This is a genomic window from Gilvimarinus xylanilyticus (assembly GCF_024195295.1).
GTDB lineage: Bacteria > Pseudomonadota > Gammaproteobacteria > Pseudomonadales > Cellvibrionaceae > Gilvimarinus > Gilvimarinus xylanilyticus.
The window spans coordinates 122,843-238,185 of record NZ_JAMFTH010000003.1 but is presented as its reverse complement, the minus strand read 5'-3'; the positions used below and the strand labels follow the sequence as shown (position 1 = coordinate 238,185).

Genomic DNA, 115,343 nt, shown 5'->3' with positions numbered 1-115,343 from the left:
ATGAAGAAAAACGGCGGTGGCCGGGTGGCGGCCCACGAAATTATGCGTGGTACCCCGGCCATTCGTAACCTGATACGTGAAGACAAGGTCGCGCAGATGTACTCGGCGATTCAAACGGGTGCTTCGGTGGGTATGCAGACCATGGATCAGTGTCTGGAAGACCTGGTGGCTCGCCGGGTGATTACTCGCGAAGTGGCAAAAGAAAAAGCCAAAATGCCGGATAATTTCTGAGAACGCAGAACGCAGAACGCAGAACGCAGAAGCTGCGCTGGGGTAGGCGAATAGCTTGACCGAATAACGAGAATAGCTGGGTGACATTATGGATTTTGATCGATTACTGCAATTGATGGTGGACAAGGGGGCTTCGGACTTATTTATTACCGCCGGGGTGCCGCCGTCGATTAAGCTGCACGGCAAGGTGGTGCCCGCCACCGCTACCGCGCTGGCGCCGGAAAAGGCGCGTGAGCTGGTGTTGTCGGTAATGAACGAAAAGCAGCGGCGCGAGTTTTTGGAAGAAAAAGAGCTCAACTTTGCCATCAGTGCCCGGGGCATCGGCCGCTTCCGTGCCAGTGCTTTTTACCAGCGCAACCTGGCGGGCATGGTGTTGCGGCGTATCGAAACTCAGATTCCCAAAATTGACGATCTGCATCTGCCGGATGTGATTAAAGACCTGGCCATGACCAAGCGCGGCTTGGTGATGTTTGTGGGCGCGACAGGTACCGGTAAATCGACTTCATTGGCCTCAATGATTGGCCACCGCAATCGCAACTCCAAGGGCCACATCATTTCCATTGAGGATCCGATCGAATTTATTCACCAGCACGAGGGCTGTATTATCACCCAGCGCGAGGTGGGGATTGATACCGATTCTTTCGAAGTGGCCCTAAAAAATACCCTGCGTCAGGCGCCAGATGTGATTTTGATCGGTGAGGTGCGCTCGCGCGAAACCATGGAGCACGCCATTGCTTTCGCCGAAACCGGTCACCTATGCCTATGTACCCTGCACGCCAACAACGCCAACCAGGCGCTGGACCGGATTATTCACTTCTTCCCCGCCGACCGTCACCGCCAGTTGTGGATGGATTTGTCGCTTAACCTGCGCGGCATTGTCGCCCAGCAATTGATTCCCACCCCGGACGGCAAGGGGCGCCGCGCCTGTCTGGAAGTGCTGCTGAATACCCCTCTGATGTCAGACCTAATCCGCAAGGGTGAAGTGGGCGATTTAAAAGAGCTGATGAAAAAATCTACCGAACTGGGCATGCAGACTTTTGATCAGGCGCTATACGCCCTGTATGACAGTGGCGAGATCACCTACGAAGACGCCCTAGCCTACGCCGACTCGCCCAACGATTTGCGCTTGATGATTAAACTGGGCTCGGAGACCGATGCTACCTACCTGTCGAATGCGGCCGATAGTCTTTCGATTGAAGAGGAAGACACCGGGCGCGGGGGGAGGATGTTTTAATTGAGTTGGACGTCTGATGTCTGACGACTGAGGCCAAAACTGACTCCTTGCAGAGCAAGCAGTGGAGCGTCGGATGACGGACGTCTAATGTCCGACGCCAATGCTTGTTTTATTGGCTTGGGCTGTCGCTGTGGCAGATACTGATAATCAGACATCAGACATCAGACATCAGACATCAGACATCAGACATCAGACATCAGCGTTCAACCACGTCTCCAATATAATTCTCGCCGCAATGGCATCCACCGGATCGCTTTTGTAGTGGCTTGAGCCGCCGGCGGCGCGGTGTTCCTCTTTTGCCTCAAAGCTGGATAAACGCTCGTCGACCATTTCTACGGCGACGCCGAAGCGGCCGTGGATACGGTTGGCGAATTTGCGCGTGCGGGGGCAAAAGTCGCTTTCGCTGCCATCCATATTCAAAGGCAGGCCCACTAACACCAAGTCGGGTTGCCATTCGTCCAGTAGTTTTTTGATCTCGTCCCAGTTGGGAATACCGTCGCGGGCGCGCAGCTCGGTTAAGGCGCTGGCGCTACCGGTGGCGGTTTGGCCGCTGGCCACACCTATGCTGCGGGTGCCGTAATCAAACGCGAGTAGACGCTTGGGGGGCGACATTAGGCGTGTCCCGCCTGGCTGGATATGAGGTTGAGGTCAATGCCCAGATGGCGCGCGGCGGCGTTCCAGCGCTGTTCGGCGGGGGTGTGAAATAAAATTTGTTGATTTGCCGGCACCGTCAGCCAGGCGTTCTCGGCTATCTCCCGCTCCAGCTGGCCCTTGTCCCAACCCGCGTAGCCCAGTGCCACCAGGGTGTGTTCGGGGCCCTCGCCCCGGGACATGGCCTCGAGAATATCCCGCGACGCGGTCAGGGTAATATCCTCTGAAACCTCAATGCTGGATTGCCACTGGCGGTCGGTCGAGGTTGGGTGCAGCACAAAGCCGCGTTCGCCACTGACCGGCCCCCCGGCCAGGGCGGCCATGTGTGCCGAGATATCGTTGGTATCCAGCTCGAGTTGCTGATAAATATCGCTCAGGGTGAGATCCATTGGTATGTTGACCACAATGCCCATGGCGCCGTCGTCTGAGTGCTCGCAGATATAGGTAACGCTGTGGGCGAAATGCGGATCGCTCATGCTCGGCATGGCAATTAGGAACTGGTTGCGCAGAGCGCCTGGCTCGAAAGAGTGTTGGTGTGTATCCTTGGTCATGCTTTCAGTATTGGGGTAGGGGCCGGGAAACTCAAGCGCGTCGAGCGCGGGCGGTTAATTGGATGAGGTGCTGAGGCCGTCGATCTCAAACATCCAGGTGCGAATAATCTGCAGTTGATCGAAATTCTCACGCACTTCGGGGGGAATGGGGTCGAACGGCGCCGCCATGCGCACAATTTGCATCGCGGCTTCGTCCAGAATGCTCACTCCCGACGACTCCGAAAGCTCCAGCGCGCGAATGGTGCCATTGGGGTTAATGGTGACCGCCATGCGCAGTTGGCCGGTCAGACGCTGAGTCAGCGCTTGTTGCGGGTAATTGGCATTGCCCACCTGCTCAATTTTACGGCTCCACTCCAATAGGTAGGCGGCCTCGGGAACAGATTTGGTGGCCAGCGAGGTCAGTCGGCGCAAGCGGGGGCGCTTGGCATATTCCTGGCGCTGGCGGTCCAGTTTGGCCTGCAGGCTGGCGATTTCCGGGGTGATCATAGGCTGCTCTTCGGGCGAGCCCTCGCGCTCTAGCTCTTGTTGTTGGCTGTGGTTGTCGTTCTCTTGGACGACTTGACGCGTCGCCGCGGCATTGGTAGTGAGTAGTGGTTGTTCAGCCGCCTGGGCTTTCGTGCTGGCCTGTTGCTGGGGGACAGGCGCCACCTGGTTAACGGTGGGGGCGACAAAATCGGCCTGCTGGTCGGTGGTCAGCTCGCGGTTAGCAAGCTCGGTGCCGCTGGCCTGTTGGTTGTGCTGGGCCAAAAAGCGGGCGTCGTCGGGGGCCTGGTCAGTGCTGTGATTCGACAGGGTGATTTCCAGGGTAGGGGCCACCTCATCCGGCTGGGGCAAGCTGAAAGTCAGGCCGAATATAATCAGCGCGTGAGCCACAATGGCGACAAACACGGTAAAGCTTAAGCGGTCGATACTGTTGATGCGGGTGTCGACCCCTACCGCCACTGAGGGATTGCTGCTCATTACTTAGTGGGTCCGGTCCGCCAGGCGATTTTCAATGGCAAGCATAAGCTTGGCGCCAATTTGGGTGTCATAGGCGCGGTCGATTTCGCGCACGCAGGTGGGGCTGGTGACATTGATTTCGGTCAGGTAATCGCCAATCACGTCCAGTCCCACAAACAGCAGACCGCGCGCGACCAGTTCATCCGCCACCTGGCTGACAATCCAGCGGTCGCGCTCGGTAAGCGGCTGCGGTTCGCCGCGCCCGCCTGCGGCCAGGTTGCCGCGGGTTTCGCCGGCCGCCGGAATGCGGGCCAGAGCGTAGGGGATGGCTTCGCCTCCCACGATTAAGATGCGCTTGTCGCCGTTGCTGATTTCGGGAATAAATTTTTGCGCCATAATCAGGTGCCGGCCGTGCTCGGTCAGGGTTTCCAGAATCGAGCTGACATTTGGGTCCTGGGGTTTGCAGCGGAAAATACCGCTGCCGCCCATGCCATCTAGGGGTTTAAAAATAACGTCGCCGTGCTCTTTGTAAAAATTCTTAAGCTGGTCCATGCGCGCGCTCACAATCATGGGCGGGCAGCACTGGGGAAAGTGCGTGGCAAATATTTTCTCGTTGCAGTCGCGCAGGCTTGCGGGGTTATTGACGACCATAGCGCCCTGACGCTGAGCCGCCTCAAGAATATAAGTGCTGTAGATAAAGTCGGTATCAAAAGGCGGGTCTTTGCGCATTAATATCGCATCCAGCTCCCCCAGGGCGATATCGGCGGCGGCGTCAGTTTCAAACCAGTGTTCTGAGTCGTCAAATACCCTTAATGGGCTGGCGTAGGCCCGCGCCCGTTCTTTATTTAAGTAAAGATCAGTGGGTTCCATATAGTAGAGCTCATGGCCGCGCTCGCTGGCAGCCAATAACAGCGCAAGCGTGGTGTCTTTGTAATAGGTGATCTCTGCGATGGGGTCCATCACAACGCCAATTTTTAAGGCCATGGGTCGTTTGTCCAGCTCTAGGGTGTTGGGGCCAGTGATGCTCTCGGGGCGAGTCCCGGCCGTCTGTTTAAGGGGCACTAAGTTAGCCGCTCGCCGACCCGTGCGCAAGCCTATTGCGTCATAATTCAAGGGAATATTAAATAGGTTCGACCGTTGATTTATGAATATATTCAGCGATTTATAGATAATGCCTAAAAACTATGTTAAAAGTTGATCATATAAATAATCCCGGATTATTTGCGGCCGGAGATGTGTGTGCCTAGCCTGAGGGGGAGGACGCACCTCGGAGCATTCAAAAAATACAACGCAAAGGTCAGCCTGTATGGACGTTAGCTTGGAAAGTCTCAAAATCATGGTTATCGACGACAGCAAAACCATTCGTCGAACCGCCGAAACCCTATTAAAAAAAGCCGGTTGCACTGTGATTACGGCCACCGATGGCTTTGATGCGCTGGCAAAAATCGCCGATTCCCGTCCGGATATTATTTTCGTCGACATTATGATGCCGCGTCTCGACGGTTATCAGACCTGCGCGCTGATCAAAAACAACAGTGAATTTAAATCCACCCCAGTGATTATGCTGTCCAGTAAGGACGGTCTGTTCGATAAGGCCAAGGGGCGTATTGTCGGGTCCGATCAATACCTGACCAAGCCTTTCAGCAAAAGCGAGCTGTTGGGTGCCATTGAAGAACATGTGAAGCAGGCGCAGGCCTCCTAAGGCCGGCCCGATCACGTATAACACTAAAAACTGTATATAAGACTTTATTTGTATTGGGGGTCCCATGGCCAGAGTTCTAATTATCGACGATTCGCCCACCGAAACCTACAAACTCACCACCATGCTGGAGAAGAGCGGCCACGCTGTTCTCACCGCGCCTAATGGCGAAGAGGGCGTTGCCCTGGCGAAAAAAGAAATGCCCGATGTGGTGTTAATGGATATCGTCATGCCCGGCTTGAATGGTTTTCAGGCCACCCGTCAGCTAAGCAAAGCGCCCGAGACGGCCAATATCCCTGTGATTATCGTCACCACCAAAGATCAGCAAACCGATCGTGTGTGGGGCATGCGCCAGGGCGCCAAAGCCTATTTGGCCAAGCCCATTACCGCCGATGTGTTGATGGATGCCATTAACGACGTTATGGCCTGATCGCGGCGCTGACCTCAGCGCTCAATAATCTCAAAGGATGTAGCGGAACCGGGTTATGGCCGAGCAATCGAGTGCATTTTTAGCCCTAGCAGAGCTGGCTCAGAGCAGTCGCAACGCCGCCAGAGGCCTGCCGGCGCAAATCGATGCGCGCGAGCAGTGGAGCGGCGTGGGTTTTACCCTTTTAGGCAGTCACTTTGTCGCCTCGATGGACGAGGTGGCGGAAATGCTTGAAGTGCCCAGCTTTACCCATTTGCCCGGCGTGCAAAGCTGGGTTCGAGGCGTTGCCAATGTGCGTGGGCGCCTCCTGCCACTGTTTGATTTGGCGGCCTTTTGCGGTGGCCGATTGGTCGGTGGACGCAAACGTCGTCGGGTTTTAGTGCTGGAAACCGAAAGCCTTTATACCGGGCTGATTGTCGATCAGGTGTTCGGCATGCAGCATTTTCCTGTGGATGAGTACCAGAGCGAAACCGGAGATCTGGTGGAGGCTATCAGGCCCTATGTGCAGGGCAGTTATTTTGCCCAGGGGCAGCAATGGAATGTGTTTAAGTTATCAGAGTTAGCGCGGGATCAACGCTTTACCAATGCGGCAAAGGATTGATAACGGGCTGTATTAAGTGGAAAAAATACGAGAGGGATTTTGGTCGAGAGAGCCTGTCGACCAGATTGACCCTTAACCAACAATTTACAACAAGTAACAAAAGTCGGTCGGGAGTGAGTCAATGAAAACTGAGTCCAGAACTATCGCTGCGACGATCAAGAGCAATCCTGCGATTGTTCTCGCCAGTGTGCTGCTGGTGGTCTTTTTGGTCGCCACGTTAGTCGTGTTTGTGTTGGTGCAGCAAAACGCTGCAAACGACCAACGCTATCTGCAGCAAACCGCTGAATTGCGTGCCCAGGCTTTCCGCTTGACGTCTCTGTCCAGGGACGCCACCTCGGGGGAAGAAGAGTCGTTCGCCGAGCTCTCCTCGGTGGTGGATAACATGTCCGAGACTTGGGAAACGCTGCGCAATGCCGATCCCCGCACCCGCGAGGTATTGCAGGCCGAGTTTGGTGAGTACGGCAGTGTCTGGAACGATATCAAAAAGAGCTCCCAGACTATCCTGGAAAACCAAGAGACGATTATCTTCCTGAACGATGTGGGGGGCGAGTTGAACGATCGCCTGCCGACATTGCAGTCGCAGCACAGCTTGATTGTGGAGATTCTGCTGGAAGCGGGCGCTCCGGCCGAGCAGGTGTCTCAGGCGCAAATGCAGTCCTGGCGCGCCGAGCGTATCGGTCGTAACGTGGATAAAATGCTGCGAGGTGGTGACGAGAGCGACATTACCAGCATTGCCGACCAGTTTAACCGCGACGCCAATATTTACGGTCGGGTTCTAAACGCCATGGAAAGCGGCGACGAGATGATGGGTATTTCCCAGGTGACCGACCCCGATGCCCGTGCCAGCCTGGAAGAAATTGCCTCGTTGTTTGAAACCGTCAGCGGCTCGGTACAAACCATTTTCGAAGGTGCCCCGGCGCTGTTTGAGGCCCGACAAGCAGAGGATGCAATCCTCGACCAGACGCCCTTACTGCTGCAGGCGCTGAGTAACGTATCCGATAAAATTGATGCCCTGGGCGGCGAGCGCCCCCTTAACAATAATGTTCTGATTGCCCTGGCCGCGGCCGCGATTATCTGTCTGGGCATTATCGGTGTGTTGATCTACATGGGTACCCGCCGTCGCCTGGCGGTGACCGCCGATACCAACGAGCGCAACCAAACGGCGATTTTGCGACTGCTGGATGAGCTGGCTGACCTGGCCGATGGTGACCTGACCACCACCGCCACGGTAACCGAGGATTTCACCGGTGCGATTGCCGACTCGATTAACTACACCATTGACCAGCTGCGGATTCTGGTGGCGCGAATCAACGACACGGCGGTGAACGTATCCGCCGCCGCTCAGGAAACCCAGCAAACCGCTCTGCATCTGGCCGAAGCCTCTGAGCACCAGGCGCAGGAAATTGCCGGGGCATCCGCAGCGGTTAACGAAATGGCGGTTACCATTGACCAGGTATCGGCCAACGCCTCCGAATCGGCCGCGGTTGCGGAGCGCGCCGTATCCATTGCCGGCAACGGCGCCAAGGTGGTACAGAACACCATCCACGGGATGGACACCATTCGCGAGCAGATTCAGGACACCTCGAAGCGGATTAAACGTCTGGGTGAATCTTCGCAGGAAATTGGTGACATCGTATCGCTGATTAACGACATTGCCGACCAAACCAACATTCTGGCCCTTAACGCTGCGATTCAGGCCTCTATGGCCGGTGACGCGGGCCGCGGTTTCGCGGTGGTAGCGGATGAGGTGCAGCGCCTTGCGGAACGCTCGGCCGCTGCGACCAAACAGATTGAAGCGCTGGTTAAAACCATTCAGAACGATACCAACGAGGCGGTGATCTCGATGGAGCAAACCACCTCTGAGGTGGTGCGCGGTGCCCGTCTGGCGCAAGACGCCGGTGTGGCCCTGGAAGAAATTGAGGGTGTATCCAGCTCGCTGGCCGAATTGATTCAGAACATCTCCAACGCCGCCCGTCAGCAGGCCTCTTCGGCCGGTCACATCTCCAACACGATGAACGTGATTCAGGAAATTACCACTCAGACCTCGGCAGGTACCAGTGCCACGGCGCAATCGATTGGTAATCTGGCCGCGATGGCCATGGATCTGCGCGAATCGGTTGCCGGCTTTAAGCTGCCCGAGGAAGACGTTGATTCCAGCAATGACCTTGTCGACAGCTACGCTGCCGCGACCGCTGACACCAGCATTGACACGTCGACTGCAGAAGCCGACACCTTGGCTGATGCTGCCGATTTGCAAGACGCCGAAGTGCTGGATTTGAATGACGAGGTGGAGCTCGAGATTGATATCGACGGTGACGACTCAGATAACTCCGATAACCGCCATTCGGGTTAATGACTTTCGGGTCATGTCAGTAGGTTGATTTATGGGCTGGTCTCTGCGGACGATTGCCGATTTAAGTGACAATGAGTTTGCTCAGTGGAGTAAATTGCTAGAGGAGCGGGCGGGTATACAGCTCGTTCCTATGCAAAAGTCACTATTGCAGTCGCAGCTGACGATCCGTATGCGCGAATTGGGACTAGACGACTACAGTACCTATTACGCCCGGGTCACCGATGGGCTGCAGGGGCGCCTTGAGTGGTCGGTGTTGATCGATCGCATAGCAGTTAAAGAGACGAGCTTTTTTCGCCACCGCGAGTCGATGGAATTTGTGCGGCATTACCTCCAGCACAAAATCGATAACCGCCAGCTTAACGCCAGTTTTGATGTGCTAAGTGTGGGCTGCTCCAGTGGTGAAGAGCCCTACTCGCTGGCCATGGTGGTGAACGACTGCTTTGAGCTCGCTCACCTGGAACCCTACTACGGCATTACCGCTTTAGATATCAGTAACTCCGCTCTGACAAAGGGCCGGGAGGGGCGCTACTCAACCCGTTCCACCGAACACATGAGTGGCGAGGAAATCAGTCGTTACACCAGTTTGTGTAACGATGGCCATTACGAAGTGGTGCGCAAACTGCGCGACAGGGTGTGTTTTACCCACGCCAATGTACTGCACATTAAAGACATGCCCGCGGTCAAAATGGACGTGATCTTTTGTCAGAACCTGTTGGTGTATTTTCGTCGCTGGTTGCGCCGCGACATACTGAATTCGTTATCCGATCGTTTAAAGCCCGGCGGAGTCCTGGTGATCGGGCTGGGCGAGGCCGGCGATTGGGAGCATCCGCAAATGCAGCGGGTAAGCAACGACGCTATACAAGCCTACATCCGGCAAGAGCATAAAAAACAATGAGGAAGGCGCTAGATGGCTGATAATCGCAACTTCGCGGCTCTGGATTGGGTCATACATGAAATTGCCGACACCTTGAAAGAAGCCCGGCAGTCTCTGGAGTCCTTTGTCCAGGACCCCAAGGATAAAGCGCGCCTCCGGTTTTGCCTCACCCACATTCATCAGGTGCGGGGCAGTTTGCAGATGGTGGAATTTCACGGCGCGGTAATGCTCGCCGAAGAAATGGAACACCTGACTCAGGCGATGCTGGATGAAAGTCTGAACAATGAAGGCGAAGGCGCGGAAGTTTTAATGCGCGCCATCCTGCAATTTCCGGTCTATCTCGATCAAGTTAAAGTCTCGCGTCAGGACAACCCCTTGGTGGTTCTGCCTCTGCTGAATGATTTACGCACCGTGCGCGGTGAATCACTGCTGTCTGACACCAACCTGTTTATGCCCGATCTGTCGCCTGCGCGACAAGTCAGTGGTCAGCGTTTACCTTTGCTCGACAGCGACGCGCAGTTTAAAGCCACGGTTGCCAAGCTGCGGCAGATGTATCAGGTGGCGGCGGCGGGTTTTATTAAATCCGTTAATCCCGATGAAAACCTTACCTACATACACAAAGTTTTCCAGCGTCTGCACCGCCTGAGCACAGGTACGGTGCGGCAAAATTTATGGACGATCGCCATTGCCCTGGCCGAAGCGCTGGAAATGGATGCCATTGAATCCAGCGTGTCGGTGAAAAATTTGCTCCGTCGTCTGGACCGGGAAATCAAAGTGCTGGTGGTGCATGGCACCAAAGCTCTGTCGGCACCGGCAGAAAATGAGCTGTTAAAAAACCTACTCTACTATGTCGCGCGCTCGGGTAAGCATGCCCCGGGCTTTAAAGACGGCTCGTTTTTGCAGCAGGTGTATTCCCAGTACCAACTGGACAAAGCGCTGCTGGAAAGCAAAGAAAGTGGCGACGGCGATGGCAACTTTACCACTCCCGACCCCGAGGCGATGCGCTCGGTGGTGGCGGCATTAAAGGTCGAGCTGGACGGGGTGAAAAATGCCCTTAACCGTTGCATTTCCGAGGGCGCCGGACAGTCAGAATTAACTGAGGCCTGCAATATTATCAAGCGGGTGGCCGACACCATGGCAGTCTTGGGTATTGGCGATTTGCGTCGCGACGTGCTGGATCAGGGCGCGGCGCTCGAGCTCGCGGCCCACTCCGACACAGGCTTGAGTGAAGATCAGTTGATGGCGGTGGCCAACCGTATCATTGATATCGAAGGCGAGCTGGACGTGGTGGCTGCCAACGCCGGCCGCAGCCCGGAAAAACACGTTAAAGATCAGGCGGGTATTACCCTGGGTGAAGCCAAGTCCTCGGTAATGCGCGAATCGCGCAATGGTCTGGAACACGCCAAAGACGCCATCGTCGAATATATTGCATCCCAGTGGAATCGCGACCATCTAAACAATGTGCCGCAAATGCTGCGCGATATTCGCGGCAGTCTGGATATGTTGCCGCTGCCCCGTCCGGCCAAAATTCTGGGCGCCTGTGCCCGCTATATTGACGAGCAGCTGCTGCAAAAAGAGCTCACCCCCGAGTGGTCTACTTTGGACACCCTGGCCGATGCCATTACCAGTGTGGAATATTATCTGGAGCGCATGGGCGGCGACAGCAGTGAAGAGGAAAACGAGCTGTTGCTGATGGTGGCAGAGGAAAGCGTCGCCGAGCTGGGGTACGCCGTTGCCAGAACCTCGCCTCCGCGCGAGCAGGCGCCCGAAGCCGATACCGAAACCGCAGCCGAATCGGACGATCTGGCCGATCAACTGCAGAGCGCTTATGCCGATGCCCTCGGCGATTCCCCCGAGGGTGACAGTGACGATCTTGAAGTCGAGGAAATCGACTATCCGACCCCCGTGGACGAGTCGCAAGCACAGGTCGGGGCTGATGCACCGCCAATGCTCGATACCGACTCCTCGGCGCCAATCGATTCCAAGATGCCTGTCGATAACTCGGACGAACCCGAGCCGGACGAGCAGGAGAGTTCGGCCGATGTTGAAGCCGCTGAGACCTCGGCGAGCGAGCCAGAGCAGGAAGACGAGAACGATATCGACGATGAAATTTTGGAAATTTTCATCGAGGAAGCGGAAGAAGTCAGCGAGACTATTAATGAGTACTTCCCCCGCTGGGCGCAAAGTTTCGAAGACGGCGAAGCCTTAACTGAGTTCCGCCGCGCCTTCCACACCCTGAAAGGCAGTGGCCGAATGGTGGGTGCGAGCGATATCGGTGAGCTGGCATGGTCGGTTGAAAACATGCTTAACCGCGTTATCGACGGCACCATTGTGCCGGGCGATGCCCACGTTACTTTTATTGAAAACGTTCGGCTCAAAATTCCGGCCATGATCGAGGCCTTTGCCAAGGGGCAGCCCACGCCCGAGCTCGACGTGATAGAGCGGATGCGCGAACAGGGTGAACAGCTTGCGCACGGCGAAGTGCCTTATGATTTGAGGCCTTTATCGCTGTCGGGGGAAGAGGCCGCGCCTCAGCAAGAAGCATCGTCGGAATCAGAGATCTCGCCGGATGCGGAGGAGGTCGGCGCGTCAACAGAGTTACTGGACGTAGACGTCTCACCGGATTCAGAAGACCTACCGGAGGCGAACGAGACGGCCGCGCTAGCCGACGAGGATGATGACGATCCGGACAGTCAGCTGTGGGAAATATTTGGCAGTGAGGCGCTCTCCCACTTGGCGATTGTGGAAGACTACATCGCCCGTATGGAAGCGGCGCGCCCGCTGTTCGAGCCGCCCAGCGACGATATGCAACGCGCCCTTCACACCCTCAAGGGCAGTGCGCATATGGCCGAGGTAACACCTATCGCCGAGCTGGCCACGCCGCTGGAGAAGTTCGTAAAAGAGCTGCGCAGCTATCAGATCAATATCAATGACGATATTTTGCAGCTGTTGCAAGACGGGGTTGTCTACACCAAGGAGGCGCTTGAAGATATCAGCGCCGGACGCGATCTGGTGATTCCACGGCTTGAGCAATACCTGGCGCGGGTGGCCGAGCTGCGTGAAATTCACGTGGCTCCTTTGGCGCAAATGCAAGAAGCCGATGCCAACGGCAAACGCCCGGTCGACCCGGAACTACTGGAAATATTTATGGCCGAGGAGATGAACCTACTCCTCGACGCCGACGAGTTAGTGCATCAGTGGCAGGCGGCCCCCGATAATATTGAGCCCTTAAGACCTGTGGTCGATGAGCTGAAAAACCTCACCCGTGGTGCGGCCCACGCCAACCTCCCGCCTATGGCGAGCTTGGGCGACAAGCTTTATCAAGTTTATCAGCTGTTGCTGGCGCGCGAGCTGGGTTGCAGCGATTCCCTGTGCCAGGATTTAGTGAGCATCCACACCGCTTTGTTGGATATGGTGGATGCCATCGCCGCTGGACAGAATTTGCAGCCCATACCGCCGCACATTGACGCCGCACTGAACTATTGGCTTGACGGTGCCAAGGCCAACACTAGCCTGTTAGCCGAAGCCGAAGCCGAAGCCGAAGCCGAAGCCGAAGCCGAAGCCGAAGCCGAAGCCGAAGCCGAAGCCGAAGCCGAAGCCGAAGCCGAAGCCGAAGCCGAAAGCGTGCCTGAGTCAGCGGAGCAATCCGCCGAGGAATCTTTCGAGGCGCCGGATAGCAACCAAGAGCCGCTCGATACCGAGTTGGATCTTCCCGCCGAAGAACCGACGCCAGCTACTGAATCAGAAGGCGAGGCAGAGCCTCAAGGTGGCGATGCGAAAGAGCCGCCACCCCAAGCATCCGCTCCTGCGGCAGATAGTTTTGCCGCCGATGTTGAAGTCGAAGATGAACTGGATGAAGAGATTCTGGAAATCTTCATGGAAGAGGCGGAAGAGCTCTGTGAAGAGATTGAGCGATCGCTGCACGACTGGGAAGAAGACTGGAGCAACACCGAGTGTGCCGAAGAGCTAAAACGCAGCTTGCACACCTTAAAAGGTGGTGCCCGTTTGGCCGGTTTGACCGAGCTGGGCGATTTAACCCACGAATTTGAAACCCGCTTGATTGAAATGAATCTGGCGGATATGGATCAGCCGACCTTTGAAATGTTGGTTCAGTACCAGGATCGTATTCACCATGGCGTGAGCGTGGTTAAGGCAAAACTCCATGGAGAACCCCTGCCCGAAGCGCCAAGACAGGCGCCCGAGCGTAAAGCGCCCGAGTCCTCCGAGCCCTCGCCCACGGATACGACTTCCGCCGACGTCGAAGACTCGGCTGAGCAGGAGCAAGCTGCCTCTGCCCCCGCGTCCAAACCGGACGCTGCGGCCGAAGGCAAAGTCCTGCCTTTCGCCCCCAAAAGCAAACCCCAGCCCGAGTTTGGCGCCATGCAGCCTCAGTCCGGAGGTGGCGGAGGCGGCCAGGTGGCGACCACGGCCGCCCAGGCTCAGCATTTGGCCGCCAAGCGCAGCGGCCCGCAAGAGGTGGTTAAAGTATCCGCCGAGCTGCTCGAAGAGCTGGTGAACCTTGCCGGGGAAACCTCGATTGCCCGCGCACGTATTGAAGAGCAAGTGGGCGATGTGGGGATTGCCCTGGACGAGATGGACGTCACCATTGAGCGTCTGCAAGAGCAGCTGCGCCGCCTGGATATCGAAACCGAAGCCCAGATTCTGTTCCGCCAGGAGCAAATGGCTCAGCACGACGATTTTGACCCGCTGGAAATGGACCGCTACTCGGCGCTGCAGCAGCTGTCCCGGTCGCTGGTCGAATCGGCCTCTGACTTGCTCGATTTGCGCATGACCCTGGTGGATAAAACTCGCGACACCGAGACCCTGTTGTTGCAACAGTCGCGCATTAATACCGACCTGCAAGAAGGGCTGATGCGCTCGCGCATGGTGCCTTTCTCGCGTCTGGTGCCACGGCTGCGCCGGATTGTGCGCCAGGCGGCATCGGAATTGAGCAAAGACGTTAATTTCCAGCTGGATAATGTTGAAGGCGAGCTGGATCGCTCGGTACTGGAGCGGATGATCGCGCCTTTGGAACATATGCTGCGCAACGCCGTCGACCATGGTATCGAGCCACAGGAAGAGCGCCAGGAAGCGGGTAAAAACGAAGCGGGTACCATTTCCTTAAGCTTGTCCCGCGAAGGCGGCGAAGTGGTGCTGCGTCTGCGCGATGACGGTCGCGGTATCAACCTGGAACGGGTGCGGGCCAAAGCCATCGAGCGGGGCTTAATGAGCGCCGATGCCCAGTTATCCGACCAGGATGTGATGCAGTTTATTCTCCACGCCGGCTTTAGTACCGCCGACAAGGTGACGCAAATATCCGGCCGCGGCGTGGGTATGGACGTGGTTCACTCCGAGATCAAGCAGCTCGGCGGCACCATGTTTATCGCCTCGCGCTGGGGCGAGGGCACCGAATTTACCGTGCGCCTGCCCTTTACCGTATCGGTTAACCGCGCCCTGATGGTAGAAATTGGCGACGATCACTACGCCATTCCCCTAAATACCATTGAAGGTATTGTGCGGGTCAGCCCCTTCGAGCTGGAGCACTACTACCAGGATGAAAGCGCCCGCTTTGAGTACGCCGGCGAAAATTATCTGGTGCGCTACCTGGGCTCGCTGCTCGACAGTGAGGCCATGCCCAAACTCGACGGTCAGGCATTGCCGCTGCCGGTCGTGTTGGTACGCAGCGCGGAAAATACCGTGGCCCTGCAGGTGGACAAACTGATGGGCAGCCGCGAAATTGTGGTGAAAACCCTGGGCGCTCAGTTCAGTACCGTGCGCGGTGTCTCCGGCGCTACCGTGATGGGGGACGGCTCGGTGGTGGTCATCCTCGATTTGCACGCCCTGATTCGCGAGCAATTGGCCTTGGGGCTGGCAGAGACGACTTTGATCGAGCCCTTTAAGCAGGTACCGCAGGATGACGGTGAAGAGGAAGAGAAGACCGTCATGGTGGTGGATGATTCGGTGACCGTGCGAAAGGTAACCGGTCGCTTCCTGGAGCGCGAGGGCTATAACGTGGTGACCGCCAAAGACGGCGCCGAAGCTATCTTGCTGCTGCAGGATCAAATTCCCGATGTGATGCTGCTGGATATCGAAATGCCCCGCATGGACGGCTTTGAGGTGGCGAAAAATATCCGCACCAGTTCGCGGCTTAAACATTTGCCAATCATCATGATTACCTCCCGTACCGGCGAGAAACACCGCGAGCGGGCGCTGGATTTAGGGGTTAACCGCTATATGGGTAAGCCCTATCAGGAAGAGGCGCTGCTTAACAATATTGAACAGCTGATTGCCGAGGCCGAGGAGCAGTGAAATGCCGGCGCCGCTGCGGCTGGGAATAGTCGTCGACAGCGACGCTAAGCTGGTTGCTCTGAGGTCGGCGGCGCAACAGGCGGGTCAATTGGTCACTGATACCCGTTGCGTTAGCACGCCCGAGTCTCTGGATGCGGGCCAGCTATCTATCGATGTAGATGCATGGCTGGTGGATATGGATTGTAGCGACCCTGAGGGGGGCGCAAACCACAGTCTGCAAGTGCTCAGTGCTTTGTCCGTGCCGGTAATTGTCAGTGATAGCACCGAGGTCGAGTCCTCGCCGGCCGAGCGCTCGCGCTGGAGTGAACAGTTGACCAGCCGTCTGCGCCGCTTGGCGGCGGAAATTAATTTACAGGCCGGGCCTGCGGCGCAGAATATCTGGATATTGGCCGCCTCGACCGGGGGCCCAGAGGCGGTGTCCGAATTTTTGCAGCACTTGCCGGGGCGGCTTCCAGTGGCATTTCTTTACGTTCAGCATATTGGCGAGGGGTATTCACCAGCGCTGATCAATATGCTGACTCGCAGTGGCTGTGAGGCCTATCTGGCTGAGCCGTGCGCGGTGTTAAAGCCGGGCAGCACCACGCTGATTGATCCGGGTAGACGTGTCGACGTTCAGTCCAATGGCACCTTAATGGTGTCCGATGAACCCTGGGGTGGCGGTTACAAGCCATCCATCGATCAGCTGGTGGCCAATGTCGCCCGTACCCACGGCGCTCGCTGCGGAGTGATAGTCTTTTCCGGTATGGGCGAGGACGGCGCCGCCAGCACTCGCCTAGTGCATCAGCAAAAAGGGCAGGTGTGGGTGCAGCGCCCCGACAGCTGCGTGGTGGACTCAATGCCCCGTGCGGCGATAGCGACGGGCTGCGTCAGTCGCACCGGTACTCCGGCCGAGCTGGCCGAGGCTTTGACCCGTTTCGTAAACAACCGACATTATTTTCAGGAGCAAGCTAACTATGAGCGCTCAGCAACACATTGAATCTGGCCAGATGGAAGAAGTGGCCAGCTTATTGGTCCCCTTGACTGAGAAAACGCTACTGATGCCCAACGTGACCGTGGCAGAAATCGTTCCCGTGGGGGAGATTAGCCCGCTCGACAATGCCCCCGACTGGCTTTTGGGGGAATTATTGTGGCGCGATTTGTCGGTTCCTCTGTTGTCCTTTGAAGTGCTCAACGGGTATCCTGCCCCAGCATTAACCAGCCGTTCGCGGGTGGCGGTGCTCAACACCACGGGTATTGATGCTGAACTTGGTTTTATTGCGATTGTCACACAGGGGTTGCCGCGTTTGGCGCGGGTAACGCCCAGTGAAATTGTCGAGCGAGACGCCGACAAAGATGAATACGATGAAATGCTGGTCAGCTGGGCCGGAGAAGCTGCCGTGATACCCGCCGTGGGGAAACTTGAGCAAGTGTATTTGGATTATCAAAAAGGTTAGTTAGGGATTTATGAGCGATAAGCAGTGGTTGTTGGCCGGTATGCTGGCTGTGTTAGTGGGCTGTGGCGCGGAGCGCGATGAACCTTTTGATCCGGGCACAACGATCGATGACGAAGACGATGAGGATGTGGTCAGCGTTAGCGTGAGCAAAGTCTTGGATGGCGACAACACCTTGTTGGAAATTGACGGGCAAAAACAGGTGTTAGTGTTTCGCAACGAAGACGACTACTGGTTGTTTTTAGATCGCTACAGCGACACCTTGCCGGTCAACGAGCCCGACTTTACCGACGGCCAGGTAGTGCTTATTGATCTGGGTGAGCGCGAAGACAATAACTGTGAAGATTACCTATCTCTCGAGTCGGTGCGTGCACAAGAGGCGGGCGACAATACCGCCAAGTTAGTCTTGCAGTACGACGAAAATACCGCCTCCACCGATGAGGAAGCCTGCCCCGAAGAGGATGCCGAGACCTTGCGCCCTTATTATTTTTACCATGTCGAGACTCGCCGCGAGCTGATTGTCTCCGAAGCGCTGCAATAGAATCGGCGCTAAAGATCGCCCCACAGGTGTTGCACTAAACTCAGCGCAACAATAGGGGCGGTTTCGGTGCGCAATACTCTGGGCCCCAAGGTTAAGGGGCTAAAGCCCGCCTGGCGCGCCGCTTCTATCTCGGTGTCACTCAGTCCGCCTTCGGGGCCGATCAACAAAGACACGCTCGCGGGAGCAGCGCCAGAGTCTAATCGGCGGCTGTCGCGATGGTGCAGAACGTATTTCTCCGCCCCCCGGGCCTGGGGTAAATAGTCTTGCAGGGTGCAGACCGAATCGAGCTGCGGCAAAATATTGCGCTGGCACTGTTCGCAGGCGCTAATACAGATTTGCTGCCAGTGGGCCTGCTTTTTTTCCAGCCGCTCACCTTTCAGTTTAACCTCGGTGCGTTCGGTAACCAGAGGCACCAGCCGCGTTACCCCAAGCTCGGTGGCTTTTTGCAGCACCCAATCCCAGCGCTCGCCCCGCGACAGCCCAATCGCCAGCTCAATCTCCAACGGAGATTGGCGGTTCTCGGCTAAGTGGTCGCCGATCTCCAGGGTGACGTTTTTCTTATCCGCATCCAGTATGCGGGCACTGAATTCGCCGCCCTCGCCGTTAAACACCGTTAGCGGACGGCCACTACCCATGCGCAGTACCCGGGCCACATAATGCGCCTGGCGATCGGTGAGAGTGAGCGTTTGCCGCGCCTCGAGCGTATGTTCGAGGTAGAGCCTGGGGATTCGCATAGGATAAATTGTGTTGGTCGCTGAATTAGGCGTAAGATCATAGCAAATGAGACACCCACAAGGGTACGGAGATTAACCATGAGATTATTGACAGTACTGCTGGTGTTGGCCGGATTCACGACCACGGCTGGCGCTGACGAATGCCCTGACTATCTGCAGGGCGAGTACCGCAAGCTGCACTCATCTGAAACCACCAGTTTATGTGAGCTTTTGCAGGGCAAATCGGCATTGGTGGTTAACACCGCCAGCCACTGTGGTTTTACCCCGCAATTTGAAGGGCTTGAGGCGCTTTATCAGCGCTACCGCGAGCAAGGGTTGGTGGTTGTGGGCTTTGCCAGCGACGATTTTAAGCAGGCGGCCAAATCCGAAGAGGAAGCGGCTACCATTTGCTATACCAACTATGGGGTAACCTTCCCGATGCTGGCGCCCACTGAGGTGAGTGGCGAACAGGCCAATGCCTATTTCGCCTGGCTGGCCGAGCAGACCGAAGAGCCCGGCTGGAATTTTAATAAATACTTGGTTAACGCTAAGACCGGCAGTGTGACGCACTTTGGTAGCAAAACCGCACCCGACGCCAAAGCCCTGCGCGAGGCAATAGAAGCGGCCTTGTAGGGGCTAGCAGCTTTTGGAACCCCCGTACTTACTCAGCCTGGAAGTTCCGCAGGCCTCGCTGAGCATGCAAGGGGTTTTCAACAGCTGCTAGGTTACTCCTGCTCGACGGTGACGTTAAAGTCACCGTCGAAATCGTAATGGACATGCACCAGTATTGGTTGACAGCAGACGTGGCAGTCCTCAGTGTAGGACTGATCACCCGCTGACTCGTCGATGAGCAGCGTCAAGTGGGCGTCGCAAAAAGGGCAGGCAACGGCTCTCTCGGCGAGATCAGACATAGCGGTTGCGCTTCACCGGCCTTAGAAACGATAGTCCAGGGTTGCGGAGATAGTGGTGAAGTTATACTGCTCCACTTCTACCAGATCGCGATACTCAAAGTTCAGGTTTAAGTGCTCATCCAGAATAAAACCTAAACCCAGCCCCCAGGAGAAATCATCGTCGCTAAAATCGGTGCTGATATCGTTGGTTTCGACGGCAAAGTCGATATCGGCATAGCCCAACAGGGCATAAAACCGACCGGTTTGATTGACTGCTTCGGCGCGATAGTAAACGGCCGAGTAGCTGTCGATATCCATCATTAGTTCATCGTCTGAATCCAGTCCGTCTAGGTCTAGTTCCTCCTTGCCCGTGCCTATCCCGTAACGCACTTCGGCGCCCAGCCAGGGGTTGTACTTGTAGCCTGCGAAGACTTCACCCATCCAGGAGCTGGGAGTGTCGAAGGATGGGCTGTCGTCCACATCCACAGCGGAAACACCACCACCGACAAAAAAGCCGCGGTTGTTATCGGCGTGGGAGTAGCTGCCGAGTAATAGAAGTGGCAGGCTTGCAAGAGTAAAGGCTTTGCGTAGGTTCATAGTGTCCAGTCAATTATTCAGAGAAATGGAAGGCGGCTAAAAAATCCAGGCAATCATCAGCCAGATCACCACAAAAAATGTGAAAAAACCGCCCAGTACATATTGCAGTTCGCCGATCAGACCATCGCCCGAGCTAATGGCAAACACCACTAAAAGAGCGATGGTGACAAAAAAGGCCACTACCGCAGCATCTTTTAAGCCCATTCCGGCGCTGAATAGGCCGTCGGCGGATTCGGCAACCAGTGGAATCATCAGCGCTACCGCAGCCACCACGAGCGCCAGTACCACCACCAAAGCGATAAGCGTGGTGCGTGCCTGGCGCTTGTCTTTGTCGTCGCTGCTCATAGGGCTAGTCGTTGGCTTTGATTATGTCGCGCACGGTGTTGGGGTCGGGTAAGCCCTTAGCGACTATCTCGGGGTTGTCGCCCGCGGTGTAAAGCTCGACTGTGCCGGTGCCAAATATCCGATTCATGAACGATTGCCTTACGCGCACGGTGCGAATGCTTTTAATATTCAGCTCCGAGCGCTCTTTGCTCAATAAACCTTTTTCAAACAGCACGTCAGAGTCGGTAATCATCAATTTAGATGACTTATTATTCAGGTGCCAGATTAACAGAATAATGATGCCTAACCCGAAAGCGGGGATCAGAATGATCGCCAGCAAAAAGCCGAAGGGGTTATCTTTCATTACCGGGTGAGCGGAGTAGAGCTCTTTCATAGTTTGGCCTAACGGGTCAATTTAAGTTCTACAATGCCGAGGAGTATAAGGCTAATACAGCCCGTGCGCAAAAGGCTTAAAATAAAGGCTAGGGCGGCGATAAGACTGGGCTCCAAGTGGCTAAAACCTAAGCCTGCTCGTGGTCATGGACTGGCGTGAGCCTCAAATCCTGGCGGCGTATGCTTGGGGCGCGTGTTAATCCGCCAACTTTGATTGCCGGGTTAATATCATTGAACTGGTATAGTAGACCAATGGATCAATTTTAAGGAATACGCAGATTATATGTTGGAAGCAGTTTGGATTGCCTGTGCTTTTATCTTGGGGCTCGCCGTAAGGGGTATGGGTTTGCCGCCACTGGTGGGGTACCTGGCGGCGGGCTTTGCCATCAGTGCGTTGGGGCAATGGGTGCATTTACCCGAGTATGGCAATGATGTGATTGGCCATATCGCTCACCTGGGCGTTCTACTGTTGCTCTTTACCGTGGGCCTAAAGCTGCGGGTGCGCAATCTGGTGCAGCCCGAGGTTATCGGCGGTGGCATCGTGCATTTTGTGATTGCGGTCATGCTGCTGAGCCCGGGTGTCTATTTGCTGCTGGATTTGACGGTTCAAGAGGCACTGCTGCTGGGGGTAGCCCTGTCGTTTTCCAGCACGGTACTGGCCGCCAAGGTGCTGGATGCCAAGCGCGAGCTGCGCGCCTTTCACGGCCGGGTGGCCATTGGTATTTTGGTGGTTCAGGATCTCTTGGCGCTTCTGGTCATCAGCCTCACCGGCGATAGCGCGCCCTCGCCTTGGGCGCTATTGGTGTTGGGGCTGCCCCTGCTGAGGCCGCTGCTGTTTAAGCTGCTGGATGTCTGTGGCCACGATGAGCTAATGGTGTTGTTGGGGTTGCTACTGGCGCTGGTGGTGGGCGGCTTAGGCTTCGAGCACTTGGGGCTTAGCTCAGAGCTGGGCGCTCTGGCGTTTGGGGTTTTACTGGCCAAGCACAAGCGGGCCACCGAACTGTCTAACTCCCTGTGGAGTATTAAAGAAGTCTTCTTGGTGGGCTTTTTTCTGCAAATCGGTATGAGCGGTCTGCCCGGCAAAGACGCATTCATTCTGGCCGCCGCCGCGACCCTGGTTTTACCTTTGAAGGGGCTGGTTTTCTTTTTCCTGCTGGTGGCTTTCAAGCTGCGGGCCCGCAGCGCCTTTCTGTCCTCCCTCGCATTGACTAACTACAGTGAGTTCGGTTTGATTGTTGCGGCCATTGTCCTGCCCGAATGGCTGGTGCCGCTGGCGTTGACCGTAGCCGTGTCGTTTGTGATTTCCGCGCCTTTAAATCGCATCGCTCACCCGTTTTACGAGCGTTTATCGGCACGCCTGCTGCGCTTTGAGCGCGATATTCACCACCCCGATCAGCAACCTATTTCTCTGGGCGACGCCGAGGTGCTGATCTTCGGTATGGGGCGCACGGGTACGGCCGCTTACGAACAGCTTAAAAGCCGGGTGCCTGGTCTTATTGCACTCGACTCCGACCCCGGCAAGGTGGAGCGCCACCGGCAGGAGGGACGCCACGTACTCTTCGCCGATGCCGAGGACCAGGTGTTTTGGCAGGGATTGGACATGGCGAATATCAAGGCGGTGATATTGAGCATGAGCGATCTGGAGGCGAAAATAATTTCGGTGCGGCAACTTCGCCAGCGTGGCTTTGACGGGTTTATTGCCTCACACACGCTCTACCAGGATGAAGCCGATAAAATCAACAAGGCCGGCGCCGACGAGACCTACCTGACGATGTCCGAGGCTGGGGTGGGGCTTGCCGAGCATTTGCAGGAAAAGTTGCAAAGCACAGAAGTGAAACTTCCCTAGGGAGCTTGCTTGGGTTTCGGAGGGGGCAGTATCTTTACCGCCCGCAAACAATTGATGCAAGCGGGTAGCAAATCCAGGGCGTCCAGGTAGCGCTGCGAGTTTATTGCCTGCTCTATTCCCGAGAGCCAACATGCCAGCTTTACCAACGAGCTATCGATCTGCGCGATATCGCTTCGCTGTCCCTGTGCCTGGTCAATAATATCGGCAATGCTGGCAATCCCCTGGGCATTGGCGGGAAACTGTGCGCCAAAACATTCTATTTTCCATTGCCCCCACTGAGATACCTGCGCCCGGTTCTGGTCGTGCGCGATAAGCGTCCGATAATTGATCGCCGGGTTTACAAAAGTCAGGGGCAGCTCGCGCAACTTTTCCCGAATTGGCTCAAGGTGTTGGCAAATATCGTTTAAATGCGTTGTTTGCTCCTCGTCGGCGGCTAAATAAAGGGGCTGAAATAAATCCCCGAATAGCTTTTGCCATAAAAGTGGATGTGAGCGCAGGTAAGCGTCTTGAATCTCGCCGCCGGGTGGACAGTAGCAAAGTGCGCGTAAGGCGCAGGCGGATAAAGCCTCCGTTTGACCGCGATCATCCAAAGGGCTGCCGCCCGGCGGCGTTGCTAAAACGTGGATATGAAAGCCATCTAGAATACTCGCATGCTCCAGCTTAGGCGCGGGAAGTTGCTCGGCGCAGGGCGAACTCAACAAGCTGGCTTCGTGCAGCGCCAAGGCTTTACGCGTGGTATCAAATATTTTAACCAGGCAGGATCTACCGGTCGCGACCTGAACTACCCCAAATATATACACGTCGGGTGTGGTCGACTGAAGCCAGTGCACCTTTATGTTTTCTTGCTCGGACGTTAGCCACTCACACTGTCGCAGCACTTGCGTTAGCCACCGGTCTCTGGCGGGTGGAGCCAACAACGGGGCGATTTTATCGGACTGGTTTCCCTTACTCTGGAGCAGCAGATGTTCTTGATACAAAAGTGCAGAGACTTTTTCTCGCTGACGGCTGATGTGTGTTAAATCGCCCACGCCGGCGGCAATTTTTGAGGTGGCCTGACGAGCCAGAATAAGCGCAGCGATGGTAAACAACACCGAGGGCGCCGAAAAATACAGATGGTCTACCACCACGACAGCAAAGCAAACCAGAAAGCCAATGTTACCCAGATTATTGAGCGACTGGATAATCAGCTGCGGCTTGTTAATGCGCTGAGCATAATGGAAAATTCGTACGGCAGGCCAAATACTGAGGGCGAAAAAAGCGATCAATGCCAGACACATATTAAGGTACAAAACGCCCAGCAAGCTGATTACACCCAGCGTGAGGAGCAGGGCGGCAACAGCGCGGACCATTCGCTTATAAGTATCGCTGGCAATATCGCCCTGGTTTTCAAACAGCACCACTTTGCCGGTTTTGCCAATCACTTCGGTCGCGGCCGAATCTATCCACCGCCCAGTCAGCTTTTCGCCAGCGAGATAAACCCCGTAAAAAACCAGTGTCAGTCCGCTCAAGAGTAACGTTAGCTGCTCAAGTGTCATCGAGCGCAAGGGCTCGGGCATATAGGAGGGTATGGCGTCCAGGCCCAGCAACATAACCACTTTGATGGGCAATAACATGGCGACCATTAAACACGCTTGACCCAGCAGCGAGGTAAAAATGGCGGCCCAGGAACGCCCGGGTGTTTGCCCCACCAAATGTTTCGCCAAATCGAAAAGCCAGCGGTAAATGTTGTCTTCTTTGCTCAAACTGTTTGCCTACTTGGTTTCGCTAATGCCTTTATGATCTGAAGGAATTATAACGAAGACAATGTATTCTTGGAGCCCAGTGTTTTCGGGGGTTCCAGAAGGTGAAATTTAGGGTCTTTTTTGAATTAAATCGAAGACTTTTTAAGTGCTTGATTTTGTTGAATATTTTTTCTTCCATATCTGCCCAGTATTTTCGGCTCGTCGGGCACAACGGGACGCTTCCTTGCAATTTGGTAGCTGCTCCTCGATGGCTTAAGCTCGTGAGTGACAAGATTCTAAGGTTCAAACTCATGGGGTTACGCCCAACTCCATACTTGGGCCCACTTCGCCACTTCCTATTTCGCTTAGAGACTGCGCTTGCGACAAGCGATATCAAAACTGATATTAATTAGTCATTACTGAGTATCCATAGATTCTTTTAAGATCACGGGAATCTGAAAATATTCTTGGCTTTTCGGGAAAGCTTATATTTATCCAACTATTTCCATACTTCTAGTGTCGCGGTATTCAAGTGAATAATTGCAATTCAACGTTACCCTAGATGCAGAATATAACACTGCTATCGGATAGAGACTAAACAAAAAAGGCTTAAATCTCAATAAGTTGGTACGATGTAAGGGCGACCAAACAAAGTAAAAACTAAGAGATTTAAGCCTTGACATATCTTAATACGGGCTTGTCACATTTACTCACATCTATGCCGAGGCATTAACTTGGAATCTTGGCCAGTCAGCACCATCAAGGTCGAAGTTGCCAAAATATCTCGCTGGCCTCAACTTGTGTTATGTCACAATCGGTACTTTAGCTATGTCGTGCAAGATAGGGGCGGTAAATACGTCTTCTATACCAGTCGTGCAATCAACCCGAACGATTTCAATTAAAAAATTGACGTATAGGTTCATTACTTGCGATTTTTAACCGCTGTGGGCTGTGTTTTTTCGCGACAAAGTCTGATGCGATTATGAAATGTTTTATCTATTAGTCCAAATCTACAATACACCCATTTCACGCAGTGTCGATGCCGTAAGCGGTAGATTGTTCAGATGTTTTAGCAAAAACCCGTGTCCGACGATTAGGTGATCAATCTCGCTCAGCGATGTCTTCGGCTTAAGGTCCAGGGCTCGTAGGGCTTTAGAAAGCCGTGCATCCTCTTTCTGCCAGTTTTTACCAGGTGGAAGAGGCTTTGTTTTGGGGGGCAAAAGCGTTTCCAAAAGTTCTTTATCTTCATTATAGATTGCAAAGTACGAAGCAGCGCAATGACTTTTTATGTCCTTGCGCAACCATCCTGGGTGCTTAGATCTGATTTTGGTGAGTTCTTCCACGGCAGCTTCTATTTTTTTCTGATGGCGAAGGTCCCGACGTAGCTGTGATAGACCAGGCGTGTTACTGATAACCATCTCTACGTATCCGACACCGACTCCCGTCTTTGATGAAATTGTTTTCCGATGCATTCCGATCGTTGCTAGTGCGATAACCTTGCGTCTTATTTCTTCCGGATAGACCATGGAGTTGGTGCCATGGGGAATTCCGTGTATCTCTGCCACATGACGTATATATGATCTACTTCTCCCCACAGTGCTCTCAATTTTTCGCATGCTACATCCGTCCTCCAGAAACTCTAAGACCAGCTGTTCTTGACCATAACGCTCTTTAGATATATCCAGGTGTCGACCTTTTTCTTTGGGGATTTTGGCGAGATAGTGATTAGCCTCTCCATCAAGTAGCCAAAAGGCAAGCAGCAAGTGTTTTGCGGGGTGGCAGCGATAATGTGTTTTTCGGCGCAGAAGAGGTCCGATAAACTTGAATGTCCCTAGTGTCTCAGGCATTCCCAGTGAGTCACTGAAGTCATAGTCTTCGTATGCATTTATGATCTGACAGACTAGCTTTCGGAGACGTACATGGCCTGCTCGCGTTCGTAGGCCCTTCCCTCTTAAAAAATCATGATAAATCCTATGGTAGTCAATCGGCTGCGGTGAACTCTTTGCCAGCTCAAGTGCATTATGAGAAAACAGCGCTAATCTCGTCTCGATCGGGGAGCATAGTTCTGGTTCCATTTCGATAGGAGGCATGGAGATGTATCTGTCATACCCAAAATCACCGCCACTCACACCGATCAGCCGACAAGCGTGCTCATGACACGCTCCGATGCCTGGGATTTGGTGACTTAGTTTGTAGTAGGCATAGCCCAGACGAGCTCGATCTTCCCGCACGCATACTGGACAAACCTTTAGTCCTTCGTAGAAGTGTAGCTTTGAATGGGGGAGGCCTGAAGCAATGACAGCACATCCCCCATGACCTGACAGCATTGCCTTTTTCAATCGCCTGTACTTGTCGAATCCAAACCACTTAAATAGGGGGTACAGCGTGTGCCTGCTCAATAATTCCTCTGCCGATACGTCTAACTGCCTGCCGATTGTCTTCAAGTGTGCAGTCATATATGGATGCAGCCGGACCCTAGCACCTCCCAAAACTTCAGCCAGGGCGCTGGGACGAGAGGGCGATGCACTCAATCGTAACGCTCTGGCCACAAAGCTCGACACGGTCTCGTCAGGCTGAATCCGGTGTCGGTAGGGTATTTTCATAGTCAGTCAACGTCGATGTTCAGTTCGAAGCGAAGCCAGAAAAGTATTACAAGCCAGTAAACTGGGTGTCGGACCGTCTTTGCGCGGTCGTAAAGCGTCGTCCATAGGATATTTGGTCGCTTGTCTCTATCGTCCCGATAAGCTTTGAATAAGTGGCTCAGAACTGCGTACCCAGTTTTGGCTTCGAATTGAGTCGACAGATCGTCGAATAAGCTACGATCTTTAAGACGAATTTTCTTAGGAAGACCAAGGAGTAACCATATTTCTGATCGCCACTCCGAGACAACTTCAAGGGACTCTAAGAGAATGCGATCCACCTTAAGAACGAAGCGACTCCATTTCTGCAGCTCGCTGGAAAGCGGCATGGATGATAGGTCGGCGGGATGCCAAGAGGCCGGTAGGATCAAGCTTGACATATGTCTAAGCGAATCGCAGGAAAGCAGCTCTGTCCCATGTATATAGCAGTGAGCGACTGAGGGAAGCTGATGGTTTCTGTGCCAAAAACTGTATCCCAGTTGTTCCTTGTCATTTTCTGCGCAGCGAGGACAAAGTTGCCACCCTGTATTGAAAGCCAAAGTAGTATGTTCAAGTCGGGCTGGGGCCAGACAGTTAGTAAGCTCTAGCCTTTGATCCATTTCCACACTGAGCTCCCAAAGGGCTACGGCGGTATGAGTGTAGGCTAACCGCCGCTCGTCTATACAGCGAATTTGCGATGCGACAGATTTCAATAGCATTTCATCGGGCCGCTGAGCCTGAATGTGGCGCTTTGGAAGATTCCACTTTTTCAGAACCTGGTCAAATGAGAAGTAGCCCATACCGGAGCGCAGGTTAAGTCTAATCCACGCACTGACCAGATGCTCATGATCAGCAATCGGGAACAGGTAGGAACTCGGCTCAGCCATCTGAAACATTGTGTTCTACCGTTTGTCCAGCCAGTGTCAGGCGTGCTTTTTGTTCTAGCTTCTGTCGAATTCCTCGCAGTTTTCGTTTCTGTTGTGGATCGAGTTCATGAGTTGATTTGATATCGTCCACGGCCTCTACAAGCTTAGTCGCCGCTACGCCGCTGAACTCCTCGGAATTTGCGAAATGTTCCAAGCGCTGAAGCGCCGATGAATTGTCGCCCTTGTCCAGGAGTTGATTTATCGTGAAAAGATCGCGAAATCGTTGAGTATTATTCTTCCTCAGAGCAATCAGGCAGATTCTCAAAAGTTTGAATCGAGTAGCATAGACCTGCTTAAGAAGCGCAAGGGTGATAGTTTCCTTACCTGAGACAATCGCCTCCACTTGGGCCTCTTGCCAGAGCGTAAAGAGCACATAGGGCAAGCCGCAGCTGAGGTGGTAGAGTTCTTGATCGAGTTTCGTGCTATAAGGTATACGCTTTTTGACAACCTGATACTCAATGACTGCATTTACTAGCTTCTCCCAATCGACCGACCGCTGGGGAGGTGCGTCTGCCGAACTGGAACCCCCAGAGCTTTTGTGACTTGCTAATTGGGTGTAGGGCAAAATTTCAATTGTGTGGCCCACCCTTCTTGAATGTCGGAACTTGCCTTGGAAATTGAGGAGGGAGTCGGATGTCCCCAGCTTGAGGAACGGGACAAAGATGGTGTTCGACATCGAATCGAAAAGCTGGAGCATTTCATTGTAAAACCGCTTGCTGGCGACATCGAGGTTTTGGAATTCATCAATGATAATAACACCCACGTGATACCGTATGCATAGTGTACGCAGCATCGACTCCATAACACCGATGGTTGCACCACGTCCTTTTTTTGGCTGAACCTGTTCCAAGTAATTGGTGTCCTCGGTCCCCTGCAGTGTGTCATCAAAAGCCTTGAGCATATTTCTCAACAGCGTCGCTCTTGAGCCGTCATGAGGCATCTCAACATTCAGGTATACAATCTGTATGTCCGCGAACGTTTGACTTTTGTGCAAGATGACTGTCGGAAAAACCGATGAAAGAATAATGTTCTTCATAAGGGTTTTCCCCATTCCGGAGTATCCCGTCAAGAATAGGTGCTCGGTCGTGGTTGCAGAGCTTTGGTCTCGGAGGTTGGAACTGGCAGCCTCTATGTCGACTTCCGGATCGGCCACGTCGTATGACCAGCTTACTACAGAGGGCTCCAAAGGGTTTCGGCGTTCATAGCCTCCGACGATGATGGAGTAGACGGCGTTGTAAAACTCCAGGAAGTATGTCGTTGGGACCACCAGATTACGCATTTGCCGGACTTGATGAACCCGATCCGATTTTGACAAATTGTTGGAATCACTTAGCTTGGGCGTTCGTGTGAGCAGTTCCCTCAGACGTCTCGGAGGAATTTTATCGGGTAGCGCACAAATTAGAGGATTCCCTCGGTGATGCGACAATTCTGGCGTACGATATTGAGCATTCGCTACGCTTACTTTCATGATTTTTTCCTACTGGTTGAATGCGTCGAGTTCTTCGTGCGATTCATGAGTTCCAATTTCGCCAAACTCGTTCCGGGGCACTTCCTCGTATGGCGTCTCAGATGTATCCGAAAGACCTATGCCGAACTGCTCTCGAGCGGCGTTTAGAAACCGATATTGTTGAGTCACTAGCTCCAGTGTGCTCTCGAACATCCGCTGCTCCTTAATCTTGCCAAGCTTAGGGACTGGTGCCTTAATTTGGACTGATCGTGCGGAGTTGACGGTCGTCTCTATGAGGTCATCGAGAAAAACCTTGCTCCTCAGACTTGTTTCTTTGAGGTCCGCATAGTCACTGCGCTCTGACTCACGTTGATGGTGTACCTCTACGAAGCTAAGCCCGGTAAAGCGCTGATCCCGCGCATCGAGTGTGGCTGGTTTTAGACCTTCGGCAGTAGAGACAAAAATGAGATCGACTAATCCTCGAAAAAGCCGACATGGAAACTTAACGGCACTGTTGCCATGTGGTCGCCGGTCTTGGAGACCCTGCTCAAGCGTCCATGCGCAGTTGTATCTGAGCCCCGACCCTAGCAGCAGGAGACCGTCCTTATGCACCGACACCTCGCCGGCCTCAAGAAGCTTGAGATACAACTCAGATTCACTGATCTGAACAAATCCGCTGGGCCGGTACACGCTACCCCATTCCCATATCTGCCTGGGTATGGGTTTGACCCCATCCCTTACCATCTCTCGCGTTAAAGGGTAGTCTTCAATTAAATGGGTATTGTTGTAATGCCTAATGTAAATTGACGCGATGTAATACAGCTCGCTGATTGTCAAGCACGCTTTCTTCCGTGCAACTTGTAATGCAATATCCCTTTGGGACTTCGTTTGATGGGCGGAACTGACTCCTTGCATAAACTTGCTAAAAACGTTGAAAATGGTTTCGGCGAGTGGCTTGTCATCACCCCGTCCGGCCCTAGCAAATTTCACTGTAATGGGGAGGTCCATCAGCGGCCCTTCGCTCAATCTATTGTGAAATTCTGCTCTATCCACAAAAATCGCTTGTGGCACTCCGGCCATAGGCCACTCTTTCGGGTCCATGGGTATTCCGATCTCTTTGAGAAAGTCGGACTTCTCGCGCACAGCGCAAAAAAGTGCTTCTTTCACTGTGGCATAACTGGGGTTCTGAGTCGTAATGTAAACCCCGACGATCGCTCGAGTGAAAATGTCTCGTACGAAGTAAAGAGTTGGTTTTCCAATCTTGGTCGAACGCGTGGGATCAAAAGCACTGACAAGCTCTTCGTCAAAGGGTGTTTCATCTAGCACATAGCACTCCCCGGGTGCTACTAAGTGGGTGTAAGCATCTCCTGGCCTGCCCCGAAGATTGGCATCATACTCGGTGGCGTTACTTTTTTTTCTATCTCGCTTCGGTATAGACCCCCCATAATACTTTTTTAGCCAGTAGTAGTATTGGCCATGGCTCGGCCGCTCTTCAGGAGGTAAGAGTTCAGTACTATAGTTCTCACCGGTACGCTGTTTTTCGATCAAAGTGTTCGATGTGCGTGTTTTAAAATATCGCTTGCGCCATATGATCTCTAGGGATCTCTTTATGCTCATTCCTGATGTTTTCGAGTACAGTCTTCTCGCGGCATCAAACGCCTTATAGTCAGAATCGTTAAGAATCTTACCCCGAGCAATGTCCTTGTTCGGAGCTCCTTGCTTCACAAGGATTGAGCGTTTCTTAGGAACTCGGTTCGCGTCCTTTCCTTGCGGAAGGCCTAACCCTTGGAGGCGGCGGCCGCTTCTCAGGTATGAGTAGAATGTGTCATAAATGTACTGACGGGATCGCCCGGATCGCTTCATTGCCTCTTCAAAAATGCCGTCTCCATAGCTACTACGTAGTGTCGTCGACAAGTCTCGGACTAATGTTTCGATGTCTCGAAATCGCAGATTCATTTTCTTTATGTAGCCTTCTGGCAGCTGCTCCTCTGGAAGAGTGACCCTGGTGTCCAACCCCAAGTCCGAAAGTTCTAGATCGCATCGGTCGATAGCGTTGCATAGCTCATCTAACGGAACACATATTGGGAACTTGGCGGTGCTATGTAGGTTGATCAAAAAAACCTGATTTGCCTTATAATCCAAAAAAACGGCAAGATAAGCCTCCCGAAATTTGTGCCCTCCGATTTCTGGAAAGTCTTCAAGATCCTGAGAAGGTGAGACGACTTTTTGTAGCCGAAACTCTCGACTGAGTGCGGTAGATTTTGAGTCAATCATGAGCTGGGAAAAGTTTTAAATCAGATGCGGCTGCCTCTAGTACTAGTGGCTTCGTCCACTCAAAGGATAGCCTAGTGGTCCAGATGGCGTGGTAAAAAAGATTGGCTGCCCGTGCGTACTCAAATCCCATCATGTCAGCCGATTTTTTTAGAACATTGGCCACCCGCTCGTGGCGATCATCAGAAAGAATTCCTACAAAATTTGATAGCCAATCGTCGAAAAATAACTCTTGCTCTTTGTCTAACGTCGCATGGCGACTAAGGCGCTCTAGGTTTTCGCACTGCTGACTCTTTAAAGTGCTTGAGTCTAAGATCGTGAACTTAATGTCATTTAGTTGGCAGTACGCTTCTTGAATGGCTAACTTTTCCTGGGTTCGAAAATTATCCAAAGCAGAATGTTCCTTTACTGCGATGGCACTCATCTCGCCGTCCTTATGGATGCATACGAAATCGATTGTCTGAATTGCAGGAACCTGCGTGTCCGAATGCAGCGGGTGTTTGACTCCGAGCTCTATCGCAATGGCGACACTTTCTTCAATGGGAATAGCGAACTGCTCATAGCACTCAACGATGTCAGGATTCCAGGAAATCATCTGATACGCGAACATCTCGTTCATAGAGAGAAGGTGAACAATACGGTTTGAGTCAGAGAAATAACGAGTTTTAACTTTTATGCCGCTTGAGGGTATATCCTGCACGAGAAAATAAGGCTCATAACTTTCACGAATAAAACTTTCGACGTGATTTTTGTACCACTTTTGCTGCCGCTCAACTGAAACACCCCTTAACTTTTTAGCCATTATCGTCACCGAAATATCTGATGCATTGTAAAAAATATGTGTGGTCGACGAAACTTAGAATAGCGATTGTTTTTGGAATTGCCAAGTCTAAAATATTGAAAAATATCAATAAAATCAATAATATACATGTTTTTATATAAATGTTGCCTCCAATTATTTCCGGCTCGTTTTTTGAATCCTTAGAAAAATCAGGGATTTAGAAGTTGTAGAAATTTAAAATATTTGTATTTGTTAATAAAAGTTGTATAGAAAGTAGCGTAAAAATTATTTTTATTTTTTTTAAAATTTTTTCTTTACCTAATGAATGATCAATGGGATTTGCCCCTTTCTGCGATCTAATGCGGACGAGTTATCTTGAAAAGATAGGTTAGGGTTGGCGGAATCCAAACCCTAAATCCGTCCATTATGACATCAGTTATTGGTGATGTTTCGGAGAGGCTTGTGTTCGACTGTACGTTGATCTCGGGATATGACGGGAAAATATTCTCTTAGTGAAACGTGATGATAGCGAGCGAAGGAACTCAAGGGGCGCCCCGGGGAATGCTTGCTCGGCTATTGCCCTGTGACTCGAGCACTATCAAGCTAACTCTTAAGCCCTCTTTGGGCTATAAGTGTCCTCGTGCCACAGCATTGATCGCTAGCCAGGCTTTTTTGAAGTCTCTGATATCTCCGCTTAGCAGTAAGTCGATAGGCCGCAATCCGCAAAAAGGCGGATTGTAGTTCTTCATGGTCATAAACTGATCGATGTTTTTGGGGTTTTCGAATAGGCGCTTTAGCGCATCATCGATCGCGATGATGTACTCTCCTTTCTCTTCGTATGCGTTCTCGCTTTCGGGAACGCCCAGTATCAGCCTTTGATCGGAGGGTGATATGCCCCATCGTGTAAGAATATTTTCCGCTGCTCGATTCATCGCTAAATGACCCTACTGTCCATCGATATCTGATAAAAATAATTTGTAGCTTAAATCAATATGATAATACAGGTAAGTGTGTCTGATAATCAGCGCGCTGAGCCAGCAATCATCTAACAGTTTTGTCACAATATTCTGACAAAACGTGTTAAGAGCGAAAAGATTCGATTAAAGCTTTGACAAATCAGCTTATCTTTTTCAATATCGAAAGTGCACATGATGACTAACGAGGTGGGTTCATGGATCTGGGGCTTTTTCGAATAGGCGTGGTTCTCAAACAATACCGTAACGAAAATTGTTTCACGCTTTCGGATCTCGCTGAAAAGACCGGGCTGGAGTGTAGCACTTTATCCGCGATCGAAAATGGGCGCTTTGATGGTGATATTGGTGATCTATTGACTTATCTCAATTTTGCCAATTTTGAGCTTTCATGTGTCAATGGAGAGCAGTGTTTTCCTCAGCTTCATGAGCTTGATCTACTCTTCGGGGATGAAGAAACGTTTTCTGCCCGATTATCTCCAAGAGGTTAGCCGTGAGTCAGGACACTAAGATAGATGACTCGAAAGTGATTCGTGAAAAGCAGCTGAATGAGCTTCTTCAGAATAGCTTCAGAGCAGAGAAGTACCTAAATAAGCCTCCCCTTTTTGCGCCTAAAATTCTTACTTCTCCTTACGCCGATAAGCACTTTATCCACAAAGTTGATACTCAGGCCATCAAGCAGTACTTGGTCTACATAGAATGCGGCCTTGTGGGAACCATAGACGCCACTCCCGAGGGCTTAGTGGTCACCAATCTTTGCCCTCGAGTATGGAGTGAGTATTCCGAAGGCCGCACTTTACTGAGCGATAATCATGTAAAAAACCAGTTTCGCTTCCCTTTTTTTGATTCGCTGGACCTGGAGCGTGACTGCCTGCGTATTGGATTCGAAGTGGACGAGGACGACGTTTTAGCCATTGCGGCCATAACTCTGGAACCCCTTAATGAGAAGCTTCAAGTCCTGGCTGGCGACCAATTGGACATTAAAGCTCTCCACACATCGTCTGCTTCGTCGGAGCAAGAGAAAAACTCCACAGATGATGTTGTAAAGCCAAGACTTTTGGTGCTCGACGTAGATAATACTTTGCTGAGTACGCATGCCTACGATGCGGAAATCGCTCTCGCAAGTGGGTCTAAATTAACGGCCGAAAGTTACCTTGAGCTACTCCCGTCGGGTGGTGTGCACCCGTTCGATGACTTGCCAGCTAAAACCTATCCAAGACCCCACCTTCAGCTATTCGTTGCTGCGGTTCAGGCTATGGGCTATGACCTGGCTATTTGCACAACCGCGACGAGAGAATACATTGATCGAGTGCTGCCTCTGTGCGGCATAGAACTGGCCGAATTCTCTGTCATCAAGACACGCGAGGACCTGACTTTTCGTGGCAGCAGAATCATCAAAGATATACGAATGTACGCTGAGTATGGGTATGATATCGATCAGATTGTGGTCATTGATGATCGAAAAGACGTCTACTATAGCTCCGAAAATTTATTGCAAGTCAAAGAGTTTTTGGCGTACAGCGAAGCTTATAAGGGTGACCAGGAGCTACTCATAATGCTCAAAAAGCTTGAGTATCTTGGAGATCGATCCTTACCCGAGCTTAGAAAGGAAATAGGTTCTTATGAATATCGCGAGAGACAGCTTGAAAAATTACTAAGGCATTGCTTTAAGGCAGATAAGTACGTAGCCGGATACGAGCGCTACCAACCAACGCTAATACGCGAGAGAAGTTTCGATCCTGACTTTTACAATCATGATATAGAAGTAAATAATCCTGTTGACGATATAAAGATATTTTTTGTGTACATTGATTATGGCCTTGTAGGCCTGATTAAGGTTCACGAAAATGGCTACTTAGTCGACAACCTCTGTCCGAACATATGGAAAAATGTCCCAGGCGGTAAGTCTCAAGTCAATCTGGGTGAGCTTGAAGCTAACAATGTCCTTTCAGGACTCGATGAGGTTAAAGCGAATGAAATCTGCAAGGCCTTGGGTTATGAAGAGTATAGTAATGATATCTTAAGAGCGGCAGCGATCTCCCTGCTGCCGCTTTTCGGTAATATGCACGTGCTGGCATATTTCAGCCTTTTTGACGATGAACTCTAGCTCCATAAATGTATTTCGCGATTCGGCTTCGTCACCATCGAAGGATTCTCCTAGGCGAGATTGCATCTGGTTTTGTCTCGATTAAGGCTGCATGCTGAATCGGAAACGTATGGCAGGTAAAGACAAATGATGTCTATGAAACCATTGAATGAGAACAAGATTGTATACATTGATATGGATCATGTGCTCTGCGATTACAATGCAGGGTATAAAGCTCATCAGGAAAAATACCCAGACTTAAAGTACCCACAGAGTCAACCCGGCCTTTACCAGAGCTTGAGTCCAATGCCTAGTGCGATTGAAACCTACGCATGGCTGGACAACCATCCCCATTTTTCGGTTTATATTTTGACCTCACCCTCGATTAAAAATCCACACTGTTACAGTGAAAAACGAATTTGGGTCGAGCAGTACTTGGGCTTTGAAGCCGTAAATCAGCTGATTATCACGCCCCATAAAAACCTTAATAAGGGACATTATTTGATTGATGATAATGTAAAGGGCAAAGGGCAGGATCAATTTGAAGGAGAGCTCATTCACTTTGGATCGGAACGGTTTCCTGATTGGGAATCGGTTCGTAAATATTTTTCCGAGAGATATCCTGTGGTAGATGACTTATAATCTGGCGCCACTCATAATGCCAGTATTTATGGGTGTTCAGAATACGTTAGGCTGCGCAGGGGGGTACAGAGACGGTTTTCGATTTTGGATCCTGCCGTTATACCTCTAGAACCAATCTCGAATCAAAGTCCGGGTTTCTCTCTTCCGGATAACCCCGTGGGTTACAAATCACTTTACAGTTGCCAATGTTGTACGATGAAGTGTTATGCATATGCCCGTGAACCCATAGGTCTGGGTTGTGCTGATGTATGAACTTCTCCAGGTCAGAAGCATAAGCCGACGTTACGATATCACCCCGGTGCAGGTCTGCGACGGAATTTTCTGATGGGGCGTGATGAGTAACTACCACACTCTTAGTAGCTTCACTTGATTGCAATTGTTTGCCAAGCCATTCGAGTGACTCACGGTGTATCAGTGCTGCGTCAATTGATCGCAACTTGCTGTATCTTGGTGAAACTCTTATCTTGCGAAAGTCGTTCATCAGTTGCTGGCATTGGGCCCCCGCTAATCTCGGGTCGCCATAAATTGCAAAGTCGGTCCAGAGCGTACAGCCAAGAAAATTGACCCCATCAATTTCTATACTTTCATTTTCAAGGAGATGAATATTGGTCCCCTTGCATATCTCACGCATGTCATCAATATGCTTGGGATAAGCTTTTCCATAAAACTCGTGATTACCCAGCACATAGATAACAGGTTTATCTTGGATCACTTCTAGCGCCCACTTTATGCCTCTGTCTTTTATGTGAATGTCACCTGCAAGTACCACAACATCACAATCAGTGGGCTCATAGTCAAACGCTTCGAACTCCAAGTGTAGGTCGCTTAACAGTTGAATTTTCATGGCTTTTCTCAAGTGTTTTCTGAATTATCTAGATAACGTTACCTCTGCTAGGAAAGTAATGTGTTAATCAGATGACGGCGTTTACATTAACATTGAATCTTTGGTAGTGCATTCCAGCTAGTCGTATAGCTAGGCGAGCGGTAGCTCTGTCGCATAGCCCATTTCTTCTTTACGCCCTCGGCTGCTGTGTGCACGCTGCCGGTTCCGTATTTTGCGTTAATGCTGTCCATTACACTCATCAGCGCATCGGCCTTGGGTGGCTGCGCCGGAGTAAACATGTCTGATTGAAGGTAGGTTTTATCGACGATGTCCACCAGGCCCACGCCAGACTTTAGAAACTGATACCCCTCTTTAAACAGGTGCTTGGCTCCGCGTTGGGCGGCGGCCACGATTAGCCGCGTGTCATCCGTCGGATGGGGTAGCTGTATAGTACAGCTGCGGGCGTAGTGGTTTTTATCAAAGGGCGAAGTCTGCAAAAAACATGGATGAGCTTCACCAAATGCTTTTGCTTTCGCAGCTTTACCGCCGCCCGGGTAGCGTACAAAGCGGTGGCCTGGAGTACCGGCGGCAAGGTTGTGGCTTTTTCGCCAAATGAACGGGTGCAGTAAATCTGCTTTTTGGCTGGTGGTGCTTCTTCAAGCTCCAGGCAGCTAATACCGTTTAGCTCCTCTATCGTTCGCTCCAGGCAGACTGAGAACCGCTTGCGCAGCCACTTTACGTCGGCCCGTGAAAGCTCCCAGGCGGTGTTAATACCCAAGTACCGTAGTTCCTTGCCCAGTCTTCGCCCCACACCCCAAATGTCTTCAATATCGGCGCGTTTAAGCAGCCACTGTCGCTGCGTTTCGTTGCTCACCACGCACACATGCTCTAGCGCGGGCACCTTCTTGGCAGCGCGGTTGGCCAGCTTTGCCAGGGTTTTGCTGCTGGCCATGCCCACACCTACTGGAATGCGCACATCGCGCCATACGGCGTTCTTCATCGTGTGCCCCAGTCCCTTTAAATCACCGTCAGCGGCCCAGGGGCGTACAAAAACTTCATCAATGCTGTACACCTCTATCTCGGCGGCGTACAGGCGCAAGGTTGTCACGACGCGACTGGATAAATCGCCGTACAAGGGATAATTACTGCTAAAGACAGCTACCCCGTGTTTGCGTAGCAAATGTTCCACCATCCATACGGGCTCCAGGTCGGGTATGCCCAGTGCTTTAGCCCGGGCGACGATAAAACCATCGTTATTGCTTAATACCACCACGGGGCGGCCTCGCAGGTCCGGCCGGAAGACTTGCTCGCAACTGGCGTAAAAGCTGTTGCAATCAACCAGCGCAAACACGGTGGTACCTAATGGACGCAATCACAACCCCCTCAACCACCAGCTCAGTGTCGCCGGTGCAGGGAATGGGGGGGAAGTCATCATTGCCGGACAGCAGACGCCCTCGGCGCTTATCCAATACCTTACAGGTCAGCTCGCCGTTAACCGCCGCAATCACGACATCGCCGTGGTGCGGCTCCAGTGATCGGTCCACCACTAGCAGATCGCCGTCGTAAATACCCAGCTGAAGCATCGAGTCCCCCTGGGCCCGGGCGTAGTAGGTAGCCGCCGGGTGGCGAATCAGGTGCTCGTTCAAATCCAGCGGCTGCTCAATGTAGTCGTCCGCTGGACTCGGGAAGCCCGCTCGTACACGATGGGTAAACAGGTGCAGGGGCAAGCGGCTTAGCGGCTCTCTAACCGGTATAATCTTCATAGTGACCAATACTGTAAATATATACAGTATATCGGCAAAGGCTCAGACAGCGTCAAGGGGTTTTACATGTGCGGGCGAATATTTGTGGATCAGACGCCAGGGGCGGCGGATATGCTCAGGGTGTTGGACTTGGGGCATGACCAACTGCCTACCCATAACAACCTGGCGCCGACCGAGCCGGTACCGGTAATCTTCGCCCACGAAGGTGGCTACGATCTGGCCCCTATGCGCTGGTGGCTCCACCCAGACTGGTCAGTCGAGCCGCCTAACCAAAAGTTCGCCATGTTTAACGATCCGATAGACACCGTGCTGACCAGCCGTGCCTACAAAGGCCCCATTCAATACCGCCTAGGCATCTCCCGATAATAGCTTAAAGTAGAGAGGGGGCTATGGGTGATGAAGAACACGCTGAATGTGGCGCATGGGTTCGCCAACCATCTGGATCAATGCTCTGTACCCCCTGGTTGGAACGAATTATTAAGTTCATCGTCGGTGGCGTTAAAGGTGGTACGGACTTTAACGCTGTTTTCGGGCGAGGAAAGCCGCGCAAAGAGCTTGTCAAAATTGTTTCTTAAGTTCGCGACCATCTGCGCCTCTATGGCGGAAAGCAATTCCGTATAGCTCTCCTTCAGCTTCAAAAGAGTGTTGTAATCGTCAACATCCAGAAGCACTGCAGTATCCTGGTTATGTTCGCTAATAACCTTGGGGCCACACTCAAAAAAAGCCATCTCATGGAGCCCAGTTCGGCTTACTTTTTTGAGATGAGTAATGTCTTGTAAAAAACCAGTCTGGCCGATCAACTGACGTGCTCTTGCGAGACGGCCTGCTGCATCTTGAGATGTGTTTGTCTTGATGTCTGATGCCATAAGAGCCTCCAGATATTCGCTAATTAAGTCGTTTTTGGTAATACGACATATGGCATTTCGACTTTTGGGAGCGAGAGTAAGTTAAGGGTGACGCACTTACCCAAAATTTTCAGTGTCATGGGTATTATAGTAGTGATATGGAGTTTAGTGTTCTGGCGAAGTTCAGAGGGGGTACATGGGATCGTACGACCGTTCTTTTAGTTCTCCGGCCAGATAGGCTTCCACCACTTTTTTGCAGCTTTAGTCACTCATTTTGAGACCATAAAAAATGGTATTAAACGGTTGGTGCCTTGCCAGCCACACCCAAACGTAATTCGCAATCTGTTACTCATCCAACCGTTTACACTAAAGGAGCGGTATATATGAATGTACGAATTAGCAAGCAGCAATGGCAAGGTTTTCTGGCTAAGCAAGTACAAAGCAATATATCCGTCGCGCTTTTTATTATAGCGCCAGTATTGGCTTCTCACCAAAGGAGAGCGTCAAAGTAAGCGCATCTTATATCAGTTTAGATATCACTTGGTAGGAGCTGGCGGGGCTCGCTTCCCTTTGATTTATAAGGAATTTATCGTTTCCGTCTCAGTTAAATGAAGATTCTTGCGTCATTTTTGTATCAGTTCCTAAATCAGTTAACTAAAAGAGTGCTATCACCACGCCCTCAACCGCCAGCTCGCTAACCGGTACAATGTTCATAGTGATCGATGTTGTAAAATTGGTATGAGCCAAAATTCTATTGGTTAGAGTTATATTCATTATAACTGAAGGATTGGAAGTCAGCGTTTATAAATTGACCCGACAAATCATGGCATGCCATACCTACAAAAGCTCCGGTAAAATGCTCTGCTCCAACTTCGTCGGCTAGACCGCTGTAATCAATGTATCCGCCAAGTGAATTCCAGTTGCCAGACTCGGTGGCCCAAAATCCTCTCCATTGATCCCATTCCACTTGTATTTTCAGGCGTATCTGGCCCTTCGGCAAAGATATCCTTTGGCCTAGAGGGTAGTGCATCTTCCCTTCCATTGTGGCCATGACAATCTCAATGACACGTCCCAAAGACTCGTCATGAGTAAGGCATAAATAGATGAACTTCTGTGTGTTATAAAAACTCATCAGACCAGCCATTTGCTGGAAGCTCGTAGGGTTAAAGTCAAAAGTTGTTTCTGCTGTAAAGCAAAAAGCTTGTTGACGTCTTGCGAGAAGACTTTGTTCGTAGAGGCTTGTAGGAGGCTCTTGGCCTTTTAGCCTTAGATATCCTGGACGTGCACTATACGATAGTATTGGTTCCAGGAGAGGAAACCGTGGACTCTGGTAGTGAATCGTCAGCTTATCGGTAGAAAAGTCAAAGTGTTCCTTTTGGAATTCCAATGTCGAATCAAAGCCAAGACTATTATGAGTCTCTAAGAGTGGATTTTTCTGGCCGTGAGATAACCTAGGCCATCCACAATCAGAAAAGCTAACCTTTTGGATAGCGGTCTCGCGACCAAGTACGCTTCGACCTCGATTAGGTAAGGGGCGCGATGCCAGATGAACGAAGTAATGGTCTCCATTGGGTAAGGTAACTAAATCTCCATGTCCTGCTCGTTGAAGTTCGTTTGTGTGATGACCTGCACTGGTTAGAAAATGCATTTGAGGGTCTATTTCGTAAGGTCCTAATAAGTTTTTACTTCGCGCAAAGAGCGATGCGTGGTGGGCAAAGGTTCCGCCCTCTGCTGTGAGAAGATAATAATAGTCGTTGATTCTGTATAAGTGAGACCCCTCAACCAAGCCAAGTTCGGAACCTTCAAAAATATTATGAATCGGGCCGACCAAGCCTTCTTTGTTAGAGTCAAACTCTTGAGCTATTATGCCTGAGAAAAATTTTGCAGCCCGGTGATGGTTAATGCTAGGTTCTGGACGATGGTCCCAGAGAACATTCAAAAGCCATTTTCGACCGTCGTTATCATGAAAAAGAGATGGGTCAAAGCCGCTGCTATTTAAAAATATGGGGTTTGACCAGGGGCCCATGATGTCGCGGCTAGTGATCAAGTAGTTCTTTCTGCTTTGATAATCGGTCTGATAGTCTCGTACATCGGTGTAAACTAAATAAAATACGCCATTTGAATAAGATAAACAGGGTGCCCAAATACCACAAGAGTTGGGGTGGCCTCTCATGTCCAACCAATCGGTTTGGTTTAACGGATGGGTAATCAATGTCCAGTTGGCTAGATCACGGGAATGATGTATTTGTACGCCCGGAAACCACTCAAATGTAGATGTCGCAATGTAATAGTCATTTCCAACACGGCAAATAGATGGGTCTGGATTAAATCCCTTGAGTATTGGGTTGATAATCATTTTAGTCATCCTGCTAATCAGTTCGCGTGTCTTTCGAAATTATTAAATATGAAAATGTGATCTCAGTATTACTAATTATTCATGTCGAGAATAGCATACAGGAAAAGATGTACATATTCGTTGGGGGAGCGAAGAGGAATGATTATTAAAGCTCTCGTTAAGAACGGTAAGCTAGTATATTTCCCCCCAGCTGATGGGGTAAATATAAGGGTTTACGTTCTCGATACTTTCAAATATAAAAATGTTTCAGGGGGCTGGATATTGTTAAGTGCAATATTCTAATCTATGAGAGTTGCTTAGCGCGGTTATTGCTTGAAAAGCTTACTCTAGGGTACCTCATAATCGACTATGATCGCATAGAGTAAGCTTTTATTGACCTAGTTTATGTCAGTCATGACATAAACTAGCCTGTAAATATTCAGAGAGTCGTTCGGTGCTTTCGTCCTGTATGTAGTTTAGGCAGGTATACACTTCTTTGGTAGATCCTGCTATGACAGGGGTCCTTTGATGCAGCCGGCTAGGTGTCACACTTAGAATGGAGTTTGATTCATTAAAAGCGCTTGCGCCGCAGTTATAAAGTATCAATGCTATGGGGTTAGCCTCATAAATTAACCTGAGTTTTCCTGATTGCATACCCTTTCTTTTATCCGAAGGATAAAGAAAAATTCCACCACGAGATACTACTCGATGAATGTCGGCCACCATGGCGCCGCTCCATCGCATATTGTAGTTTTTCTGCCTGGGGCCACATTTTCCATCTAATAGGTGGTCTATATAGTTGCCAAATTCTTTGTTCCAGCTTCTAGCATTGGCCATGTTGATTGAAAACTCAGACGTTTCGTATGGAACGCGCACGCCTTCTTCGGTAAGAACAAAGACCTCTTTTTCTACATCTAGTGTAAAAATATAAGTACCCTTTCCAAATGTGATGACCAGCTGAGTGGCGGGACCGTATATCACATAGCCGGCGCATAGCTGATTGGATCCGGGTTGGAGAAAAGACTCCTCTGGACTAGATGAAGAAAGGGCAGGAAGAATTGAGAATATTGTCCCTACAGAGCCGTTAATATCAATGTTGGTTGAGCCATCGAGTGGATCAAAGGCAACCGAAAACGCCCCACTTTCGTTGACGTTTATTGCATTATTCTGTTCTTCGGAAGCGAAATGCTTGACAGACTGATTATGGCGTAGCTGGTCCCGAAGAATCTGGTTGCACAGAAGGTCTAGAGTTTTTTGTGTCTCGCCAGAGCTGTTAGATTTATCTGAGCTTCCCGTTAATCCCTCTATTGGCGATTTGGATAGAGTATTGGCAATATCGATACAGGCTGACAATATGTCATTGACGACACCTCCTAATCCCGGGTCGATCGACTTCCTTAGGAGGAATTGCGAGAAGGTCTTGTTCCGGTTTGAATCATTCATAGCGGTTAACACACTTCAGATCAGAGAACGAGGTTTTGAGCCGTTCGACCATTGATACCTCTGCCTTTCTTAACCATACACGAGGGTCATAATGTTTCTTATTGGGCTTGTCCTGGCCGTCCGGGTTGCCGATTTGGGACTGAAGGTATTCATATTTATCGGCGTAATAGTCCAATACACCTTTCCAGCTGGCCCATTGTGTATCAGTGTCTATGTTCATTTTCACTACGCCATAACTGATAGCATTGTGAATATCCTCGATGGATGAACCTGAACCGCCATGGAACACAAAGCGCAAGGGGTGGTCGCTGTTTCCTGAAAGGTGAGCCCTTAGATGATCTCGGGAATTTTTAAGAATGTCCGGGCGCAGCTGTACATTACCTGGCTTGTACACGCCATGAACATTCCCAAACGCAGCGGCAATATTAAAGTTCGAACCAATCTTTGATAGCTCTGTGAACGCTTGCGCGACTTCCTCGGGCTGAGTGTATAGTTGGCTGCTATCGATATCGCTATTATCAACCCCATCTTCTTCACCGCCTGTGCAGCCTAGCTCAATTTCAATTCCCATTCCCAGGTCGTTAAGCTTTTTGTAGTATTGTGCAGAAGTCTCGATATTATCCGATAATGGCTCTTCTGAAAGGTCGAGCATGTGTGAGCTAAAAAGCGTCCGGCCGGACTTTGATAAGTGGCTCTCATTGGCGTGCAAAAGACCGTCGATCCACGGTAGTAATTTTTTGGCTGCGTGATCGGTATGAAGAATAACCGGTACGCCATAGGACTTAGCGGCTACGTCTATATAATGAGCGGCCGCGATAGAACCTTGTATAGAGTTTTCTATCGGATCATCACTTAATCCTTTGCCAATGAAAAAGGCCGCTCCGCCATTTGATAGCTGAATTACCACCGGTGAGCGAATCCGCTTGGCGCATTCCAAGACGGCGTTAACAGAATTTGTTCCTACAACATTAACGGCCGGAAGAGCGTAGCCATTCTCAAGGGCATGATCATAGATAATTTCGGCGTCGCTTCCGCTTACCACACCTGGAGATATGTTATTTAATGAGTTTGTCATGCTTTCTCCACTGTTAATTTAGTTCGCATTGCGTGCATATTTGCAGAAAATGTTCTGGATCTAGGCTGGCGCCACCCACAAGCAAGCCGTCTATATCGGGCTTTTCTAGTAGTTCGCACGCATTCTTACGGCTTACGCTGCCGCCATATAAAATCCGGTTTTTTTGCGCAAAGCCCGCACCGTATTTCTCTTTCAGGCACTTTCGAATAAATTGATGTACTTCTTGTGCTAGCTCGGGATCAGCAGATTTTCCACTGCCGATGGCCCAAACAGGTTCGTAGGCAATACATACATCGCCCTCGTAGTCCTGAATTTCCTTTAAGCCTTCGTCGATCTGGCGAAAGATAATATCTTTGGTGATGCCTGCTTCTTTTTCCTCAGCGTTTTCCCCTATACACAAAACAGGCACTAGGCCATGGATTAGTGCATTTTTAACCTTGATATTGCAGCTGATATTGTTTTCGCGAAACATTTGTCTTCGCTCACTGTGGCCTATTAAGCAAAGGCTGCAGCCAACTTTCTTGAGCATTTCCGCAGAGGTTTCACCGGTATAGGCACCCGATTCAAATTTACTGACATTCTGGCTACCAATCTGAACTTCAGAATGGTGAAGCAGGCTAAGCATGTCGCGTATATAGATATAGGGCGGACAAACTGCAATGTCCGTATCAAATTCTTTTCCCACCAGGGTGGCAATAGAAGTACACATTAGGTCAATGCCGCCATTGAGCTTCCAATTGGCGATAATCAATGAACGGCGGCCCCCAGACGGGTTGGTGATTGCATTCATTTAATAAACCTATTCGTTGAATTTTATGAAGGCTGTTAAGAAGCCTATTAATAGCTTGGACAGGATGATAGTTGATCTAAATTGGTATGACAACCCTACCAATAATATGGTTGATGAGACTATATCGCTGGAGTAGACAGAAAATGAGCGCTTTAGATGATCAAAAATCTGGCGCGTCTGTCGCGCTGCAGTGGGTGGAATAAGTAATCTTGAAACCTAATCTCGAAATCGATATATTGGCAAAGTGGCATTACCACAGGCGGACGCCCGAAGGTATTGCTTTAAGCTTATATATCTGGAGTCACCCGTGAATATACCCCTACAACTTGATGAAAACCGTTTGTTTCCCTCAGATTCCCGAGAGCGAACAATCGCCCGTGAACTTTATGACAGCGTAAAAAAGCTGCCAATCATCAGTCCTCACGGTCATACGGATCCATCATGGTTTGCCGACAACGAGTGTTTTCCCAACCCTACCGAATTGTTGATTAAGCCCGACCACTATGTATTTCGTATGCTCTACAGCCAGGGCGTTGAACTTTCGGACTTAGGCTTAAAAAACCGCGTAAACCCCGAGGCGTCACAGGTGGACCCCCGCGATGCCTGGCGCTTGTTTGCCAAACACTATTACCTGTTCCGTGCCACACCCAGCCGCACTTGGCTCGACTATGTATTTAAGAACGTCTTCTCGCTGGATAGCGTGCTATCACCCGAAACGGCAGATCACTACTATGACACCATCGAGAATGCCTTAAAGCAGGATGATTACCGCCCGCGACAGTTGTTTGAGCGCTTTAATATAGAAGTTTTGGCAACTACCGAGTCTCCCTTGGACGATTTGGCGCACCATCGCAAGATTATGGAGTCGGATTGGCAGGGCCGAGTAATTACGGCCTTTAGGCCGGATAATGTGGTGGACCCGGACCACGGCGGGTTTAACGATAATGTCGACACTTTGGGCAAGCTGACATCGGAAGATGTCAGCAGTTTTACAGGGTACCTGAACGCACTGCGGCAAAGGCGCGAGTTTTTCAAACAGCATGGTGCGACCTCTTCAGATCACGGTCACCCCACGCCGGCCACGGCGGATTTATCTGAAGCGGAAGCAGCCAAGCTGTACCAAACTGTCCGCGCTGGGGGCTGCAGTCGCGACGAGGCAGAGCTTTTCCGGGCGCAAATGCTCACCGAAATGGCAAAAATGAGCATCGACGATGGCCTGGTGATGCAAATTCACCCAGGCAGTTATCGCAATCACAACCAAAGCTTGTTCGAGAATTTTGGTCGGGACAAAGGGGCCGATATTCCACTTAGGGCTGAGTTTGTCGAGAATCTCCGGCCGCTTCTCAGTCGTTTGGGCAATAGTAAAGATCTGGAAATCATCCTGTTTACACTGGATGAAACGAATTATTCACGCGAGATTGCACCGTTAGTCGGGCATTATCCAAGCCTAAAAGCCGGGCCTGCCTGGTGGTTTCACGATAGTCCCGAGGGTATGAAGCGGTTTCGTGAGCAGATGACCGAAACCGCTGGCTTTTACAACACGGTTGGCTTTAACGACGACACCCGGGCGTTCTTGTCTATCCCGGCGCGGCACGATGTAGCGCGGCGTTGCGACTGTGCGTATCTGGCCGGTTTGGTCAATACCGGGCGTTTAAGCCTAAACGATGCCCAAGAGGTGGCTGTTGATTTAACCTACAACCTTGCGAAGAAGGCCTACCATTTATGATTTCTCAACCGCGTTTAAATAAGGCGAATCTCTCGCAGGCAAAAGCCGCTCTCGGCCAGCCAGCTTCAATGGGCAATCGCTCTGATAACAAAATTGTACATATTGGCATTGGGGCGTTTAGCCGGGCCCATCAGGCTCTTTATACGCAAATTGCTAACGATGAAACCCAAGACTACTGGTCTATTGTGGGTGTAAGTCTGCGCAGCCCGGGGGTAAGAGATACCCTCAAGCCGCAAGATTATTTGTACACCATTAAAGAGCGCTCGTTAAACGAAGATAATTTGCGCTGTATTAGTTGTCTGGAAGATATATTGGTGGGCAGTGAAAATGCCCAGGCAGTCATTGATCAGATCGCTGACGAGACGACCAAAATAGTGACTGTCACTGTGACCGAAAAAGGCTATTGCCAGGCGAGTCAGCGTTTGGATACGGCTAACAAAGCTGTGGCAGCGGATATTGAGTCAGGCTCTTGCACTAGCTTGCCGGCCTATTTGGCCCGTGCACTGCTTGCCCGCAAAGAGGCCGGGTTAGCGGGTATCACTATTGTGAGCTGCGACAACCTGCCCAACAATGGTGAGATTCTGCAAAATGTTGTTAAGGATTTTGCCGATACCCTGCAAGCCGATCTGCGCAGCTGGCTTGACGACAATGTACGTTTTTGTTCGACCATGGTGGATCGTATTGTTCCCGCTGCAACAGAACAGGTAGTGCAAGAAATATCCGAAGACATCGGTTTGCATGATGCGGGGGCATTGTTGTGTGAACCCTACAAACAGTGGGTAATAGAGGATAATTTTCTGTCCTCTCGGCCCGCTTGGGAAGAGGCCGGTGCGCTCTTGGTGGAAGATGTGGCGGCCTACGAAAAGCTAAAATTACGGATGCTTAACGGCTGTCACTCGGCGCTAGCGTATATCGGTTCACTATTGGGAGATGAGTTTATCCACCAAACCATCTCGCGTCCCGAGGTGGAAGCTTTTATTGCGCGCTTAATGGCTTCAGAACAAAGCCAGTCTCTTCAAGTGCCATCTGGAATTGATATTGATCAGTACAGTCGCGCTGTTATCGAGCGGTTTAAAAATAAATACGTTCCTTATCGCAATGCCCAAGTGGCGACTGACGGATCGTTAAAATTGCCACAGCGTTTGTTATTTTCTGCGTATGACCTTCGGCAGAAGAGCATAGCGCCACAGTGTATAGCCTTGGCGGTGGCGGCGTGGCTGCAATATTTAGTGGGTTATACCGTGGGTGGTTCTTATTCGGTGAGTGACCCGAACCTGGGGACGCTAGAAGGGATTATTAGGGCTAACTCAAAAGATTCTGCACAGTTGGTAAGTACTATGATGTTGCAAAGTGGTGTCTTCCCCGAGTCTTTGCAACAAGACGATGTGTTTGAGTCAATGGTATTTGAGTATTACCAGAGTTTGCAGTCACAGGGGGTGGTCGATGTATTGGCTAATATCACCGCTCGCTAAGGAGCGGTGATAGGTAGGTAAGCTTTAGCTTGGGCGGCCGAAGTAAGTGGCCGCCGCTTCAGAGGCATTGTCGATGTGAATACGCATGGCGTTGCGAGCTTTCTCAGGGTTACGCTGCTCCAGGGCTTCTATAATGCGTTTGTGATCATCAATAGAGGGATGGACCCCTTCTTTGCGCAAACGCTCCAGGAACGCCGTGCTTAGCTCGGATTCATTGCGCAGCTTCCATAGCCAGTCAACAACGGCTGAAATAGCACTGTTTTGGCTGGCGTCTGCGATGATTTTATGAAAGGTCCAGTCGGCTTTTTCAGACGCGTCTTCATGTTTCTCTTCTTCGGCCATATCTTGTAGAGCCGCTTTAAGTTTAGCGATATCTTCGTCGGTGATACGCGCGGCTGCGAGGGCGCAGGCTTCAGCTTCGAGAATATATCGAATCTCCAGGATTTCAAACGGGCCGACCCCTTTATCCCCGGTATCGAGTCTAGGTTTTGTGTCGCATACGTATATTCCGGATCCGGTACGAATTTCGATAATACCGGACAGCTCCATCGCAATCATGGCCTCGCGTATTGTCGGACGGCTGACGCCTAGTCTTTCTGCAAGATCACGTTCGGCTGGAAATTTATCTCCGGGCTTGAGGGTGCCATCCTTAACTAAGCTAGAAAGCTGTTCCGCGACCTTAATGTATAAACGTTCTGCTTTAATTGTTTGAAATTCCACTGTATTTAACCTGCTGATTCATTGGGCTTGTAACGATATGAGGTGAGCTCTCTGCAAGATGGCTATCAAAAGGTCAAGCCACTAGGGACCCTATATCTTAACCTAAGTTAACGAGAAGATTAACCGGTTTCAACGCTTGTTTAACCTTGTTTTTATCGGAAGTTGCGAGTATCGTATCATGGTAAGGTGGTATTACCAATAATGTGATGAATAAGCGCCATTGTGGAAGATTGGATGAAGAATAAAATAGTGGCATTCGGCGAATGCATGTTGGAACTGACAAAAACTGTAAATCAGAGTTATCACTTGGGGTATGGCGGCGATACGCTTAACAGTGCTGTATACATGGCTCGTGCTGGCGCCGATGTAACCTACTACACAGCCTTGGGAGATGACGGGTACAGTGACTATCTGGTAGATGCTTGGCGCTCAGAGGGAGTTAAAACAAACTTGGTGCTGCGCTGCGAGGGAAAGGTCCCAGGTTTGTACATTATCGACACGGATGATGAGGGAGAGCGTAGTTTCGAGTACTGGCGTGATAATGCTCCCGTGAGATCAATAATAAAGGATCACCCAGATGCTCTGGCCAGCCTTTTTGAATTTGATTATTTATATCTAAGCGGAATAACGCTCTCTCTGTTCGACGACACAGATCGAACGCAAATCGCTGAATTTGTTAATCGTTTCCGCGAGCGCGGAGGCGTAGTTGCATTTGATACTAATTATAGGCCTAAGGGGTGGTGTTCTGAATCTCAGGCAAAAACTACTATTGCTTCGTTCCTTAAATTAGTCGATATAGCATTGCCAAGCTTGGATGATGAAAAAGAATTATATGGACATCAAACTCTTGAAGATTGCGTAGATCATTACCGGCAATTGGATGTGAAAGAAGTCATTATCAAGGATGGTAAAAATGGCTGCTTTGCGCTAATAGACGGCAAACTATCGCACTACCCATTGACCAAGGTAGTTTCCCCTGTCGATACCACCTCTGCGGGAGATTCGTTTAATGGTGCATACCTTGCGGCAAAGGCTGATAATTGCAATGTCGCGCAAGCGATAGCCTTGGGTCAGGAATGTGCCGCTCATGTTATTCAGCACCCAGGTGCAATTGTAGCGCGAAAAATTCAATAGTAATGAGATTGATATAATGATAAGACTCGTAATTCTATCTCTATTTTCATTAGTCCTATCGTCCTGCGGCATAAGTCAGGATGTAAAGATTTTGAAACTTGCGCATGGGTTGGATGCGAAGCACCCCGTGCACTTGTCAATGGTTCACTTTGCCGAACGTTTAGAAGACTATTCTGACGGTGAAATGAGAGTCAAAATATATCCATCGGGGCAGCTTGGAAGCGAACGGGAACTGATTGAGCTGATCCAGATTGGTAGTGTTGATTTGACCAAGGTTTCTGCTAGCTCGCTAGAGCCATTTATCCCTAAGATGAGGATATTCAGCACGCCTTACCTGTTTCGCAGTAGTGATCATCTATGGGCCGTGTTGAATGGAAGTATCGGGGAAGAGTTAATGAAGGCCGGTGAGCCTTACCGTATTAGAGGCTTAGGTTACTATGATGCCGGTAGCCGGAGCTTTTACACCACAAAGCGCGCTGTCAGTTCTCCCAAAGATCTCCAAGGCATGAAAATCCGGGTTATGAACAGCCCCTCTGCCGTCGCCATGGTAAAAGCGATGGGCGGCGCACCTACACCCATATCCTGGGGTGAGTTGTACACATCGTTACAGCAAGGCGTGGTCGATGGTGCCGAGAACAATCTCCCCAGTTTCTATCTGTCTAAGCATTATGAGGTGGCTAAATACCTGATTCTAGATGAGCACACTTCGATTCCCGATGTTGTCATCACGGGAACCAAAACGTGGGATCTGTTGAATGATCAGCAGCGAAAATGGGTCAATAAAGCCATGGACGACTCGGTCGCTTTTGAGCGTAAGTTGTGGGAAAAAGTTAGTCAGGAATCTCTAGCTGAAGTTAAGACGGCAGGGGTCACGGTTTTCGAGGCGGATAAAAGTCAATTTCTGGAGAGTGTAAGACCAATTCACGAACAGATAAAAAGCTCTGATCTAGGTGAGCTGTACAACAAGATTAGAGAGGTTCACTAATGACACTAACTAAGGTATGTAATCGTATTGATTACGTGTTAGAGGTTTTTACCAGCTTTTTAATGATCGGTTTGGTGCTGGATGTTACTTGGCAAGTAGTTACCAGGTTCTTTACTAGTAACCCGAGCTCCTTTACCGAAGAGTTAGCACGGTTCTTTCTTATATGGATTGCCTTCCTGGGGGCGGCTCACGCTTATCGCAAAGGCGCTCACTTAGGGCTCGATTACTTTGTAAATAAGTTTTCGGATAACGTTAAGAACAGAATCGTGAGTCTGGTTCTTATATTTGTAACCGTTTTTAGTACATGCATTCTTTTCGTGGGGGGTAGCTGTTTAGCGTATCTTGCATGGGATTTAGAACAGACTTCTGCGTCCTTGGGGCTATCCATTAGTCTTGTTTATCTTGTGATACCTATGAGCGGCTTACTGTTCGTGTTATTTACTGCCGAGTTCTACAAAAACTATTCGAATAATATTTAATGGAAGTGCTATGGATATTTCAGTTGTAATTCTTATTGCCAGCTTTATCGCGCTACTGCTGCTAAATGTTCCTATCGGTGTATCTATTGCATTATCCGGTTTTTTTGCGTTGCTCTTTAGTCTCGATTTTATCTCGACAACCACAACCATGGCGCAACGCATGTCGGCTGGTGTTGATAGCTTTGCGCTCTTGGCTATCCCGTTCTTCATCTTGTCGGGGTTCTTGATGGGGCAGGGTGGAATTGCGCATCGATTGATTGAGTTTGCCAAAATCTTGGTGATGCGATTGCCCGGCGGGTTGGCATTTGTAAACATTCTTTCTTGTACCCTGTTCGGTGCAATATCGGGCTCAGCTGTCGCTGCAACGTCTGCGATAGGCGGCTTTGTGATTCCGGAGATGGAGAAAGATCGTTATAGCCGAGAATTTTCTACTGCGGTGACGGTAACGGCTTCCACTACTGGAATGTTGATTCCTCCGAGCAATATATTGATTGTCTATTCACTGGCCAGTGGCGGTGTATCTATTGCAGCCTTGTTTTTGGCAGGTTACCTTCCCGGAATTCTTGTAGCCCTCTGTTTAATGATTGCGAGTGGCATTTACGCCAAAATAAAGGGTTTTGGCGTGCCTACCCAGAAGCAGTCTGGGCAAGTGATGAAAAAGACGCTGGATGCATTACCAAGCTTATTTCTGGTTTTTTTGGTTATTGGAGGGATAGTTTCTGGTTACTTTACGCCCACAGAGGCGGGTGCTATTGCAGTTCTCTACTCTTTCGTGCTTTCAACGTTTATTTATAAAGAAGTGAAGTTTGAAGAGCTGACGCAGGTATTAAATAAATCTGTATGCACCACAGCCATTGTGATGTTGCTTATTGCAGCCTCTTCCGCCATGTCGTGGGTATTGTCTTATGAGAATATTCCGCAATCAATAAGCGATTACTTTTTAAGCTTTAGCAATAACCCGATTATCGTATTGCTAATGATTAATATACTGCTGCTTATGGTGGGCACTTTCTTGGATATGACACCGGCGGTCCTAATCTTTACACCTATTTTCCTACCCATTGTAGAAGCGCTAGGGATATCGCCGATTCACTTTGGGATTATAATGATTCTTAACCTATCAATAGGCCTGTGCACACCGCCGGTCGGCAGTGTTTTGTTTGTTGGGTGCAGTATTGGGAAAACATCGCTAGCGCGGGTAATCCCTCCGCTGCTTCCCCTCTACGTAGCTATGTTTGTGGCACTTTTAATCATTATTTGCGTCCCAAGTTTATCAACTTGGTTGCCCTCTATATTAATTGATTAACTGTAGTTACTTGCTAATAGGAGCCTTGGTTAGGCTTTCGTAACCAGGGTTCCACTATGATTGAAAGTATTCTGGATGTATTGCTGAATAGCTTTTAAAGATATATATCGAACCAATGTGGAGCGCGTTACAGTTCATGTGACTATTGAGTGGCAAGCATTCTAAAAACTGTTATTCGATTATTTTTGTATATTTTTTAAATACTATCAGACACGGTGATGTCGTCAAAAAGAATATACTCGCTGTTCACATTGTTACTGTTGGACGAGTTGCTTGTAGAGGTGGTTTCTGAAGATAAATCTATATATCTTATCTGAAGCTTCTCATTGGCTGTATCCCTTACGCCCGAGTTAAGCGTGTCGCTACATGCTAGCACTCCATCTAACCAGCCTTGGATGACTCCGTTTCTATGTCCGGGTGTATTTAGTACTTGACGTATTCTAATCTCATGCCACTTTCCCGGAGTAAATCGTTTCTGAAATCCGCCGAAATCCCACTGAATGAAATGAGGCAAGGATGAGACTGTCTTATTGTTCTTGTAGCCTCTGATCATAAAAGCGATCTTTCCATTTTCTGACCAGCTTACGTTGGTGAAAAATGTTGCGTCTTTGTTGGGGAGCGATCCAGATATCCCTGGTAGGGATCCATGGCTATTGAAGTCAAAATCTGTAGGGAACTTGATCCAATATGTTAGGTGTATCTCATTCGCTACAGTCGACGGTAACTGGATTAACCGCTGTGGGGCAAGTGTGGTTTTATGGCCTTCAGGCGGTGATAGCAAAAACTTTAGTGCATTACCAGATCGCTCTGTATTGACAATTTCTGTAGTCCTGTAGGGCGTTGTATTATTATCAGGTATCCGGGTGCCAAGTATTGAGTCTCTATCGAGATAATCCGTACTAGCGTCTTCAAACCCTTCTGTGTACAAGTTTTCGGATAAACCTGCTTTAGGTAGTAGCCCATGAAGGGTTGCAGCTATAAACAAGGCCAGGCACTTATTCATATTCACCATCACATGGTTGTTGAAAAAAGAAGCCGGCGTAATCGCCGGCCAAGAGAGAGCCACAAGGAGCGACCAATAGAGGAGAAAATGCGTACTTCAAGGGAACATATTAATGGTATAGCTTTAGGGCTAAAACAATGGCTTGTTCCAGAGCACACACGTTCCCAGTAAGCGTCTTTACAGTACGTCAATTAAGCCAATCTGTCAAGTGGTAATACCAGTTGTGGCGATGCGCTAATTAAGTAGGGTTGACTAAATGGTTCGCAAAACGTCTGAGTGGGCGTCAAGGCGACGTTCTCGAGTTTTTATCACCTACTTGTAGGTAGGCTGGCGTCGGTATTAAGGGCTTTTGAGGTGAACAAGAAGGTGCTGTTGCGTTCCCCAGGCGTGGGCCGTCCCAATTGCCCACTAAGAAGTTGCATGTTCTCGTCACAGGTAAAAGCGGGTTAAACCGCTATCTTTTAATCTTGCGCTGTCCCTAAACAAAAAGACCAGCCTCGAATGAGGCTGGTCTCATGTCAGCTATGCTGTAAGACAGAAAGGGAGGTAGTTTAAAGTACTTTCCCCTTAAGCTATTTTAACTTAGAAGCGGTAGCTCGCACCAAATGTAATTCTGCGATCTGGATAACCCGAGAAACATACGGGGCCAGATTCAGACACACAGGTTTGAGTAATATCTTCTTCAGTAAGGTTAACAGCTTCCACCCCTAAACTTAACTGATCGGTAACGGCATAGCTGATGCTGGCATTTAGCTGACCTCTGTCATGGTTATAAACAGGGAAGCTAAAGGTACTGCTGCCGCTAGCACCACCAGCAAAGTCTAATGAACGGAAGGCTTCACGCCAGGTGTAGCGCATTCTCGCTGATAGACCATACTTCTCATAGTAAGCTGTAATGTTGTAAGCATTTTCTGAGAAGTCTAATAAGCCCCGTGGAAGAGTAACCTCACCCAGTACGGCCAGGCCGCGGCCGGATGTCGTATCTTCACCTGTATCACCGCTAAACTCTTGGAAGGTATAGTTAGCTAAAATACCAAAACCAGAGGCCCAGCCTAGAGAATCTTCAAAATCTGCAAGATCATACTGGAATTGTAGTTCGATACCTTTTTGTTTGGTGGTTCCCTCAACATTTTCAGGTCTTGTAAAGTCAACACACAAACCCTGAGAGTTTGGATCACCAAAGGTGTTGGGTATCACTTCTGGGTTCCAGATGCCGCCATCTTCACAGGGTTGCGTGGCATCGCGCTCCAGGCCACCAGTGGTTGTATCGCTTGGGTACAACGCTGCACCTTCATAATATGAGCCAAATAAATTGGTACGTTCTTTATGGAAGTATCCGACACTCAGCAACGCCGACGGTGCGAAATACCACTCGGCGGCAATGTCAAACGAATCGACTTCTTCGGGTTCCACCCCAGGATTTCCTAAACTTACGGCCGCGTTCTCAGCTTGACTAAAAGAATAGCCGATTCGTACATCATCAAAGTCAGGACGTCTGATGTCTGAACCGTAACCTGCTCGGATCAGAAGGTCATCCGTGAGTTGAACTTTTAAGTTCAAACGAGGTAATAGGAAATCGTAATTACTGCTATTAGTGATTAAGCTACGATCGGATCCACCGATAGATGGTGCATACCCTGTTGAGTCAATATCAGTTTCTAAGTACCGAAAACCAACATTACCTGTCAAAATTCCGTACTCAAAGTTTGCTTGAGCGTAAAGCGCTGAGGTTTCTTCATCAATTTGGTAATATGGATCTAAATCTTCTTGTAGATTCAAAGAAGTAGCACCCGTACCCTCAGGATAGAGTTCTCTATTGGCGGCGAAGGCAGCTTCAAGAGTCTCAATCGTGCCGTCTGGATCAGAGAAAGAGCGGTCTGGATCAATTAACAGAAAGTTACTGATAAACAAATCGCGCCCATCTGCATCACCGTAATTGTCAGGACCTTCGACAAGAAGATCTGCAAATAGCGTCCCTCTTGGGGTGTCCACTAGATTGTTAAAGTTACCGATTTTATCGTTAATGGTTATCTGTTCGCCTGAGGCTTTGTTGTAACGAACGCCGAAGTCTACAGAGGTGACACCGAGAACATCTAGATCATAGGTGAAATCTAACCGGAACTGGTCGTCAGTGTTGTCTTGCGAGTTACGGCTTACATCTAACGCGCGAAGAACCACATTATTGGGATCGGTTAACTGCTCGGGAGTTGGCGCATATTCGTTTTCAAAGTCAATACCAAATGCTAACGATCCACCAGTCAAATCATAAACATATGGTACGCAATTATCGGCACCGGTACTGGTTGTAATGGCGTTAGGATCTACGCCGCCCTTTAATGGGCAGTTCGGGTTGATGAAATTCAAAGTGGTGTTGAGTTTTGGCGTAGTGGTATCCGAGTTAGACCGTGCCAGCTCGAAACTCGCTTTTAACCTATCCCCTTGCCATTCGCCGGCAAGTCTAAACAGCTCAGTATCGGTAATACGTGAATTTGTTTCGCTGGTGAAGCGCATGTTTGGGTCGTCATCATCGTACGCAAGGTCCGGTGAAAGACGGCCGGTTAAGGCGGCATCAACCACGCCGTTATTCCCGACATCTCCAACGCCAAAGTCGACCGTTTCGAAGCTGTCTGGATAACTAATGGCCCTTAGGTTACTCACACCAGAGGCTTCAATTTTGTACGCGTCGCGGCTTCTTTCTTGATTGTTGATAATGGCATCAAAAGAGAACTTTAATGCATCGCTAGGTGCCCACTCGAAAGTAGATGCGAGGTTAACAGTTTCATAGTCATCGTTTTCCTGCTCTTGCACCATGAACTGAATGCCAAGAAACTCTGACGGACTGTTACCTGAAAAGTTATTGATGTTGTCACGATCGACGCGTGGACGGAATGACAGAGCCTCTTGCTCTGTGTAGCTACCGCTGACAACGAAGCCAAAATCGCCAGCACTGGTTTCCCAGTTGTCGCCGTAAGCGCCCGCAAATCTAGGCTTGATGCCCTCTGTGCTCAGGCTGCTGTGTTCGCCTTGGGCTCTGACAAAGCCTAAAGTTTCGCTTAGGTCTAGTGGGCGAATGGTTTTTAGGTTAACAGTACCACCTACAGAACCTTCAATTGTTTTGGCGTCTGGCGATTTGGTTACTTCAACTGCGGCAATAATCGCTGGGTTAATATCTTCAAAGTTAATGCCGCTACGACCACTGCCTGAGCCCACTGTAGAGACACCATTGATCTCGACACGGTTGGCATTGGTGCCGCGAATTTGCACACCGGTACCCACACCCGCTGTACGGGTAATTTGAACACCTGTGATGTTCTCCATTACTTCCGCCAGGTTTTGGTCGGGCAGCTTACCGATATCGTCAGCGATGATGACTTCAACTAACTTTGTTGATTCACGTTTCGCATCAATGGCACTTGCGAGTGATGCACGGATACCCGTTACGACAACTTCCTCTAATTTCGCGGAGTCTGATTGTGCTTGAGCCATCGTACCGGAAGCGGCGAGGGCGATTGAGGCGCCGAGCACGGATTTCTTGAATAGTTCTAAGTGAGGCTGATACGTTCGCTTTTTCATAGTGAGTCCTTCGTTTATTTATTATTTGAAGCACGTTTGCCCGCCAATCTTGCTGTTTTGTAGAGCATCTAGCTGTTTAGATGCGGATTCCACAGTTATGGCGAGTATTAGGAAGGTAAAACAATGTGGACATGTAGTCAAGTGGTAAGGCCAGTGGTTGTACTGTTGTAAGGGCGCGCTCCATAACACCGACCTTACTGGGAGCGACTAAGAAATCTCGCTGATGGGAATATGATCCATGTCGTCAAAAGTTTGGTTTTCGCCGCCCATTGCCCATATAAATGTGTAGTTGCTGGTGCCAGCACCACTGTGGATGGACCAAGCGGGCGAAATTACGGCGGTACCCGCTGCCAATACTAGGCTGCGGGTTTCACTGGGTTCGCCCATAAAGTGAAAAACGCGGTTGTCGTCGTTGTACTCAAAATACATGTAGATTTCACTGCGCCGACGATGGGTATGCGGCGGTTTGGTATTCCAAACACTGCCTTCTTCCAGCTCGGTAAAACCCATGACTAGCTGGCAACTATCGACAATACCCGGGCGTATGGATTGGTTGATGGTGCGCTCATTGGACTCTACCGCGCTACCCAGCTCAATATGTTTGGCGTTGGGTTTGCTTACGTGGGTGGTTTTAGTGGTGCGATGAGCCGGGTAGCTGACCAGATAGTATTGGGCCGGTTGCTTGGGATCATTGCTGGTAAATTGAATATCTCGGCTCTCGCGGGCAATGTACAGAGAGTCTTTGTAGGTCATGGCAAAGCGCTCGCCGTCCACCTCAATCACGCCGTCGCCGCCTATATTGATAACGCCTATTTCGCGGCGTTCACAAAAATAGTCCGAGCCCAGCTCTTTGGATTGAGGTAGTTCCAGGGGTTTTTGTTGCGGCACGATGCTGCCGACGATCGCACGATCCACGTCGGTATAAGTAAGCACGGTTTCGCCTGGAGTGAATAAGTCATCGACGACAAATGCTTCCTTAAGCTCGGCATTGGTCATGCGTTTGTAGCTGTTAATGTCCGCAGTGTAGCGTAATTTCATGGTTCACCTTTTTAAGGGTTGGTGGGTTGTAGGCGAATAGGGTTGTTCAGTTTAGAGATCTCGTTCGCGAGCTGTGCTTTAAATTGTTCAACTGACTTTGGACCTTGAGGGTGTGTCGACCAAAATGCGCCGAAATAATAGTGAACACCCTCGGTCTGATTGTTCAGAATCACAAGTTGGTTGTTCTCATCTTTTTGCAGGGCGTCAAACTGGCTCATGGGAAAAAAGATTGCCATGCCCAGGTTGTCATCATTAAGGCTTTGCTTGCCGTAGCTCGCTAGATACCCCCATTTACTATCCTTGGGTGTGTAAGTAAGTACTTGCACATCATGGTCAACAATGCCGGTGGCGAGTTGCTGTAATTCGTCGACTTGGGCGTCTACGCGGGTCAGGTAGGAGTTGGCGCGGATGCTGTACCGGGTCGTTAGTTCCAGTGTTTTCGACTCGGGGCGCCAGCCTGTATGAGTCACCGTCGCGCTCGATTCCAGTGGACCGTTTGCTATTGCTACCGACATGTCGGTTACCTGCTCGGGTTTAATCAAACGGTTATCGAGCCAGGCCCCTACAGCGCCCAACCCCAGTGAGGGGCCTACTTTTAATATGTCCATACCCCAATCGGCCATGCTGTGATAATCGCCGCCGTCGAGACCGGTCTCAGCCAGAGAAAGCCCGTTTTGAGTCTTACCAAATATATCGATGGCGCCGCGGTGATCAAAGTAATAACGATAAGCGACTTGCTTAGACTCCCAGCCAAAACCTTCGTATTTAAACAGCTTATTGCCGATAGTGTGGGTGGGTGGGAGTTGCATGAAGGTGGCATTGTGGTAGTTGCCACCGCTGTAATTGCCCTCTTTATCTGCCTCGCCACCGACTCGTACCGCCAATTCGGCATACGTTTGCGGTGGATAGTCCACTTGCAGTGAGCCATCGTTTAAATGGTGCACGGCAATCGTTTGTTCACTGTTTGGTGCTAGGTTTACCTGGGTGAGAAGTTCGATTCCTGCTGTTTGGCTGGGGGCTTCTCTGCCATTAACTATGACCACCTGGTCTTTTCCGTGAGCGAGGCCATTTAATTGGATGCTGACCACTTCTTCGCGCGGTTGCGACAAGGGGTTGGTGACCGAGTAGTATGAGACGGTTTCGGTGGCTGGTGTAGCGAGGCAGGGTGCGCCAGAAAGGGCTATGCCCGCCGCGATGGAGGCTATAGTGAGTCTTAGCATTCGCGTGGTCTCCGGTAATTTTTTGTTAAAACTTGGACTTTAATTACCAGGAAATATACTATAACATCATTGGTATTACCACATTACCAGTTGGCAATCTTTAAAGCATACGGCTGATTAGTAGCTGGTTTTGCTTACTTACAATAATGATTTGGAGATTCTTATGTTTCTGAAACCCTTGTCTGCGTTATTCGCAGGAGTTATCGCCTGCGGCTGCGCTACCGCTGAGATAGATCAAAGCCAGGGGCTGGATTGGCCTGAACTGGTGAAATATGAAAAACCGGGCACCGCGGAAACCTCTCTTAGCGCCGACTTCACTCGGGACTCTGTAAGTCAAGTGGCCAATCAGGTGGCCGACTGGCAATTGGATCAATACGACATCCGCTCCAACAAAATGCGCCTGGAAGGTCGGGCCAGCGGCTTGCCGCAGGGCTGGATGTATGCCCCCTTGCACTCGGGCTTGCTGGATTGGGGGCGGGTATCGGATCAGCCAGCTTATGAGCAGGCGGTGCGCAACATCGCGGCCGTGAATCTTTGGCGTTTAGGGCCGCGCCGTTATCACGCGGATGATCACGCTATTGGGCAGGTGTACCTTGATTTGTACGAAACCTACCAAGAGCCTGTGATGAAAGAGAATGTCGAGGCGGTGTTTGACTGGGTACTGGAAAATCAAAGCGATCGCAGCCTGGAATTTGAGCACCCTGAAAAGGAGATCATTTATGGTGCTAACCGCAAATATGTCGACCCCTGGTGCACGGTACGCTGGTGCTGGGCTGACGCAATTTTTATGGCACCGCCGGTGTGGGCTCAGTTAGCGGAAATTACGGGTAATAACGATTACCTAGAGTTTATGAATCGCGAATTTTGGGTTACGACTGATTATCTCTACAGCGATGAAGATCACCTATTCTTACGCGACAGTCGTTATTTCACCCGTAAGGCAGAAAACGGCAAGCCAATTTACTGGGGACGTGGCAACGGTTGGGTATTGGCAGGCATAGCCCGTACGTTACCTCATATTCCGCAGGACTTTGAAGATCGCGAAGAATACGTAGAGCTGTTTAAAGATGTGAGTGCTGCTTTGCTGCGGGCTCAAAAGGCGGACGGCAGCTGGCCAGCTTCATTACTCGAAGAGAGTGAAGCACAAAACGCCGAATCCAGCGCTACCGGACTTATCGTGTTTTCTCTCGCGTGGGGTATTAATAGCGGTGTGCTTCCTGCGGACGAGTACCTCCCGGCGGTTGAAAAAGGCTGGAAATCGCTCGTTAGTACCGTCCAGCCCAACGGCAAACTTGGTTTTGTACAGCAAGTGGGGTACGCACCCGAGAGTGCCACAGCTGAAGATACTCAGCTATACGGCACAGGGGCTTTGCTTTTGGCCGCCGCCGAAGTCTACCAGTTGCTTGAGAAATAAGAGGGCAGTATGACGGATTCAATCATTTCAAAGTTATTTTCCGTTGAAGGAAAAGTCGCGCTTGTTAGCGGCGCGAGCCGCGGTTTGGGTCAGGCGATGGCACTGGCGCTGGCGCAGGCCGGTGCCAAGGTAGTAGCTTTGGGCTCTCGCCCCGAAAGTTTGCAAAAAACCTGCGATCTGTTCAAAGAGCACAAGTTGGATATTCGCGCGCTGGGTTGCGACCAGCGTTCGGCGGACTCGATCCGCTCGACTGTGGCGCAGGTGCTGGAAGAGTTTGGTCGCATTGATATTCTCATTAATAACGCGGGTACTATTCATCGAGATCCGGCGCACGAATTTTCCGATGAAGATTGGGATGACGTCATTGAAACTAACCTCAACGGTGTGTTTCGTATGTGTCGCGAAGTGGGTCGTTCCATGCTTAAAAACGGGTCGGGAAAAATCATCAATATCGCCTCATTATTGAGCTTCTCCGGCGGCATCACCGTACCTGCGTACGCGGCAAGTAAAGGAGGGGTGGCGCAGTTGACCAAAGCTTTGGCGAACGAATGGGCCAAAGATAATGTTCAGGTGAATGCCATTGCCCCCGGTTATTTCGAAACCGACAACACCGAGAATCTACGCAAAGATTCGGAGCGCTCGGCGAGTATCAGTGCTCGCATTCCCACAGCGCGCTGGGGTATGCCCGATGATTTAGCTGGAACCGCCATCTACCTGAGCAGTAAGGCATCTGATTATGTGAATGGTCACGTGCTTTTGGTCGACGGCGGTTGGATGGCGCGGTAAGCGTCATTCTGCGTTTAAATATTAACTAACATTGTGTGTTTACTATGAAAAAGATAAAGCTATTCTCCTTGGTGGCGATGGTTCTTAGTCTGTTCCTGGCGGGCCAGACAGCACATGCCAAAACCTCTAAAGTACTGTTTAACAGCGAGTGGCAGTACTCCGAAACCGGTATCGACAAACCGAGCGATAGCGCCGACCACTGGCAAGCCATTACCTTGCCTCACACCTGGAACGCCAAAGATACCGTCGATCAGGTCCCCGGTTATCGTCGCGGCGTTAGCTGGTATAAAAAATCGTTTAAAGCGAATAAAGCCGATCGCCACTTTTTGCATTTTGAAGGCTCTAACATGGAAACGGATGTTTACCTCAATGGTAAGCATGTAGGTTCCCATGTTGGGGGTTATATTGGCTTTAACATTGAGTTAACCGATGCGATTAAAACCCGCGGAAAGAATAAGCTTCTGGTGCGTGTTTCTAACGCCTATAACCCGCATCTTATACCATCGCAAAAGTCGGACTTCTTTATTCACGGTGGCATTACGCGTGATGTATGGTTAGTCAGCAAAAACGACGCGTTAATCGATCGATTTGAAGCGCGCGCCGACAATGTGAAAGACCAAGACTACACCACTGACCTGACGGTGTTCCTTGATAGCAATAAGAAAGTTAAGGCCCGCTTAAAAGCAAGCCTTGTTGGTCCGGATGGCGATTTGATTGCTACCACCGAACGGGATGTGGAGGTTGATAAAGGTCAGTCGCAAGAAACCCTAACTCTGAACAACGTTGACGATGTAAAACTGTGGTCTCCTAAAGAGCCTAACCTTTACACGATTAAGGTTGAGCTCGTGGAGCGCAAGCGTGACCGTTCGTTGGATGTGGCAGAGTCTTCGTTCGGTTATCGATGGTTCGAGCAGGCTCCAGGAGAAGGTTTCTTTGTGAACGGCGAGCGGATCTTGCTTCGCGGAACACACAGACATGAAGAAATTGCCGGTGTTGGCGCGGCCATGAGTAATGAACAGCACCGCAATGATATGCAATTGATCAAGGATATGGGGGCAAACCTGGTCCGTCTGGGACACTATCCGCAAGATCCAGAGGTTTACAAGGCCGCCAATGAAATCGGACTGATTGTGTGGGACGAGCTACCCTGGTGTCGCGGTGGTAAAGGTGGCGAACAGTGGGAGAAAAATACCGAACAATTACTGCACGAGCAGCTGGCACAGAACTTTAACCACGCCAGTATTGCCTTTTGGTCACTCGGCAACGAAATTTACTGGGAAGAAGATTTCCCCGGTGGTGGTCGTGATGAGATCTTGGTCCCTTATCTGAAAAAGCTAAACGATATTGTTAAAGCGAAGGATAGCTCACGCCTAACCAGTATTCGTAAATATTACCCGGGCTCAGATATCGTTGATTCTTTCTCGCCTTCTATTTGGGCGGGCTGGTATGGCGGTGCCTATGGTCAATACGAAGAAGCTTTGGTAGAGGCGCAGAAAAAATACCCCAATATGATTCATATGGAGTACGGCGGTTCCAGCCACGTAGGCCGCCATACCGAGAATCCGATCGATTCGAAGGGGATACGAGGTGCTCAGGTATCCGTTGAGGAAGCCGTGAATCAAACAGTTGTGAAGAGCGTTGCCAAGTCTTCGGACTGGAATGAGAACTATATGGTCGATCTTTTCGATTGGCATCTGATGGTGAGCGAATCATTGCCGGGGTTAACGGGAACCGCACAATGGGCGATTCGGGACTTTGGTACCCCGCTGCGCCCAGAGAACCCAATTCCGTATGTGAATCAAAAGGGCCTGTTCGATCGCGCAGGTAAACCCAAAGACTCTTACTACGTCTATGCCAGCTATTGGGCGCCAGAGCCTCTGTGCTATATCGAGTCTCATACATGGACACATCGCTATGGTCCGCAAGAAGGTCGTGAAGTAAGTGTTTTCTGTAACACCGAAACCGCCGAGTTGTTCCTAAACGATGAATCTCTGGGTGAAAAGATGCGCCAGCAAGGGCAATTCCCAGCCTCTGGGTTGGTTTGGCAGGTTCCTTTTAGCGAAGGTGAGAATCAATTGCACGTTATTGGTCGCAATGGTGACGAGAAGGCTGCCAGCGACGAAACTCAAGTGACTTATTACATTGGTGAGCCAGGTAAATTTGAGCGATTGAATGTCACTCAACGTAAGCTTGATAACGGCAATGTTTTGGTTGAAGTGGCTGCCGAAGATAAAGAAGGCCGTCGTCTGACGACCTATTCAGATCGAATCTACTTCTCAGCGCTGGGGTTTAACGACGCGTTGGTCGATGGGTTTGGTACCCCAGGGCGTAGCAGTGTTATCGAAGCCGCTAACGGTTATGCCGCCATTGAGGTATCCCCGCAAGACGAACACCCAATTGTAGTGCAAGTTAAAACGCAAAACGTAAAAGGGGTATATGTTGAGGTTGCGGCGCGCTGAGGCGCACGCAGCCCTCGACATTAAGCTGTAAAAATAATAGGCCACTATATTTAGTTATCGCAAAATCCCCCTATAAGTGGTAAAATGGTAATACCAGTTAGGGCGATCTAAAGTCGTCGCCGCGAATTAAGTTAGGAATGTAAAGATGCAAGAGTCTTGGAGATGGTTCGGGCCAAGTGATTCCATATCGCTAGCAAAGATTAAGCAAGCAGGGGCAACCCACATTGTTACCTCTATGCATGAAATACCCACAGGTGCAGTTTGGCCTGAGGAAGAGGTTAAAGCGCGCAATGAGCTAATTCAGGCAGCGGGTTTGGATTGGAATGTTGTAGAAAGCATTCCACTGCATAACGACATTAAAACTCGCAGCGGCGATTACCAGCAGTTGATAGAAAACTACAAAGAATCTATTAAAAGTGTTGGTAAGGCTGGTATTCCAGCGGTGTGTTATAACTTCATGCCGGTAGTGGACTGGACTCGAACGAATCTCAGTTATCGTTTACCTAACAGTAGCCAAGCTCTGCGATTTGAGATTACCGATTTTGCAGCCTACGACGTCTATATACTTAAACGCGAAAACGCAGAGTCCGATTACACTCAGGCGGTTCTTGACAAAGCCAAGACTCGATTCGAGGCTATGAGCGAGCACGAGCAGCTCTTGTTAGAGAAAAATATTATCGCTGGCTTGCCTGGAGGAGAAGGGTCTTACACGCGAGAGTCAATCAAGCTTGCGATTGAGCAGTTCATAGCGCTGGGCACCGAAGGTTTACGCCATAACCTTATGGAGTTTCTGAGAGAAGTGGTGCCCGTTGCAGAGCAAGCTGGCGTGAAATTGTGTATTCACCCCGATGATCCGCCGTTTTCTTTGTTCGGTTTGCCACGAGTGGTCTCTACCGCAGACGATGCCCGTAAAATATTGACTACTGTCGATAGTCCTGCAAACGGTCTTACTTTGTGTGCAGGGTCTTATGGCGCTCGCTGCGATAATGACTTAGTGGCTATGGCAGAAGAGTTTGGTTCGCGAATCTATTTCGTTCACCTACGTAACGTAAAACGTGAAGAAGATGGTTCTTTCTTTGAGTCGGATCACTTGGATGGCGATAACGATATGGTGGGGCTCATCAATGCTCTGCTTAAAGAAGAGCGTCGCCGTAAACAAAGCGGAGAGAGCATGGTTTCTATTCCTATGCGTCCCGATCACGGTCACTTAATGGTCGATGAAGAAAAAGCCGAAGGTGTTAAGCCAGGTTATTCCTACAACGGCCGGATGCGTGGACTGGCCGAGCTGCGCGGTGTTATTCACGCTGTAAGTCAATTGAATCCCTAAACCTCCTTGTCTATATTGACATGCCGGCGGCTTCACCGCCGGCCTTTTTAAGCTCATATTATCTTTCCGCCTATCAAGGTATCCTCTTTTTCGTTAGTATTTTTCTCGCGATTCCTCTCAAGAGAAGGCAAGCTGGAGTGACAGGAGCGGCTCAGAGGTGAAACACAAGTCTAGCAAGCGATTTGATTTTCCCGTTACCTGATCCGAGTTTGGTCGATTATCTATTTGAGCCAGATAAGTGGATGACGTACAGGTAAGTTGCGTAACACCTCGTATTCTTTAGGATCTGCTTCTTCATCTTTCCAAGTCATATAATACTGTTCTTTGTCAAACTCCAGTGCGGAAAACAATAGCGCGGGGTGGCGAACCGGCCAATCATTCCAGTGCAGAACATCAGGTGGTAATGGCCAGTTGGATTTGTTTTGGATATAAGGCAGCATGTAATCTATTGCACGTCTCATTCCCCGACCATCAGAGGCGGTATAGAGCCATAAATTATCCTCGCTGGTACTGATAATTGTTGCGGTGGTAGCCATGGCATCCAAGACAAATAGAGAGTAGCCGTAAGGCTTTGTCCGAGCAAGCTCAGCAGGGAAAGAGCCATCGTGAGCCATCATTTTCTTGATGAAAACCTCCTTGAAGTCGTCTCGAATGTCCTCCAGTAAAGAATTATTACCAACCAACTGTGCAAAGGCGGATGCTTGCATAGCCCAGCAAACTCCGTGGTTATTGGGGTGTTGACGTTCAGCTTGTCCGAAGTCTGAAGTCACCAGCCACTGCAGATACTGTGCAAACCATTGTTTCGTCTCTGGTGCGCTGGTTAAAGAGCCCGGTTTCAGTTTTTCTAGTTGGTAAATACTGCGCGCCACTTCGGTCAAATGAATGGTATCTATAATGCCAATACTGCGACCGGTGTTGCGGCCTTTAATCGCTTGGGAAAATTTGAGATGCGGTGCCATTTTCGTATCTTCATTGACAAACCAGGCGTTAAGATGAATGTCTATTTTTTTTAGGTATTTGGTGTCTGGCTCAATCAGATACGCTGATGCCAATGTGCCGACCAGATCGCTAAGAGCGATCAATTGTAGGCGGTGCTGAATAAAATTATCCGGATTAGATAGGCCGTCTTTACGGATATACGGACCGTCGGGGTTGTCTGGGTCTGGCCACCAGTAGTCTCCTTCGGAGTAAAACTCGTGAGCATTACCAGAGCTTCTGGGGGAGTGGTAATCGACCACTGTGGACGGTATTTGAGATAAATAATTCTGTGCCTTTTCCAGAATTCGGCTGCGTTCGGCATTAATAACTTGCGCTGGTAAATTGGTTTCTGTGTCCTGCGCGCTAGTGGCCGCATATGTAGAAGCAATGCCGAGCAATAACACCAGTGCGCCGAGTGGCACAATAATTTCAGCGCTTACGCGTTTGCTTATATATTTTATAACTGACATAAACCGTCACCTTTATCAATTTTTTTTGCGCCTGCGGCACTTGAATCTGTCGCATAGTTAATTTGAACCGGGTAGATCAACGCGCAATCGTACTCGCCGTGTTTCAGCATGAGCTGCTTGGCGTAATCTTTGAAGCGTTGGTCGTACAGGTAGCCGGCAATTAAATTCACCTGTATAAGGGGTTCCCGGCTAACACTGTCTGAGGCGTAATTGCTTTGTTCCAGCAGACTGAATTGCGCCTGGTTAACATAATCCAGGGCCTGAACCATCAGTGGCACTTGCTTATTGTGATGACTGGGGCCAAGAACTGAATCGAGCTGGCCGCCATCAGCGGCAAGAAGGGCAAGCCCCCAAAATGCTTCGAGGTTAAACACGCTGTAGTGGTAGGGGCGAGTTCGCTCCAGCTCGTGCGGTTGTTTGCCACCTGGCTCTATTTGGGGCTGGATACGCTTTTTATACAGCTTATCAAGCACTTTATACAGCGTTGAGTGATCACCAATAAATTGTGCAAAGTAAGCGATCTGATAATCATAGAAGCTGGCGTGATTGTTGTGTGTGCGTGATTCTTCAATGCCATTGGGGCTGGTTAGCAGCCATTGCAGATAAGCGGCAATCCAATTGTTAAGTTTGTCCGCAATCTGGTGTCGGTAGATGCTTGAATTTTGAAGCAGGGTGTGGGCCTTGATCACACTAATAAATTTTCGCGACTCAATAATGCCTATTCCGCGGCCATCGGTAATGCCGGGTATAGCCTGTGCATAACGAAAATTGGGTGTCATGCCAGTGGTGGTGTCGAATAAAAAAACCTCCATCAACTCCGCCGCCTTTCGTGCGTAGGCTTCATTCTGGGTGTATGCGTAGGCCTGAGCGAGTGTGCCCGTGGCCAGGGAAAAATGATTCAGCTCGCTTGAATCGGTTTGTCTGCCTCGCACCTGCCGGTTTACAACGCCGTCCTTTCGCACCCAGGGCAGGCCATCATCGGTAGCGGGGTTTGGCCACCAGTAAGGCCCGGTACTGGTATAGTCACGCGGGTTGCCGCTAGGGGGCGTGGCGGTGTTAAAAGTAACGCTATAGGTTTCCTGGCTTGCCACAAGTTTGTCGGCATTGTCCGTCAACTGGGCAAGCGCCCAGGCGAGAGCGGGGGCTTCACGCGGTGTTAGTTCTTGCGCCTGTTGTTGCCATTGGGAGCTCAAGTCCGAAGCAGGCTGCGGTGTTGAGGGCGTGTTGGCCCGGCTGTTGTGGCCCGCTAGCGTGGCCAGTGCGAGCGCAGAGATAGCAAATGTTGCCATACTCAGCGGCGTCGATATCGACTTTTTAATTGTTGTCAGACTCAAGGGGCATCTCCCCGCAAACGCTGGTTTAATTGGTATTGATACAGCGAAGGCGCCAGCTCTATGCGTTGATTTTGCATTTGAATGTTGGCATTGGGGCCGTAATCAATATCAACCTGGGTGTTGGCGTGCACGCCAATTAAGTTCGCATCGGGACCGTCATCGACGCCGTAAAGAGTGATCGGCGTATCCGCATCCAATCCGTTTTCAAATACAACGTTAATGTTCCAGAAGGTGCTGCCTGCCCCGTGGGTGGGCTTCCAGTAGCCCGCACCGCCACCTTTAAACAATGGGTAGTGGCGCTTTGCCAGTTGCCCTTCATTGAGCTTGGCGTAAACCGTTATGGCATCAAACAAGTTTTGATGGTTGGCGCCCGAATGCTGGTCGAGTATGGGACCGTGATGAACTGTGCAGTTGGAATACACGCTTTTGGTTGAAAAAGTGTTGAAGCTCAATGGGTGAATCGCGTTGCTGTTTACGTTGAGCTTCTCTGTCAGAATATTGTGCGTATCACCCATAGCAACGGTGTAATGGGCTTGATGAACGCCCTTAGTAGTGATGCCTTTAATACTGACATTGGCGGTTTCTTCAGTGAGTATGCCGCTGTCTGCGTTAATGATGTCGATGTTTTTCACCCAGCCATCAAACAGACGGGTTAAATAAATGGCATTAAAGCCCTGCTCAACATGGTGGGCGATGTATGCCGACGGTGGGAATTCAATGGAAAATTCTTCAATGCCTATATTTTGCAAATACTCTTTTTGCGTAATGTCGGTGGTGTGGCCCTGAATATCGTGCAGCAGTACGTCATTGAGAATCAGGGTGTTACCTTCAATGGCGGCAATGCGAGAGGTTTGTGAGGCCAGCGGCCGTTCGGGAAAGTTCCAGTGATGACTGCCCTTGACCTCAATGCCGGGGTAGAGAGTTTTTAACAGAGGTGAATCTTTACCCTCTTTGTTGTACCAGTTAATGTTGATTATTTGCCCTGTGCTTAACGGGCTAGCGTTATCCAGCACGAGTCGATTGTCGCCCTGCTGGCCTTGTATGGGGCGGGCGAGGGTTTTGGCGGGTTGATCGTATTGTTCAAGGTAAGGTTTTACCCGCTCGCCTTCAATACGAGACCAGATAAATCCACCCGACCAGGAATACTGTGAGAAAGGCAAGTCAATATTATTGTCTTTTTCACGCTGTCTCTTGTTCATTTCCGTAAGGTATTGTCGCAGTTCAGCCAGCTCAGGCGGGTCAGGCAAGTAGCGCATGGGACGCGGAAAATATAGCGTGGTGGCTTTGCTGCCAGCGCCGCGCACAATAAGATTGTCGCGCTCAAGATAAAGAATATCGCTAAGAATAAATCGACCCGCCGGAATCTTCAGTAGAACCGCGGAAGCCGACTGGTTGGCGGCCTTTAGCGCCTGCTGAAACGCCACAGTGTCGTCTTTACCATCGTCGGCTTTTGCGCCGAAATCGGTGACGAGAAGGGTGTTGGTGGTTGCGAATTGCAACGGTGCTTGCCCGTTTTTGTAGCCTGCGAACGAATAATTGGGAACTGAGGCATTTAAATTTTCAATTGAAGCGGCCTGGTTTAATAGTGAAGCTGTCAACAATGCTATTCCGGCCGCTCCACGCAATGATCTGTAAGTCCATGATTCTAAAGCTTTATGTTTATTTTCTCGACGATTCATGTGATTTGACCTCGGATATCTACACTATGTAAAAATATTTAAAACACTGTCTAAGTGGTAATACCACTTTACCATCGTGTTGACTTGATTCATACTCTGCATTGCGTTTTTTGCAGGCCGTAGGGTTTGTGACGCACTTCAGCTCAAGTCGACAGCGACTCATCAAATATAAAGTATAAATGGTAGGAGAAATTATGAGCTCCCTGAGTAAGTCATTACAGGCAAGACCTTCATTACTTGGCGCCCGCAGTATGCTCTCGGTCGCTATAGCATCAGTCCTGTTCCAACCCCAGGTTACCTTAGCCCAAGATGATGATGGCACTATGCAACTTGAAGAGGTGGTGGTAACCGGATCGTTTCGTGACACCATGCGTAACTCCATCGAAATCAAGCGCGATGCTGAAACCATTGTGGATGTGATTTCCGCCGCCGAGATGGGAGCGTTACCCGACTTGTCAGTGGCCGAGACTCTTGAGCGTATTGTGGGGGTCACGGGTGATCGTTTTAAAGGCAATTCAAGCGAAATATCCGTGCGTGGCCTTGGCCCGTTTCTGGGTTATTCCACCTACAATGGCCGTGAAATTTCTTCAGGCAGTGGTAACCGCTCAGTGGCGTTCTCGCAGTTTCCATCAGAGCTGGTGAATGGTGCGGTTGTGTATAAATCACAGTCGGCCGATCTGGTTGAAGGCGGTGTTGCAGGCTTAATTAATCTGCAAAGCATTCGTCCTTTGGATTACGGCAAACGCCGTTTCCAGGCTGAAGTTAAGGGCAACTATAACGACTACGATGCCAAGTTAAATGATGATGACGGTCTTGGCTATCGCGGATCGGTATCCTATACGGATTCGTTTGAAACGGGTATTGGTGATATTGGGTTTGCTATTGGTTATGCAGGGCACGAATCATCAACGCCCGAAGAGAGCTACAATACTAGCTCTACCCTGCGCAACTGTAATTCAGACAGGTTCCTGGATGGCGGGAGTAACTGCTCTTGGAGCGATGATAACGCCGCAGCCGGTGGTGGTGCCAGTGCCAATGGTGATTATTATTTCATCCCAAACTCGTTCTACTTCCGCCAGATGGAGTCTGAAGAATCGCGTGACGCGGTAATGACGACTTTGCAATGGCAACCTAACGAAGACTGGAATGTTACCGCAGATGGTCAATGGTCGAATCGTTTTTACTATGAAGATCGGCACGACCTCTACTTTGATGATGGCCGTCGTCGCATCAGCAATTGGACGACTAACGAAGAAAATGCGATGCTTTCTTACACTGGTGAGTCGCGTATCAGCAGCTACGGTGAGTACCGCGAGCGCGACGAAGACTATGTGGGTGGCGGTTTAAATATTGAGTGGAATGCGACTGATCGACTCATGCTTAGCGCGGATCTTTCCTACTCAGATACTACTCGCTATCAGGAAACCTGGCAGACTCGTTTCCGCTCGGACCGCCTGTGGTACGACTTTACCAATCAAGGCAACAGTAATTACCCATCGGTGTCTGTGTATGAAGACCCGGAAGATCCCGCGGGCACCGGCATTGATAATAATTTGCTGAATGATTACAGCTTTTACGATGCCAACCAGCGCGCGCGCTATGGCGAGTTAGAAGTGAATGACACCATCAGCGCTCTGGCTCTGGGTGCGGTATACGAGCTGGATGGCAGTTTCTTTACATCGTTTGAAAGTGGTGTGCGCGTCTCTACTCACGAGCATAACAACTACGATGAAGATCGTATCGAATACACGGATACGAATTTTGCCGATATTTTTACCATCGAACAGAACTGCGCAACACCCTACCCGCAAGAGGGTTATGGTGAAGATGCAAACAGCAGTTTTAATCAGTGGGCTACCTACGACACGCTCTGCGCTTTTGAGCGGATGTGGGGCCCCGAAGACTGGTCTCTATCGCCGCAAGACCCAAGCGGTGCGGACATTAACCTAACCGAAGACATCAGCGCGATTTTTGCCAAAGTTAACTTTTCGACCCAGTTAGGCAACGTTGATGTGACCGGTAATTTTGGCATTCGGGTTATTGAAACCAGTATTGAGTCTATTGGTTATCGGCAGGACTACAATGTTGTAGAAAATGACGCCGGAACGCCCGACGATGTATCCGATGACAGTTACACCTTCCAGCCGGTTGCGGGTACCTTGAGTGAGGAAGTATTTACCAATAGCTATGTGAATGTGCTGCCAAGTTTGAATTTAAACTTTGGTTTAACCGAGACCTTGCAGATGCGAGCGGCGGTGTACTCGGCAATTTCTCGTCCGGATATGTGGTGGATGGGAGCCGGGCGCGATCTGGATTTGGGTGATGGCGAAGAAGAATTCCCAAGCCTTGAGGATGCCATTGCGGCAGGTACTGCAACCGCGTTGGGCAATCCAAACATGGAGGCGACAGAGTCACTTAACTACGACCTTTCTCTATCCTGGTACCCGCGTGAAGATACCATGCTTTCGGCGGCGCTGTACTACAAAGACTTTGACGCTGGCTTGCAGGTTGCCGACCCCTCCAGTATTCAGGAAACGTTTAACATCAATGGTGAGTTGATCACGATGGATGTCAACGGCCTGATCCAGAACAGCTCAGAGTCTTCCAGCATTTCCGGTATCGAGCTGAGCGTGCAGCATGGCTTTACGCACTTGCCCGAGCCGTTTGACGGATTGGGTGTAATGGGCGGTATCAACTTGGCTGACACCGACTTTAATTACTACGAAAATGGCTCGGAGATGACTGATGATGTTGTCATCGATCCCGCGAACCTGCCTGGTTTTTCCAAAGAGAGCTACAACACAGAGGTTTACTGGGAGAATTACGGATTTACCACCCGTGTTTCTTATAAGTATCGTTCAGATTACCTGAAGCCGTTTGGCAGTGATTTTGGGCAAACCAATCGCTTTGTGGATGACACTAGCTCGGTTGATTTCTCTTTGGCTTACAAGCTGACCAAGAACCTGCAAGTTAAGTTTCAGGCGCTCAACCTTACCAACGAGCCCTATGTTGAGTACCGGGTGGCCGAAGATGCGTTTAACCGCATAGAGTATAGCGGCACCAAATACTTTCTGGGTTTAAGGTATAAGCTATAAAACCTCACCTATGTAGAGTCTTTTCTACTGCGTTGATTGAAAACGGGCGACGGAAAAGTCGCCCGTTTTTTGTTGTCTGGATGAAACGCTGGTACCCGCTGATTTATTGATCGACTGGGTTGGAGGTTTGGTTATTACAAATGAACGACGAAAAAATCTTACCGCACCCTGCTCTCGCCCGGTAATCCCCCCGGAAATTAACAGGGGCCAAAAGTAGAGTTTTCTCGTATCATTTGCGCAGGAGATTCTGCATGAACAAATCGAAGTATTCAGATAGCCAGGTCATGGCCATCCTTAAGCAAACTGACGCCGCAACTCCGGTTCCAGAGTTGTGTCGTGAGCACGGTATGAGCTCTGCCACTTTCTACAAATGGCGCAACAAATACGGTGGAATGGACGCTAACATTATGGCCGGGCTCAACGAGCTGGAGGAAGAGAGCCGGCGTTTAAAGAAGATGTACACTGAAGAGCGCCTGAAGGCCGAGATTGTTCAGAAAGCGCTTCAAAAAAGTGGTAAAGCCATCTCGGCTCAACGAGGTGGCGCAGGATGCGGTTAAGCACAAAGATGCCAGTATACGTGTGGCTTGTGTGGCCGTTGGTATCAGTGAGACCTGCTACCGCTATCAGCCCACACTCAGCAGCGAAAACGCCGAGATTGCCGATTGGTTGATCCGGTTAACCCATAATCAGCGCAACTGGGTTTTGGGCTCTGTTATCTGTACCTGAGGAACGTCAAAGGCTATGGCTGGAACCACAAGCGTGTTTACCGGATATACAAGGCGTTGGAACTTAATCTCCGCATCAAGCCGAAGAAGCGGCTTGTGAGAGAGAAACCGGAAGCGTTATCGGTCCCGAGGCTGTGAACGACTGCTGGTCAATGGACTTTATGCACGACCAGCTTGAAGGTGGTCGAAGTTACCGGCTATTCAATGCGATTGATGACTTTAATCGTGAAGGCTTGGCGATCGAAGTGGACTTTTCCTTACCGGCAGCGCGGGTAATACGCGCCTTGGATCAGATCATTGAATGGCGCGGCAAGCCCAAGCAGCTACGTTGTGGCAACGGTCCCGAGTACATTAGCGGTCCATTGCGACTTGGGCGGAAAACCGTGGTGTTAAGTTGGAGTGTATCCAGCCCGGCAACCCACAGCAGAATGCTTATCTCGAACGCTACAACCGCACAGTTCGCTATGACTGGCTGGGGCAATACCTCTTCAGTTGCATCGAAGAGGTTCAGCAACACGCTACCAATCGGTTGTGGACTTATAACAACGAAAGGCCGAACATGGCCTTGGGTGGCATAACGCCAACACAAAAACTGGCGTTAGCCGCATAGCCTTCTACTTTTAGCTTCGGTTAAAAATGGGGGGATTACCTTCCCTCACCTGAATCCATGCAGATGAACCAGAGAGGCGGGTTGTTTAGCCGCCAGCCGAAGGACTGAGTCCCAGCTTTGAAATAAGAGATGTTCCCACCGTGGTTGCCGTTCGCTTATTTACAATAACCAAACTCAGTCAAGTCGCCTATATGGTAACAAAACAGGATTCCTGAAGGGGCATTAAATTAGTGTTAAAATTCCTTGGTAGTCTGAATTTTTTAAATAGGTTCCAGAATGATTTGAACGTTGTCCGTAAGATTTGACACAATTAAAAATCAGCGCCGAGTGGCTTGGGACGATTTTGATGTGGTCGCGGAGCTGCTGGGTTTGAAAGGTCCGCATTCGTCAGAACCGGTGTTGGCCTTTCCCTGTGCGCAATATTGTATCGGTAGATTTATTGCCGAGATATAAGCGATGGGGTGCAAGTTGGGGGAAGTTACAGATAAAAAAGCCCCCTCATAGAGAGGGGGCATAGGAAGTTGTGTATTCTTCAACCTTGGAAGTGCTATACGCTTACTCGAAGGATACAACGCTGTCCAGATATACACTTTCCGGAGAGGTGTCAGAGGCGTTTCCGCCAAACTTGAACTCGACACGCTCGGGGGTAAGGTTTGGTGTGGCAACGGGGAAGGTGCCTTGATTAACCCCGTTTACCCACAGTGTGTATTCATTGCTGGTGGTAATTTCTGTCCAGCTCAGTTTAATGGTGTTCCACGCATCAAAGTTGTAACTTGTGGTATCTTCTTGACCGCTCTGCGTGCGGCGTTTTAAATCACCATCTGGTTTGAGAATAATATCCATGCTGCGATTGGCGGAGTTATATGTTGTGGCGTACACCGTCATCAACACATCAGCCGTGTTTGCGGCTGGAATGTACACCGCTGCACTGACAGAGCCTGTGTCTTTAGCACCCCAATTGGCGCGCAGCCTTACCTGACCTTCATCCGGATGGGACAGCTTAACGGATTGAGTACCGTCTTTGGCAAGATCGCTGCTGACTTGTACATGGCTTGGAGTGTCGGCATCGTTTTCTAAATCAGCTGGTGCCTGACCGAGAGTATCTTCCTCAAAAGAGTAGGTGTTGCCTTCTTCGGGGTCGCCACCGCCGGCTTCGGGTTTGGGCATTGAAATAGCGTCCAGGTACAAAGGCTCTGTGGTTACGGCACTGCTGTTGCCGCCGTATTTAAATTCCACTCGCTCTGGTGTTAAACCAGATGTTGCAGCGGCGTAAGTGCCCACGTTGATGCCATTGATCACGAGTGCGTACTCGTTGCTAGTGGATAAGTTATCCCACTGAATCTCCAGGTCAATCCAGCCGCCCAGATCATAGTTCATGATATCTACTTGCTCGCTACCTTCTCGGCGTCTAACACTGCCATCACTTTTGAAGATAATGTCGATAGCGCGATTGGCTGAGTTGTACTCTTCGGCATAAAGCGTAACAAGAGAATCCTGATCGGTTTCGGGAGAGAAAAAAAGCGAAGCTTTAATCGTACCGCTGTCATTTGATCCGAATTCACGGCGCATTCTTACCTGCCCTTCTACAGGGTGGGTAAGTTTCACTACCTGAGTACCTTCGCGGGCAACGTCGTTTGCCACCGCGATGGAGCCCTCGCTATCAAAGTCGGCTGGTGGCGCATCAAAAGCATCGGTTTCGAAACCAAAATCGGGATTGTTTACCTGGCCCACGGCAAAACCAGTGCTGTTGACAGAGCTGCTTGAGCTACTGGATGCGACCGAGCTTGAGCTGATGGATGTCACAGAACTGGAGCTGCTTGATGCTTCTGAGCTGGAGCTGCTAGTGTTTAGCGAACTTGAAGAGCTGCTGATTACTGTGCTTGAGGACTGGCTGCTTTCGCTGCTACTGGAGGCGGCACTGGAAATCGAGGAGCTACTTCCCTGGTTGCCGGTGACGGTGTCAGAGATGGTAACGGCATCTACATAAATAGATTCATTGCTGATGGCGCTGCTGTTACCGCCAAATTTAAACTCAACTCTCTCAGGCGTCAGACCCGGAGTGGTCGCGGTAAAGGTTCCGACAACACGGTTGTTGATAACGAGTGTGTATTCATTACTTTGCGCCAAATCTTGCCACTGTAACTCTATATCTAGCCACTCATTAAAATTATAGGCTTGCAAATCAATCTGGCTGCCGCCTTCTCTGCGACGCAGTGTACCGTCTGGTTTAAACAGCAGGTCAATTGCGCGATTGGCTGAGTTATACGTCTCGGCATACACCGTGATTAAGCTGTCGACACCAACATTCTCCGGAATCAGGATGGACGTTTTAAGTGAGCCTGTGGGCTGTGCACCAAAATTGTGGCGCATCCGTACCTGCCCCTCTGAGGCGTGGCTGAACTTCGCCGACTGCATACCTTCGCGCGCCTGCTCGGCGGACACGATAATGTCGCCTTCAATATCAAATTCAACGGGAGCTTGCCCTACAGCCTCTGCTTCAAAACCAAAGCCATCTTTGATAGGTGTTTCGCTGTCACCATCATCACCGTCTCCATTGCCTCCGCCGTGGTTGTCATCGCTTACGTCTGAAGCACAGATATTGGTGCTTTCGGCAATACAGAAATCGTTAAAAAAAATGGTTTCATCGCGCAACATATCGCTGTTGTTTAGGCCTCGATAAAGTCCCCATTTGGGGCGATTAAGGCTGGCGCCTTCCCGCCACATGTCGATGTTATTGTCGCTCCAGTCAATTAAGGTGTTGTTGTCGCTGAGTGTGCTTAAACGAATTTCCAGGCTACCATTATCAGTATTCTTGGTTCGAACAAAGGCTTCAATCCATTGTCCTCTAAATTCCGACAAGTCGGCCGTGGCGACTTCGGTAGCGCCAAGCTCGGTACTGCCGGCGTGCAAAACCTGAAGTTGATCTTGCGAACCTGCGCGAGGAGTAAGGGTTAAGATGGGCATGCTGTCGTCACCGCCCGCCGCTTTAATCTGAAAGATATGGGTAAACGATGATGACGCCTGGAACCCATCGTCGAGTTTAAATTTCCAGCGGTAGGTATGAATTTCCCCTTCAGTGGCGACGCGATCGGCGGGCGAGGCAGAATAGGTTTTCACCTCGATACGCTGACGGTCGGTGATTGAATCAATACAGCGATCTCCGTCCACATCTCGTAATAAGTGGAAAGCAAATACGTATTCTTCCAGCGTCTCGTCCATCACCTCGGTAATGCGCGGTCCAAAAGAGTCCGTTGCCGGGTCACATACGGGGCTCTCCACGGCGTTGCCGCCGAAGACCTCGTCAAACAATTCATAAGTTTCACCCGGTCCGTCCGCCGAGGCTACCACCGAGTGATTCACCTGAGTATCCAATGTATTTTGGAAGTGGCTGAAAGCCTCACTTTCAGGAACGAGCGTCATACTGCTGGAGCCCGAGGCGCTCAGTAAATTGAGTACCGCAGAAGATTCCGCAAAGGCGCTGGGGTCTAATGAAAAGTCGAGCGCCGCCGTGGCCGCGCCGTGGGCAAGCTCATCAATGGTAATGCCGTTATCCGGATTGCTGTCCTGATCGAGTGACAACAGCAAGCGAACAATATTGATAACGATTGTATTATTGGGGTCATCGGTGCCAGCCAGGGTTAGGGGCGTTATCGTGGGTTGAGCTTTAACGGACGGGAAGGTTAGGTCTCCAATCGAAAAAGTCACCATTTCACCTGCCAGATAATTAAATTGGCCATCCGCTGTGGTGTAGCCAACACCGGATTCGGTCTGGTAACGCAAATTGGCCACCACACTGTCGATAAAGAAACCCTGACGCACTGATGGGTTCTCGGGGGTAACGGTACTGCCGCTACTGGACGAACTGCTGGATATTTCGCTACTCGATGAGCTGCTGGAACTAATATCCAAGCTGGAAGAGCTGCTGGATACCGGGTCAGAGCCCGGCGTTGGTGTGTCGTGGCCCAGGTCGCTACCTCCACAGGCGGTAAGCAGGCCGGAAAAACATATTAAGGTTGATAGTTTGCGTGGCGTCATAGGGGGCACCTCTGTTTATTATTGGTTTGGTTCAATTAGTTTTGCACTTCCCATTGTTCTTGTTATTGGTAATGCTGTCAACTGGTAAGTCCAGATGGCTGTTCTGCTAAGTTTAGATGCTCTCCGGCCGTAAAATAGCGCGAAAGAAACGTTTGATCTTGTCCGATGATGCGCTGTCAATTGAAGGCATATGGAGCTGCGGCAGGATTGGCTTAGGGATGGTTTCACATCAAGGACGGAACAAGGGGGTAGCTACAGGGGGAGCGTAGCGGTTGTTCAGGCTATTAAGTTGATGAAATTTTCTTCTATTGGTTTCGGTACTGGCTTGGTGTACAGCCTTCTTTACCTTTAAAAGGTATTAAAAACCAGTTTACTATTAAAACGAGCTTCGTAATAGGTTTACATAATGGTCTTGTTGGCGCCGGCAGGAGCCCTTAATTGCTGTTTTGCATCTTCTATACGGTAACTATTAATAAATTCGTAAAAATTGACGTGAAAGTCCTCCTTTAGGATTTGAGACAGTCGATTAGTCGAGAGATTTAACGTGGTTGCCAATTGATCAATAGTAATGTCCGGTTGGGTATAAATTTTCGTCCGAAGCATGTTTTCTTTGATCTCTTCGTGATAAGCCTTATTTTCAACTGGAAGACTTTACGGGTTTAGTGGTTGGTGGATCGTTTCGTCGATTGCGGCCACTGAGGCAAAGAGCGTGAATTTTAACCGAATCAGCAAGTTCAGCATAAAAAACGTTAAATAGTATCCTGATAAACCCACGATATTGAATAGGTCCAGGTTGACATTATCGGTGGCATAACCGTATAGCTTAAGTGTTAGCAAGACCGCGTCCCAGGAAAAAGCCCAACAGCATAACTTTTAGCCAGGCGAGATCGCGCTTATTCAGATTGGCAAACACGTTTTTAAGCTGTTCTCCATAAGTTTAAGCCAGCTTGAGACACAGCAGTGCGTAAATAGCGCGAATGAAGCGCCTCGCAGCATCAAAGTACAAATAGGTCGCTGAGTACGCGATATGCTGTGTTTCAACCAGCATCTCACGGCGTTCGTAACTTTGCAGGTAAAACGATATCAGCATGTGAAAGAAATAAAGTGCGACCGGCAGGGCGTGAAGCAGGTGTACACGCCGCAGCTTAAAGTCTTTGTAGAGCAACGATCTGACAAAAAGGTACAGAAGAGGCCCGTCTATAAAATAGGCGCAACTTCCCCACAAAAACAGATTGTGTGATATATCCAGCAGCCATATTCTGAACTGCTTTCCTCAAAATATAAGCTCATGGAGTGGGATCCGCTTGCGGAAAATCAGCCATAGAATAGCGGTAAAGTTAAGCTCTATAGCGGGCGCGATCCAGACTATATTGAATCGCCGCAAATCGATATTGCAGAGGTTGGATGGATTTTGGTGGAAAACTGGTGGTCTTACCAACGGCCATTTTTGTCATTTCGCCCTTTGACGGCTATATGTCGGATTACTCTACTTTTTCCCGTGCGGCGGCTGTGGTGTTAACCGCGATAACCGGAAGTGAGTACTTCCCGGGCGGTATGGGTGCGTTTGAAGCACCAAAGAATGCATCTCTCGCCTTTGAGCGCGGGCCCAGCACTGATGTTACCCTGCGGTGGGCAACATACCGGGACGCTTCCGATCAATGCAGTTTGTCAAGAATCTGGGGTGGTATCCACCCGCCGGTGGATGATCTGCGAGGACGTTTCATAGGCGAATAGGTCGCTCGAAAAACCGTAAATCTAGTGCAAACAATATTTTCCGGCGATTGAATGTGGATTGGAGGGGCCTGAGCTGTAAACCAAAATCGATTTGAGCATAAAGGCCTGGTCGCAAGCCATTATGCTCGTTGAGGTTACACGGATTTCGAAAGAGAGATTACCTAATCAATAGACTCTAACCTTAAGAAACTGACATCCATTATTGGGTGTTATGAAAAGCGTATTACCGGAGAAGCTATTGGACGAAGCGTAGTTCCCGGTAACATCAAGTTGTCCCGAGCCCGACTGGTCCTGAATGTTGCCTCGGAAATCACATTGACTGTTTGCATCGCTATCCCATACCTGCAGAGTTCTGCCTTGCAGGTTTTCGGGGAAGGAAACACAGCTGGCAGCGCCAAGCTCAACTTCAGTTCTCTCGTCCATCGCAACTTGATCGCAACTGTTAGCGCTACTTGACGTGCTATTGGAGCTGCTAGAACTGCTGGAGCTACTTGAGTCGGAAGACGATGATGCCTGAGAGCTGGAAGAGCTGCTGCTCGAACTGCTTGGGCTTCCTCCACATGATCCGTTTAATTCATCAAAACAGGAATAAGGTCCATTATTGGGCTGCTCAATAGATTGATCCAAAGAATAATCAATATTTCTGATTTGATATTCTTTCCATACTAGTGTTGTGCCTCCATCCAAACGCTGATTGTTTGAAATGTGCATAGTAGGCTCTTGCGCCCGGAAGGTTCCCGCTGAAAAAGGAAGGTTAAATTCATTATCGTAGATATTTGAGCTGGTGTGCTCGCGGTAACTGTAAATTGCATGAGTGATATTGTTATCACCCATGTAATCCATAACGTTATTGCGTACAAGAGCATCGGTGCCTTTCAAGTCCACAAAGCTGTCAGCCTGTGGTGACGCAGATGTGCCTACAATACCCCGGGCATCTACATGGTTGTACTCTATGACTGTCCCGGTAGTGCCCGCTTTAACATCAAAAGCCTCGGCAGTAACCCAGGGGCCGATAGTGCAGCCACCGATGGTATTGTAATCGCTATTGTCGGGTGGCGATTCTTGATGGCCGTTATTAGTGCCGACATACACCCCTTCACCGGTGCCTTCTTTACCCTCGCGCTTGCCTGTGTCGTGAATATAGCAATTAGTCAGCTTGTTGTAAGAGCTGCTGTCGCGAAAGTGCACGGCTTCCTGGCCTACGTTATAAACTTCTACATTATCGATTAAGTTGTGATTCGCCCCTTCGAGCATGATCCCCTTTTGTGCACCGGTAAATTTAAGGTCTTTAACTTCCCAGTAATCCCCTTCGAGCAAAAGAACATACCCTGTATCAACATTATCGCCCCTTAGTACCTGTTTACTTGAGGCTGAAGCGCTACGCAAAACAATCGGGGAATTGACAGTCCCGCTTTTGTCACTGAAAAAATGAGCTCGGCCTTCACCGCTTGTACTTCTGTTGCCCGTATATGAGCCCGCGTGAACCACAATTTCATCGCCAGGGCTTGCGCTCTTTAGCGCATTTTGGAGCTCTACTGAGTTATAAACCGGAAGGGTGGCTGCAAAGCTGGCTGTACTAACTAATGCGGTAGCAGCGATGAGAAGTTGTAACGAAGTCATATTTTTATGGTGTTGATTCTTCATTAGTGCCTCCATGGAGGGTAATTGGTAAGTGTTTTTTATGTTATTTGATTAAAATTGCGCCAAAAGTTGGTGCAAATTCAAATATAGTAAGGTGGCCTAATGGTAAGACCAAAGTAAGGCTAGTACGTCAACGGATGCGTGTCAATTTGTTCCGATGGTTTTGTATAGTGGTTCACTAATGAATGGTCTACTCACCCGCCCGGCTAATATTCATCGGGTGTGGTATGGGATATTTATTTAATTTTTTCAATGAGTTACGTTTTCGTGTAAATCTATTAACTGCCACTTTCAGCGTGTTTTATCGAAGTCTCAGATTAGGTATTTTCGGTAAAGCGTGCTATTTGCTCGTTTTTTGTGACCTAATCGAGCTTTCATTTGGGGGTGGGCGGCTGAGCGTTGCAAAGCCTCGTGGGACTTGTCCCTGCAGCGCTCGGATCAGTCGAGTTAAAGTGGTCAAGAAAAGGGCTCAGGTTCGTGGGCGGGCAATAATCTATGTGGCGGTTAAAAATTATCCGCGATTATCTCTGTTGTGTGTAAATACACTAAGTAGAGGTAATTGTGGGTAATTAACGGATGGAAAAGGAGTCGTTTCACCCATGGATGTGTTCTTTGATATTGAAGAGCATCCACTAGATGATGGTGGGTTGGAATACCTGTGAGGCAACATCTGCTTTAACAAGTCAGTTAAGTGTTGTTTTAAAGATTTTTGGGCTCACAGTGCCGACCAGTAACAGCCGTGTTTAAAGCGTTTATTCGCTGGATGTTCGAACGCTGGCAGCGGGCCCTTGCTATACATATTTACCATCATGCCAATTGCGAGATTGCCGCCTGCCGTAAGTTAATGAGCCGTTATGGTATGAAGTACTCAGCCTTGATCTGACAGTTATCCGCTTGTCACCCAGCACATGTCAGTCTAGGTCTGAGTTACTGCAAGTAATATTGTTCTCGCCTCGTCACCAGGCGTCGACTCAGCCTCGTACTCTTTGGTAATTCTTAAACTCCTTTCGTTGTTAGTCCTGAGAGCTCTAGACTCTATATAAGAATAGGTATCAATAATCTGTAATTGCTGGAGATGGTCGGGGGTGCTTTTGAGCTCAATAACGAAGCCCCCAAACGAAGACATTTGATTTGTTTATTAAAATCAAAGGTATACGGAAAATAGAGCCAAAAGTATGTCTTCGTTTTGTTCAGACTGTCTTCGTTTTAATTCTTTCAGTTCATTTACACATGATTGCCGCAACAATAGCCACTCGCCCAGGCCCATTGAAAGTTGTAGCCCCCTAACCAGCCGGTAACGTCCAGCACCTCGCCGATAAAATACAGCCCCGGTGTTTTTTGGCTGGCAAAGGTTTTGGAGGAGACATCGTCGGTGTCGATGCCGCCTCGGGTGACCTCTGCAGTGCGGTACCCCTCGGTGCCGGTGGGTCGCATTTGCCACATTTGGAGGATATCGCTCAGTGCGTCTATATCCCGGTTGCGCCAGTCGGCTAAAGGTTTCTGTAAGAGTTCTTTTTCATCGTGAAATTCCAGCCATTGCACCACAAAGCGCTTGGGTAAGTAAGTGCTGAGCAGCGTGCCCAGCGAAGCCTTCTCGGCATTTTGGCGCCACTGTTTTAATTGATTCGGTAAATCCACACCGGGCAGCCAGTCCACTGTAATGGAGTCTTCCGGATACCAGTAGTTGGAAATTTGTAAGGCGGCGGGGCCGCTGATGCCTTTGTGGGTAAACAGCAGCGCCTCGGCAAAGCTTTGTCCCGCACAGCTAACTTGCGCCGGCACGGCAACCCCAGCCAGGCTTTGTGTCAGGGCCAGCCACGGCCCCTTAAAGGTAAAGGGCACTAGCGCGGCGTCGCGGCGGGTTACGGTGTGGCCAAACTGTTTGGCTATATCGTAGCCGAAACCGGTCGCCCCCATGGTGGGAATAGAAAGCCCGCCGGTGGCGATAACCAGCGACTGACACTCGTAGCGCCCCGCGCTGGTAGTAAGCGAGAAGCCACCGGTGGGGGCTTGTTCTACCTGGAAAATCTCGGTGTGAGTGCGGATATCCACGCCGCCCTTGTCGCACTCGGCCAGTAAAATGTTTAGCAAATCGCGCGCTTTGTTATCGCAAAACAGCTGTCCCAGGGTTTTTTCGTGATAGGCGAGGCCGTATTTTTCCACCAGGGCAATAAAGTCCCACTGGGTATAGCGCGACAGTGCGGATTTGCAAAAATGCGGGTTGCCCGACAGATAGTTCTCGGCGCTGATATCGTAATTGGTAAAATTGCAGCGACCGCCGCCGGACATCAGGATTTTTTTGCCCACTTTATTGGCGTGATCTAACAGCGCAACCTTACGCCCGCGCTGACCGGCGGTGGCGGCGCACATCAGCCCTGCGGCGCCCGCGCCGATAATCACGCAATCATAGTGGTTCATACAACATCATGCCCGCAAAAGCGGGCATGATACATCAGTGTGCGACGGCCATATAGCGCAGATTGGGGTGCAGGGGGGCGTCAAACTTGCCCACGCTGTAGCCGGGGTAGGTCTGGGTAATTTGCAGTTTGGCCTGGGTCACATCCAGCTTTTTATAGCTGACCGGGGCCAGGGCCATGGTGCCAAAGTGTTCAATATTGGTAAACGGTGCCTGGCCTTCGGCATACACTTCAAAGGTGTCGCCCACGTTAACGCCGCTGTTGGCACCGGCGAGCACATACACCGATTGATCTCCGCTCGCGACTTTAAGGGGCGCCATAAAGGGCTGGCACAGGGCTTTTTCGCTGATATCGCTGACCGCCGAGTCCACCAGCTGGCTTACTTGCTGGCCATAGTCGGTATCCCAAAACGCCGGGCTGGCAAAGTTGGTCTGGGCCGCGTAGTCCAGCTCCCACAGGCCACGGGTGGCGTAGGTCTGGTCAAAAATGCGGGTGCCGGTCACGCCGTCGTGAAGCATCAGGCGAAAGCGAAAATGGCGCTCGCGCAGGTCGTCCCGCTCGGCCCCCACCCAGCTTTTTAGGGTGCTGGTCACCCGGTTGGTGCCGCGCCCCAGAGCGTTTTGGCGGTAGTAGTCAGCGCTTGCCATGGACATATCTTCGATAATACCAGTCACCACATACTGAGTTTGATACTGGCTGGCCACCAATTGCACGGCGTTAAAGACTTCGTAGTCGTTGTGCAGCAGACGGTTTTCGCTCGCCAGGGTCAGCTCGGGCTGTGCTTGTATCTCCAGGTTGTACTGCGGGTACAAACGCTCGGCCAGGGTGCGGCTTAATTCGGTTTGGGTGTCGTACAGTTGGCCCACGCGCTGCGAATCCCGCGCGGCGTTGGCAAACGCGGTAACCAGCAGGCTTTTGCTGTAGCGCTGGCTGGGGCAGTGCGCATTGGCCTGCTCAACATCCGCCTTTACGGTAACCGTGTAGGTGTTTTGTGCGCGGGTTTCTTTGATCACATTCATACTGTGAATCTGGCCGTGGGTTTTAACCTGTATCCGGTCGTTTACCTCCACTACATTAACCACATCGGTGCTGCTGCTTAAATCAAAGCCCGCCTGCATTAAGGCCGTACGCGCCGCATCGTCTATGGCCTCTTGTCGGGCGCGGGTAAGGTCGCCGTTGCTAATCGCGCTCTTGCCCTGGGCAATAATCATCTCCGCCTGGGCGGTCAGGGCCAAGCTGATGAATACGGCGGCAAACAGAATAGATTGCGGCAGTTTCATGGGGGTTACCTGTCGGTGAATGACGCATAGGCGCCAGTGTCAAAATGCACGGCACTGGTCGAGGCCGTGCGCGGCAGCGCGGGGCTTAAAGTCTGGCTTTTGCTTACCGGGTTGTTAACTTCCGCCTCCATGGTGGCGACCGGGTCGCGGTAAAAGTCGGTATCCAGGCTGAGTGCCACGGTGGTTTCAAAGTAACCACTGCGATTCACCCCCTGGCTGATCACCCGGGATTTCGCCAGTACAAAGGTATCTACCAAGGCGAAAATGCGATCGTGCGCGGTCAGAAAGTCGGCGACTCGGGTATCGGCGGTAATTTCTACGCCACGTACTCGCTCGGCCAGGGTGCGATAGGCCTCCACCTCGGAGGCGCGCAGAGCCATCAACTCTTGCTGGGGTGGGTTACTGGCAAGCGCCGGGTCCAGAGCGCCATAGCCGGTGGCGGTAATGGTCACGGGGGCGGGGTAATCGGTGCCCACCGTGGTATGGGCGCTGGCGGTCGCACTGGTGTGGGCCGATGCATTGGCACTGGTGTCGGCGTCATAGCCGCCGCAAATTTGGCATTCAATAATACCGCAGCCTGTTAAAAGGCTGGAAATTAACAAGGCAGTGGCAAGTAAAAGGCGGCGTGGCATTTAAAGTCCTTATCATTAGGTCGTTGATAGAACCTCTATCGGCCAGAGGTCGAAATTGTTTAGCTGAGCGTTGAAAAGCCATCTGTTACTCGAATGCTGCTTATGCCAGGGCAACCGTTGTGGGTTGGGGTTTATGTCATTGGCGATAACAAGGTGCGTGAGAAGGTTGCCTGGGTTAGGGGAGCTGTTGTTTGGCTTCATGCTGAAGCCCGGTTCTTGTTTGATAAGCCCGTATCGCCGGGCGGGCGAGCTACTTCTTTAGATGAGTAAAGAAGTAGCCAAGAAACTCACCCCGGAGATCCCGCCCTGCGGGTTCCCTCACTCCAGCCTGTTTTTGAGGGCCGCATCGACAGGCCGTACCCCAGGGCACCCTCTCTTGCTGCGCAATTCACCTTGTCCATGGCCTGTCGATGCTTGTGCGCACGTCCTGTGCGCGTACCCCCAAAAAGCAGGCCTCCGTTCGGCGGGATATACGGGGCCAAAAGCAACACTTCGTAGCGGACACATGTTCGACTCAGTTATGGGAGAAATTGACTTTTAACCAGAGCTGAAAGCGTAGAACCGTCTGGGGGTTTCGCCCCGCTTCCGACTAAACCAAACAAGTGCGTGCTACGAAGTGCTTTTTTGCCCCGTTTACATCCAGGCCGAATGGAAATCTATTTTAGCGGGTAAGCGAACAGGACGTTTGCGCAAGTATCGCTAGGCCACGGACGGCCTATCGATACGGCCCGCTAAAATCGATTGGAATGAGGGGACCCGCAGGGCCAGATGTTGGGGCGCGGCTTTTGGGTACTTTTGGCCAAGACCAAAAGTACCTCGCAACGCCCGGCGATACGGGCATATTGAAGGCTGAAATTCAATTTCAGCAATGTGTTGCGAAAGCAGCAGCCTCGTTCCAGCGAATCAGTTTGCCTTTGGCCATGGGCTTACCAACTGGAACCGGCTTGAATGTAGTAAGCGGACTCCTCCGGCCCCCAGGCCACATCCACGCCCATGGTAAAGCCGTAGCGCTTGGCGATCAGGTAGCGAAACCCGGTGCCGTAGCTTTCTACGTCTTCGGCGTCGCTGGTTAGGTTGCTCCAGCTGTCGGCGACAAAGCCCGCGCCGCCAAAGCCTTTAAGGTGCCAGCGTGGTGTCAGTTTGTAGGTGGCTTCAATTTCGGTGATAAAGGCCTGGTTATTCTGGTAGCGGGCGGCGGGCACACCGCGCATGCGCAAGCCGGGCAGGGCGTAGGGGGGCAGGGTTTCGCCGCTGGCGGCCTCCACGCTTTGGTAATCCAGGCGCAGGCCCAGGTTGAAGGTGTCGCTCAGCTTCCAGTAATTAAGCCCGGTAAATTGATACTGGGTGTAGTTCAAATCACTGCCAATGGCGTCGTCAAAGCGCACGGCGCGGGCGCGGTAGTTGTAACCGGCCTCGGGGTTCATGGGGTTGTCGCGCGAATCATACTCAAGAATCAAGCCCAGGCCCGAGGTGTCTTCGCTGATGTTGAGGCGGTTTTGCAAAAACGCCTCGACTTTTTCGTTCAGCTCATCGTCGGGCAGCAGGTCGATATTAATATCCTCGGCGAGCTTGGTTTCCATGTGCTGATAGGTTTGGTAAAAGCCCGCAAACCATTTGCTGTCGCCCAGGCGAAAGGTGAGTTTTTGCAGTATGGCCGGGCCACTTACGTTCAGCTCAATGGGGTTTTGCAAATCGACGTTGGCGATACGGTAAAAATCCAGATTCATATCCGGGTAACCTATGCCGCCCTTGTAGCGAATGGTATCGCCGCGCCAAAACCCCATGTGCCCGGCGCCGCCAAATTTACTGCCGTTTTCGGTGGCCGCCGCGCCTAATACGCTGATGTTTTCGGGGATGATCCCGGTGGTTTGTTTGCCTTGCTTTTGTGCCTCGGACTCGTGGAAAAACACACCCATAACCCCCAGGCCATTGCCAGTGGCCGGTTCGGTAATAATGATGGGCACGGGCAAAAAGCCCAGCATGTGCTGGCTTAAAAACTGGCTGGCATCCAGCATGCCGTCTTCGGGGTCGATAAATTCTTCGCTGATGGCGTAAGACTGCGAGGCGCTGCAGGCGAGCAACAGGGTTGCTGCTTTGATGGGGGCTGGGAGCTTCATAACCTATCCTTGTATCGCATGGATGGTAAATGGTAGCGACTAACAGCCGGATAAGCCAGTTACTAATAGAAGTGCCATAAGTTTGATGAAAAACGCGCCCGCTAACGGACCGTCGCAGGCACCACGCCGAGCGTGCAGAGTGCGTATAAACCAGTAAAAATACGCGCGCCCCGGTTAACGGGGCGCAAAAGTGTAATTGAGCAGTAGCTATTTAAGCGGCCAACGCGCTCAAAGCGGTTTGAGTTTTATATTGCGAAACCACACTTTATCGCCATGGTCTTGCAACACAATATGCCCTTCGCTGTTATTGGCAAACTCGGGCCAGTCGGCAAATTTGCTGTTGCCAATTAACTGCTGCCACTCGGGCGAGGTGGTATCCGCCTGTACCAGTTTATAGCCGTTTAACCAGTGCTCGATTTTGCCGTTGTTAACCACCAGGCGGGTGCGGTTCCATTGCCCGGCGGGCAGCACGGTCACGAATTTGGATTTAATCAAATCGTACAAATCGCCCGCGCGGTGTTTTTCTATTTTGCCGTCCGGGTGGCCCGGGTTATCCAGCAGCTGGTACTCGGGCCCGCTCTGGTACGAGTGCTCAAGCTCGGGCGTTTCTTTTACCTTATAAAGAATACCGCTGTTGCCGTCTTCGGCCAGCTTCCATTCCAAATAAAGCTCAAAGTTTTCCATGGGCGCCGGGGTAATGATTACATCACCACCACCCGGTGTTTTCCAGCCTTCGTCGGCGGCGGTGCGGCCGGTTAAATGCAGCGCGCCATTGTCCACTACCCAGCGCTTGCCTAATTGATCGCTGTTGTAATTGCGTAAACCGTCTAGGGTTTTACCGTCAAACAATAACTGCCAGCCGTCGGTTTTTTCCGCTTCGCTTAAGTGGTTATTACTTGGCTGGTAGTCAGTGTTGATTGCAACGGGTTTATTTTCCGGAATCGCGTTTAAGGTGTACCAGGCTTCGGTGGTCCACAACTCGTTATCGCTTTCGCTCACAAAGCCGCGCTTAATGCGGAAATACACCAAGTGGTTTTCTTTTAGCCCGGCCAATTTAAACTGCGCGCGGCGGCGATCTTGCGACAGCGAAAACGCTTCAACTTTTAGCGGGCCTTTGTCCAGTTTCGGGCCGCCGTATTCGCTGGTGGGTTCGTAACGCCACTGAATAACCTCAAAATCTTCGGCGGTAATGTTTTGCCCGGCAGCGACCGGCTCGGTAAAGGTAATTTCAAAACCGTCGCTGCGCGCGCTAACGCTTAGCATTTCAAAGGCGGTATTGCCGTTGTAGTTTAAACGCTGCAAGCCATACCACTTGCCACCGGCGTGGGCCCAGTTGCCGGGGTTGCCTACGCCACCCACAATCAGCGAGCCATCGGACGCCCATTGCAAGCGGTTAACCCCGGCTTCTAAGCCCTGGGTAAAGCGAAATACCGCGCCCTGCAAGCGGCCGTTAATGCGCTCGGCAAACACGCGCTTAATACCGCCGTGGGTGACTTCGCCGTGAATCATCTGGTTTTGGTAGGGGCCGACATTCAGCGGCGCGGGCTCGCCCGGCGAGTTGCCAATTTCATCTTGCGGCAGCCACACCACCGGCAGGGTTTCGGTTAAGTTTTCGGTGCCGGCAAAATCCACCGAGCGTGAACCGTACCAGGCGCCTTCGGTTAACTCGATAATTTTGCTGGACGGAACCCAGTCGCCTTGGTTGTCGGCAATAAACAGTTGCTCGTCAATGCCAAAACCTATGCCGTTGGGGGTGCGCAGGCCCGAGGCAATCATGGTGACTTCGCCGGTGCTTTTGTTCACCTTAAACGCGTGGCCGCGATCGGGCGCTTGCGGGTCGGCACTGGCGCCGCCGGGTAAAATGGCGGTGGCCAAAGCGCCGTAAAAATAGCCGTCTTGATACTCCAGGCCAAAGGCAAACTCGTGAAAGTTGCCGGTCACGGACCAGTCGTTCGCTACCAGGCGATACTCGTCAATAATTTCATCGCCGTTCACATCCACTAGGCGGGTCAGCTCTTGCTTTTGCAGCACGTAAATATCGCCGTCCACCACTTTTAAACCCAAGGGTTCGGCAAGCCCGCGGGCGATGCGCTTAACCTGAATATTTTCCGGCGCCGCATCCCAATCCGAGACAATATACACCGAGCCTTCCGGGTCCCAGGTGGAGACCACTAACCGGCCGTCGGGCAAAAAGTCCAACCCGCCCACCATGGGTTCAAATTCTTCTGGGCGTGCCTGGTGCAAATTGAATGATGGGTGCACGCCCGCCACTTCGCGCGTATCTCCGGGCACGGTTTTCACAATGTCCGGGTCGGTAACCACCGGCTCTACCGTGCGCGAATCATTGGGCGTAACCACCAGCATGGATTCTGGGATTAACTCAAACTTGCCGGTGGCGGGGTTTTTCCATTGCAGCGACAACGCCGCGCCCGAGGTGCCCTGAAAATAAATAATTTCCAGTGGGTGCAGGCCCGCTTCTAAATCGATCTTGGCATCCATGGGGTCGGGGCCGTGAAAGCCCCAGTGGTTGATGGCGAGCTCGCCGTTTAAATACAAATACGAGCCATCGTCGCTCACCAAACGCAAGGTGGTTTGCAGCGGTTTGTCCAGCTTTAAGTTGGTTTTTACCTGATACGCAAAACGCTCTTTAATCGGCTCAAAGGCGTCTATGTCGGGCAAATGAATTTGCGCGCTGTGCGCCGCCAGCGCCGGTGGCGTATTGCGCAGTACGTCCACATTGGGTTGGTCGCCGGAAAAATAATGCAGGTAAAACAGCGCGCCCGCCGTGTTTTCGTTTAGCTCGGGCGTGGTGTCTTTTAAGTTAACCGCCACCGCCGGTTGCGCCATGGGGTTAGCACCGTCGGCAACGGGCTCGGCAGCCGGTGCCAGGGTGAAAATATAATCCACCATGGTGGCGGCGTCTTCGGCGCTTAAGCTGGGGTGCGGGGTCATGGGTATTTGCCCCCAGTTGCCCGCACCGCCGTCAATAATCTTTTGCGCCAGCATGTCCCGCGCGCCGCTTTCATTGATATAACGCTGCGCAATGGAGGCGTAAGACGGCCCCACGGTTTTTACCTCGGGGTTGTGGCAGGCGGCGCAGTCACTACCGGCTATTAATGCTTCGCCCGGGTGCTGTTCTGCCTCGGCCGGTGCATCGTTTTGCCCGTTGGCTTGCTCGCTTGCTTGGGGCAGGGCGGAATAGTGTAGGGTTAATTCCGTAGTGCCCGGTTTCAGAATCAGGCGATCACCGTTCAATTCACCTGCGCCACTCACAGAATGGTTTTGTGGCAGTTGTAAGCCACTTAAACTCGCCGTACCGCCAGTGACCACAAACTGGCGCGTTACCACCGCCTGCTCCCCCTGCATCTGATAACGGGGGGTTTCCTCTATTTTTACGCCGTCGCCCGCGTACAGCAGGGTGGGGGTGTTGCCATTTAAGCGGTGGCCTTTAAATTCAATGTCGCCTTGCCAGCGCGCGTTTTCATTTTTCAGGTAATCCCGCCCCGGGGTCCCAGGCTGGGGGCCGTGCTTCTGGTCGTACACCGCGCCGGAAAACTCCACCTGGCCTTCCAACACTTTAAATAAAGTGCCCGCGTCTGTGTCATAGGCAAGGCTTAAGTCATCGCCCAGGCGCAGGGTCAACACGCGGGGCTTGCCGTCCAGCACCGAGCGAAACGCGGTCATCTGCCCCGTCATGGGCGGGCTTTGCACGCTTTGTTCGGTGGCGGGGGTATCGGGTTGGCAGGCGCTGAGTAAAGCGCTGCCTGCGATCAAGCTGGCTAACAGTGTGTGGGTTGCATACGGGCCCATGGTGGTCTCCTGTTTATTTTTAGGGGATTAGTTTGCCACAGGCGGGCAGGGGTGCGGAGTTTATGCATACGTTTTCATAGATGTTAGAAAGGGGGTTTTACTTTTCTTGATAATGTGGATTGGGCCGCTGGAAGCGGGGTTTTCTGTATGCCCGGGTCGCCGGGCGGGTGAGCTACTTCTTTAGATGAGTAAAGAAGTAGCCAAGAAACTCACCCCGGAGATCCCGCCCTGCGGGTGCCCTCACTCCAGCCTGTTTTTCAGGGCCGCATCGACAGGCCGTCCATGGCCTGGCGATGCTTGTGCGCACGTCCTGTGCGCGTACCCCCAAAAAGCAGGCCTCCGTTCGGCGGGATATACGGGGCCCAAAAGCGGCACTTCGTAGTGCACACCGGGTTGGCTTATCAGTAAACGGGCGACCACCCCACCCGAGTTCGTTGCATTGTCGCCTTGTTTCCATTTTGTGTTTTGCATCAGACCTCCAACATCAGACGTCCGACGTAAACCCGTTGCAAAACGGGTTAACCCATGGCACTATTTTCCTCACCGATACATGCGTTTATTGTTGTCTCGCAAAACAATTATAAAACCGTCGCGTAGCCAGGAGGCTGGGAACAGAACAGGGCAGTATCTAATCATTGACGCATGCCCTTCATTTTTCGTTTCTGAGTTGCTTGTTTTTCAGTGGAGGCTTTGGGCGGCTTACTAGAAACAACAAATAGTGGGTGCTTGGTCCCTGCAGGTTCGTAAATTTATATATGAACGAATGGTCTGATATATACAATGTCTATATATGAATATGACCATGCCAATAAATTAGCTGTTATACACAAAGCCATGATTTCATCGATAATCAAAAGAGCTTTATTGGGAATAGCTCTGCGCCGGCCATCACCAAATCGCATACCGCGATCCGGAGATGAAGGTGCCGCAGTTAACTGTTATACGACTCGCGTATCCACGGGGGCCGGCAAAGAACTTATTGTCTGCTCAGCAAATGGCAACTCTTTAGAGTGCCTTGAATACGACGGAGATAGATACTCAATACATGCAACGCACGACTTCGAATCACTAATCGAAAATAAATTTGAATTTACCCATTACCATGGACTTTATACAACAACATACTTTGGCTGGTGGGATTTTGCAGTCGGAACTGTTTTTAGGGCGCCATACATAAAAGCATGGATTTACTCTACACATAGCAAAATCTCACAAACTATTTACAACCGAAAAAAACTTATCACCAAGCAACGAATTGACATCCTCAAGACCGTTCTAGAAGCTGAGCTCAACGGTCGGGAAGAAATATCCTCCCTAGACATAATGACTTTAATGTATGACATTCGTTGGTACTTACACCCAAGCCGTGACGATCAGCATCACCGCATAGAGCTTTACTTAGACGCTCTCGCAGAAACAGAGCATCTAAATAAATCTCAGATTCACTATAAAATTACTGGTCATGGAATCGCAGCTATAGAGTCGTACGAGGAAGAAGAGCGAAAACACTTTGAAAGCATATCCACGCAAAGAAAAATGCTCTGGCTCACCATCGTCATAGCTGCTCTAACCATAGTGCAAGCTGGCCTCATAAAGCTTCCACCGATACTTGAGTTGGGAAAGTGAATTTTTCGTATAACAATTGGTTAAAATCGTTCGCCTCGCTTACTGGGACTGGCTAAAGCCGGCCTCTTACCCATACGTTATAAATCTAATCGGATTTCGGAATGAAAGAACTGCCACCTCAAATACTCGGCGCAATTATCGGTGCATTAGTCTCGATGGTGATTGCAGCTGTTGTAATGATGTTCACCAATTCGGGCCATAATAAAAGGCAGAAGGCCCAGCATGATCACGAAGTAAAGCAAGAGAGTCTCAAACACCGGAGACAAAAGCTAGAGGAGTGTTACCTTTCATTTTCAAAGTGGCAATCCTATTTTGGCAGTATCTATATTGGCATGATCGGGTATGTTAAAGGGCAAGTGCCAGAGGAAAGAGCATATGAGATAGTCAAAGATTCATCTGTTGCTGGCTTTCTTGAGCAAGTTGAGATGATCATCTCACTCTACTACCCAAATCTCATGGATAGCTATAAAGCAGCACATTCTGCTAGAGGACATATAGTTCAGTTTTTTCCTCCAAATTCTATTGAGGTGGGAGGATTGCCCAGGTTTTACCAGGCGCAAGAAAATTTTGAGAAAAAAGCAGAGGAATTCAAGGAGGCCATGAGTACGTAGCTTAAGAATTTATAACAAAGTGATAAAGCCTTATCCGACGCTTGCGCGTGATGCTAAAACCTCCGGTTTGGGCGTGCCATATTATAGATGCGGAGATGAGGTTCAGGCCTAGGAACATATGGTAGATATACACATAATGTCTATATATGACCATGCTCATGAATTAGCTATTAGGCGCTACATATAAAATAGGTTCAACATGTTCGAAAAAAATAGAAAATACACTGCCTTTCTAAACAACAAGGATGTAACTCTTACTTCGGAAGAATTGAAAAAATTCAGCGATTTCTATCTCGAAGATTGCTCATTGAAGAACAGGATCAGTGAGCTATTCTGGCTGGACTTGTATATTTATGAGAACGAGTTTGGGATATTTCCAAAAGAAATAATTGATGAGTTAATCTCCCTAGAAAATGGAGACGAAGGAAGCTTCACTAAGCCTCCATCTATGTTCAATAGAGAGCCTTTAAAAGGTTTATGGCATAAACATTATTTTTCTGCACACTTCACCCCTCAAAATATAATGAATGAACTGAGAGGAAGTAGACTATCGGGAATAGTCGATGAAGCACTATCGCCAGAAAAGTCAGATCACATAACAAAGGATATGATAAATGATCTACTCTATAACGCTCTTGAGAAACCATTAGAAGAACGCTCAGAAAGGAAGAAAATTACTGGCGAATGGATTATCTATGCTATTCATAACGATGAGAACTACTATCTGTGTCTATGCACTCATAATGCAGGTGACCAGAGTATTTTCGAGAGAATTTTTGACTGCGGTCTAAAAGATTTTGAATTCCTTAAAAATCAAGAGCCTTTTTCATTACGCGCCTAACAAGTAAATCCAGGTGACGCCTACGGCGCACCTGATTTAAGCGTTATATGCCTAAAGAGGCTTTATGCTGAAATTTTTAAAAATTCTAATCTTTGGCAGTTGGATTGCGCTCAATGATTCCCCTGTAGACATCGGAGTAAGACCTCTTGTTCTGAAAGTATCGGGGTCAGGCCTTACATTTCACACGATGAAATAGATAGGCTAATTTGGCCCCGGTGTGATTTGTAAGGTCTGACCCCGGTACCCTTTGCATTTCACACGATGAAATAGATAGGCTAATTTGGCCCCGGTGTGATTTGTAAGGTCTGACCCCGGTACCCTTTGACCCCGGTACCCTTGTATGACCCCGGTACCCTTGACCCCGATACCCTATGGGTGTCTTTGAATCAATAAAAAGTAACGCTTTCGCGACGCTTTATTTATACGGAGCCCCTGCGAATGAGCCGAACGCAGGTTTATTTTTTGGGGTAAGCAAACAGGACGTTTGCGCAAGTATCGCCAGGACACGGACGTCCTGTCGATACGGCCCCCAAAAATCGACCGTAGTGAGGGCACCCGTTAGGGCCATTCGCCGGGGTGGGCTTCTCTTTTCGTTAGGTTTCTGTTGCCCAAACAACAGAAAAGTAACTCGCCACGCCCGGCGACACGGGCAAACAAAAAGCCCGCCTCAGGCGGCTCAAAACACTGCAGACCTCAGACCAACGCCATCCCCAAAATCCCAATCTGCGCCAACAACGCAATCCCAAAAAAGTAACTGCGCGGGCTGGGGTTTTTCTCGGTGGCAATGGCGTAGTAAAGAATCATATGCACAATGCGGGCGAAAGAGCAGAGGAGGGTCAGGCCTTACATTTCACGTCAAGGTGTAAAACGTAAGGTCTGACACCGCTGTTCCTCATGGCGTGATCCACATCACAGCAGCCAATACGGTGTAAGACGTACCCTAATCCGGCTTTAGTTTAGGCACTTTTACTTTGTATTTATCATGGAGATCATTCAATGAAATGGACTACCCCCTTGCTTAGCGCTGTATTCGCGTTAGTGTTTATATCTACTCCCGCCACCGCCGACGAGCCACTAACCATGGAGCTTATTCAGCGAATTTCAGCAACCTCTACCGAGCTAGGGCCCATCGAAAACGGGATGGATGAGTTTTCGGATTTAGAAGCGTTCGCCGATTACGATGACCCGGCTGATATCATGTTACTTAGCAACACCAAACAAGACCAATTATTTGAGGCTGGCTTGAAAGAGCAAGGCCTTTATGACAAAGCCGAAGCCATACTGGATAACCAGAGTTGGGACAGCTACGGCGATTACATGCGGAATAAAATGCGGATTGGCCTTTTGGTGATACATAAACTTAAAGGGAATGCGCTGCCCGCCGCCGGAAACGAAAAAACGGCAATGTTGCTAAAACAAATGCCCCCGAGTAAAGCGGACATAGACTTTGTCGACAAAAACTGGGAAAAAATAATCCCCGAGCTCCAGGCGATGAATCGCTCTTAAATATTGCGAACACATTTCCGGCACCATTATTGTTGGTTACTTAAGTTACACAAAAAGCCCCGTAGCAAGCTACGGGGCTTTTTGCTTCCTACGTCAACGCCTGCCGGTAGCCACAACACGCTGGTTAGCGTTGCCTCTAGTGGGCGTTAAGCTTTACTCGTCCCGAAGTAGATGAGGGTCACCCATTAGGCAATTTTTTAACCGAAGAGTGGGTGAGGGTCAGGACATACATTTAACACAATGTGTAAAATGTAAGGCCTGATCCCGATGTTCGCGAATCTTTGGGTGTCCTTAAATCAATAAAAAGTAACGCTTTAGCGTCGCTTTATTTATAAGGAGCCCCTGCGAATGAGCCGAACGCAGGTTGATTTTTTGGGGTAAGCAAACAGGACGTTTGCGCAAGTATCGCCAGGACACGGACGTCCTGTCGATACGGCCCTCAAAAATCGACCGTAGTGAGGGCACCCGTTTGGGCCATTCGCCGGGGTGGGCTTCTCTTTTCGTTAGGTTTCTGTTGCCCAAACAACAGAAAAGTAACTCGCCACGCCCGGCGACACGGGCGAACAAAAAAACCGCCTCAGGCGGGTCAAAACACTGCAGACCTCAGACCAACGCCGTCCCCACCAACCCCAAAATCCCAATCTGCGTCAACAACGCAATTCCAAAAAAGTAACTGCGCGGGCTGGGGTTTTTCTCGGTGGCAATAGCGTAGTAAAGAATCATATGCACAATGCGCGCGAAAGCGTAGACCATGACCGCCACGCCTAACCAGCGCGGGTGGGCACCGGCAAAAATGCCCAGAAATACGCTGCCGATAAACAGCGGCATATTTTCCAGCGAGTTCATAAAGGTGCGGTGGGCGCGGAATACAAACGAGTCGTGGGAAAGTTCGTCGCTGATTTTGCCCGGTACCGCCCCCGGTTGTTTGGCTTTACTGCCGGCGGCGATAATCGATTGGACAAAAAGCGTTAGCAACGCGATAAAAAAGCCGATAAAGGTAACGCTGTAGTCGTAGTTCATAGCTTGCTCCATAACAGTAAACGGTTGTTGGCGGGCATGGCGCAGTCTTCTTTTAGCGTTAAGCCGTTTTCGTTTGCTAACGCTTCAATTTTTTCAAAATCGCGAATGCCGCTGGCCGGGTCGCGTTCGCGCAGCATTTGGTCGAAAGCGGCGTTGCTGTCGCTGGTGTATTTGCCGCCGTAATTAAAGGGGCCGTACAACGCAAAAACGCCACCTTGGGGTAAATGCTGTCCCACTTCATGAAATAGGTTTTGCACCAAAGGCCAGCTGACAATATGCGCGGTGTTGGCCGAGTAAACGCCATTAAACTTACCCGGCCACTGGGGGTTGGATAAATCGAATACCACTGGCCGATGTAAGTTATCGCTGGGCTCGGCGTTTATCCACTGGTTGATACCGGCGTGATTGATTTCCAGATCACTGGTCTGCCAGATTACATGCGGCAGATTGGGCGCGAAGTAAACCGCGTGCTGCCCGGTGCCCGAGCCGACTTCCAGTATTCGACTGGATTTGGCAAACGCCGATTTTAAAATGGCAAGGATTGGGTCTTTGTTGTTTTCGCAGGCTTGAGAAAAAGGTAGGGACATAAATTCACAATAAAAAAGAGCGGCCACTCAATGAAAAGTGGCCAAATAATTTAGACATCAGACATCAGACATCAGACATCAGACATCAGACATCAGACATCAGACATCAGACATCAGACATCAGACATCAGTATTTAACACTACACCCATACGCCCGAGTGGATGGCTCTTCCACCGGCTCACCGGCCATCGCAGCATCCAGCGCGGCAACGACATAGTTTTTAGAGTCGGGGATAACCGCTGGGTTGGCGGAGTCGTTATCGTCGATGGCGCCGGCGTATACCAAGGTGCCCTCGGGGTTGATGATGTACATATGCGGTGTGGTTTTGGCGCCGTAGGCGCGGCCCATGCTGCCGTCCGGGTCCAGCAGTAGGGGGGCGCTGTTGTGCATGTTGTGGGCTTTGGCTTCGGCCATGGCTTCAGCGGGTTCTAAGTAGCCTTGCTTGCCTTCAGCGGAGGAAATAATAGTCAGCCAGTTAACGTCTTTGGCGGTGTACTTTTCCTGCAACGATTGCATATTGTCGCTGCCGTAGTGTTTGCGCACATAGGGGCAGTCTTTGTTAAACCATTCCAGTACCAGCCATTCGCCTTCGTAGTCGGTCAGGGTGTGGGTGTCGCCTGCGGCGTCGGTTTCGGAAAAATCCGGCGCGGGCTCGCCCGGGGTGGCAACGGCAAATGCCAGAGCGGGTAGGGATAAAACGCTAGCCAGTAAACCTTGCTTGATGATGTTCATCACTGATCTCCTGTTGAGGTTTTAAATAGGTCATTAATCATGCGCTCTTGCAGAATTTGCGGCAAGAGCTGGGCAGATTCGGCGCCCGGCGCATACCAGGCGTAAACAGGTACGGAGTTGCGCCCCAGTTGGCTCAGCGCCTGAGTAATGGCCGGGTCGTGACGGGTCCAGTCGGCGCGAATGGCGAGCACATTGTGCTGCTTAAACAACTCGGTGGTGTGTTCGGTATTCAGCACCAGCTTTTTATTCACCTGGCAGGTAATGCACCAGGCGGCGGTGTAGTCGATAAACACCGCTTGGCTGTCGGCGCGGGCCTGCTGAATTAATTCGGCATTGTAGCCCTGCCAGATGCCATCATCTGCGGTGGTAGCAGATTCGCTGGGGGCTAAGCGGGCAAAGGTGACCACCAATGCGGCCAGGGCGAGCACCCATGCCACCAGGCGCCAGAGCTTGCCGCCTTTGCCGCCCAGCCACAGGCAAAACGCCAGGGTCAGTAATAAGCTGCTGCCCAGCAGCCAGCCGCTGTCGCCCGCTAGCTGGCCCAATACCCACAGCAGCCAGATAACCGTGGCGTATAAAGGAAAGGCGAAAAGCTGGCGCAGGGTGTCCATCCAGGGGCCGGGGCGGGGCAGGCGGGCGAGTAGCGCCGGTGATAAGGTCAGCAATAAAAAGGGTGCGGCAAGGCCCGCCCCCAGCCCCAAAAATATTGCCATGGCTGAGGCCGCAGGGAGCACCGCCGCCGCGCCCAGGGCGGCGCCCATAAACGGCCCGGTGCAAGGCGCGGCGACAAACACGGCGAGCACACCGGTGACAAACGAGCCGCCCGACGCGGAGCCTGCCATTTGCATTAAACGGTGGCCGAACTCAAATACGCCGCTAAAGGCCAGCGCCATCAGCCAGAATAAAACAATTAAACCCAGCACCACGGGGGCGGACTGCAACTGAAAGCCCCAGCCAATGGCCGCGCCACCGGCACGCAGTGCCAGCAGCAAGGCGCCCAGAGCGGCAAAGGTAGCCAGTACTCCGGCGCTGTACAGTAAGCCTTCGCGGGTACGAGCACTGGCGCCTGCGCCGCTGTTAATCAGGCCGAATAATTTGATCGACAACACCGGGAACACGCAGGGCATTAAATTTAAAATAACGCCGCCCACAAACGCGGCCAGCAGTAACAACCACAGGGGTTGATTGGCCTCAGGCGGTGGCGCACTGCCTAGAGGGACTTTGTCCAGCTGCCAGGCCTGTTCGCCGTCGCTGATTACAAAGCCGGTGTGGGCAGGTAGGTCGACGCCCGGCTGGCGTTTAAAGGCATAGCGGTGGCCGTTGTCGGTGCTGTTGCGTTCGGGGCTGGCCGCCGCCAGCAGCGCGCCGTCCAGCGGAAATACCTCGGGCGCTTCGCCGCTGCCGTTCAGGCTAAGTTGCAAGGTATTGGCCGCGCCGGTCAGTAACGACTCGGCTTGCCAGGGGCTGTTGGCAGCCGCCTGGGGAATACGCGCCTGCCAGTTTTCTATTAGCGCTTTGTCTTCCGCGCTCCAGCTCGCTTCGCTGCCCACGGGCAACTCTGTAGTCATGCTGCCAAAGCCTGGGATGCAATCGATTTTGCACACCAGCCATTCCAGATCGATATTGAGCGTTACCGAATTTGCGTCGGCCTTGGGGGTCAGCTCAAATAAGTAGGCGACATTGCCTTCGTAACCCAGGTTGGTTAAATGCTCCACCGGCAGGCGGGTGGGAAAGGGCCACTGAATATCGCCAGTGCTGGCGCCGTTGCTGCGGATATTAAATTTAGGTGCCGCACCCGAGTCGCCGGCGTTGCGCCAGTACACATGCCAGTGGGGGTCGACCTCGAAGTAAAAACCCAGCGTGTGGGTTTGTCCGGCGGCGAGTTGTTCCGGGGCCAGTAGTCGCACGCGCACGTGATCGCCCGAGGCCTCGGTTTGCGCCACGCCTGTCTGGCTGACAAAGCAGACCACGCAAAGTAAAAAGCAGCGAATAATAAAACTCATAAACCCTGTGCTTTATGTAATAAGTAAGGCTTGCACTCTAACCCGAAAAATCCTTTTTGGCGAAAATGTGCTGTCACAAAACGATAATAACCATTACGCATAATACGCTGCCCTCGATATTCACTTTTAAAAAGCAGTGGTTGTGGTAATGAGCAGATTGATTTTCGCTTTAATAATCGCGGCGGTGTGTGTGACGGCGAGCGCGCAAGGAGTGCGTTCCAGCTCGGCCCCTGTGGGGGTGGCGCCTTTTGTTGAGCTTGAGCGCGAGTCGTTTTTAATGGGGCTTTACGCTCCCGGCCAGCCAGAGACCGCACAGGCGGTTATCGATACACGGGGAAGTCGCGCTCTGGTGCTTAAATTTACCGCCGACCGGATGACTGCGGGAAAGCTGTCGCGTCTGTTTTTGCAGAGCATTGCGATTAATGCCAGCCCCGATATGCAGCGCGCCAGTGCCAGCTCGCTGGCCGATTTCTTTAACGCGCTTAAGGGAAGCTTGCGGGCCACCGACGTGTTAAGCATCAGTGAAACCACCGACGGCGCTGGGGTGCGGATTTATTTAAACGGGCAGACTTTATCCAGCGTAGAAGACCCCAACTTTTTCAATTTGCTTTTGTTGGGTTGGATTGGCGCGGTGCCCCCCAGCACCGAGTTTAAGGCGGCACTCTTGGGCGCTTCGGCGGGGCAGGATATCGAGCGGTTTATGAGCATAGAGCCCACAGCCCAGCGCCGCGAAGTGGTGGCCAGCTGGCTTGCCCCGCCCGAGCCCCAGGCGCCAGCGCAGTCGTCATCGCAAGCCTCCGCCACTGTGTCGGTCGTGAAAGCCGCCCAGCCGTTACCCGAACCGCCCGAGTTGGCCAGTGCCGCCGAGGTTGCCTCGCACAGTACGCCGGCGGGCGAGATAAGCGCCGCTGTCTCCAGTACAGTCGAATCACCGGCTGAGCCGGAGCCAGACCCCTCCACTGAGGTTGCGCAGGCTCAGTCCTCGGCCCCCGCGCAAGAAGAGCAGGACCTGCCCAATTTCTCGGTCGAGTCGCTGCAGGTGCTGCAAGACTATACCGCCTTATTGGTTAAGCTGACCCATCAGGAAATTAAGTATCCGCGCCGGGCCATGAAGCTGCGCCAGACCGGCAGTGTGCGCATGGCGGTAGTGATCGATGGCAATGGCGAGCTGGTGGATATTCAGCCGTTGCTGGAGTCGGGTTATAAGCAGCTGGACGATGCGGTGGAAGACGCGATTGAAGATGCCGCCCCCTACCCGCCGGTGCCCGATTCCTTACCCGCCGAGCACTTTGAGTTTGTGTTTCCTATCACCTTTATGCTGGAGCAAAGTTAAAACGCTGTAGTGCGAACGGATAGCGTTTTTCAGCGGGCTGCTATACTCGGATAGTACTTCTGAGAGAGGCCTATGGCAGACGTTAATTTGCTGGTCATTATTCTCGCGCAGCTCTTGGTGTTAGTACTGATCGCCGCCTCGGTGTTGCTGTGGTGGGTGATCAGGCTGCGGCGGCAAACCCGGCGGCTGATGAATCTGTGCCAGCGCCTGCGCGCGGGGCGCAGCACCGAGCCCGAAACCCCCGATAGCGAGCGCGAACCGACGCAGGAGGCAGCGCCGGATTGGGCCGCACTGGCGGCTCAGTCGCTGGAGCGGTATCGCCATTTAACCGGCAAAGCCCTGGGTGACTACGCCCCGCAAGATCCGTTCAGCGCCCGTATTGCCTCGGTGCGTTACCAGTATTTACAGGCCGAGCAAGAGGCCAATGAGGCCACCGGTGAGCAAGCCGCCTGGCTGGTATTAGAGCGACGTGTAGCCCGGTTAATTACCTTATTACTCAATAACGCTAAGCCCGTGGTCGAACCGGAAAACGATCGCGAACGGCTGTTGCGTCAACGGCTTAAGGCTCTGCGCCAGGTCGAGACAGACAATAAAAAGCTGCACAGTGAAAATGCCACTTTAGCCCGGCGTATCGACAAGTTGAACAGCTACCGGCGCAAGTACCAAGCGCTTATTGCGCATTTACAGCGTCAGACCCAAACCGACGATGGCCGGGTGTCCTTGTCATCGGTGTTGGCCTCGCAAGATAAGCACCGCGATTTGGTGGCGAAAGTGCACCACCAAGTGCATAAGGCTGACCCAGATCTTTACCGCGATAAGCGCCCGGTTTTGGCCCAGGTGGCGGCTTTGCAGGACGGCGCGGGTGCTGCAAGCCGCTGGCTTGAGCAAGTTCAGCAGGCTCCCAATGATGATCAGCAAAGGGCGTTTGTAGAGAAGTTGCGGCTCACCAATCAGGCTCAGCGCAAAACAATCGTCGAGTTACAAGGTGAGCTAAGGTGTCTGCGCCGGGCCCTGCGCGATGCCGAGGAGCACAGCGCCAGCGATGAAGTGGCGCGCTTAGAACAGCTGGTGCGCGAGACCGAGAGCTGTATTCAGACCTTAGAGAGTGAGGTGGATGACCTCTACGCCAAGCTGGAAGTTTCCGTCGCACCTGATAGCGGGGGTAATGATGCGGTGTTCTTGCAGCTGCAGGTTTTTGCCCGAGAAGTGGTTAGCGCCTCCAGTGTGGAAGAGGTGGCGAGTTTATTGGCCCGTGTATTTACCGCACTGGATTGGCCCCTGGCCTTTGCGGTAACACACGCGGGCGCGCAACGGTTTTACAATTTCAGCGAATACCCCGATGCGGGAATAAAGCAGACGCTCGCCACATTAGAGGCAGAGGCCGAGCCCGTGGAGAACGAGCGGGGTCTGCTTTTGGCCGTTGGCGCTTTGCGTGCGCTTTTTCCCGTGCAAATGCAGGTGAGCCTGCGAGCCGCTCAGTTGGTCGAATGGAGTCACTTTTTGGGCACTTTGGCCGAATTACAGCTGGAGCACGCGAACGATTTATACGAATTGCAGAATCACCAGCTACGTATTGCCGAGTTGGTGACCGGCGTGAAAGAAAGCGTCGCCAATATTGAAATTCAGTACGCTTATGGCACAGAGCAGGCGCAGGTGCTGGTGGATAACCTGATTGTTGAGATGCGCCAGCTGGTGGCAATGGCCGAGCTTGAGCATGGCCTAAGCGAGGTGTTTGAAGCGGCGATTAGTGAGGCCGCCGACCGGTTTGCCATTTTGCGGCAAACCGGGGGCGTGGTAGACAGCGAAATTGCCAAGCTGGCGCAGACGCTGGATCAGTTGGATTGATTGTTTAGAACAAGACCCGGCAGCGAATGGTGCCCTCGATATTGCGCAGCTGCTCCAGCGCGGTTTCGCTGTAGGGCGAGTGTACATCCAGCACCACATAGCCGACCTTGTCGTTGGTCTGCAGGTACTGCGACGAAATATTGATGTCGTTGTCCGAAAATACCCGGTTAATGGCCGACAGCACGCCGGGCACATTGGCGTGCACGTGCAGCAGGCGGTGGGCGTCGGGGTGTTCGGGCAGCGCCACCTCGGGGAAGTTGACCGAGGTAATGGTGGTGCCGTTATCCGAGTAGCGCACCAGTTTCTCCGCCACTTCTACACCGATGTTTTCCTGAGCTTCCTGGGTGGAGCCACCGATGTGGGGCGTGAGGATGACATTGTCCAGGCCGCGCAGTGGGCTGACAAATTCGTCGTCGTTGCCTTTGGGCTCGACCGGGAATACATCAATCGCCGCGCCGGCAATGTGCTTGTTTGTAACCGCTGTGGCCAGGGCATCAATATCCACCACGGTACCGCGCGAGGCGTTAATTAAGTAGGCGCCTTTTTTCATCAGCCCCAGCTCGCGCTCGCCAATCATATTTTTGGTCGAGCCGGTTTCCGGTACATGCAGGCTGATAATGTCGGCGCTTTGCAGCAGCTCATCCAGCGAGCGCACCTGCGAGGCGTTGCCCAAAGGCAGCTTGGCGATTACATCGTAAAACTTGACCTTCATGCCCATGGATTCGGCCAGCACACTGGTCTGGCTGCCGATCGAGCCGTAGCCGATCAGGCCCAGGGTTTTGCCGCGAATTTCGTAAGAGCCCGCCGCCGATTTCAACCAGCCACCGCGATGGCAGACAATGTTTTTCTCGGGAATGCCGCGCATCATCAAGATGGCTTCGGCCACCACTAGCTCGGCTACCGAGCGGGTGTTGGAGTAGGGCGCATTAAAGACCGCGACGCCGTGCTCCTGGGCCGCTTGCAAATCTACCTGGTTGGTGCCAATGCAGAAGCAGCCAGCGGCAATCAGCTTGGGCGCGTTTTCAAACACCCGGCGGGTCAATTGGGTGCGCGAGCGCAGACCGACAAAGTGGGCGTCTTTGATTTTTTCAATCAAATCGTCCTCGGACAGGGCGGTTTTCAGATACTCAATGTTCTCGTAACCGGCGGCGTGCAGGGTTTCGATGGCGCTCTGGTGGACGCCCTCCAGCAGCAGAAACTTAATCTTGCTTTTGTCCAGTGACTTCTTGGCCATAGTCGGTCAGACCTCAGCTTGCGGCGAATGGATTTAGGGGGTAGGAAAAGCGCGCGATGATAGCATAAAACCCGTCAGACGTCAGACGTCAGACGTCGGACGCTACAAACCTCGACCCCATGACTTTCCCCCTTCAGCCAATAGTGCCAGGCCACATCCAGATCAAACAGGGTCATGGCGTAGCGGCGTTCGGGGTCCGGTTGTTGGTACTGGGGGCGAGGGTCTTGGGCCAGCAGTTGCTCAATCAACGGCTGCAGCGCTTGGCCCAGGCGGGCGCTGTGGTTTTTGCACTGCTCCAATGCCGGCTCGCTAAAGCGTACGGGGATAAGCGCCGGCGGGGCCGGGGCAATGGTGTTGCGCGCCTCGGGTAGGTTGTCGGCGTAGGGGACATAGGGTTTTATGTCCAGAATCGGGGTGCCGTCTAACAGGTCGTGGCCGCTGATGTGCAGGCGGGCTTTGCCGCCGGTTATTTCGACTCGTTCCAGTTTAACCACCGACAGGCCCAGACGGTTGGGGCGGTTGGGCGCGCGGGTGGCGAATACCCCCAGGGTTTGGTTGCCGCCCAAGCGCGGCGGGCGCACTCGGGGGCGGAATTCGGTGGCCTTGAACTGGTGAAAAATAAATTCCACCCACAGGTGGCTGCACTCTTCCAACCCTGTAAACGCGCTGGCCTGATCATAGGGCGGGTAAAACTCCAGCACCGCGCGGGCGTTGCTCGCCAGCCCGCTTTGGCGGGGAATGCCGAATTTGGCGGTAAAGCAGGAACGCACCGCTCCGATGGGTTCTAGTACGTAAGACATGGTACGTAAGACATGGCGCCGCTAAGCAAAGCGCCAGTGTAAACTATTTCTCGGCCAGGCGAATGACGTTTAAGCTTTCCAAGCTGGTCTGGGCAATCTCCTTCTGGCGCTCGGCACTGTGGGCCATCTGGGCGATGGAGGCGTCGGTATGGTCCACGGTCTGCAGCAACGTGGTAAGGGCGTTGCGACTGTGATCGGCGCGCTGGCACTCGCCTTCTGACTGATCGGCGATACGCGCCATCACCGCTTCGATATCTGCCACCGAGCGCTGAATCAGGCTGAGCGATTGCTCGGTGGCACTGGCCAGCTCCACGCAGCGGGCAGCGCTCTCGCGCTCGCCGGCCAGCCCCTGGGCGGTTGAGTCGACGGTGGTGCGCAGGCGGTCGATCAGTTGCTGGATTTCGCCTGTGGCGTCGTGCGTACTGGCCGATAAGCGTCTGACCTCGTCGGCCACCACCGCAAATCCGCGGCCGTGTTCGCCCGCCCGAGCGGCCTCAATGGCGGCATTGAGTGCCAGCAGGTTGGTTTGTTCGGCCACGCCTTTGATGGTGTCCACCACCGCGACAATGGCGTCCGCCGCGTCGGTCAGCGCCTGCATGCTCTCGCCCGAGTGTGCGATTTGGGTTTGCAGGCGATTAACCTGCTCGACCACATCGCGCATTTGGTGCTTGCCTGAGCGCGCCTCCTGACTGGTGTCGCGGGTTTTCTCGGCGCTGGCGTATAGCTCACTGTGCATTTGCTGCAACGCCTGGCCTACTTGGTCAAGCTCGCGATCCACTTCGCCCATCTCGCGGCGTTGGGTTTGTGCGTCGCGTCGGCAGCTGGCACTGGTGGCGGCGTTTTCGGTGGCGGTGCTGGCCGAATCGTGCATGGCGTGCTGCACCGTATGCAAGGTGGTGCTGAGTGCGCTAAACAGGCTGTTCAAGCTGCGGCTAATATCGCCCACTTCATCGCTGCGCGAGGTGTCAAAGCTGGCTCGTAAATCTCGCGACTTGGCCGCCGTTTCAATTGTGGCAGCCAGGCGGGTCATGGGGCGGGCGAGGTAGCGGGAAAAGCAAAAGGCGGCCATGGCGGCCAGCAAAATCAGCACGGCCGCGGCCAGGGCAATGCTGCCAATCACCCGACCGCGCAGCTCGCTCAGGGCAGCGAAAACTTCATCCGGACTCTGCTGCACAATCAGGGCGTAGCTCTGCCCGCCAAGCCGGACGGGCTGCCAGGCGGTGTACATGGTGCGGCCCAGGTAATCCTGTGTGCTATCCACCCCTGCTTCGCCGCGGCTGGCGGCCCGCACCGGTGGCGTGTCTATGGTCAGCCAGCCACCGCCGTCGGTGTGGCGGCGCAGCGCGCTGGCCTGCTGGGTCAGCCCCGCGCGGTTTAGCTGCTCGATCAGCTCGGTCGGGTTTTGTTGTTGCGCGCGCAAGGCGGTTAACACCCGCCCCCGGTTATCGGCCAGGTAAACATCGCCGCTTTGGCCCAGCCCCATTTCTTGCCAGCGCCCCTGGTTGGATACCAGTTGGTCCAATAAGCTGGCGGGCACTTCGGCAATTAAGTAGCCAACGGGGCGCTCGGGGCTGTGGGCGTCGTGATAAACCGCAACCCCCATAAAGCCGCTCAGGCGATTAAAGCTAAAAGGGCTGCGGGTAAAATCCGAGATCGCAAACTGGTCGGGCGCCTGCCTCAGCTGCTTTACCAAGCTCGCCAGCGAGGTATTTTTAAAAGGCCCCTGGATTAGGGATGTGCCCAGCTGCGGTCCCTTGTTGACCGAATAGATCACCTTCTGACTGTTGTGGTCCACCAGCATTAAATCGCCCAGCTCGAAACGCTGCACCAGGTCGCGAAAGCTTGCGTGGTATTTGCGGTGTTGCTGGCCGTAAATAGTGGCGTCACTGCGATCGCTCATGTGGGCCAGCTGGTTGGGCCAGCCCGGGTTGGTCTGCAAATAAAAGTGCTGTATCAGTTTGGCTTCAATGCTCATGCTGCCGAGCCATTGCTCTACCGGCGCATCAATACCACCGCTCTGCTCACGGTAATGGGGGGCGAACTGATTCTGATACCAGGCTTGTAGCTCGTCGGACAGGGCATTTTTGTCCATAATGCCCACCTCGTAGCGGTAGGAGCCAAAAGGGCGAATCAAACCATAGAGGGCCTCTTGGGTCATTCGACCGCGGGCGAGCGAGCTGAGCAGGTCCTGGTATTGCGCAAAGCTATTGTCGATGGCGGTTTGTCGGCCTACGGCAATCGCGTGGAACTGTTTTTCCAGGTTGGCCTCTATGGCTTTACCACTGTCTTTAAGGGTTAGTATGCCAATACTGCCGGCCGAGGCCAGCACTGTAAAAACCGTTAGACTGATGGCGCCAAGCATTGTCCGAGTGGATATTTTCACGACTACCTCCGGTGAATCAGGCGACAACATAGGCCGCTTTTGTGATGGTTTTGTGACAAGCGTTTTTATATCTGGGGAATGCTTGCGAGGGCGTCAATCAATTGGCTTTGGGGTTTTCTGGGTGTGCTGAACAACATGTATCGTCAAGTTTTTGAGGGACTTTTATGAGGTTAAAAAGCGTTGTTGGGGTGGCTTTATGTTTGGCGGTGGTACAGGCCCGGGCCGAGGTGCGCGAGATGCTCGACTACGCCTATTACGAAGTACCAGGCCCGGCGCAAAGCGAGATGAGCCTGCGCGAGGCGCTGGATAGTGCATCGCCCATTACCGAAGGTGAGCGCAAGCTGCACGGCTATAACCGCTGGACGATTAACTGGCACTTGGAGGTGGCAGAGCAAGAACAGCGCTGTGAGGTAGACGCCATAACCGTAGACTTGGATACCCTGATGCAGCTGCCCGCCCTGGCCAGTGAAGATACCGAGCTGCAGCAGACGTTTAACGATTATGTTGAGAAGCTTCAGCGCCATTTGGTGGGGCACTATGTCGTGGCGATTCAGGCGGTGAATAAAATTGAGTTACAGGTCAGTCAGCTGCCGCCCGCCGATAACTGTGAAGCGCTGGAGCAGCAGGTGGACACCCTGGCCGAATCCATTGTGAGCGAGCACCGCGAAAAGGCCCGCGCGTTTGATGAGATGACCGACTATGGCGCCGAGCAGGGGGTGAGCTTACCCGATTGATCGAGGGAGATTGCTTGACACGTAAAGCTACTGCTTGAGTATATGCGATTTTCCATATATTCTGCCTTTTTACCCCGAGACCGACATGAACCCAGTTAGCTTTTTTAAGTGTTTAGCCGATGAGACCCGCCTGCACTGCGTGCTTTTACTGCAGCACAAAGGCGAGTTGTGTGTGTGCGATTTGGTTGACGCCATTGCTGAAAGCCAGCCCAAGGTGTCGCGCCATTTAGCGCAGCTGCGCGAATGTGAGCTGCTAGTGGCCCGCCGCCAGGGGCAGTGGATGTATTACCGCTTGAACCCGCAGTTGCCGGCTTGGGCGGCGTCAGTTATCGAGCAGGCCGCCGGGGGTAATCGCGCCTATTTAAAAGACGCCTTGGCTCGCTTGGGTGAGGCGCGCTGCTGCGACTGAATTTTTTTGTGCATTAATATGCGAAAAACCATATATATTTAAAGGAGGCTGGAATGAAAAAATTGCTGTTTGTGTGTACTCATAACGCGTGCCGCAGCGTGCTGGCAGAGGTGACGGCCAATCGGCTGGGGGAAGGTCGTTTACAAGCGGCCAGCGCGGGTAGCCAGCCCGCCGGGCGCATCCATCCGCTCACAGTCGATTATTTGCAGGACAAGGGCGTTAACACCGAGGGTTTAAAAAGCCAGAGCTGGGATGACTTTGCCGATTACCAGCCGGATTTGGTGATAACCGTGTGCGACAGTGCCGCCGGTGAAGCCTGCCCGCTGTGGATGGGAGACGCCGCTAAAGCCCACTGGGGTTTGCCTGATCCTTCGCGTGCCGATGATTCTGCCAGCGCTTTTGATGCGGTGGTGAATGTGCTGGAGCGTCGTATTGGCGCGTTACTAAAGGCTCCTTTAGAAGAGTTGTCCTCGGCGCAGTTAACCGATTTGGCCAATCAAGTAGGCGAGCAGGAGGTTTACCGTGACTGATTTGCCTAACATTCAGCGCGATGCGCTGCAGACAATCGATAAAGAAAGGTTGGCGGCCAGCGGTGCCCGAGCGCCCAAAATCCTACTGCTGTATGGCTCTTTGCGGCCGCGCTCGTTTAGCCGATTAGTGGTGGAAGAGGCCGAGCGCTTGCTGCGTGAGTTTGGTGCCGAGACGCGAATTTTTAACCCCTCCGGGCTGCCTTTACCCGATAGCGAAGAGGCCGATCACCCCAAGGTGGCCGAGCTGCGCGAGCTGGCCACCTGGTGCGATGGCATGGTGTGGTGCTCGCCCGAGCGTCACGGTTCTATGACCGGCATTATGAAAGCTCAGATAGACTGGATTCCCCTTAGCCTTGGGGCGGTGCGTCCCACCCAGGGCAAAACCCTGGCGGTGATGCAGGTGTGCGGCGGCTCGCAGTCGTTTAATGTGGTCAATCAGTTGCGGGTGCTGGGCCGGTGGATGCGTATGCTGACCATTCCCAACCAGTCATCTGTGGCCAAGGCCTTTTTAGAGTTTGATGACAATGACCGAATGAAGCCTTCCAGTTACTACAACCGTATTGTGGATGTAATGGAAGAGCTGATGAAATTTACCCTACTGGTGCAGGGGCGCGAAGACTACTTGGTGGACCGCTATTCCGAGCGGGTGGAGTCTGCCGCCGAGCTATCCAAGCGCGTCAATCAAAAGGAGCTATAGCATGGGCGTTTTCGAGCGGTATTTATCCTTGTGGGTGGCAATAGGCATTGTCGCCGGTGTGGCTTTGGGGAGTGTGTTTCCGGGGTTTTTCTCTGCTGTGGCAGCCCTTGAGTGGGCGCGGGTGAATTTGCCGGTGGCGGTGCTGATCTGGCTGATGATCTTTCCCATGATGGTGCAGGTGGATTTTGCCTCGGTCAAAGATGTGGGCAAAGACCCCAAGGGGCTTTTTCTAACACTGGCCATTAACTGGTTGATTAAGCCTTTTACCATGGCGGCCATCGGGGTGTTGTTCTTTCACTATATTTTTGCCGGTATTGTCGAGCCGGAAACGGCCAATGAATATATTGCCGGTATGATTTTACTGGGGGTGGCACCTTGTACCGCTATGGTGTTTATCTGGAGTCATCTGACCCGCGGCGATGCCACATACACGCTGGTGCAGGTGTCGGTTAATGATTTAATCATGGTGGTGGCCTTTGCCCCCATTGCCGGCTTGTTGCTGGGGGTGACCGATATAGCCGTGCCCTGGGAAACTCTGTTGCTGTCGGTGGGGCTTTATGTGGTGCTGCCGTTGGTGGCCGGTATGTTAGTGCGGCGCCATCTTTTAGGACGTGGCGCGGATGCCTTAGACAACTTTTTGCACCGCAGTAAGCCGCTGTCGATTGTGGGTTTATTGGCCACTATTGTGGTGTTGTTTGCTTTGCAGGCCGAGCGCATTCTGGCCGAACCCCTGGCGATTGTGCTGATCGCGATTCCGCTTTTGATTCAAACCTACGGGATTTTCGCCTTGGCCTATTGGGCGGCGCATAAGCTTAAACTCCGCCATCAGGTGGCGGCTCCGGCCTGTATGATTGCTACCTCAAACTTTTTTGAGCTGGCGGTGGCGGTGGCCATTTCCCTGTTTGGCTTGCACTCGGGCGCGGCGCTCGCGACCGTGGTGGGAGTTTTGGTTGAAGTGCCGGTGATGTTATCGCTGGTGGCCTTTGCCAATCGCACCCGCCACTGGTTTGGCGATGCTTAACCCTGAGCGTTAGAAATTTCATCCCTGCGGCCATCGGGTGTTAGTGGCCGCTTATCTCCCCCTCCTTATTCTTTCAGCATAATTTCCTTCGCCTGCCCGGCTGAAATAAAACCTTCATATTGCTGTCACGTAAGTTTCATAAATCTCGTCAAGTATAGGCGCCACATGAGCAATCGGCCCGATTTATTTGCACATTTGCCCGGGCCTTTTCTTATTAGCCATGGAATGAGCACGTTGAGTGCTACGAATTATCAACTGCAGGCCTGACGGCAGGTGTGCAGTCTTAATTGACACACTATCCACTTGGGGAGAGTTGGACTTTATGAAAATCAAGACCCTGGTAAGCGTAAATGTATTGGCCGCTGTTTTAGTTGGCTGTGGTGGCGGTGATATCGAGCTGAACCCGTCCAACACTGTTATCGACTCAAACAACACCACTAACAACATCACCAACAACAGTGGCGGTGAGAATGGCAGCGGTGGTGACGACAACCCATGCGCTACTTACGAAGCGGATGGTCAAACCCGTCAAGGTAACTTTGCCGATGGCAACTGTACTTACGGCGCTTCTTTTGTGAGCGACACCAACCCTCTGACCGTTGATCTGAACATCCCCTCACTGGATGGCGGCCTGCACATTTTTGAAAACAGCCTGTGGGTCGGTGAAGACGTTGATGCCAGCCAAGCGTCTAACGGTATGTCTATTCCCCAGGAAGGCGACGGTCCTGCGCTGAGCATTGAAGCCGGTGCGCAAATCGCTTTCTCTGCCTCTACCGATTATGTTCGCATTGCTCGCGGCTCTTCTATCATTGCCGAAGGTACCGCCGACGCGCCGATTGTTTTCTCTTCTGTATCTGACCTGCGCGACGGTCTGGCGGATGAGTCAAGCCGCGGCGAGTGGGGCGGTGTACAAATTAACGGTAACGGTATTACCAACAAGTGTACCGATGAGCAGCGTCAGGCCACTGACAACAATGTTCATAACTGTCACATCACCGCCGAAGGTCGTCCGGCCACTTACGGTGGTAACAACAACGAAGAAAGCAGCGGCATCATGCGTTACGTTGTGATCAAGCACGCCGGTTTTGAAGTGGTTGACGGTTCTGAGCTGAACGGCCTGACCCTGAACGCTGTGGGTTCTGGTACCGAAATTGAATACGTACAAACCTACACCACTCAGGACGATGGTTTTGAAATGTTCGGTGGCGCGGTTGATCTGAAAAACGTTGTTGCTGTAAACGTGGGCGACGACTCTATCGACTTTTCTGAAGGTTGGGTGGGCGACATTCAATTCGCGCTGGTCACTCACACCTCGGGTTCTAACCGCTGCATCGAAGCGGATAACACTGGTGGTGGTCGCGCCGATGACCTGGAGCCTTTCACCAAAGGTCGTATCTCTAACCTGACTTGCGTGACCTCAAACGTGAACGAAAACGAAGGCGAGAACCCAAGCTCTAAAGGTAGCTCGGAAGGCCCGCTGTTCCGCGAAGGTGCGCACTTCGAAATGTACAACTCTATCGTCACCTCTAACGCCGATGGCATGGCCTCTAACGAATGTCTGGAGTTGGACGACTCTGAAGGTCCGCAAACTATCTTCGCCGCAACGGGTGGCTGGTCTGTTGCCAAGAGCAACGTGATCGCTTGTACCGAAGCGACCAAAGCCGGTGTTGACCCTGCCAACAGCGACTTCGACATCAACGCCTGGTTGGCCTCTGGCGAGAACACCAACAACGTGATCGTGGATGAAAACGTAACCGGTGGTCTGCCTGCGGTTGTTATCGAAGGCTTGGACAGCAATCCACGCGCTTACATCACTGCCGCCAGCATGACCGACGGCAATGGCGCAGCGATTGATGTGGATGTTTACGACGTCACCATGCTGGAAGATAACTTTGAAGCCGGCGCCGCTCCTGCGGTGGGCGACTCGGGTGCGAGCAGCTTCTTCGATGCGGTTGACTTTATCGGTGCGGTAAGCGCCGACAACGACTGGGTGGCCGGTTGGACTGTAGGTCTGGATAACTAATCCACCTGCGCCAGCAGTATTGCAAGGCGCCTTACGGGGCGCCTTTTGCGATAACCCCCTCGGAATTTCTCACCCGGCAAAATGTTTTACCTGCTTGCGGTGGGTAACACCCAGACCGTTTGGAAAACCGCCTCTAAAAGGTTTTTAAAATGCGCACAATTACCACCAAACGAAGCCAGATTAGCCTGGCGATTATCGCGGCCTCCGCCGCCTTGCTCGGCAGCCAAAGCGCTGTGGCGCAAAGCGACGAAGACGATAACGGGATGAACAGTCAGCCCGCGATTCAGGCCCCGGTGATTGAAGAGGTATTAACCATCGGCCGCCTGCAAAGCGCGTCCGACTCTATTATCAGCGAACGTATTGAACAGCCTTTTGCTGCCGACATGCTGGGGTTTGATCAAATCTCGCGTGCCGGTGACGCCGACATTGCCTCGGCTTTGGGCCGGGTGACCGGCTTGACCGTGGTCGACGATCAATACGTTTATGTTCGCTCATTGGGCGAGCGCTACTCCAGTGTTAACTTAAACGGCGCCTCGGTTCCTTCGCCGGAGCTGACCCGTAACGTTCTGCCGCTGGATTTGTTTCCTTCAACGATTGTTAAAACCCTGAAAGTGCAAAAAGCATTTTCACCCGACCTGCCTGCCACCTTCGGTGGTGGTAATGTCAATATTCGCACCAAGGGCATGCCCGAGGATGTGGTGTTTGATGTTTCTATCGGCACCGGTTGGAACACGGTTAACAATGATGACGGTATTTTTTACTCAGGTGGCGACATCGACAATGGTGTTCCGCCCGAACTGAGCCGCGCCATCACCCTGTACCAGGGCAATGTCACCACCAACCAAATTGCTCAGTCGATGGTGGGGCAGGGGCAATCTATTTCGCCTGAAGTTCGCGCCGAGGCCCAGCAGATTAACCGCGATTTAATGCTGAGTCTGAACCGCGATGTGGAAATCACCCCACAATCGCTGGACCCTGACTACGGCGGTAAGCTGTCGCTGGGCAACTCCTGGTACGTGAGTGACGACTGGCGCATTGGTGCGCTGGCGAACGTGTCTTACGATCACG

The 115,343-nt window shown here is 51.4% G+C and carries 90 protein-coding genes and 1 pseudogene (2 of these 91 running past the window's edge); 43 read left to right on the top strand and 48 right to left on the bottom strand.

Annotated elements, in window-relative coordinates; genetic code table 11:
* Positions 1-231, top strand: partial view of a type IV pilus twitching motility protein PilT gene (locus M6D89_RS11560; RefSeq protein WP_253968229.1) — the final stretch only. The gene continues 804 nt to the left of window position 1, outside the view; only the last 231 of its 1,035 coding nucleotides appear in the window; its start codon lies off the left edge, out of view; the stop codon is at positions 229-231.
* A gap of 88 nt (positions 232-319) precedes the next feature.
* Entirely contained in the window at positions 320-1,465 is a 1,146-nt protein-coding gene (locus M6D89_RS11555; RefSeq protein ID WP_253968228.1) for a PilT/PilU family type 4a pilus ATPase, read from the top strand.
* A 189-nt stretch (positions 1,466-1,654) separates the two neighbouring features.
* Here M6D89_RS11555 and ruvX read toward each other — a convergent pair whose 3' ends face one another.
* From ruvX to gshB, 4 genes are read right to left on the bottom strand one after another with little or no spacing between them, the layout of a single operon-like run.
* Positions 1,655-2,077 (bottom strand): Holliday junction resolvase RuvX, encoded by a 423-nt coding sequence (ruvX, locus tag M6D89_RS11550; protein WP_253968227.1) that lies wholly within the window; start codon positions 2,075-2,077, stop codon positions 1,655-1,657.
* Entirely contained in the window at positions 2,077-2,667 is a 591-nt protein-coding gene (locus tag M6D89_RS11545) for a YqgE/AlgH family protein (RefSeq protein ID WP_253968226.1), read from the bottom strand. Before M6D89_RS11545 ends, ruvX begins: the two co-directional genes overlap by 1 nt.
* 54 nt (positions 2,668-2,721) lie before the next feature.
* Positions 2,722-3,627, bottom strand: coding sequence for an energy transducer TonB (locus M6D89_RS11540; protein WP_253968225.1), 906 nt, complete (start codon positions 3,625-3,627; stop codon positions 2,722-2,724).
* Positions 3,628-3,630: 3 nt separating this feature from the next.
* Entirely contained in the window at positions 3,631-4,590 is a 960-nt protein-coding gene (gene gshB, locus M6D89_RS11535) for a glutathione synthase (protein ID WP_253968339.1), read from the bottom strand.
* A 322-nt stretch (positions 4,591-4,912) separates the two neighbouring features.
* Between gshB and pilG the strand changes: the two genes are divergently transcribed.
* From pilG to M6D89_RS11490, 9 genes are all read left to right on the top strand, one after another.
* Positions 4,913-5,308 carry a twitching motility response regulator PilG gene (gene pilG / locus M6D89_RS11530; protein ID WP_253968224.1) on the top strand — a complete coding sequence of 132 codons (396 nt, stop codon included), beginning with the start codon at positions 4,913-4,915 and terminating at the stop codon, positions 5,306-5,308.
* Positions 5,309-5,372: 64 nt separating this feature from the next.
* Positions 5,373-5,735 (top strand): twitching motility response regulator PilH, encoded by a 363-nt coding sequence (gene pilH / locus M6D89_RS11525; RefSeq protein WP_253968223.1) that lies wholly within the window; start codon positions 5,373-5,375, stop codon positions 5,733-5,735.
* 55 nt (positions 5,736-5,790) lie between these two features.
* Positions 5,791-6,333: a chemotaxis protein CheW gene (locus M6D89_RS11520; protein ID WP_253968222.1), complete on the top strand. Its 543-nt coding sequence runs from the start codon at positions 5,791-5,793 to the stop codon at positions 6,331-6,333.
* Between the two features lie 121 nt (positions 6,334-6,454).
* Positions 6,455-8,686, top strand: coding sequence for a methyl-accepting chemotaxis protein (locus M6D89_RS11515; protein WP_253968221.1), 2,232 nt, complete (start codon positions 6,455-6,457; stop codon positions 8,684-8,686).
* Positions 8,687-8,717: 31 nt separating this feature from the next.
* Positions 8,718-9,581: a CheR family methyltransferase gene (locus M6D89_RS11510; RefSeq protein ID WP_253968220.1), complete on the top strand. Its 864-nt coding sequence runs from the start codon at positions 8,718-8,720 to the stop codon at positions 9,579-9,581.
* A 12-nt stretch (positions 9,582-9,593) separates the two neighbouring features.
* Positions 9,594-15,869 carry an Hpt domain-containing protein gene (locus M6D89_RS11505; protein WP_253968219.1) on the top strand — a complete coding sequence of 2,092 codons (6,276 nt, stop codon included), beginning with the start codon at positions 9,594-9,596 and terminating at the stop codon, positions 15,867-15,869.
* A gap of 1 nt (position 15,870) precedes the next feature.
* The gene (locus M6D89_RS11500; RefSeq protein ID WP_253968218.1) at positions 15,871-16,845 is read left to right on the top strand and encodes a chemotaxis protein CheB; all 975 of its coding nucleotides are present in this window, start codon (positions 15,871-15,873) and stop codon (positions 16,843-16,845) included.
* Positions 16,823-17,302: a chemotaxis protein CheW gene (locus M6D89_RS11495; RefSeq protein ID WP_253968217.1), complete on the top strand. Its 480-nt coding sequence runs from the start codon at positions 16,823-16,825 to the stop codon at positions 17,300-17,302. The genes M6D89_RS11500 and M6D89_RS11495 overlap by 23 nt, the downstream gene beginning before the upstream one ends.
* A gap of 10 nt (positions 17,303-17,312) precedes the next feature.
* Complete coding sequence (locus M6D89_RS11490) at positions 17,313-17,840, top strand: hypothetical protein (RefSeq protein ID WP_253968216.1); 528 nt, start codon at positions 17,313-17,315, stop codon at positions 17,838-17,840.
* Positions 17,841-17,848: 8 nt separating this feature from the next.
* On the opposite strand, the gene M6D89_RS11485 is transcribed toward M6D89_RS11490, so the two are convergent.
* Positions 17,849-18,574: a 16S rRNA (uracil(1498)-N(3))-methyltransferase gene (locus M6D89_RS11485; protein WP_253968215.1), complete on the bottom strand. Its 726-nt coding sequence runs from the start codon at positions 18,572-18,574 to the stop codon at positions 17,849-17,851.
* Positions 18,575-18,652: 78 nt separating this feature from the next.
* Between M6D89_RS11485 and M6D89_RS11480 the strand changes: the two genes are divergently transcribed.
* The gene (locus tag M6D89_RS11480) at positions 18,653-19,186 is read left to right on the top strand and encodes a glutathione peroxidase (RefSeq protein ID WP_253968214.1); all 534 of its coding nucleotides are present in this window, start codon (positions 18,653-18,655) and stop codon (positions 19,184-19,186) included.
* A gap of 92 nt (positions 19,187-19,278) precedes the next feature.
* Here the strand turns inward: M6D89_RS11480 and M6D89_RS11475 are convergent, their stop codons facing one another.
* Genes M6D89_RS11475 through M6D89_RS11460 form a run of 4 tightly spaced genes read right to left on the bottom strand, consistent with a single transcriptional unit; the run spans position 19,279 to position 20,758 of the window.
* Positions 19,279-19,464, bottom strand: coding sequence for a CPXCG motif-containing cysteine-rich protein (locus M6D89_RS11475; RefSeq protein ID WP_253968213.1), 186 nt, complete (start codon positions 19,462-19,464; stop codon positions 19,279-19,281).
* A 21-nt stretch (positions 19,465-19,485) separates the two neighbouring features.
* Positions 19,486-20,040, bottom strand: a complete 555-nt coding sequence (locus M6D89_RS11470) for a porin family protein (RefSeq protein ID WP_253968212.1) — start codon at positions 20,038-20,040, stop codon at positions 19,486-19,488.
* Between the two features lie 36 nt (positions 20,041-20,076).
* Positions 20,077-20,385: a hypothetical protein gene (locus M6D89_RS11465; protein ID WP_253968211.1), complete on the bottom strand. Its 309-nt coding sequence runs from the start codon at positions 20,383-20,385 to the stop codon at positions 20,077-20,079.
* A 4-nt stretch (positions 20,386-20,389) separates the two neighbouring features.
* Positions 20,390-20,758, bottom strand: coding sequence for a PH domain-containing protein (locus M6D89_RS11460; protein WP_253968210.1), 369 nt, complete (start codon positions 20,756-20,758; stop codon positions 20,390-20,392).
* 282 nt (positions 20,759-21,040) lie between these two features.
* Here M6D89_RS11460 and M6D89_RS11455 point away from each other — a divergent pair, with 282 nt between their 5' ends.
* Positions 21,041-22,603, top strand: coding sequence for a cation:proton antiporter family protein (locus M6D89_RS11455; RefSeq protein WP_253968209.1), 1,563 nt, complete (start codon positions 21,041-21,043; stop codon positions 22,601-22,603).
* Here the strand turns inward: M6D89_RS11455 and M6D89_RS11450 are convergent.
* The 7 genes from M6D89_RS11450 to M6D89_RS11420 all read right to left on the bottom strand — a co-directional run bounded on the left by M6D89_RS11450 (position 22,600) and on the right by M6D89_RS11420 (position 33,299).
* Positions 22,600-24,345: a hypothetical protein gene (locus tag M6D89_RS11450; protein WP_253968208.1), complete on the bottom strand. Its 1,746-nt coding sequence runs from the start codon at positions 24,343-24,345 to the stop codon at positions 22,600-22,602. The genes M6D89_RS11455 and M6D89_RS11450 overlap by 4 nt on opposite strands.
* Before the next feature lie 989 nt (positions 24,346-25,334).
* Positions 25,335-26,927 carry a TnsD family Tn7-like transposition protein gene (locus M6D89_RS17490; protein ID WP_418930357.1) on the bottom strand — a complete coding sequence of 531 codons (1,593 nt, stop codon included), beginning with the start codon at positions 26,925-26,927 and terminating at the stop codon, positions 25,335-25,337.
* 2 nt (positions 26,928-26,929) lie between these two features.
* Positions 26,930-27,838: a TniQ family protein gene (locus tag M6D89_RS11440; protein ID WP_253968206.1), complete on the bottom strand. Its 909-nt coding sequence runs from the start codon at positions 27,836-27,838 to the stop codon at positions 26,930-26,932.
* Entirely contained in the window at positions 27,822-29,336 is a 1,515-nt protein-coding gene (locus tag M6D89_RS11435) for an ATP-binding protein (protein ID WP_253968205.1), read from the bottom strand. Before M6D89_RS11435 ends, M6D89_RS11440 begins: the two co-directional genes overlap by 17 nt.
* Positions 29,337-29,345: 9 nt before the next feature.
* Positions 29,346-31,589 (bottom strand): hypothetical protein, encoded by a 2,244-nt coding sequence (locus M6D89_RS11430; RefSeq protein ID WP_253968204.1) that lies wholly within the window; start codon positions 31,587-31,589, stop codon positions 29,346-29,348.
* Positions 31,582-32,388: a TnsA endonuclease N-terminal domain-containing protein gene (locus tag M6D89_RS11425; RefSeq protein WP_253968203.1), complete on the bottom strand. Its 807-nt coding sequence runs from the start codon at positions 32,386-32,388 to the stop codon at positions 31,582-31,584. Before M6D89_RS11425 ends, M6D89_RS11430 begins: the two co-directional genes overlap by 8 nt.
* Positions 32,389-32,993: 605 nt before the next feature.
* Positions 32,994-33,299: a hypothetical protein gene (locus tag M6D89_RS11420; protein ID WP_253968202.1), complete on the bottom strand. Its 306-nt coding sequence runs from the start codon at positions 33,297-33,299 to the stop codon at positions 32,994-32,996.
* A gap of 239 nt (positions 33,300-33,538) precedes the next feature.
* Here M6D89_RS11420 and M6D89_RS11415 point away from each other — a divergent pair, with 239 nt between their 5' ends.
* The 3 genes from M6D89_RS11415 to M6D89_RS11405 all read left to right on the top strand — a co-directional run bounded on the left by M6D89_RS11415 (position 33,539) and on the right by M6D89_RS11405 (position 36,066).
* Entirely contained in the window at positions 33,539-33,829 is a 291-nt protein-coding gene (locus M6D89_RS11415) for a helix-turn-helix domain-containing protein (protein WP_253968201.1), read from the top strand.
* A 2-nt stretch (positions 33,830-33,831) separates the two neighbouring features.
* Positions 33,832-35,445: an HAD family hydrolase gene (locus M6D89_RS17215; protein WP_253968200.1), complete on the top strand. Its 1,614-nt coding sequence runs from the start codon at positions 33,832-33,834 to the stop codon at positions 35,443-35,445.
* 135 nt (positions 35,446-35,580) lie between these two features.
* A complete protein-coding gene (locus tag M6D89_RS11405; protein ID WP_253968199.1) occupies positions 35,581-36,066 on the top strand; it encodes a 5' nucleotidase, NT5C type in 486 nt (161 codons plus the stop codon).
* Positions 36,067-36,163: 97 nt separating this feature from the next.
* Here M6D89_RS11405 and M6D89_RS11400 read toward each other — a convergent pair whose 3' ends face one another.
* The 4 genes from M6D89_RS11400 to M6D89_RS11385 all read right to left on the bottom strand — a co-directional run bounded on the left by M6D89_RS11400 (position 36,164) and on the right by M6D89_RS11385 (position 38,652).
* The gene (locus M6D89_RS11400) at positions 36,164-36,910 is read right to left on the bottom strand and encodes a metallophosphoesterase (protein WP_253968198.1); all 747 of its coding nucleotides are present in this window, start codon (positions 36,908-36,910) and stop codon (positions 36,164-36,166) included.
* A gap of 86 nt (positions 36,911-36,996) precedes the next feature.
* On the bottom strand, positions 36,997-37,386 hold the full coding sequence (locus tag M6D89_RS17395) for a DUF4113 domain-containing protein (protein ID WP_336297553.1): 390 nt from the start codon (positions 37,384-37,386) through the stop codon (positions 36,997-36,999).
* A complete protein-coding gene (locus M6D89_RS11390) occupies positions 37,302-38,261 on the bottom strand; it encodes a Y-family DNA polymerase (protein ID WP_253968196.1) in 960 nt (319 codons plus the stop codon). The genes M6D89_RS17395 and M6D89_RS11390 overlap by 85 nt, the downstream gene beginning before the upstream one ends.
* Positions 38,224-38,652: a LexA family protein gene (locus M6D89_RS11385; RefSeq protein ID WP_253968195.1), complete on the bottom strand. Its 429-nt coding sequence runs from the start codon at positions 38,650-38,652 to the stop codon at positions 38,224-38,226. Before M6D89_RS11385 ends, M6D89_RS11390 begins: the two co-directional genes overlap by 38 nt.
* 66 nt (positions 38,653-38,718) lie before the next feature.
* Between M6D89_RS11385 and M6D89_RS11380 the strand changes: the two genes are divergently transcribed.
* Positions 38,719-39,018, top strand: a complete 300-nt coding sequence (locus M6D89_RS11380) for an SOS response-associated peptidase family protein (protein WP_256504613.1) — start codon at positions 38,719-38,721, stop codon at positions 39,016-39,018.
* A 77-nt stretch (positions 39,019-39,095) separates the two neighbouring features.
* On the opposite strand, the gene M6D89_RS11375 is transcribed toward M6D89_RS11380, so the two are convergent.
* The 5 genes from M6D89_RS11375 to tpiA all read right to left on the bottom strand — a co-directional run bounded on the left by M6D89_RS11375 (position 39,096) and on the right by tpiA (position 45,140).
* The gene (locus M6D89_RS11375) at positions 39,096-39,518 is read right to left on the bottom strand and encodes a hypothetical protein (protein WP_253968193.1); all 423 of its coding nucleotides are present in this window, start codon (positions 39,516-39,518) and stop codon (positions 39,096-39,098) included.
* A 730-nt stretch (positions 39,519-40,248) separates the two neighbouring features.
* A complete protein-coding gene (locus tag M6D89_RS11370) occupies positions 40,249-41,853 on the bottom strand; it encodes a glycoside hydrolase family 43 protein (protein WP_253968192.1) in 1,605 nt (534 codons plus the stop codon).
* Positions 41,854-42,240: 387 nt separating this feature from the next.
* On the bottom strand, positions 42,241-43,275 hold the full coding sequence (locus tag M6D89_RS11365) for a class 1 fructose-bisphosphatase (RefSeq protein WP_253968191.1): 1,035 nt from the start codon (positions 43,273-43,275) through the stop codon (positions 42,241-42,243).
* A complete protein-coding gene (gene fbaA, locus M6D89_RS11360; protein ID WP_253968190.1) occupies positions 43,268-44,350 on the bottom strand; it encodes a class II fructose-bisphosphate aldolase in 1,083 nt (360 codons plus the stop codon). Before fbaA ends, M6D89_RS11365 begins: the two co-directional genes overlap by 8 nt.
* Before the next feature lie 13 nt (positions 44,351-44,363).
* Positions 44,364-45,140 carry a triose-phosphate isomerase gene (gene tpiA, locus M6D89_RS11355; RefSeq protein ID WP_253968189.1) on the bottom strand — a complete coding sequence of 259 codons (777 nt, stop codon included), beginning with the start codon at positions 45,138-45,140 and terminating at the stop codon, positions 44,364-44,366.
* A 307-nt stretch (positions 45,141-45,447) separates the two neighbouring features.
* Here tpiA and uxaC point away from each other — a divergent pair, with 307 nt between their 5' ends.
* Both uxaC and M6D89_RS11345 read left to right on the top strand, forming a co-directional pair.
* The gene (uxaC, locus tag M6D89_RS11350) at positions 45,448-46,866 is read left to right on the top strand and encodes a glucuronate isomerase (protein WP_253968188.1); all 1,419 of its coding nucleotides are present in this window, start codon (positions 45,448-45,450) and stop codon (positions 46,864-46,866) included.
* Positions 46,863-48,338 carry a mannitol dehydrogenase family protein gene (locus M6D89_RS11345; protein ID WP_253968187.1) on the top strand — a complete coding sequence of 492 codons (1,476 nt, stop codon included), beginning with the start codon at positions 46,863-46,865 and terminating at the stop codon, positions 48,336-48,338. The genes uxaC and M6D89_RS11345 overlap by 4 nt, the downstream gene beginning before the upstream one ends.
* 24 nt (positions 48,339-48,362) lie before the next feature.
* Here M6D89_RS11345 and M6D89_RS17390 read toward each other — a convergent pair whose 3' ends face one another.
* Positions 48,363-49,058: a FadR/GntR family transcriptional regulator gene (locus M6D89_RS17390; RefSeq protein ID WP_253968186.1), complete on the bottom strand. Its 696-nt coding sequence runs from the start codon at positions 49,056-49,058 to the stop codon at positions 48,363-48,365.
* A gap of 234 nt (positions 49,059-49,292) precedes the next feature.
* Between M6D89_RS17390 and M6D89_RS11335 the strand changes: the two genes are divergently transcribed.
* From M6D89_RS11335 to M6D89_RS11320, 4 genes are read left to right on the top strand one after another with little or no spacing between them, the layout of a single operon-like run.
* Positions 49,293-50,192, top strand: coding sequence for a sugar kinase (locus M6D89_RS11335; RefSeq protein WP_253968185.1), 900 nt, complete (start codon positions 49,293-49,295; stop codon positions 50,190-50,192).
* A gap of 16 nt (positions 50,193-50,208) precedes the next feature.
* Positions 50,209-51,177, top strand: coding sequence for a TRAP transporter substrate-binding protein (locus tag M6D89_RS11330; RefSeq protein ID WP_253968184.1), 969 nt, complete (start codon positions 50,209-50,211; stop codon positions 51,175-51,177).
* Positions 51,177-51,656: a TRAP transporter small permease gene (locus M6D89_RS11325; RefSeq protein WP_336297552.1), complete on the top strand. Its 480-nt coding sequence runs from the start codon at positions 51,177-51,179 to the stop codon at positions 51,654-51,656. The genes M6D89_RS11330 and M6D89_RS11325 overlap by 1 nt, the downstream gene beginning before the upstream one ends.
* Positions 51,657-51,666: 10 nt before the next feature.
* On the top strand, positions 51,667-52,962 hold the full coding sequence (locus M6D89_RS11320; RefSeq protein WP_253968183.1) for a TRAP transporter large permease: 1,296 nt from the start codon (positions 51,667-51,669) through the stop codon (positions 52,960-52,962).
* Positions 52,963-53,158: 196 nt separating this feature from the next.
* Here M6D89_RS11320 and M6D89_RS11315 read toward each other — a convergent pair whose 3' ends face one another.
* From M6D89_RS11315 to M6D89_RS11300, 4 genes are all read right to left on the bottom strand, one after another.
* Entirely contained in the window at positions 53,159-54,028 is an 870-nt protein-coding gene (locus tag M6D89_RS11315) for a polysaccharide lyase (RefSeq protein WP_253968182.1), read from the bottom strand.
* A gap of 519 nt (positions 54,029-54,547) precedes the next feature.
* Entirely contained in the window at positions 54,548-57,538 is a 2,991-nt protein-coding gene (locus M6D89_RS11310) for a TonB-dependent receptor (protein ID WP_253968181.1), read from the bottom strand.
* A 207-nt stretch (positions 57,539-57,745) separates the two neighbouring features.
* A complete protein-coding gene (gene kduI, locus M6D89_RS11305; protein WP_253968180.1) occupies positions 57,746-58,576 on the bottom strand; it encodes a 5-dehydro-4-deoxy-D-glucuronate isomerase in 831 nt (276 codons plus the stop codon).
* Between the two features lie 11 nt (positions 58,577-58,587).
* On the bottom strand, positions 58,588-59,796 hold the full coding sequence (locus M6D89_RS11300; protein ID WP_253968179.1) for a DUF4861 family protein: 1,209 nt from the start codon (positions 59,794-59,796) through the stop codon (positions 58,588-58,590).
* A gap of 163 nt (positions 59,797-59,959) precedes the next feature.
* Between M6D89_RS11300 and M6D89_RS11295 the strand changes: the two genes are divergently transcribed.
* The 4 genes from M6D89_RS11295 (at position 59,960) to uxuA (ending at position 65,782) form a co-directional block, all read left to right on the top strand.
* A complete protein-coding gene (locus M6D89_RS11295) occupies positions 59,960-61,210 on the top strand; it encodes a glycoside hydrolase family 88/105 protein (RefSeq protein ID WP_253968178.1) in 1,251 nt (416 codons plus the stop codon).
* A 9-nt stretch (positions 61,211-61,219) separates the two neighbouring features.
* On the top strand, positions 61,220-61,996 hold the full coding sequence (gene kduD, locus M6D89_RS11290) for a 2-dehydro-3-deoxy-D-gluconate 5-dehydrogenase KduD (RefSeq protein WP_254722315.1): 777 nt from the start codon (positions 61,220-61,222) through the stop codon (positions 61,994-61,996).
* A gap of 44 nt (positions 61,997-62,040) precedes the next feature.
* Positions 62,041-64,455 (top strand): glycoside hydrolase family 2 protein, encoded by a 2,415-nt coding sequence (locus M6D89_RS11285; RefSeq protein WP_253968177.1) that lies wholly within the window; start codon positions 62,041-62,043, stop codon positions 64,453-64,455.
* Positions 64,456-64,600: 145 nt separating this feature from the next.
* Entirely contained in the window at positions 64,601-65,782 is a 1,182-nt protein-coding gene (gene uxuA / locus M6D89_RS11280) for a mannonate dehydratase (protein ID WP_253968176.1), read from the top strand.
* 221 nt (positions 65,783-66,003) lie between these two features.
* On the opposite strand, the gene M6D89_RS11275 is transcribed toward uxuA, so the two are convergent.
* Genes M6D89_RS11275 through M6D89_RS11265 form a run of 3 tightly spaced genes read right to left on the bottom strand, consistent with a single transcriptional unit; the run spans position 66,004 to position 70,063 of the window.
* The gene (locus tag M6D89_RS11275; RefSeq protein ID WP_253968175.1) at positions 66,004-67,230 is read right to left on the bottom strand and encodes an alginate lyase family protein; all 1,227 of its coding nucleotides are present in this window, start codon (positions 67,228-67,230) and stop codon (positions 66,004-66,006) included.
* The gene (locus M6D89_RS11270) at positions 67,218-68,564 is read right to left on the bottom strand and encodes an alginate lyase family protein (protein ID WP_253968174.1); all 1,347 of its coding nucleotides are present in this window, start codon (positions 68,562-68,564) and stop codon (positions 67,218-67,220) included. The genes M6D89_RS11275 and M6D89_RS11270 overlap by 13 nt, the downstream gene beginning before the upstream one ends.
* Entirely contained in the window at positions 68,561-70,063 is a 1,503-nt protein-coding gene (locus M6D89_RS11265) for a glycosyl hydrolase family 28-related protein (protein ID WP_253968173.1), read from the bottom strand. Before M6D89_RS11265 ends, M6D89_RS11270 begins: the two co-directional genes overlap by 4 nt.
* A gap of 374 nt (positions 70,064-70,437) precedes the next feature.
* On the opposite strand from M6D89_RS11265, the gene M6D89_RS11260 reads away from it, so the two are divergent.
* Entirely contained in the window at positions 70,438-73,338 is a 2,901-nt protein-coding gene (locus tag M6D89_RS11260) for a TonB-dependent receptor (RefSeq protein WP_253968172.1), read from the top strand.
* Between the two features lie 251 nt (positions 73,339-73,589).
* A pseudogene (locus tag M6D89_RS11255) lies at positions 73,590-74,673 on the top strand (IS3 family transposase).
* Between the two features lie 555 nt (positions 74,674-75,228).
* On the opposite strand, the gene M6D89_RS11250 reads toward M6D89_RS11255, so the two are convergent.
* Positions 75,229-78,708 (bottom strand): polysaccharide lyase family protein, encoded by a 3,480-nt coding sequence (locus M6D89_RS11250; RefSeq protein ID WP_253968171.1) that lies wholly within the window; start codon positions 78,706-78,708, stop codon positions 75,229-75,231.
* A gap of 1,404 nt (positions 78,709-80,112) precedes the next feature.
* Here M6D89_RS11250 and M6D89_RS11245 point away from each other — a divergent pair.
* Positions 80,113-80,442: a phosphatase PAP2 family protein gene (locus M6D89_RS11245; protein WP_253968170.1), complete on the top strand. Its 330-nt coding sequence runs from the start codon at positions 80,113-80,115 to the stop codon at positions 80,440-80,442.
* Positions 80,443-80,607: 165 nt separating this feature from the next.
* Here M6D89_RS11245 and M6D89_RS11240 read toward each other — a convergent pair whose 3' ends face one another.
* From M6D89_RS11240 to M6D89_RS11215, 6 genes are all read right to left on the bottom strand, one after another.
* Complete coding sequence (locus M6D89_RS11240) at positions 80,608-82,086, bottom strand: right-handed parallel beta-helix repeat-containing protein (protein ID WP_253968169.1); 1,479 nt, start codon at positions 82,084-82,086, stop codon at positions 80,608-80,610.
* Positions 82,087-83,307: 1,221 nt separating this feature from the next.
* Complete coding sequence (locus tag M6D89_RS11235; protein ID WP_253968168.1) at positions 83,308-84,501, bottom strand: BaiN/RdsA family NAD(P)/FAD-dependent oxidoreductase; 1,194 nt, start codon at positions 84,499-84,501, stop codon at positions 83,308-83,310.
* 34 nt (positions 84,502-84,535) lie between these two features.
* Positions 84,536-85,780 (bottom strand): flagellar assembly protein T N-terminal domain-containing protein, encoded by a 1,245-nt coding sequence (locus tag M6D89_RS11230; RefSeq protein WP_253968167.1) that lies wholly within the window; start codon positions 85,778-85,780, stop codon positions 84,536-84,538.
* Positions 85,781-85,785: 5 nt separating this feature from the next.
* Positions 85,786-86,412: a hypothetical protein gene (locus tag M6D89_RS11225; protein WP_253968166.1), complete on the bottom strand. Its 627-nt coding sequence runs from the start codon at positions 86,410-86,412 to the stop codon at positions 85,786-85,788.
* A gap of 926 nt (positions 86,413-87,338) precedes the next feature.
* Complete coding sequence (locus M6D89_RS11220) at positions 87,339-88,529, bottom strand: BamA/TamA family outer membrane protein (RefSeq protein ID WP_253968165.1); 1,191 nt, start codon at positions 88,527-88,529, stop codon at positions 87,339-87,341.
* 228 nt (positions 88,530-88,757) lie between these two features.
* Positions 88,758-92,339, bottom strand: coding sequence for a 3-keto-alpha-glucoside-1,2-lyase-like domain-containing protein (locus tag M6D89_RS11215; protein ID WP_253968164.1), 3,582 nt, complete (start codon positions 92,337-92,339; stop codon positions 88,758-88,760).
* Between the two features lie 780 nt (positions 92,340-93,119).
* On the opposite strand from M6D89_RS11215, the gene M6D89_RS11210 reads away from it, so the two are divergent.
* The 3 genes from M6D89_RS11210 to M6D89_RS11200 all read left to right on the top strand — a co-directional run bounded on the left by M6D89_RS11210 (position 93,120) and on the right by M6D89_RS11200 (position 95,417).
* Positions 93,120-93,965: a hypothetical protein gene (locus tag M6D89_RS11210; RefSeq protein WP_253968163.1), complete on the top strand. Its 846-nt coding sequence runs from the start codon at positions 93,120-93,122 to the stop codon at positions 93,963-93,965.
* A 101-nt stretch (positions 93,966-94,066) separates the two neighbouring features.
* Positions 94,067-94,576 (top strand): Z-ring associated ZapG family protein, encoded by a 510-nt coding sequence (locus tag M6D89_RS11205; protein ID WP_253968162.1) that lies wholly within the window; start codon positions 94,067-94,069, stop codon positions 94,574-94,576.
* A 199-nt stretch (positions 94,577-94,775) separates the two neighbouring features.
* Positions 94,776-95,417 carry a hypothetical protein gene (locus M6D89_RS11200; RefSeq protein WP_253968161.1) on the top strand — a complete coding sequence of 214 codons (642 nt, stop codon included), beginning with the start codon at positions 94,776-94,778 and terminating at the stop codon, positions 95,415-95,417.
* Positions 95,418-96,110: 693 nt separating this feature from the next.
* Here M6D89_RS11200 and M6D89_RS11195 read toward each other — a convergent pair.
* A complete protein-coding gene (locus M6D89_RS11195) occupies positions 96,111-96,257 on the bottom strand; it encodes an MAPEG family protein (RefSeq protein WP_256504617.1) in 147 nt (48 codons plus the stop codon).
* A gap of 156 nt (positions 96,258-96,413) precedes the next feature.
* Between M6D89_RS11195 and M6D89_RS11190 the strand changes: the two genes are divergently transcribed.
* Complete coding sequence (locus tag M6D89_RS11190) at positions 96,414-96,923, top strand: hypothetical protein (RefSeq protein WP_253968159.1); 510 nt, start codon at positions 96,414-96,416, stop codon at positions 96,921-96,923.
* A gap of 603 nt (positions 96,924-97,526) precedes the next feature.
* Here M6D89_RS11190 and M6D89_RS11185 read toward each other — a convergent pair.
* The 4 genes from M6D89_RS11185 to M6D89_RS11170 all read right to left on the bottom strand — a co-directional run bounded on the left by M6D89_RS11185 (position 97,527) and on the right by M6D89_RS11170 (position 101,266).
* Positions 97,527-97,943: an MAPEG family protein gene (locus M6D89_RS11185; RefSeq protein ID WP_253968158.1), complete on the bottom strand. Its 417-nt coding sequence runs from the start codon at positions 97,941-97,943 to the stop codon at positions 97,527-97,529.
* Positions 97,940-98,530: a DUF938 domain-containing protein gene (locus tag M6D89_RS11180; RefSeq protein ID WP_253968157.1), complete on the bottom strand. Its 591-nt coding sequence runs from the start codon at positions 98,528-98,530 to the stop codon at positions 97,940-97,942. The genes M6D89_RS11185 and M6D89_RS11180 overlap by 4 nt, the downstream gene beginning before the upstream one ends.
* Before the next feature lie 127 nt (positions 98,531-98,657).
* Positions 98,658-99,263, bottom strand: coding sequence for a thioredoxin family protein (locus tag M6D89_RS11175; RefSeq protein WP_253968156.1), 606 nt, complete (start codon positions 99,261-99,263; stop codon positions 98,658-98,660).
* The gene (locus tag M6D89_RS11170) at positions 99,263-101,266 is read right to left on the bottom strand and encodes a protein-disulfide reductase DsbD family protein (RefSeq protein WP_253968155.1); all 2,004 of its coding nucleotides are present in this window, start codon (positions 101,264-101,266) and stop codon (positions 99,263-99,265) included. Before M6D89_RS11170 ends, M6D89_RS11175 begins: the two co-directional genes overlap by 1 nt.
* Before the next feature lie 148 nt (positions 101,267-101,414).
* Between M6D89_RS11170 and M6D89_RS11165 the strand changes: the two genes are divergently transcribed.
* Together M6D89_RS11165 and M6D89_RS11160 are read left to right on the top strand one after the other, a co-directional pair.
* Positions 101,415-102,599, top strand: coding sequence for a TonB family protein (locus M6D89_RS11165; protein ID WP_253968154.1), 1,185 nt, complete (start codon positions 101,415-101,417; stop codon positions 102,597-102,599).
* Positions 102,600-102,671: 72 nt separating this feature from the next.
* Positions 102,672-104,444, top strand: a complete 1,773-nt coding sequence (locus tag M6D89_RS11160) for a hypothetical protein (RefSeq protein WP_253968153.1) — start codon at positions 102,672-102,674, stop codon at positions 104,442-104,444.
* A gap of 4 nt (positions 104,445-104,448) precedes the next feature.
* Here the strand turns inward: M6D89_RS11160 and serA are convergent, their stop codons facing one another.
* The 3 genes from serA to M6D89_RS17385 form a co-directional block, all read right to left on the bottom strand.
* Positions 104,449-105,678, bottom strand: coding sequence for a phosphoglycerate dehydrogenase (gene serA / locus M6D89_RS11155; protein WP_253968152.1), 1,230 nt, complete (start codon positions 105,676-105,678; stop codon positions 104,449-104,451).
* Positions 105,679-105,752: 74 nt separating this feature from the next.
* Positions 105,753-106,478 carry a tRNA (N6-threonylcarbamoyladenosine(37)-N6)-methyltransferase TrmO gene (gene tsaA / locus M6D89_RS11150; RefSeq protein WP_253968151.1) on the bottom strand — a complete coding sequence of 242 codons (726 nt, stop codon included), beginning with the start codon at positions 106,476-106,478 and terminating at the stop codon, positions 105,753-105,755.
* Between the two features lie 43 nt (positions 106,479-106,521).
* Positions 106,522-108,861 carry a methyl-accepting chemotaxis protein gene (locus tag M6D89_RS17385; RefSeq protein ID WP_253968150.1) on the bottom strand — a complete coding sequence of 780 codons (2,340 nt, stop codon included), beginning with the start codon at positions 108,859-108,861 and terminating at the stop codon, positions 106,522-106,524.
* Positions 108,862-109,025: 164 nt separating this feature from the next.
* On the opposite strand from M6D89_RS17385, the gene M6D89_RS11140 reads away from it, so the two are divergent.
* The 7 genes from M6D89_RS11140 to M6D89_RS11110 form a co-directional block, all read left to right on the top strand.
* Positions 109,026-109,595: a DUF922 domain-containing protein gene (locus M6D89_RS11140; RefSeq protein ID WP_253968149.1), complete on the top strand. Its 570-nt coding sequence runs from the start codon at positions 109,026-109,028 to the stop codon at positions 109,593-109,595.
* An 85-nt stretch (positions 109,596-109,680) separates the two neighbouring features.
* Positions 109,681-110,004, top strand: coding sequence for a metalloregulator ArsR/SmtB family transcription factor (locus M6D89_RS11135; protein ID WP_253968148.1), 324 nt, complete (start codon positions 109,681-109,683; stop codon positions 110,002-110,004).
* Between the two features lie 53 nt (positions 110,005-110,057).
* Positions 110,058-110,534, top strand: a complete 477-nt coding sequence (locus M6D89_RS11130; protein WP_253968147.1) for an arsenate reductase ArsC — start codon at positions 110,058-110,060, stop codon at positions 110,532-110,534.
* Positions 110,527-111,231 (top strand): arsenical resistance protein ArsH, encoded by a 705-nt coding sequence (gene arsH, locus M6D89_RS11125; protein WP_336297551.1) that lies wholly within the window; start codon positions 110,527-110,529, stop codon positions 111,229-111,231. Before M6D89_RS11130 ends, arsH begins: the two co-directional genes overlap by 8 nt.
* Before the next feature lies 1 nt (position 111,232).
* A complete protein-coding gene (arsB, locus tag M6D89_RS11120; protein WP_253968146.1) occupies positions 111,233-112,252 on the top strand; it encodes an ACR3 family arsenite efflux transporter in 1,020 nt (339 codons plus the stop codon).
* Between the two features lie 322 nt (positions 112,253-112,574).
* Positions 112,575-114,275 (top strand): hypothetical protein, encoded by a 1,701-nt coding sequence (locus M6D89_RS11115; RefSeq protein ID WP_253968145.1) that lies wholly within the window; start codon positions 112,575-112,577, stop codon positions 114,273-114,275.
* A gap of 149 nt (positions 114,276-114,424) precedes the next feature.
* On the top strand, positions 114,425-115,343 hold the 5' portion of the coding sequence (locus M6D89_RS11110; protein WP_253968144.1) for a TonB-dependent receptor domain-containing protein. 1,781 nt of this gene lie beyond the right edge of the window; only the first 919 of its 2,700 coding nucleotides appear in the window; its start codon is at positions 114,425-114,427; its stop codon lies off the right edge, out of view.

Bases quoted from the DNA above. Each gene is read 5' to 3' on its own strand.
- M6D89_RS11555 (WP_253968228.1), top strand. From the start codon at position 320: ATGGATTTTGATCGATTACTGCAATTGATGGTGGACAAGGGGGCTTCG.
- ruvX (WP_253968227.1), bottom strand. From the start codon at position 2,077: ATGTCGCCCCCCAAGCGTCTACTCGCGTTTGATTACGGCACCCGCAGC.
- M6D89_RS11545 (WP_253968226.1), bottom strand. From the start codon at position 2,667: ATGACCAAGGATACACACCAACACTCTTTCGAGCCAGGCGCTCTGCGC.
- M6D89_RS11540 (WP_253968225.1), bottom strand. From the start codon at position 3,627: ATGAGCAGCAATCCCTCAGTGGCGGTAGGGGTCGACACCCGCATCAAC.
- gshB (WP_253968339.1), bottom strand. From the start codon at position 4,590: ATGGCCTTAAAAATTGGCGTTGTGATGGACCCCATCGCAGAGATCACC.
- pilG (WP_253968224.1), top strand. From the start codon at position 4,913: ATGGACGTTAGCTTGGAAAGTCTCAAAATCATGGTTATCGACGACAGC.
- pilH (WP_253968223.1), top strand. From the start codon at position 5,373: ATGGCCAGAGTTCTAATTATCGACGATTCGCCCACCGAAACCTACAAA.
- M6D89_RS11520 (WP_253968222.1), top strand. From the start codon at position 5,791: ATGGCCGAGCAATCGAGTGCATTTTTAGCCCTAGCAGAGCTGGCTCAG.
- M6D89_RS11515 (WP_253968221.1), top strand. From the start codon at position 6,455: ATGAAAACTGAGTCCAGAACTATCGCTGCGACGATCAAGAGCAATCCT.
- M6D89_RS11510 (WP_253968220.1), top strand. From the start codon at position 8,718: ATGGGCTGGTCTCTGCGGACGATTGCCGATTTAAGTGACAATGAGTTT.
- M6D89_RS11505 (WP_253968219.1), top strand. From the start codon at position 9,594: ATGGCTGATAATCGCAACTTCGCGGCTCTGGATTGGGTCATACATGAA.
- M6D89_RS11500 (WP_253968218.1), top strand. From the start codon at position 15,871: ATGCCGGCGCCGCTGCGGCTGGGAATAGTCGTCGACAGCGACGCTAAG.
- M6D89_RS11495 (WP_253968217.1), top strand. From the start codon at position 16,823: ATGAGCGCTCAGCAACACATTGAATCTGGCCAGATGGAAGAAGTGGCC.
- M6D89_RS11490 (WP_253968216.1), top strand. From the start codon at position 17,313: ATGAGCGATAAGCAGTGGTTGTTGGCCGGTATGCTGGCTGTGTTAGTG.
- M6D89_RS11485 (WP_253968215.1), bottom strand. From the start codon at position 18,574: ATGCGAATCCCCAGGCTCTACCTCGAACATACGCTCGAGGCGCGGCAA.
- M6D89_RS11480 (WP_253968214.1), top strand. From the start codon at position 18,653: ATGAGATTATTGACAGTACTGCTGGTGTTGGCCGGATTCACGACCACG.
- M6D89_RS11475 (WP_253968213.1), bottom strand. From the start codon at position 19,464: ATGTCTGATCTCGCCGAGAGAGCCGTTGCCTGCCCTTTTTGCGACGCC.
- M6D89_RS11470 (WP_253968212.1), bottom strand. From the start codon at position 20,040: ATGAACCTACGCAAAGCCTTTACTCTTGCAAGCCTGCCACTTCTATTA.
- M6D89_RS11465 (WP_253968211.1), bottom strand. From the start codon at position 20,385: ATGAGCAGCGACGACAAAGACAAGCGCCAGGCACGCACCACGCTTATC.
- M6D89_RS11460 (WP_253968210.1), bottom strand. From the start codon at position 20,758: ATGAAAGAGCTCTACTCCGCTCACCCGGTAATGAAAGATAACCCCTTC.
- M6D89_RS11455 (WP_253968209.1), top strand. From the start codon at position 21,041: ATGTTGGAAGCAGTTTGGATTGCCTGTGCTTTTATCTTGGGGCTCGCC.
- M6D89_RS17490 (WP_418930357.1), bottom strand. From the start codon at position 26,927: ATGAAAATACCCTACCGACACCGGATTCAGCCTGACGAGACCGTGTCG.
- M6D89_RS11440 (WP_253968206.1), bottom strand. From the start codon at position 27,838: ATGTTTCAGATGGCTGAGCCGAGTTCCTACCTGTTCCCGATTGCTGAT.
- M6D89_RS11435 (WP_253968205.1), bottom strand. From the start codon at position 29,336: ATGAAAGTAAGCGTAGCGAATGCTCAATATCGTACGCCAGAATTGTCG.
- M6D89_RS11430 (WP_253968204.1), bottom strand. From the start codon at position 31,589: ATGATTGACTCAAAATCTACCGCACTCAGTCGAGAGTTTCGGCTACAA.
- M6D89_RS11425 (WP_253968203.1), bottom strand. From the start codon at position 32,388: ATGGCTAAAAAGTTAAGGGGTGTTTCAGTTGAGCGGCAGCAAAAGTGG.
- M6D89_RS11420 (WP_253968202.1), bottom strand. From the start codon at position 33,299: ATGAATCGAGCAGCGGAAAATATTCTTACACGATGGGGCATATCACCC.
- M6D89_RS11415 (WP_253968201.1), top strand. From the start codon at position 33,539: ATGGATCTGGGGCTTTTTCGAATAGGCGTGGTTCTCAAACAATACCGT.
- M6D89_RS11405 (WP_253968199.1), top strand. From the start codon at position 35,581: ATGAAACCATTGAATGAGAACAAGATTGTATACATTGATATGGATCAT.
- M6D89_RS11400 (WP_253968198.1), bottom strand. From the start codon at position 36,910: ATGAAAATTCAACTGTTAAGCGACCTACACTTGGAGTTCGAAGCGTTT.
- M6D89_RS11385 (WP_253968195.1), bottom strand. From the start codon at position 38,652: ATGAAGATTATACCGGTTAGAGAGCCGCTAAGCCGCTTGCCCCTGCAC.
- M6D89_RS11380 (WP_256504613.1), top strand. From the start codon at position 38,719: ATGTGCGGGCGAATATTTGTGGATCAGACGCCAGGGGCGGCGGATATG.
- M6D89_RS11375 (WP_253968193.1), bottom strand. From the start codon at position 39,518: ATGGCATCAGACATCAAGACAAACACATCTCAAGATGCAGCAGGCCGT.
- M6D89_RS11370 (WP_253968192.1), bottom strand. From the start codon at position 41,853: ATGATTATCAACCCAATACTCAAGGGATTTAATCCAGACCCATCTATT.
- M6D89_RS11365 (WP_253968191.1), bottom strand. From the start codon at position 43,275: ATGAATGATTCAAACCGGAACAAGACCTTCTCGCAATTCCTCCTAAGG.
- fbaA (WP_253968190.1), bottom strand. From the start codon at position 44,350: ATGACAAACTCATTAAATAACATATCTCCAGGTGTGGTAAGCGGAAGC.
- tpiA (WP_253968189.1), bottom strand. From the start codon at position 45,140: ATGAATGCAATCACCAACCCGTCTGGGGGCCGCCGTTCATTGATTATC.
- M6D89_RS11345 (WP_253968187.1), top strand. From the start codon at position 46,863: ATGATTTCTCAACCGCGTTTAAATAAGGCGAATCTCTCGCAGGCAAAA.
- M6D89_RS11335 (WP_253968185.1), top strand. From the start codon at position 49,293: ATGAAGAATAAAATAGTGGCATTCGGCGAATGCATGTTGGAACTGACA.
- M6D89_RS11330 (WP_253968184.1), top strand. From the start codon at position 50,209: ATGATAAGACTCGTAATTCTATCTCTATTTTCATTAGTCCTATCGTCC.
- M6D89_RS11325 (WP_336297552.1), top strand. From the start codon at position 51,177: ATGACACTAACTAAGGTATGTAATCGTATTGATTACGTGTTAGAGGTT.
- M6D89_RS11320 (WP_253968183.1), top strand. From the start codon at position 51,667: ATGGATATTTCAGTTGTAATTCTTATTGCCAGCTTTATCGCGCTACTG.
- M6D89_RS11310 (WP_253968181.1), bottom strand. From the start codon at position 57,538: ATGAAAAAGCGAACGTATCAGCCTCACTTAGAACTATTCAAGAAATCC.
- kduI (WP_253968180.1), bottom strand. From the start codon at position 58,576: ATGAAATTACGCTACACTGCGGACATTAACAGCTACAAACGCATGACC.
- M6D89_RS11300 (WP_253968179.1), bottom strand. From the start codon at position 59,796: ATGCTAAGACTCACTATAGCCTCCATCGCGGCGGGCATAGCCCTTTCT.
- M6D89_RS11295 (WP_253968178.1), top strand. From the start codon at position 59,960: ATGTTTCTGAAACCCTTGTCTGCGTTATTCGCAGGAGTTATCGCCTGC.
- kduD (WP_254722315.1), top strand. From the start codon at position 61,220: ATGACGGATTCAATCATTTCAAAGTTATTTTCCGTTGAAGGAAAAGTC.
- M6D89_RS11285 (WP_253968177.1), top strand. From the start codon at position 62,041: ATGAAAAAGATAAAGCTATTCTCCTTGGTGGCGATGGTTCTTAGTCTG.
- uxuA (WP_253968176.1), top strand. From the start codon at position 64,601: ATGCAAGAGTCTTGGAGATGGTTCGGGCCAAGTGATTCCATATCGCTA.
- M6D89_RS11275 (WP_253968175.1), bottom strand. From the start codon at position 67,230: ATGTCAGTTATAAAATATATAAGCAAACGCGTAAGCGCTGAAATTATT.
- M6D89_RS11260 (WP_253968172.1), top strand. From the start codon at position 70,438: ATGAGCTCCCTGAGTAAGTCATTACAGGCAAGACCTTCATTACTTGGC.
- M6D89_RS11250 (WP_253968171.1), bottom strand. From the start codon at position 78,708: ATGACGCCACGCAAACTATCAACCTTAATATGTTTTTCCGGCCTGCTT.
- M6D89_RS11245 (WP_253968170.1), top strand. From the start codon at position 80,113: ATGGATTTTGGTGGAAAACTGGTGGTCTTACCAACGGCCATTTTTGTC.
- M6D89_RS11240 (WP_253968169.1), bottom strand. From the start codon at position 82,086: ATGAAGAATCAACACCATAAAAATATGACTTCGTTACAACTTCTCATC.
- M6D89_RS11235 (WP_253968168.1), bottom strand. From the start codon at position 84,501: ATGAACCACTATGATTGCGTGATTATCGGCGCGGGCGCCGCAGGGCTG.
- M6D89_RS11230 (WP_253968167.1), bottom strand. From the start codon at position 85,780: ATGAAACTGCCGCAATCTATTCTGTTTGCCGCCGTATTCATCAGCTTG.
- M6D89_RS11225 (WP_253968166.1), bottom strand. From the start codon at position 86,412: ATGCCACGCCGCCTTTTACTTGCCACTGCCTTGTTAATTTCCAGCCTT.
- M6D89_RS11220 (WP_253968165.1), bottom strand. From the start codon at position 88,529: ATGAAGCTCCCAGCCCCCATCAAAGCAGCAACCCTGTTGCTCGCCTGC.
- M6D89_RS11215 (WP_253968164.1), bottom strand. From the start codon at position 92,339: ATGGGCCCGTATGCAACCCACACACTGTTAGCCAGCTTGATCGCAGGC.
- M6D89_RS11210 (WP_253968163.1), top strand. From the start codon at position 93,120: ATGTCTATATATGAATATGACCATGCCAATAAATTAGCTGTTATACAC.
- M6D89_RS11205 (WP_253968162.1), top strand. From the start codon at position 94,067: ATGAAAGAACTGCCACCTCAAATACTCGGCGCAATTATCGGTGCATTA.
- M6D89_RS11200 (WP_253968161.1), top strand. From the start codon at position 94,776: ATGTTCGAAAAAAATAGAAAATACACTGCCTTTCTAAACAACAAGGAT.
- M6D89_RS11190 (WP_253968159.1), top strand. From the start codon at position 96,414: ATGAAATGGACTACCCCCTTGCTTAGCGCTGTATTCGCGTTAGTGTTT.
- M6D89_RS11185 (WP_253968158.1), bottom strand. From the start codon at position 97,943: ATGAACTACGACTACAGCGTTACCTTTATCGGCTTTTTTATCGCGTTG.
- M6D89_RS11180 (WP_253968157.1), bottom strand. From the start codon at position 98,530: ATGTCCCTACCTTTTTCTCAAGCCTGCGAAAACAACAAAGACCCAATC.
- M6D89_RS11175 (WP_253968156.1), bottom strand. From the start codon at position 99,263: ATGAACATCATCAAGCAAGGTTTACTGGCTAGCGTTTTATCCCTACCC.
- M6D89_RS11170 (WP_253968155.1), bottom strand. From the start codon at position 101,266: ATGAGTTTTATTATTCGCTGCTTTTTACTTTGCGTGGTCTGCTTTGTC.
- M6D89_RS11165 (WP_253968154.1), top strand. From the start codon at position 101,415: ATGAGCAGATTGATTTTCGCTTTAATAATCGCGGCGGTGTGTGTGACG.
- M6D89_RS11160 (WP_253968153.1), top strand. From the start codon at position 102,672: ATGGCAGACGTTAATTTGCTGGTCATTATTCTCGCGCAGCTCTTGGTG.
- serA (WP_253968152.1), bottom strand. From the start codon at position 105,678: ATGGCCAAGAAGTCACTGGACAAAAGCAAGATTAAGTTTCTGCTGCTG.
- tsaA (WP_253968151.1), bottom strand. From the start codon at position 106,478: ATGTCTTACGTACTAGAACCCATCGGAGCGGTGCGTTCCTGCTTTACC.
- M6D89_RS11140 (WP_253968149.1), top strand. From the start codon at position 109,026: ATGAGGTTAAAAAGCGTTGTTGGGGTGGCTTTATGTTTGGCGGTGGTA.
- M6D89_RS11135 (WP_253968148.1), top strand. From the start codon at position 109,681: ATGAACCCAGTTAGCTTTTTTAAGTGTTTAGCCGATGAGACCCGCCTG.
- M6D89_RS11130 (WP_253968147.1), top strand. From the start codon at position 110,058: ATGAAAAAATTGCTGTTTGTGTGTACTCATAACGCGTGCCGCAGCGTG.
- arsB (WP_253968146.1), top strand. From the start codon at position 111,233: ATGGGCGTTTTCGAGCGGTATTTATCCTTGTGGGTGGCAATAGGCATT.
- M6D89_RS11115 (WP_253968145.1), top strand. From the start codon at position 112,575: ATGAAAATCAAGACCCTGGTAAGCGTAAATGTATTGGCCGCTGTTTTA.